The 115,343-nt window shown below is 40.6% G+C and carries 108 protein-coding genes, 1 tRNA gene and 6 pseudogenes (1 of these 115 running past the window's edge); 73 read left to right on the top strand and 42 right to left on the bottom strand.

Going from position 1 to position 115,343, the window contains the following annotated elements; genetic code table 11:
- Nucleotides 1-1,178: the 3' portion of a cytochrome P450 gene (locus ACE1CI_RS20230; RefSeq protein WP_413263899.1), read on the top strand. Its footprint begins 217 nt before the window's first position; 1,178 of the gene's 1,395 nt are visible here — the last part of the coding sequence; its start codon lies off the left edge, out of view; its stop codon occupies nucleotides 1,176-1,178.
- A 24-nt stretch (nucleotides 1,179-1,202) separates the two neighbouring features.
- Here ACE1CI_RS20230 and ACE1CI_RS20225 read toward each other — a convergent pair whose 3' ends face one another.
- The 3 genes from ACE1CI_RS20225 to ACE1CI_RS20215 all read right to left on the bottom strand — a co-directional run bounded on the left by ACE1CI_RS20225 (nucleotide 1,203) and on the right by ACE1CI_RS20215 (nucleotide 4,833).
- On the bottom strand, nucleotides 1,203-2,033 hold the full coding sequence (locus tag ACE1CI_RS20225) for an FkbM family methyltransferase (protein ID WP_413263898.1): 831 nt from the start codon (nucleotides 2,031-2,033) through the stop codon (nucleotides 1,203-1,205).
- Nucleotides 2,034-2,081: 48 nt separating this feature from the next.
- Nucleotides 2,082-3,362: a glycosyltransferase gene (locus ACE1CI_RS20220; RefSeq protein WP_413263897.1), complete on the bottom strand. Its 1,281-nt coding sequence runs from the start codon at nucleotides 3,360-3,362 to the stop codon at nucleotides 2,082-2,084.
- An 85-nt stretch (nucleotides 3,363-3,447) separates the two neighbouring features.
- Nucleotides 3,448-4,833, bottom strand: coding sequence for a cytochrome P450 (locus ACE1CI_RS20215; protein WP_413263896.1), 1,386 nt, complete (start codon nucleotides 4,831-4,833; stop codon nucleotides 3,448-3,450).
- Nucleotides 4,834-5,017: 184 nt separating this feature from the next.
- On the opposite strand from ACE1CI_RS20215, the gene ACE1CI_RS20210 reads away from it, so the two are divergent.
- From ACE1CI_RS20210 to ACE1CI_RS20195, 4 genes are all read left to right on the top strand, one after another.
- The gene (locus ACE1CI_RS20210) at nucleotides 5,018-7,258 is read left to right on the top strand and encodes a phosphoketolase family protein (RefSeq protein WP_413263895.1); all 2,241 of its coding nucleotides are present in this window, start codon (nucleotides 5,018-5,020) and stop codon (nucleotides 7,256-7,258) included.
- A 180-nt stretch (nucleotides 7,259-7,438) separates the two neighbouring features.
- The gene (locus tag ACE1CI_RS20205; RefSeq protein ID WP_413263894.1) at nucleotides 7,439-8,362 is read left to right on the top strand and encodes an Rpn family recombination-promoting nuclease/putative transposase; all 924 of its coding nucleotides are present in this window, start codon (nucleotides 7,439-7,441) and stop codon (nucleotides 8,360-8,362) included.
- Between the two features lie 418 nt (nucleotides 8,363-8,780).
- Nucleotides 8,781-10,343, top strand: coding sequence for a TRAP transporter substrate-binding protein (locus tag ACE1CI_RS20200; RefSeq protein WP_413263893.1), 1,563 nt, complete (start codon nucleotides 8,781-8,783; stop codon nucleotides 10,341-10,343).
- Nucleotides 10,336-10,509 carry a hypothetical protein gene (locus ACE1CI_RS20195; protein WP_413263892.1) on the top strand — a complete coding sequence of 58 codons (174 nt, stop codon included), beginning with the start codon at nucleotides 10,336-10,338 and terminating at the stop codon, nucleotides 10,507-10,509. Before ACE1CI_RS20200 ends, ACE1CI_RS20195 begins: the two co-directional genes overlap by 8 nt.
- Nucleotides 10,510-10,565: 56 nt before the next feature.
- Here ACE1CI_RS20195 and ACE1CI_RS20190 read toward each other — a convergent pair.
- Nucleotides 10,566-10,718: pseudogene (locus ACE1CI_RS20190) on the bottom strand (helix-turn-helix domain-containing protein); the annotation flags it as partial.
- 235 nt (nucleotides 10,719-10,953) lie between these two features.
- On the opposite strand from ACE1CI_RS20190, the gene ACE1CI_RS20185 reads away from it, so the two are divergent.
- The 4 genes from ACE1CI_RS20185 to ACE1CI_RS20170 are packed head-to-tail and all read left to right on the top strand — an operon-like array spanning nucleotide 10,954 to nucleotide 12,272.
- A complete protein-coding gene (locus ACE1CI_RS20185; RefSeq protein ID WP_413263890.1) occupies nucleotides 10,954-11,313 on the top strand; it encodes a type II toxin-antitoxin system RelE/ParE family toxin in 360 nt (119 codons plus the stop codon).
- On the top strand, nucleotides 11,310-11,591 hold the full coding sequence (locus ACE1CI_RS20180) for a hypothetical protein (protein ID WP_413263889.1): 282 nt from the start codon (nucleotides 11,310-11,312) through the stop codon (nucleotides 11,589-11,591). Before ACE1CI_RS20185 ends, ACE1CI_RS20180 begins: the two co-directional genes overlap by 4 nt.
- Nucleotides 11,569-11,874 (top strand): hypothetical protein, encoded by a 306-nt coding sequence (locus tag ACE1CI_RS20175; RefSeq protein WP_496615647.1) that lies wholly within the window; start codon nucleotides 11,569-11,571, stop codon nucleotides 11,872-11,874. Before ACE1CI_RS20180 ends, ACE1CI_RS20175 begins: the two co-directional genes overlap by 23 nt.
- Nucleotides 11,871-12,272 (top strand): type II toxin-antitoxin system VapC family toxin, encoded by a 402-nt coding sequence (locus ACE1CI_RS20170; RefSeq protein ID WP_413263887.1) that lies wholly within the window; start codon nucleotides 11,871-11,873, stop codon nucleotides 12,270-12,272. The genes ACE1CI_RS20175 and ACE1CI_RS20170 overlap by 4 nt, the downstream gene beginning before the upstream one ends.
- Nucleotides 12,273-12,318: 46 nt before the next feature.
- On the opposite strand, the gene ACE1CI_RS20165 is transcribed toward ACE1CI_RS20170, so the two are convergent.
- Nucleotides 12,319-12,627, bottom strand: a complete 309-nt coding sequence (locus tag ACE1CI_RS20165; RefSeq protein ID WP_413263886.1) for a helix-turn-helix domain-containing protein — start codon at nucleotides 12,625-12,627, stop codon at nucleotides 12,319-12,321.
- A complete protein-coding gene (locus ACE1CI_RS20160) occupies nucleotides 12,611-13,012 on the bottom strand; it encodes a type II toxin-antitoxin system RelE/ParE family toxin (protein WP_413263885.1) in 402 nt (133 codons plus the stop codon). Before ACE1CI_RS20160 ends, ACE1CI_RS20165 begins: the two co-directional genes overlap by 17 nt.
- Nucleotides 13,013-13,156: 144 nt before the next feature.
- Between ACE1CI_RS20160 and ACE1CI_RS20155 the strand changes: the two genes are divergently transcribed.
- The 11 genes from ACE1CI_RS20155 (at nucleotide 13,157) to rpoD (ending at nucleotide 20,388) form a co-directional block, all read left to right on the top strand.
- The gene (locus ACE1CI_RS20155) at nucleotides 13,157-13,399 is read left to right on the top strand and encodes a hypothetical protein (RefSeq protein ID WP_413263884.1); all 243 of its coding nucleotides are present in this window, start codon (nucleotides 13,157-13,159) and stop codon (nucleotides 13,397-13,399) included.
- Between the two features lie 64 nt (nucleotides 13,400-13,463).
- Entirely contained in the window at nucleotides 13,464-13,958 is a 495-nt protein-coding gene (locus ACE1CI_RS20150) for a Uma2 family endonuclease (RefSeq protein WP_413263883.1), read from the top strand.
- Nucleotides 13,959-14,080: 122 nt separating this feature from the next.
- On the top strand, nucleotides 14,081-14,314 hold the full coding sequence (locus tag ACE1CI_RS20145; RefSeq protein WP_413263882.1) for a hypothetical protein: 234 nt from the start codon (nucleotides 14,081-14,083) through the stop codon (nucleotides 14,312-14,314).
- A gap of 298 nt (nucleotides 14,315-14,612) precedes the next feature.
- Nucleotides 14,613-14,864 (top strand): hypothetical protein, encoded by a 252-nt coding sequence (locus ACE1CI_RS20140; RefSeq protein WP_413263881.1) that lies wholly within the window; start codon nucleotides 14,613-14,615, stop codon nucleotides 14,862-14,864.
- A gap of 41 nt (nucleotides 14,865-14,905) precedes the next feature.
- Nucleotides 14,906-15,271, top strand: coding sequence for a YkvA family protein (locus ACE1CI_RS20135; protein ID WP_413263880.1), 366 nt, complete (start codon nucleotides 14,906-14,908; stop codon nucleotides 15,269-15,271).
- 102 nt (nucleotides 15,272-15,373) lie between these two features.
- Nucleotides 15,374-15,718 carry an MliC family protein gene (locus tag ACE1CI_RS20130; protein WP_413263879.1) on the top strand — a complete coding sequence of 115 codons (345 nt, stop codon included), beginning with the start codon at nucleotides 15,374-15,376 and terminating at the stop codon, nucleotides 15,716-15,718.
- 103 nt (nucleotides 15,719-15,821) lie between these two features.
- Nucleotides 15,822-16,514, top strand: a complete 693-nt coding sequence (locus ACE1CI_RS20125; protein WP_413263878.1) for a hypothetical protein — start codon at nucleotides 15,822-15,824, stop codon at nucleotides 16,512-16,514.
- Complete coding sequence (locus tag ACE1CI_RS20120; protein ID WP_413263877.1) at nucleotides 16,507-17,190, top strand: hypothetical protein; 684 nt, start codon at nucleotides 16,507-16,509, stop codon at nucleotides 17,188-17,190. Before ACE1CI_RS20125 ends, ACE1CI_RS20120 begins: the two co-directional genes overlap by 8 nt.
- Before the next feature lie 8 nt (nucleotides 17,191-17,198).
- Entirely contained in the window at nucleotides 17,199-18,518 is a 1,320-nt protein-coding gene (locus ACE1CI_RS20115) for a four-carbon acid sugar kinase family protein (protein WP_413263876.1), read from the top strand.
- A 424-nt stretch (nucleotides 18,519-18,942) separates the two neighbouring features.
- Nucleotides 18,943-19,275 (top strand): GIY-YIG nuclease family protein, encoded by a 333-nt coding sequence (locus tag ACE1CI_RS20110; RefSeq protein ID WP_413263875.1) that lies wholly within the window; start codon nucleotides 18,943-18,945, stop codon nucleotides 19,273-19,275.
- A 105-nt stretch (nucleotides 19,276-19,380) separates the two neighbouring features.
- Nucleotides 19,381-20,388, top strand: coding sequence for an RNA polymerase sigma factor RpoD (rpoD, locus tag ACE1CI_RS20105; protein ID WP_413263912.1), 1,008 nt, complete (start codon nucleotides 19,381-19,383; stop codon nucleotides 20,386-20,388).
- Nucleotides 20,389-20,542: 154 nt separating this feature from the next.
- On the opposite strand, the gene ACE1CI_RS20100 is transcribed toward rpoD, so the two are convergent.
- The 5 genes from ACE1CI_RS20100 to ACE1CI_RS20080 form a co-directional block, all read right to left on the bottom strand.
- Entirely contained in the window at nucleotides 20,543-20,920 is a 378-nt protein-coding gene (locus ACE1CI_RS20100; protein ID WP_413263874.1) for a hypothetical protein, read from the bottom strand.
- Nucleotides 20,892-21,479, bottom strand: coding sequence for a type II toxin-antitoxin system antitoxin SocA domain-containing protein (locus ACE1CI_RS20095; RefSeq protein ID WP_496615646.1), 588 nt, complete (start codon nucleotides 21,477-21,479; stop codon nucleotides 20,892-20,894). Before ACE1CI_RS20095 ends, ACE1CI_RS20100 begins: the two co-directional genes overlap by 29 nt.
- 222 nt (nucleotides 21,480-21,701) lie before the next feature.
- Nucleotides 21,702-21,905 (bottom strand): hypothetical protein, encoded by a 204-nt coding sequence (locus ACE1CI_RS20090; protein ID WP_413263872.1) that lies wholly within the window; start codon nucleotides 21,903-21,905, stop codon nucleotides 21,702-21,704.
- A gap of 77 nt (nucleotides 21,906-21,982) precedes the next feature.
- Entirely contained in the window at nucleotides 21,983-22,243 is a 261-nt protein-coding gene (locus ACE1CI_RS20085) for a hypothetical protein (RefSeq protein WP_413263871.1), read from the bottom strand.
- 257 nt (nucleotides 22,244-22,500) lie between these two features.
- Nucleotides 22,501-27,309 (bottom strand): PAS domain S-box protein, encoded by a 4,809-nt coding sequence (locus ACE1CI_RS20080; protein WP_496615644.1) that lies wholly within the window; start codon nucleotides 27,307-27,309, stop codon nucleotides 22,501-22,503.
- A gap of 452 nt (nucleotides 27,310-27,761) precedes the next feature.
- Between ACE1CI_RS20080 and minC the strand changes: the two genes are divergently transcribed.
- The 11 genes and pseudogenes from minC to ACE1CI_RS20025 all read left to right on the top strand — a co-directional run bounded on the left by minC (nucleotide 27,762) and on the right by ACE1CI_RS20025 (nucleotide 41,563).
- Complete coding sequence (minC, locus tag ACE1CI_RS20075; RefSeq protein ID WP_413263869.1) at nucleotides 27,762-28,610, top strand: septum site-determining protein MinC; 849 nt, start codon at nucleotides 27,762-27,764, stop codon at nucleotides 28,608-28,610.
- Between the two features lie 125 nt (nucleotides 28,611-28,735).
- A complete protein-coding gene (minD, locus tag ACE1CI_RS20070) occupies nucleotides 28,736-29,542 on the top strand; it encodes a septum site-determining protein MinD (protein ID WP_413263868.1) in 807 nt (268 codons plus the stop codon).
- Between the two features lie 138 nt (nucleotides 29,543-29,680).
- Nucleotides 29,681-30,070: a cell division topological specificity factor MinE gene (minE, locus tag ACE1CI_RS20065; RefSeq protein WP_413263867.1), complete on the top strand. Its 390-nt coding sequence runs from the start codon at nucleotides 29,681-29,683 to the stop codon at nucleotides 30,068-30,070.
- Between the two features lie 31 nt (nucleotides 30,071-30,101).
- Nucleotides 30,102-30,980, top strand: coding sequence for a sugar phosphate nucleotidyltransferase (locus ACE1CI_RS20060; RefSeq protein ID WP_413263866.1), 879 nt, complete (start codon nucleotides 30,102-30,104; stop codon nucleotides 30,978-30,980).
- A gap of 170 nt (nucleotides 30,981-31,150) precedes the next feature.
- A complete protein-coding gene (locus ACE1CI_RS20055; protein ID WP_413263865.1) occupies nucleotides 31,151-32,284 on the top strand; it encodes an RNA-guided endonuclease TnpB family protein in 1,134 nt (377 codons plus the stop codon).
- 601 nt (nucleotides 32,285-32,885) lie between these two features.
- A complete protein-coding gene (gene ltrA / locus ACE1CI_RS20050) occupies nucleotides 32,886-34,772 on the top strand; it encodes a group II intron reverse transcriptase/maturase (protein WP_496615642.1) in 1,887 nt (628 codons plus the stop codon).
- A gap of 95 nt (nucleotides 34,773-34,867) precedes the next feature.
- Nucleotides 34,868-35,014, top strand: a pseudogene (locus ACE1CI_RS20045) (RNA-guided endonuclease TnpB family protein); the annotation flags it as partial.
- A gap of 441 nt (nucleotides 35,015-35,455) precedes the next feature.
- Nucleotides 35,456-36,910 carry a hypothetical protein gene (locus tag ACE1CI_RS20040; RefSeq protein WP_413266688.1) on the top strand — a complete coding sequence of 485 codons (1,455 nt, stop codon included), beginning with the start codon at nucleotides 35,456-35,458 and terminating at the stop codon, nucleotides 36,908-36,910.
- A 47-nt stretch (nucleotides 36,911-36,957) separates the two neighbouring features.
- A complete protein-coding gene (locus ACE1CI_RS20035) occupies nucleotides 36,958-38,307 on the top strand; it encodes a DUF1822 family protein (RefSeq protein ID WP_413266687.1) in 1,350 nt (449 codons plus the stop codon).
- A 36-nt stretch (nucleotides 38,308-38,343) separates the two neighbouring features.
- Nucleotides 38,344-40,836, top strand: a complete 2,493-nt coding sequence (locus ACE1CI_RS20030; RefSeq protein ID WP_496615641.1) for a CHASE2 domain-containing protein — start codon at nucleotides 38,344-38,346, stop codon at nucleotides 40,834-40,836.
- A complete protein-coding gene (locus tag ACE1CI_RS20025; RefSeq protein ID WP_413266685.1) occupies nucleotides 40,829-41,563 on the top strand; it encodes a DUF928 domain-containing protein in 735 nt (244 codons plus the stop codon). Before ACE1CI_RS20030 ends, ACE1CI_RS20025 begins: the two co-directional genes overlap by 8 nt.
- A gap of 322 nt (nucleotides 41,564-41,885) precedes the next feature.
- On the opposite strand, the gene ACE1CI_RS20020 is transcribed toward ACE1CI_RS20025, so the two are convergent.
- Nucleotides 41,886-42,872: a tetratricopeptide repeat protein gene (locus ACE1CI_RS20020; RefSeq protein WP_413266684.1), complete on the bottom strand. Its 987-nt coding sequence runs from the start codon at nucleotides 42,870-42,872 to the stop codon at nucleotides 41,886-41,888.
- A 295-nt stretch (nucleotides 42,873-43,167) separates the two neighbouring features.
- Between ACE1CI_RS20020 and ACE1CI_RS20015 the strand changes: the two genes are divergently transcribed.
- From ACE1CI_RS20015 to ACE1CI_RS19985, 7 genes and pseudogenes are all read left to right on the top strand, one after another.
- The gene (locus ACE1CI_RS20015) at nucleotides 43,168-44,952 is read left to right on the top strand and encodes an alpha/beta hydrolase (RefSeq protein ID WP_413266683.1); all 1,785 of its coding nucleotides are present in this window, start codon (nucleotides 43,168-43,170) and stop codon (nucleotides 44,950-44,952) included.
- Between the two features lie 99 nt (nucleotides 44,953-45,051).
- Nucleotides 45,052-45,243 (top strand): annotated as a pseudogene (locus tag ACE1CI_RS20010) (hypothetical protein); the annotation flags it as partial.
- A gap of 50 nt (nucleotides 45,244-45,293) precedes the next feature.
- A complete protein-coding gene (locus ACE1CI_RS20005) occupies nucleotides 45,294-45,776 on the top strand; it encodes a DUF4351 domain-containing protein (RefSeq protein WP_496615640.1) in 483 nt (160 codons plus the stop codon).
- Nucleotides 45,777-45,895: 119 nt separating this feature from the next.
- Nucleotides 45,896-46,225 carry a DUF6883 domain-containing protein gene (locus tag ACE1CI_RS20000; protein ID WP_413266681.1) on the top strand — a complete coding sequence of 110 codons (330 nt, stop codon included), beginning with the start codon at nucleotides 45,896-45,898 and terminating at the stop codon, nucleotides 46,223-46,225.
- Between the two features lie 2 nt (nucleotides 46,226-46,227).
- On the top strand, nucleotides 46,228-46,476 hold the full coding sequence (locus tag ACE1CI_RS19995; protein ID WP_413266680.1) for a DUF4926 domain-containing protein: 249 nt from the start codon (nucleotides 46,228-46,230) through the stop codon (nucleotides 46,474-46,476).
- A gap of 169 nt (nucleotides 46,477-46,645) precedes the next feature.
- Complete coding sequence (locus tag ACE1CI_RS19990; RefSeq protein WP_413266679.1) at nucleotides 46,646-48,598, top strand: EcsC family protein; 1,953 nt, start codon at nucleotides 46,646-46,648, stop codon at nucleotides 48,596-48,598.
- 308 nt (nucleotides 48,599-48,906) lie between these two features.
- Complete coding sequence (locus ACE1CI_RS19985; protein WP_413262483.1) at nucleotides 48,907-50,700, top strand: cyclase family protein; 1,794 nt, start codon at nucleotides 48,907-48,909, stop codon at nucleotides 50,698-50,700.
- Here the strand turns inward: ACE1CI_RS19985 and ACE1CI_RS19980 are convergent.
- Nucleotides 50,633-53,101 (bottom strand): PAS domain-containing protein, encoded by a 2,469-nt coding sequence (locus tag ACE1CI_RS19980; RefSeq protein ID WP_413262484.1) that lies wholly within the window; start codon nucleotides 53,099-53,101, stop codon nucleotides 50,633-50,635. The genes ACE1CI_RS19985 and ACE1CI_RS19980 overlap by 68 nt on opposite strands.
- Before the next feature lie 181 nt (nucleotides 53,102-53,282).
- Complete coding sequence (locus ACE1CI_RS19975; RefSeq protein ID WP_413262485.1) at nucleotides 53,283-55,250, bottom strand: FAD-dependent oxidoreductase; 1,968 nt, start codon at nucleotides 55,248-55,250, stop codon at nucleotides 53,283-53,285.
- Nucleotides 55,251-55,571: 321 nt separating this feature from the next.
- Between ACE1CI_RS19975 and ACE1CI_RS19970 the strand changes: the two genes are divergently transcribed.
- Together ACE1CI_RS19970 and ACE1CI_RS19965 are read left to right on the top strand one after the other, a co-directional pair.
- Nucleotides 55,572-56,132, top strand: a complete 561-nt coding sequence (locus tag ACE1CI_RS19970) for a hypothetical protein (RefSeq protein ID WP_413262486.1) — start codon at nucleotides 55,572-55,574, stop codon at nucleotides 56,130-56,132.
- A 69-nt stretch (nucleotides 56,133-56,201) separates the two neighbouring features.
- Complete coding sequence (locus ACE1CI_RS19965; RefSeq protein ID WP_413262487.1) at nucleotides 56,202-56,591, top strand: hypothetical protein; 390 nt, start codon at nucleotides 56,202-56,204, stop codon at nucleotides 56,589-56,591.
- A gap of 15 nt (nucleotides 56,592-56,606) precedes the next feature.
- Here the strand turns inward: ACE1CI_RS19965 and ACE1CI_RS19960 are convergent, their stop codons facing one another.
- From ACE1CI_RS19960 to ACE1CI_RS19950, 3 genes are all read right to left on the bottom strand, one after another.
- The gene (locus tag ACE1CI_RS19960; RefSeq protein ID WP_413262488.1) at nucleotides 56,607-57,212 is read right to left on the bottom strand and encodes a hypothetical protein; all 606 of its coding nucleotides are present in this window, start codon (nucleotides 57,210-57,212) and stop codon (nucleotides 56,607-56,609) included.
- A 24-nt stretch (nucleotides 57,213-57,236) separates the two neighbouring features.
- Entirely contained in the window at nucleotides 57,237-59,723 is a 2,487-nt protein-coding gene (locus tag ACE1CI_RS19955; protein WP_413262489.1) for an HAD-IC family P-type ATPase, read from the bottom strand.
- Between the two features lie 392 nt (nucleotides 59,724-60,115).
- The gene (locus tag ACE1CI_RS19950) at nucleotides 60,116-60,436 is read right to left on the bottom strand and encodes a YkvA family protein (protein ID WP_413262490.1); all 321 of its coding nucleotides are present in this window, start codon (nucleotides 60,434-60,436) and stop codon (nucleotides 60,116-60,118) included.
- A gap of 246 nt (nucleotides 60,437-60,682) precedes the next feature.
- Here ACE1CI_RS19950 and ACE1CI_RS19945 point away from each other — a divergent pair.
- The 8 genes and pseudogenes from ACE1CI_RS19945 to pta all read left to right on the top strand — a co-directional run.
- A pseudogene (locus tag ACE1CI_RS19945) lies at nucleotides 60,683-61,312 on the top strand (MotA/TolQ/ExbB proton channel family protein); the annotation flags it as partial.
- A 679-nt stretch (nucleotides 61,313-61,991) separates the two neighbouring features.
- Nucleotides 61,992-62,756 carry a biopolymer transporter ExbD gene (locus ACE1CI_RS19940; RefSeq protein WP_496615638.1) on the top strand — a complete coding sequence of 255 codons (765 nt, stop codon included), beginning with the start codon at nucleotides 61,992-61,994 and terminating at the stop codon, nucleotides 62,754-62,756.
- Nucleotides 62,757-62,997: 241 nt separating this feature from the next.
- A complete protein-coding gene (locus tag ACE1CI_RS19935) occupies nucleotides 62,998-63,354 on the top strand; it encodes a phage holin family protein (protein ID WP_496615636.1) in 357 nt (118 codons plus the stop codon).
- 254 nt (nucleotides 63,355-63,608) lie between these two features.
- On the top strand, nucleotides 63,609-65,531 hold the full coding sequence (locus tag ACE1CI_RS19930) for a protein kinase domain-containing protein (RefSeq protein ID WP_413262494.1): 1,923 nt from the start codon (nucleotides 63,609-63,611) through the stop codon (nucleotides 65,529-65,531).
- 10 nt (nucleotides 65,532-65,541) lie between these two features.
- Entirely contained in the window at nucleotides 65,542-65,886 is a 345-nt protein-coding gene (locus tag ACE1CI_RS19925) for a hypothetical protein (RefSeq protein WP_413262495.1), read from the top strand.
- Nucleotides 65,883-66,086 carry a hypothetical protein gene (locus tag ACE1CI_RS19920; protein ID WP_413262496.1) on the top strand — a complete coding sequence of 68 codons (204 nt, stop codon included), beginning with the start codon at nucleotides 65,883-65,885 and terminating at the stop codon, nucleotides 66,084-66,086. Before ACE1CI_RS19925 ends, ACE1CI_RS19920 begins: the two co-directional genes overlap by 4 nt.
- The gene (locus ACE1CI_RS19915) at nucleotides 66,083-66,304 is read left to right on the top strand and encodes a type II toxin-antitoxin system HicB family antitoxin (protein ID WP_413262497.1); all 222 of its coding nucleotides are present in this window, start codon (nucleotides 66,083-66,085) and stop codon (nucleotides 66,302-66,304) included. The genes ACE1CI_RS19920 and ACE1CI_RS19915 overlap by 4 nt, the downstream gene beginning before the upstream one ends.
- 283 nt (nucleotides 66,305-66,587) lie before the next feature.
- Nucleotides 66,588-68,693: a phosphate acetyltransferase gene (pta, locus tag ACE1CI_RS19910; RefSeq protein WP_413262498.1), complete on the top strand. Its 2,106-nt coding sequence runs from the start codon at nucleotides 66,588-66,590 to the stop codon at nucleotides 68,691-68,693.
- On the opposite strand, the gene ACE1CI_RS19905 is transcribed toward pta, so the two are convergent.
- Nucleotides 68,653-68,958, bottom strand: coding sequence for a hypothetical protein (locus ACE1CI_RS19905; RefSeq protein WP_496615635.1), 306 nt, complete (start codon nucleotides 68,956-68,958; stop codon nucleotides 68,653-68,655). The genes pta and ACE1CI_RS19905 overlap by 41 nt on opposite strands.
- Nucleotides 68,959-69,062: 104 nt before the next feature.
- Here ACE1CI_RS19905 and ACE1CI_RS19900 point away from each other — a divergent pair, with 104 nt between their 5' ends.
- On the top strand, nucleotides 69,063-69,854 hold the full coding sequence (locus tag ACE1CI_RS19900; RefSeq protein ID WP_413262500.1) for a DUF3891 family protein: 792 nt from the start codon (nucleotides 69,063-69,065) through the stop codon (nucleotides 69,852-69,854).
- A gap of 102 nt (nucleotides 69,855-69,956) precedes the next feature.
- Nucleotides 69,957-71,051, top strand: coding sequence for a DUF362 domain-containing protein (locus ACE1CI_RS19895; RefSeq protein ID WP_413262501.1), 1,095 nt, complete (start codon nucleotides 69,957-69,959; stop codon nucleotides 71,049-71,051).
- A gap of 205 nt (nucleotides 71,052-71,256) precedes the next feature.
- Here ACE1CI_RS19895 and ACE1CI_RS19890 read toward each other — a convergent pair whose 3' ends face one another.
- The 6 genes from ACE1CI_RS19890 to ACE1CI_RS19865 form a co-directional block, all read right to left on the bottom strand.
- Entirely contained in the window at nucleotides 71,257-71,481 is a 225-nt protein-coding gene (locus ACE1CI_RS19890) for a hypothetical protein (RefSeq protein WP_413262502.1), read from the bottom strand.
- Between the two features lie 71 nt (nucleotides 71,482-71,552).
- Entirely contained in the window at nucleotides 71,553-71,909 is a 357-nt protein-coding gene (locus ACE1CI_RS19885) for a hypothetical protein (protein WP_413262503.1), read from the bottom strand.
- 33 nt (nucleotides 71,910-71,942) lie between these two features.
- A complete protein-coding gene (locus ACE1CI_RS19880) occupies nucleotides 71,943-72,401 on the bottom strand; it encodes a type II toxin-antitoxin system VapC family toxin (RefSeq protein ID WP_413262504.1) in 459 nt (152 codons plus the stop codon).
- A gap of 3 nt (nucleotides 72,402-72,404) precedes the next feature.
- Nucleotides 72,405-72,647: a hypothetical protein gene (locus ACE1CI_RS19875; protein WP_413262505.1), complete on the bottom strand. Its 243-nt coding sequence runs from the start codon at nucleotides 72,645-72,647 to the stop codon at nucleotides 72,405-72,407.
- A gap of 57 nt (nucleotides 72,648-72,704) precedes the next feature.
- Nucleotides 72,705-72,944: a hypothetical protein gene (locus tag ACE1CI_RS19870; RefSeq protein WP_496615632.1), complete on the bottom strand. Its 240-nt coding sequence runs from the start codon at nucleotides 72,942-72,944 to the stop codon at nucleotides 72,705-72,707.
- A gap of 634 nt (nucleotides 72,945-73,578) precedes the next feature.
- Entirely contained in the window at nucleotides 73,579-74,286 is a 708-nt protein-coding gene (locus tag ACE1CI_RS19865; RefSeq protein WP_413262507.1) for a class I SAM-dependent methyltransferase, read from the bottom strand.
- Between the two features lie 102 nt (nucleotides 74,287-74,388).
- Here ACE1CI_RS19865 and ACE1CI_RS19860 point away from each other — a divergent pair, with 102 nt between their 5' ends.
- The 5 genes from ACE1CI_RS19860 (at nucleotide 74,389) to gatC (ending at nucleotide 79,704) form a co-directional block, all read left to right on the top strand.
- Nucleotides 74,389-74,529, top strand: coding sequence for a hypothetical protein (locus tag ACE1CI_RS19860; protein ID WP_413262508.1), 141 nt, complete (start codon nucleotides 74,389-74,391; stop codon nucleotides 74,527-74,529).
- 269 nt (nucleotides 74,530-74,798) lie between these two features.
- The gene (locus tag ACE1CI_RS19855; protein WP_413262509.1) at nucleotides 74,799-77,651 is read left to right on the top strand and encodes a U32 family peptidase; all 2,853 of its coding nucleotides are present in this window, start codon (nucleotides 74,799-74,801) and stop codon (nucleotides 77,649-77,651) included.
- A 200-nt stretch (nucleotides 77,652-77,851) separates the two neighbouring features.
- Nucleotides 77,852-78,586 (top strand): 2-phosphosulfolactate phosphatase family protein, encoded by a 735-nt coding sequence (locus tag ACE1CI_RS19850; protein ID WP_413262510.1) that lies wholly within the window; start codon nucleotides 77,852-77,854, stop codon nucleotides 78,584-78,586.
- 191 nt (nucleotides 78,587-78,777) lie between these two features.
- The gene (locus ACE1CI_RS19845; protein ID WP_496615631.1) at nucleotides 78,778-79,299 is read left to right on the top strand and encodes a photosystem I assembly protein Ycf3; all 522 of its coding nucleotides are present in this window, start codon (nucleotides 78,778-78,780) and stop codon (nucleotides 79,297-79,299) included.
- 108 nt (nucleotides 79,300-79,407) lie between these two features.
- Nucleotides 79,408-79,704 carry an Asp-tRNA(Asn)/Glu-tRNA(Gln) amidotransferase subunit GatC gene (gene gatC, locus ACE1CI_RS19840; protein WP_413262512.1) on the top strand — a complete coding sequence of 99 codons (297 nt, stop codon included), beginning with the start codon at nucleotides 79,408-79,410 and terminating at the stop codon, nucleotides 79,702-79,704.
- Between the two features lie 93 nt (nucleotides 79,705-79,797).
- Here gatC and ACE1CI_RS19835 read toward each other — a convergent pair whose 3' ends face one another.
- Both ACE1CI_RS19835 and ACE1CI_RS19830 read right to left on the bottom strand, forming a co-directional pair.
- Nucleotides 79,798-80,157: a hypothetical protein gene (locus ACE1CI_RS19835; protein ID WP_413262513.1), complete on the bottom strand. Its 360-nt coding sequence runs from the start codon at nucleotides 80,155-80,157 to the stop codon at nucleotides 79,798-79,800.
- Nucleotides 80,154-80,489, bottom strand: a complete 336-nt coding sequence (locus ACE1CI_RS19830; RefSeq protein WP_413262514.1) for a DUF433 domain-containing protein — start codon at nucleotides 80,487-80,489, stop codon at nucleotides 80,154-80,156. The genes ACE1CI_RS19835 and ACE1CI_RS19830 overlap by 4 nt, the downstream gene beginning before the upstream one ends.
- Nucleotides 80,490-80,604: 115 nt before the next feature.
- Here ACE1CI_RS19830 and ACE1CI_RS19825 point away from each other — a divergent pair, with 115 nt between their 5' ends.
- Nucleotides 80,605-81,186 (top strand): Uma2 family endonuclease, encoded by a 582-nt coding sequence (locus ACE1CI_RS19825; protein ID WP_413262515.1) that lies wholly within the window; start codon nucleotides 80,605-80,607, stop codon nucleotides 81,184-81,186.
- 60 nt (nucleotides 81,187-81,246) lie between these two features.
- On the opposite strand, the gene ACE1CI_RS19820 is transcribed toward ACE1CI_RS19825, so the two are convergent.
- The 4 genes from ACE1CI_RS19820 to ACE1CI_RS19805 form a co-directional block, all read right to left on the bottom strand.
- Complete coding sequence (locus tag ACE1CI_RS19820) at nucleotides 81,247-81,666, bottom strand: secondary thiamine-phosphate synthase enzyme YjbQ (RefSeq protein ID WP_413262516.1); 420 nt, start codon at nucleotides 81,664-81,666, stop codon at nucleotides 81,247-81,249.
- 48 nt (nucleotides 81,667-81,714) lie between these two features.
- Nucleotides 81,715-82,803: a glycosyl transferase gene (locus ACE1CI_RS19815; RefSeq protein ID WP_413262517.1), complete on the bottom strand. Its 1,089-nt coding sequence runs from the start codon at nucleotides 82,801-82,803 to the stop codon at nucleotides 81,715-81,717.
- Between the two features lie 115 nt (nucleotides 82,804-82,918).
- A complete protein-coding gene (locus ACE1CI_RS19810; RefSeq protein WP_413262518.1) occupies nucleotides 82,919-84,088 on the bottom strand; it encodes an aminotransferase class V-fold PLP-dependent enzyme in 1,170 nt (389 codons plus the stop codon).
- Nucleotides 84,089-84,094: 6 nt separating this feature from the next.
- Nucleotides 84,095-85,390 carry a class I SAM-dependent methyltransferase gene (locus ACE1CI_RS19805; protein ID WP_413262519.1) on the bottom strand — a complete coding sequence of 432 codons (1,296 nt, stop codon included), beginning with the start codon at nucleotides 85,388-85,390 and terminating at the stop codon, nucleotides 84,095-84,097.
- A 142-nt stretch (nucleotides 85,391-85,532) separates the two neighbouring features.
- Between ACE1CI_RS19805 and ACE1CI_RS19800 the strand changes: the two genes are divergently transcribed.
- Nucleotides 85,533-86,993: a TM0106 family RecB-like putative nuclease gene (locus ACE1CI_RS19800; RefSeq protein ID WP_413262520.1), complete on the top strand. Its 1,461-nt coding sequence runs from the start codon at nucleotides 85,533-85,535 to the stop codon at nucleotides 86,991-86,993.
- Between the two features lie 96 nt (nucleotides 86,994-87,089).
- Here the strand turns inward: ACE1CI_RS19800 and ACE1CI_RS19795 are convergent.
- A pseudogene (locus ACE1CI_RS19795) lies at nucleotides 87,090-87,809 on the bottom strand (RtcB family protein); the annotation flags it as partial.
- 311 nt (nucleotides 87,810-88,120) lie between these two features.
- Nucleotides 88,121-89,041, bottom strand: a pseudogene (locus tag ACE1CI_RS19790) (Hint domain-containing protein); the annotation flags it as partial.
- A 293-nt stretch (nucleotides 89,042-89,334) separates the two neighbouring features.
- Between ACE1CI_RS19790 and ACE1CI_RS19785 the strand changes: the two are divergent.
- The 6 genes from ACE1CI_RS19785 to ACE1CI_RS19760 all read left to right on the top strand — a co-directional run bounded on the left by ACE1CI_RS19785 (nucleotide 89,335) and on the right by ACE1CI_RS19760 (nucleotide 93,637).
- Nucleotides 89,335-90,222: a class I SAM-dependent methyltransferase gene (locus tag ACE1CI_RS19785; RefSeq protein ID WP_413262523.1), complete on the top strand. Its 888-nt coding sequence runs from the start codon at nucleotides 89,335-89,337 to the stop codon at nucleotides 90,220-90,222.
- Nucleotides 90,223-90,283: 61 nt separating this feature from the next.
- Complete coding sequence (locus tag ACE1CI_RS19780) at nucleotides 90,284-91,012, top strand: HAD family hydrolase (protein ID WP_413262524.1); 729 nt, start codon at nucleotides 90,284-90,286, stop codon at nucleotides 91,010-91,012.
- 72 nt (nucleotides 91,013-91,084) lie between these two features.
- Nucleotides 91,085-91,157: transfer RNA gene (locus ACE1CI_RS19775), tRNA-Ala, on the top strand.
- A 179-nt stretch (nucleotides 91,158-91,336) separates the two neighbouring features.
- On the top strand, nucleotides 91,337-91,570 hold the full coding sequence (locus tag ACE1CI_RS19770; protein ID WP_413262525.1) for a hypothetical protein: 234 nt from the start codon (nucleotides 91,337-91,339) through the stop codon (nucleotides 91,568-91,570).
- A 77-nt stretch (nucleotides 91,571-91,647) separates the two neighbouring features.
- A complete protein-coding gene (locus ACE1CI_RS19765; protein WP_413262526.1) occupies nucleotides 91,648-92,718 on the top strand; it encodes an amino acid ABC transporter substrate-binding protein in 1,071 nt (356 codons plus the stop codon).
- Nucleotides 92,719-92,728: 10 nt separating this feature from the next.
- Nucleotides 92,729-93,637, top strand: a complete 909-nt coding sequence (locus ACE1CI_RS19760) for an amino acid ABC transporter permease (protein ID WP_413262527.1) — start codon at nucleotides 92,729-92,731, stop codon at nucleotides 93,635-93,637.
- Nucleotides 93,638-93,646: 9 nt separating this feature from the next.
- On the opposite strand, the gene ACE1CI_RS19755 is transcribed toward ACE1CI_RS19760, so the two are convergent.
- Complete coding sequence (locus ACE1CI_RS19755) at nucleotides 93,647-93,997, bottom strand: hypothetical protein (RefSeq protein ID WP_413262528.1); 351 nt, start codon at nucleotides 93,995-93,997, stop codon at nucleotides 93,647-93,649.
- A 99-nt stretch (nucleotides 93,998-94,096) separates the two neighbouring features.
- Between ACE1CI_RS19755 and ACE1CI_RS19750 the strand changes: the two genes are divergently transcribed.
- A complete protein-coding gene (locus ACE1CI_RS19750; protein WP_413262529.1) occupies nucleotides 94,097-95,146 on the top strand; it encodes an amino acid ABC transporter permease in 1,050 nt (349 codons plus the stop codon).
- A gap of 539 nt (nucleotides 95,147-95,685) precedes the next feature.
- The gene (locus ACE1CI_RS19745; RefSeq protein ID WP_413262530.1) at nucleotides 95,686-96,426 is read left to right on the top strand and encodes an amino acid ABC transporter ATP-binding protein; all 741 of its coding nucleotides are present in this window, start codon (nucleotides 95,686-95,688) and stop codon (nucleotides 96,424-96,426) included.
- Nucleotides 96,427-96,547: 121 nt separating this feature from the next.
- Here the strand turns inward: ACE1CI_RS19745 and ACE1CI_RS19740 are convergent, their stop codons facing one another.
- The 5 genes from ACE1CI_RS19740 to ACE1CI_RS19720 all read right to left on the bottom strand — a co-directional run bounded on the left by ACE1CI_RS19740 (nucleotide 96,548) and on the right by ACE1CI_RS19720 (nucleotide 100,938).
- Nucleotides 96,548-97,174, bottom strand: coding sequence for a hypothetical protein (locus ACE1CI_RS19740; protein WP_413262531.1), 627 nt, complete (start codon nucleotides 97,172-97,174; stop codon nucleotides 96,548-96,550).
- Between the two features lie 62 nt (nucleotides 97,175-97,236).
- Nucleotides 97,237-98,349 (bottom strand): bifunctional diaminohydroxyphosphoribosylaminopyrimidine deaminase/5-amino-6-(5-phosphoribosylamino)uracil reductase RibD, encoded by a 1,113-nt coding sequence (ribD, locus tag ACE1CI_RS19735; protein ID WP_413262532.1) that lies wholly within the window; start codon nucleotides 98,347-98,349, stop codon nucleotides 97,237-97,239.
- Nucleotides 98,350-98,492: 143 nt separating this feature from the next.
- Nucleotides 98,493-99,041, bottom strand: coding sequence for a rod shape-determining protein MreD (gene mreD, locus ACE1CI_RS19730; protein ID WP_413262533.1), 549 nt, complete (start codon nucleotides 99,039-99,041; stop codon nucleotides 98,493-98,495).
- 78 nt (nucleotides 99,042-99,119) lie between these two features.
- Entirely contained in the window at nucleotides 99,120-99,896 is a 777-nt protein-coding gene (gene mreC, locus ACE1CI_RS19725) for a rod shape-determining protein MreC (RefSeq protein WP_413262534.1), read from the bottom strand.
- Between the two features lie 34 nt (nucleotides 99,897-99,930).
- Nucleotides 99,931-100,938 carry a rod shape-determining protein gene (locus tag ACE1CI_RS19720; RefSeq protein ID WP_413262538.1) on the bottom strand — a complete coding sequence of 336 codons (1,008 nt, stop codon included), beginning with the start codon at nucleotides 100,936-100,938 and terminating at the stop codon, nucleotides 99,931-99,933.
- 236 nt (nucleotides 100,939-101,174) lie between these two features.
- On the opposite strand from ACE1CI_RS19720, the gene ACE1CI_RS19715 reads away from it, so the two are divergent.
- Nucleotides 101,175-101,543, top strand: coding sequence for a single-stranded DNA-binding protein (locus ACE1CI_RS19715; RefSeq protein WP_413262535.1), 369 nt, complete (start codon nucleotides 101,175-101,177; stop codon nucleotides 101,541-101,543).
- 89 nt (nucleotides 101,544-101,632) lie between these two features.
- Here ACE1CI_RS19715 and ACE1CI_RS19710 read toward each other — a convergent pair whose 3' ends face one another.
- Entirely contained in the window at nucleotides 101,633-102,367 is a 735-nt protein-coding gene (locus ACE1CI_RS19710) for an SIMPL domain-containing protein (protein WP_496615629.1), read from the bottom strand.
- Between the two features lie 131 nt (nucleotides 102,368-102,498).
- Between ACE1CI_RS19710 and ACE1CI_RS19705 the strand changes: the two genes are divergently transcribed.
- The 4 genes from ACE1CI_RS19705 to sds all read left to right on the top strand — a co-directional run bounded on the left by ACE1CI_RS19705 (nucleotide 102,499) and on the right by sds (nucleotide 109,512).
- Nucleotides 102,499-104,037 carry a cation:proton antiporter gene (locus tag ACE1CI_RS19705; RefSeq protein ID WP_413262537.1) on the top strand — a complete coding sequence of 513 codons (1,539 nt, stop codon included), beginning with the start codon at nucleotides 102,499-102,501 and terminating at the stop codon, nucleotides 104,035-104,037.
- Nucleotides 104,038-104,782: 745 nt separating this feature from the next.
- Nucleotides 104,783-106,579 carry an N-acetylmuramoyl-L-alanine amidase gene (locus ACE1CI_RS19700; RefSeq protein WP_413267802.1) on the top strand — a complete coding sequence of 599 codons (1,797 nt, stop codon included), beginning with the start codon at nucleotides 104,783-104,785 and terminating at the stop codon, nucleotides 106,577-106,579.
- A gap of 314 nt (nucleotides 106,580-106,893) precedes the next feature.
- Nucleotides 106,894-107,727, top strand: coding sequence for a glutamate racemase (gene murI, locus ACE1CI_RS19695; RefSeq protein ID WP_413267803.1), 834 nt, complete (start codon nucleotides 106,894-106,896; stop codon nucleotides 107,725-107,727).
- Nucleotides 107,728-108,540: 813 nt separating this feature from the next.
- Nucleotides 108,541-109,512 (top strand): solanesyl diphosphate synthase, encoded by a 972-nt coding sequence (gene sds, locus ACE1CI_RS19690; protein ID WP_413267815.1) that lies wholly within the window; start codon nucleotides 108,541-108,543, stop codon nucleotides 109,510-109,512.
- Nucleotides 109,513-109,649: 137 nt separating this feature from the next.
- Here the strand turns inward: sds and ACE1CI_RS19685 are convergent, their stop codons facing one another.
- From ACE1CI_RS19685 to ACE1CI_RS19675, 3 genes are all read right to left on the bottom strand, one after another.
- Entirely contained in the window at nucleotides 109,650-110,039 is a 390-nt protein-coding gene (locus ACE1CI_RS19685; RefSeq protein ID WP_413267804.1) for a hypothetical protein, read from the bottom strand.
- A gap of 9 nt (nucleotides 110,040-110,048) precedes the next feature.
- Nucleotides 110,049-110,357 (bottom strand): hypothetical protein, encoded by a 309-nt coding sequence (locus tag ACE1CI_RS19680; RefSeq protein WP_413267805.1) that lies wholly within the window; start codon nucleotides 110,355-110,357, stop codon nucleotides 110,049-110,051.
- Nucleotides 110,358-110,575: 218 nt separating this feature from the next.
- On the bottom strand, nucleotides 110,576-111,064 hold the full coding sequence (locus tag ACE1CI_RS19675; protein ID WP_413267806.1) for a hypothetical protein: 489 nt from the start codon (nucleotides 111,062-111,064) through the stop codon (nucleotides 110,576-110,578).
- A 56-nt stretch (nucleotides 111,065-111,120) separates the two neighbouring features.
- On the opposite strand from ACE1CI_RS19675, the gene hetZ reads away from it, so the two are divergent.
- The 3 genes from hetZ to ACE1CI_RS19660 form a co-directional block, all read left to right on the top strand.
- The gene (gene hetZ / locus ACE1CI_RS19670) at nucleotides 111,121-112,326 is read left to right on the top strand and encodes a heterocyst differentiation protein HetZ (protein WP_459564157.1); all 1,206 of its coding nucleotides are present in this window, start codon (nucleotides 111,121-111,123) and stop codon (nucleotides 112,324-112,326) included.
- 32 nt (nucleotides 112,327-112,358) lie between these two features.
- The gene (locus ACE1CI_RS19665) at nucleotides 112,359-113,390 is read left to right on the top strand and encodes a hypothetical protein (RefSeq protein ID WP_413267807.1); all 1,032 of its coding nucleotides are present in this window, start codon (nucleotides 112,359-112,361) and stop codon (nucleotides 113,388-113,390) included.
- 55 nt (nucleotides 113,391-113,445) lie between these two features.
- The coding region (locus ACE1CI_RS19660; RefSeq protein ID WP_496615628.1) for a transglutaminaseTgpA domain-containing protein at nucleotides 113,446-115,343 on the top strand (1,898 nt) is incomplete at its 3' end.

Below are 115,343 nucleotides of genomic sequence, written 5' to 3'. Positions count from 1 at the left end.
CTGGTGAGCCTGCGGGTATAAGATCGCCTTTGTTGGGTGAGCGATCGCTCTTAGCACTCGAAGGAGAACCCCATCAGCGTCAACGCAAGTTGTTGACTCCTCCCTTTCATGGCGAACGGATGCGGGCTTATGGTGAGACAATTTGTGAGATTACCGAAAAAGTAGCTAGCACCTTTCCCATTAATCAACCATTTTCAATCCTATCATCAATACAAGCAATTTCTTTTGAAGCAATTTTAAAAACTGTATTTGGTTTAGAGGAAGGAGAACGTTACGAAAAACTCAAGCAACTTTTGATTGAAATCCTCAATCCAAAGCAACCTTTCATCACAGCAATGATGATAGTTTTCCCATTTCTGCAAACCGATTTAGGTTCGTGGAGTCCTTGGGGCAAGTTTCTGCGCCTGCGCCAACAAGTTGACCAATTACTGTACGCTGAAATTGCAGAACGGAGAACCCAACTCGACCCTTCTCGCACTGATATCCTATCTTTGATGATGGCAGCTAGAGATGAACAAGGGCAACCGATGACCGATGTAGAATTACGGGATGAATTAATCACTCTGTTAACAGCAGGTCACGAAACTACCGCCACTGCTTTAGCTTGGGCATTATACTGGATTCACAAGTTACCAGAAGTGCGGGAAAAATTGCTGCAAGAACTGGATACATTGGGTGATAATCCCGATGGGAATACTATAGCAAAATTGCCTTATTTGAATGCAGTTTGTTCGGAAACTCTGCGCCTTTATCCGGTGGCAATGTTAGCCTTAAATCGATTGGTGAAATCACCTTTAGAAATTATGGGCTACGAGTTAGAACCCGGTACTTTGGTAGTACCTTGTATTTATCTTACTCACCATCGGGAAGATTTATACCCCGATGCAAAACAGTTTAAACCAGAGCGTTTTTTAGAACGTCAATTTTCGCCCTCTGAGTATTTACCTTTTGGCGGTGGCAACCGTCGCTGTATTGGTATGGCATTTGCCTTATTTGAGATGAAATTAGTTTTGGCGACTTTATTAACTCGCTGGGAAATGGCACTTGCAGATAGCAACCCAGTGCAGCCGAAACGCAAAGGTGCCTTATTAGGGCCATCAGAAGGAGTGCGAATGGTGGTAACAGGGATGCGTCGAGAAAATCAGCGAATTATGGAGAGTAGCGCTAGTTTAGTTTGAAGCATTTCAGCCAGAGGATTTCTACTATAAATTCCGTCGCAAGGCATACAGATTGAAAATATTGGAACCCTGAAAGATGGGTTCCTGATCCACTGTAATCTCCGTCAAACCATGTTTCTTTAGTAAAGCAGAGATATTTTCTACTCGACCATTCAAATCATGGACTTCAACTACCACTTGCTTTATTTTTGACCAATCCTGTTCTTCGATGCCTAAAAGCACATCTAATTCGCTTTTTTCTACATCTACTTTCAGCAAGTCAATCCGCTCCACATGATGTTCGCGAATTATATCTGATAACTTTCTTAGCTCACAAGTAACCTGCTCTATTTGAAAAGCTTTTTTTGTTGTCTGGTCGAGAACAAACGATCGCAGAAATGCCGGAAGCCAACGCAACCACCGTAGGGAACTCGGCGCGTATTCCAGATTGCTAAGGATAACTTTTTTTAATTGCAATCTTAACTCTTTTGAATCTTCTGGGTACGCATTAGACAACGCTGTAGCATGGGGATAGTAAGCGAAATTTATTGCCTTAGATTCCTGTGAAAGTCCGTAGTTAAAAACTTTGATTTTTTCTGGATCTAAGCGTTGGGCATTGCATTGCAGCACTTCAAAAATAGATGGAATCGGCTCGAAGGCATAGACGCTCACATCTTTATTACACATCTGATATACCCAGAGTGTAAACAAACCAATATTAGCACCCACATCAAACACTATGTCGCCTTTCTGAACTTTAATACCATTTCTGAAGTACTCCTGGATTTGTGAGTAAAGAATTGGTACTTCTTCTTCCCGAAGGCAAAATATATTCATTCCATTGGGAAGTATAGTTTCAGGAATTAAAGATTGCATAGATGTATAACCAATCCTCTTGAGTTTGACCTTAGCTGAAAATTTACCTTATTTGTTGTCGTAAAAAAAAACAGGCTTCCCCGTAACAACAACCTGCTCAATAATATCAGCAGCGCGACTCACTCCCCCAGATTGTTGAATTGCTGTTTGTAACCTGAGAGCATTCTTTTTATAAGAATCTTCAGTCAACACTTTCTGAATGGCATTTCGCAATTTAGGAACGCTCAATTTTTTCAACGGCACCATTTCTCCTGCACCTGTCCAACATATACGCGCTGCTACTCCTGGTTGGTCATTTGCGATCGGAATTGCTACCATTGGTACGCCATTAGTTAGCGATTCTAAAGTCGTATTCAAACCCGCATGAGTAATAGTCAAAGTAGCTTTTTGCAACAATTCTAACTGAGGCGCATAGCCAACAACCAGAGGATTTCCCGGCAACCCTTGTAAAGATTCTGGACTGCTGGAACCACCCAAAGAAATCACCAATTGGACATCCAATCCATCACAAGCTTCTGCAATAGATTGGAAAACATACATTAAGCGATTTTGCACCGTTCCCATAGAAGCATAAATTAAGGGTTTTCCGGTTAACTTTTGATAAGGAAAAGATACAGGTTCGCGAGTTATTGAGTTATGATATGGCCCTGTAAAATGAAAGCATGGAGGCAGATTTTTGCGGGGAAATTCAAATTCAGCAGGCTGTTGACTGATTTGGGCTAATTGGGAATTTCGATTAGCCTCAGAGTAGGCTGACAAATTACTTTGTTGGTGATACTCGTTCAAGAGATCTCGAATTGGTTTGACGATGCGATTGAGGAGATGATAAGCACCTTTGTTCCGCAGAGTTGCCCACCAAGCTGGATTATAATTCCAAGTTGTAAAAAATGGTGGAATTTCGTAATCTTGAGAAATTATGAGGGCACTGCAAACAGTAATAAAGGGAATATCCAAAACATCTGCAATAGTTGAACCGCCGGAAGTAATTTGATCTATCAGCAAAACATCTACACCAGCTTGCTTAATTGCATTTGGGGCATCGCGTAGTAAGACAGTAGTACTTTCTTTGATTAACTTGACAGTATACTGTAAAGCAGCAAACCCGCTCAATTCTCCAAGTTTTGACAAATTTTGCCTGGTTATCCCCACAGGATACTCTGATTCTCCAATTGCCCAAAAGTTTAACCCTGCTGCTAATGTCTTGGATTGAGCATCAGGTATTGCGAAAAGGGTGACGCGATGACCTCGTTGTTGCAGTTCGCGTCCCAAGGGAAGCATGGTGTTGAGATGTCCGGTTGCTGCGGGACAAAGCAGGCCAAAATGAGTCATAGTGATTAGGAGTTGGTGATTAGAGATTGATGATTGACAATTGGGTAAAATTAAATATTAAATCGCCAATCGTGATTTTTAATTGTTAACTAGTAACAACCGCCAAAGTCGGAGACTTCGCTTTCCGTTTACCCTTAACCAACAACTGAATACTACGATTTTGTGCTGTTACCAAACCCCGACGTACAGGTTTAATTTCTGTGCGATCGGCAAGTTCTAAATCCAAAGTTGAAAGCACTTTCGCTAATACCATTTTCATCTCAAATTGAGCAAAAGCAAAACCAATGCAGCGACGTGCGCCACCGCCAAAAGGCGAAAATTCATAAGGCGAAAATTGCCGTTCTAAAAATCTTTCTGGTTGAAATTTTTCCGGTTCAGGATACAAATCCTCACGCCGATGAGTTAGATAGATTGAACCTATTAAAACTGTGCCTGGTTGCAAATCGTAACCCACTAAATTTACAGGTTCTTTCACCACTCTGGGAAAAGTCAGCATCGCCACAGGATAAATTCTCATTGTTTCGCAGTAAACTGCATTGAGATAAGGTAATTTAAAAATAGCGTTGGGGTCTGGATTCTCGCCCAAAGTATCCAATTCTGCTAATAATTTTTCCCGCACTTCCGGGATTTTGTGAATCCAGTAGAATGCCCAAGCTAAGGCAGTTGCAGTAGTTTCGTGACCTGCGGTTAACAAAGTCATTAATTCATCGCGTAACTCTTCATCGGTCATCGCTTCTCCTGCGTCATCCCTCGCCGCCATTAGTAAGTTGAGAATGTCTGTGCGCGATGGGTCGAAATTTGCTCGTCGTTCCCGAATTTCCTCATAAATAAGTTTGTCAACTTGCTCTATGCGACGGCGAAATTGACCCCAAGGACTCCAAGCGCCGAAATCTTTTTGCAGGAATGGAAAATAGAGCATGGTAACACTCAACGGAGTACTTCCTTTATCGAGCATCTCGCTTAAAAGTTTTTCTAACTGTTGAGCGCGTGGGCCATCATATAAACCAAACACCGCTTGCATAATCACCCGCAGAGTGATAGTTTGGGTAGCACTCCGAGCCGAGAAGGATTGGCCTACCTGCCAGCTACTCATGATTTCCTCTGTTACTTTGGCAATTGTATCAGCGTAAGTTCGCATTCGATCGCCATGAAAAGGAGGCATCATCAACTGACGCTGACGCTGATGTTGTGCGCCACTGAGGGTAATCACAGATTGCTTTCCCACAAAAGCTTCAAAAATTTTATTCATCTCACCAGGGGCGGCAAACTGTTTTGTTGTATCATTACTCAAAATCTGCTGAAGCGCTTTGGGGTTGCTGACGAAGACTATCGGGTCAAATTCTGTGCCTAGTCGCATAGTAAAGATGTCGCCGTAGCGTTTAGCGCACTCTTCCATGTACTGCATAGGGCGAAAAACCCATTGGAGTGTTTGTACGAAGGTTGGACTTTGGGGGCCTTGTAGTTGTTTCATTGTCTCTACCGCCTGTTATTTGTGCAACTTAAACTAACTTAACCTAACTAATTTTTCTATGCCTCTCATTGGACTTAGTTATCTTTGCAACTTCTAACCCTTAAATTTTGACAACCTAAAAGTTGTAAAATTTTTGTTAAATAAATCGAGTTAATTCGATCTTAATACTAATAAGGAACTCAGCATGACTGCAACCACGCCAAAAGCAACTTCAGCATTTCCCGATTTTTGTGAAGGTATTCAATATTTTGGGGAAGCGCTGCCAGATTTTGAAACTTATGGTAAAACGCCTGCTATTGCTGAGGGAAAAACAGCAATTTCCGATCCGAGTGATGCTAACGCAGTTTATCAAACTCTTTTGTTTGCTGATGCTTTGCGTTATTTAACTTTACAAATTACCGGATCGAAAGCCTCTGGACACCCAGGCGGTTTTGCCAGTTCTGCGGAAGCTCATGCAGCATTAATTATGCTGGGCTACAAGAATATTCTCACAGAAGTTGGACACCACGCGCCTGGTTTTTATAGTTCGATGTTTCTCGATCGCTCTTTGGAAGACATGGACATTTATAATGTGCAACAATTGCGCGATCGTTTCCGCGAAAAACACGGTCTTTTAGGACACCTTTCCGGTTTTATTCCCGGTATTCTCGCACCTGCTGGCCCTTTGGGACAAGGGCAACATTTTGCAATGGCAGCTGCACTTTTGCACAGAGATAAACTTTTCCCCTTTACGATGGGTGATGGTGGCATGGGTGAACCTTACCCAATGAGCAGTATGGCACATTTTCACACGGCTTTCGGAGGAGTAACTAACTTTTTACCCGTGTTAATTTGGAACGGTTACAGTCAGGAACATCACAGCATGGTTTCGACTAAAACCAATGCGGAAATGTTAGATTATTGGCGCGGAAATGGTTTTGCAGAAGTCATTTTAATTGATGCGAAAGATTTTGACGATCAAAATCAACCTGGTGATTATGTAGATAGCACTGCCTTTTCTTTTGAACAACGTCTAGCGTTTACAAAAGCTGTATTAGAAGGTGTTGATAAAGCGGCAAAATCTGCTTTTAGCGGCAAATTAACTGCATTTATTATCAAACAATTAAAAGGTGCCGGAGTTCACGCCAGAGGTGCAAAATCTCACAACCTTTATCCCAAAGATACTTTAGATGCACCACACATTTCTAATGCTTTGAAAGGTCGGGCATTAACTACTGAAAGCTGGCAATTAGTCAGAACAAATTGCGAACGTGCTGGTGGTGGCCCTGCGGCGAAAACTGCGGTAACTGAATTTGAATTACCTTTGTCAGACTTAGGACAATTGCCTTTAGAAGAATATCCTGTTGGCGGAGATCCGAAAGTTTCGACTACAGCAATGGGTGCTTTGGTGGGTAAGGTTGGACAGAGCGATCGTACTTTTTTAGTCACCAACGCTGATGGCAACGAAGCATCAGGAATTGCCAACATTAACCAAGCATTAAAAATCATTCACCCCACCACAGATGACCTTTACAACCAATCACCAAACGGACAAGTTTACGAACCTTTGAGTGAAGATGCTTGTGCAGGTTTGGCAGTTGGATTATCTTTAATGGGTGCCAGAACTCTCTGGTGTTCTTACGAATCTTTTGCCATCAATGGTTTACCAATTTGGCAAACTGTTACCCAAGCAATGGCAGAATTACGCCGTCAAACTCCTGCCACAATTACCTTATTTACTGCTGGTGCATTAGAGCAAGGACGCAACGGTTGGACACACCAACGCCCGGAAATTGAAGCATATTTTGCAGCGATGATGCGGAATGGCAATGTGTTCCCATTATTCCCACCTGATGCTAACAGTATTCAAGCCTGTTATGAGTGGGCTTTAACCACAAAAAACAAGGGAATTGTGATTACTGCAAGTAAATCACCTTTACCAATTCGCACTACTTTTGAACAAACTCGCCAAGGTTTAAAAGATGGCGCAGTCGTGTTGCATGAAGTTGATCCCCCCCAAACCCCCCTTAATCAAGGGGGGAGTAAGAAAGTTGTGTTTGCAGTTGTGGGCGATATGACATTAATGCCAGTGTTTGAAGCAGCAGCTTTCTTAGAAAATGAAGGTATTGGCGCGAAGATTGTTTCTATTATCAATCCCCGCCGTTTGTATCGTCCAACTGATGTTGCTTGGGATACTTGTTCTCAAGCAGATGGCGAATTTTTGAGCGATGCAAAATTTGCTGAAATCTTTGATGGAGATGCGTTAATTGGTGTAACTGGTGGCGCTTCTGGAATGTTAGAACCGATCATGTTACGCAGTAATTCTAAACGCGATACTTTCGCTTGGAAACGGGGAGAAACTACCGCTTCTGCTGGTGAATTAATGGCGTTTAATGGGTTAACTGCGGAGGCGTTGACTAAGAGAGCGATCGAATTAATCCACTAAGTTTTTTGCAATGATGAAATGCCCCCGCCTGGGTTTCCGGGTGGGGGCTGACAATTAGAAAAAAAGGAGATAAAATTTAGTTGGAAATATTTGATTTAATCTTTTTAGATACAATTGTTGAAAAGCTCGATCGCAATAAAATTCTTACTACCCATTACCAGGCTAAAAAGGGAGAAGAAAATGAGATTTATCAGTCCCAAGGTCGATTATGCCTTTAAAAAAATTTTTGGTTCGTCACAAAGCCAAGAGATTTTAATTAGCTTTCTCAATGCGATTATTTATGAAGGTGAGAAAGTCATTCAATCCTTAACGATTGTTAACCCCTATAATCCGGGTCAAGTTCTCAGTTTAAAAGAAACTTATTTAGATGTCAAAGCCATTTTAAACGATGGCTCAGTTGTCCTCATAGAAATGCAAATAGCGCGAGTGAGTGCTTTCAGTAAAAGGGTAATTTATAATGTGGGGAAAGCTTATACAAATCAATTAGGAGTTGGCGAAAACTATTTTCGTCTTACCCCAGTAATTGGCGTGACGATTGTCGATTTTATTTTGTTTAACCAAACTGAGGATGTAATCACTCAATTTGTTTTTCAGGAGAAGACCAAAAAATTTGCCTATCCCGATCCTGAATTGCAGTTAATATTTATAGAGTTACCGAAATTCAAGAAAGGTTTATCGGAGTTAACAAGTTTAAGCGATCGATGGATTTATTTTATTAAAGAAGCAGTAACTTTGCAGGAAATTCCAGAAAGATTAGGAGAAGTCAGCGAGATCGAACTAGCATTAAATATCGCCAATCAAGCACACATGACAGTAGAAGAATTAGAATTAGTAGAGCGGCGAGCGATGATTCTACAAGATGAGAGAGGGCGACTGACTTATGCTATGGAAGAAGGCAGAGAACAAGGCAGAGAACAAGGGCGCGTCACGGAAGCGATCGCTTTAGTTATGCGTTTATTGAAAAAGCGTTTTGGAGAAATTTCCGAGGTAATAACCAACCAAATTGAAAACTTATCTGTGCAAAATTTGGAAAATTTAGCAGAAGATTTATTAGATTTTAACAGTTTGGCAGATTTGGAAAGATGGTTGGAGAGGCGTATTTAGTGCTTATGGATTGACTGAATGTCGTCAAGCCAGAATTCAAAGAAATCATATTGCTTATGCTATGTTGGTTTGGCTCAGACTTAAAGAGCAAGCATATCGCACAGGTCAAACTGTTGATCAGCTTAAACATCTATGTGCAGCTTGGCAGAAGCTTTTGACCGTTTAGCTGCTTAAAAATTGGTGGGGAAATCTGGCAATCGAAAACGAATCTACAAGAGTTGTAGCCGCAAGCATTTGAGAATAGTGTCAATAAGAACAAAAAATTGAGCCAATTTGTTGAAAAGGCAATGTGGTACAAAACAGGCTGTGCAAGGATTTCAGCCATACTGGTTACCCCGTCAGGAATTTAGGGAGTTTTCCGGAGCGAGGGTATCAATCTTTGTACCACTTTAGATATATATGACTCATCGGAGAAGAAATGTTAGCAGAATTACTTGAACTTGTAAGGATACTGTCTGAAGTAAGCGATCGCTCACAGCAGGCTGGAGACGAAAAACGTCAACGTATTGCAGAATACTTTGAGAACATTGCGAAATGTCTCCGGGAAACTGTAGAGGAACTCCAACAAGGAGGAGTACCTAACGCTCAATGGGGCGAACTGCAATCTTATGTTCAGCACTTGCCAACAACAAATATTGGTCAACCAGCAGCCGATCAACTATCTTCTCTGCTGTCGAGGCTCGTAACAAATTTACCAACAATTAACGATATTTCATCTATAGAGAATGCTGCTGGCACATGTAGGGGGCTTGCAAATATAATTAAGACAAATCAGAGTATTGTAAATCCAATTAATATAAATCCGATTCCGACAAACCCAACTGTAACTCAAGATCCTGGTACAACACGTCGTGAAGTTATTCGTAAAGTTATTACTTATACGGCTTTTGGTGCGGCAGGTTTAGTAAGCGGTTTATTATTAGATAAGGCTATATCTAGCCGTCAGACTAACCCTGGTGACGATCGATTGCCGTTGATTTCATGGAAAATGCAAACTTTTCTGAGCGATAATGTTAGAAAAACTATTCTTTATGATGCTCCACAACTCGTCTGCGATCGTGTCAGAAAAATGACGCAAGATCGCTTCAACATAACACTAGAAAGAACTGGAGAGACGGAGGAAATACTAACAAAAGTTAGCGCAGGTATTATAGAGTGTGGCTATAGTGGTATCTACTACAACACTCCGAAATATAGAGCGCTATTTTTTGGGTGTGCTATCCCCTTTGGCCTCAGTCCCCAAGAGCAAACCGCTTGGCTTCATTATAAAAAGAATCCTAATGATGAATTGACCTTTATGCAATCTATCTACAAGGAAAAACTAGGTTTAAACGTAATTCCCTTTCCCGCAGGAGCAACGGGAGGACAGATGGGAGGTTGGTTCAAAGCAAAGATTAATTCGTTAGCCGATCTTAATGATAAGAATAAGATCATGCGAATTCCAGGTTTAGGAGCAGAGGTTTGGCAAAGTTTGGGGATAACAACTCACGGTCTATTAGGTAAGCCGATTTCAGTAGATGAAGCTATTCAAAGGCTTAAAAATGGACTCTTTTTTGCTGTTGAGTGGACTTCACCATATGACGATATTCAGTTAGGTCTAAATAAAGCAGCAAAATTTTATTATTATCCAGGATGGTGGGAACCAAGTACTACATTTGATGTCCAAGTCAACATAGATGCTTGGAATAAATTACCGCCTCATTATCGAGAAATTTTTAAGCTTGCTTGTCATGAAACATACATAAGTATTTTGACTGAATACGATCAAAAGAACAGATTGGTGCTAAAAGAAATACAGAATAGCACAGACATTGAATTAGTTCCATTTAATAAAGATGTTCTAAACAATGCTAAACAGAAGACAAACGACTTACTGGATCTCTATGCTAAGCAAGACAACGTATTTAAGGAGGTTTACGACGAATGGCGTAACTTTAAAGAGACAATTCGATCGTGGTCAAATTTAACAAAAATTGAGTGAGATTGAGACTATAGTTTGGTTTAAGATTCAACAAGTACAACCTAAAGAAAAGTTAGCAGAAGGTTCTCTGGAAAAGTTTATGGAAACATTTGGGGCTTGGGAAAACGATCGCACCGATGAAGAACTCATCAAAGAAATCTATGAGAGCCGTAGTTTTTATAATTGAGAAGATGCTTTAAGGGAATGGGTTGAGGAGTACGATCGCTCTCTCCAACTCTAAAATCATTGTAGACGATCGCTATTCCCAACCAACTTAACTTCCAAACGTTGATTCAGCGCCCGTGCAATTTTTTGCAACATTGACAGCGAATGTCCCTCATAATCTGCATCTTCAAGTCGCGCAATCACTGACTGTTTTGTACCAATGCGATCGGCAGCATTACTGATTATTGGGAGCAAACTTACCCGGTTAAGTTTACGATAAAATTGTCCAAAGAGGAAACATTAGAAAGTTGGCAAGACACGCAGAATACAGAAGAGATGAGTGAGGATTTGGGAAAGCGATCGCACTATTCAAGCTAAAATAACTTATACAACTGATACCAGCTTTAAAGCTTCAGTTATAATTACAAAAGCTGGAGTCAAAATATTAAAGAGCTAAATTATTAGCGTGACTTGGGAGATAGAATATACTAATGAATTTCGACAGTGGTGGGAAGTCCTTGGGGAAACCCAGCAGGATGATATTATCAGTGTTGTGAAATTACTAGAAGAAAAAGGGCCTAATTTACCTTTTCCTTATTCTTCTGGAGTGAATCAATCAAAACATTCTCATCTTAGAGAACTAAGAATTCAAAGTGGAGGAAATCCCTTAAGAATTTTTTATGCTTTCGATCCGCGACGCACAGCAATATTATTAATCGGAGGTGATAAAACTGGGGATAACCGATTTTATGAAAAGTATGTGCCGATCGCCGATCGATTATACGATGAATACTTGACAGAACTACAGCAGGAGGGCTTATTATGACAGGACATCATAAATTTAACGAATTAATCAAAGATATTTCACCAGAAAGACAAGATAAAATTGAAGAAAAAACAGCCCAACTCAAGCAAAAAATAGCTTTAACTGAATTACAGCAAGCATTTTTAGAAAACCAGACAGATATATATGTTAATCATTTACGAGAAGTCATTGCAGTTATGGGGGGTGAATTAATTATTAAGGCGCGTTTTGCTGATAGAGAAGTAGTTATTAATAGTTTTAGAGAATTGCTTGAAAATGAAAATCAAAAAGGACTTTAATATAATTATGGAAAACTCCCAACCAGATGCAAATCAACCCGTTAGCGTTCTCACAGTAGCCGACTTAGAAGCGCTATTAACAAAAGTCGTTCGCAAAGTAATCAAAGAAGAAATGATTAACTTGCCAACTCAACAAGTACAACCTAAAACAACAGCAACAGAACATCATCTGGAAAAGTTTATGGAAAAATTTGGCGCTTGGGAGGACGATCGCACCGATGATGAAATCATCCAAGAAATTTATGACAGCCGTAGTTTTTCCAATTCAGAAGATACCCCGTGACTTATTTACTAGATACTGATACTTGCATTTATTGGCTCAGAGATCGTTATTTAGTTAGAGAAAAGGTTAGACAAGTTGGATGGGATGAGATTTCCATTTGTGTGATTACTGTTGCTGAATTGTACTTTGGTGCATATAATTCTAATCGGGTGACAGAAAATCTAGAGCGTGCAGAATTTTTTATCCAAGAATTATCTGTTTTACCTTTAACTGATGCAATTCTCAGACGCTTTGGGGAATTAAAAGCGCAATTTCGTAGAATAGGACAACCGATCGCAGATTTCGATTTAATGATAGCTAGTGTGGCTCTGGCAGAAAGTAAAATTCTAGTTACCAACAATACTCGACACTACGATCGCATCACCGAATTACAGCTAGAAAACTGGACTTTACCTTAGTAATATCTGAAAGTGCTTTAAGGGTATGCTCTCTCCAACTCTAGAATCATTGTAGACGATCGCTATTCCCAACCAACTTAACTTCCAAACGATGATTCAGCGCCCTGGCAATTTTTTGCAACATTGACAGGGAATGTCCTTCATAATCCGCATCTTCAAGTCGCGCAATGACTGACTGTTTTGTACCAATGCGATCGGCAAGTTGTTGTTGAGTTAATCCAGCTTGCTTTCTCGCATTGTAAATCAGCTGTGCTAACTCTGCATTAAGAGATGATTCCCTCACCATTTCTTCTATTTCAGGATCGTCCGCAGTCATTTTCTGAAGAATTTTTAGTGCATCATTTGTCATCGCCATTTTCTGTTTCCTCTACATAAGTATAGATTTCTGGGCTAATTTCAAATTGCTCTTTCCGTTTAATTGCTCGATCGATATCATTATCCAGTACTTCATCTCCCTCTTTAGTAATAGCATGAGCCAAAATCGCCACATTCTGCCCATGAAAAAAATATAGAATCCGATATTGTACCCGGATATGCTTTGCTCGCAACTCATAAATTCCATCTCTAAGGTAATCTGCTACTGGTCGTCGAAGTTCATAACCAGAACTAGCCAATAGCTGAATTCGAGCTACGCAGTTTGCATAACCTTTGCGATCTTGTTTTAGCAGAATTTTGAGCCATTCAAGAACTGGAACCTCACCCTTTTCATCTTGATAAAATACAACCCGTGTTTCAGGCACAGTCTTCAATTTATATAACTTACACTCATAATATCACAATATTGCTATAACAAAATACCTAACAAGTAAAAAATAGCGATCGCTCTCTCCAACTGTAGAATCATTGTAGTTTACGATAAAATTGTCCAAACAGGAGGGCTTATTATGACAGGACATCATAAATTTAACGAATTAATTAAAGATATTTCACCAGAACGACAAGCTAAAATTGAGGAAAAAACAGCGCAACTCAAGCAAAAAATGCCAACTCAACAAGTACAACCTAAAGAAACAGCCAAAATTGATGTCCGAGAATTATCTGGGATGTTGTATGAAGAAGGTAGAAAAGTTGTTTCTTTAGAAGAAATGGAAGAAGCGATTTCTGAGTGTGCAAGAGAGTCAGCTTGAAAGGACTCGATACTAACGTAGTCCTGCGCTTTTTATAACTGTAAAGGAAAGGAGGTAATTAATTATGAAATGGGAAGAAGTATGTGAAAATAAACAGTTACAAGACCTCCCTTTTAAAATTGAATTGAACAAATGGGGACAAATTGTAATGAGTCCAGCAAAACCAAAGCATTCATTTTACCAAAGTAGAATACAAAGCTTATTAGAAATGCTTCTGCAAACGGGTGTAGCAATGCCAGAATGTGCAATTCAAACAACTGACGGAGTGAAAGTTGCTGATGTTGTTTGGGCTTCCGATCCAAGAGCAGATATTATATTAGAAGAAACAGCAGCTTCTATTGCTCCTGAAATTTGCGTGGAAGTCAAATCTGCTAGCAATTCTTTAGAAGAAATGTTGGAGAAAAAAGACTTATATTTCGCCGCAGGTGCAGAGGAAGTTTGGTTTTGTGATGCTGAAGGTAAAATGAGATTTTATAATACACAAGGAGAGTTAAGCAAATCTTTGTTAGTCCCAGAATTTCCCGATCGCATTCAACGCCGAAATCAACCTACAGCCTGAAATATTTTATTTGCTTCTGTTTCTTTAGATAGATTAACAAACAGAGAATAATAATACCCAACGAAAGAGGAATATACTTGAGCAACTCTTTAAAATGAACATAAAATAAAAGGAGAGTAACTATGATAGAACCAAACCCAAAACATTCAAAAGCAGCGCCGGAGACAGATCCAAATATTCGACCTTATACCGATCCAAATCCTGCTACTTTTGTCGATCCTAATGTAGACCCTTACACAGATCGTGAACCGAAAATTTTTGAAGATCCTAACGTAGAACCTTACATTAGTTCCGATCCTGAACCCTATCAAAATCCTAATGTAGACCCCTATGTAAATTCAGAATTACAAAGCTAATTCTGCTTGCTAAACTTAGGAAAGTTTGGATTCCAGAAAGTTTGGTTTTGCTCTTTCGGGCGATCGCACTCTTCATCCATAGTTAATATTAGCGATCGCTCAACCTATACAATTTTTCCGTCAACTATCAAAAGTAATACTTTTAAATTCAATCAATTTTATTTACTTCATCTATAAGTATGATTTTTAGTTTTTAACTTTGGGAAGAAACCATTTGCTCTTAAGTTAAGCTAAAGTTAAGAATACACCCTTTTTCAAAACACGAAGGGAAAATTTTGTTAATAAGCGAGGTTAAGTTATGAATATTGAATCACTACTCGATGGAAGTATTAAAAAAGCATCTCAAGTTGTAGAAGAGGTAAAAGAACAGGCTGAAAATAAAGTAATAGAACCAGGTAAAAAAGCCTTGAAGCAAGCTGAAAAAGAAGCGAAGAAGGCGAAGAAAAAAGCTAAAAAAGAAACGAAAAAGGCTGAAAAAGAAGCTAAAAAAGCAGCTAAAAAAGCTAAAAAAAAACCACAGAAAGCTCTCAAACAGTTAACGCCGAGTTAGATGGTGCAGGTGACGATATTAAAAATTTAGGCAGTAAACCTGTGCAATTAGTTGCTTCAGTCTTAAGTGGTGCAATTAAAGATGTTAAAAAAGGCAAAATTCCTAAAAGAATTCATCTCGATGGTTTTCTTAACAATCTAAAATCCACAGTGGGGAATTTGCCTTTTAGCAAAGATGCGATCGCCATGTATTATTGCATGAAAGACTCGGAAACACCAACCTACGTTAAAGGTATAATTGCTGCTGCCTTAGCTTATTTATTCTTACCAGAAGATGCTATACCAGATTGGTTAGCAGGACTTGGTTTTACAGATGATTTGGTTGTGATGACAACGGCACTTTCAGCTATCAGCGGTAATATTACGGAAGAACATCGGCAAAAAGCCGAGGAATTTTTTGAGGCTTAGTTTGGATTAGCTAAATATTTCCTAAGAAATTACCCACTTTTGCGGAAAGCGATCGTAAGCTAGAGTAGTAACTTAAACTGCGGTGTGCAGGTATGTGAAGTTATGAAAACAATTAAACTCGCAGCTTTTCTACTACCAGCGGTTGTGGCGATCGCTAGTCTACCAGCAACCGCCGAGCAACAGCAAGTTGTCCGTTATCAATGCAACAACGGCAGGAGTTTTCAGGCACAATATTTACCAGAAACAGCACAAGTTAAACTTGGTGAAAATGAATCTTTAACTCTCAAACAAATTCCCGCTGCTTCTGGTGTTCGTTACACGGACGATCGTACCACTTTATTTACCAAAGGCGATCGAGCATTTATCCAAGTCGAAAATCAAGTGGTTTTTGACAGTTGTGTAGCTCAAGATCCGACTAATGAAAGACGTATTCGCGCCCTTTGGTAAATTTTTTGCTCAATAAATTGGGGTTAACTAAAATTGCTAGTTAACCCCTATCTTATACCCATAAGATTACATAAAATAGAAAAAGTAATTTACTAGAGTTTCTATGATTCAACACTGGCAACGAAGGAAAAAAGCACATACCGTAATGCAGCCCGATTTACAGGGTTTAGAAATTACTAAAGGAGAATTAAAAGCCCTAAGTGGTATAGGTATAAATGCCGTAATTAGACCTTTTAAATTGCGGAAAGTTTTTCAGGAAGTTTTTACATCAATTGTAGTTTTAGTATTGCTGGTACTTAGTTGTTTATTGCTAATGTTATCTTTTCCGAATTACCGGATAACTTTAATTGTCATTCATTTATTTTTTGCTATTGGTTTAGTGTTTGAAGATTTTAAAAAAGTAGTTATAACTCGAAGCAATAAACATTTTGTCAGTTTGATTGACGATGTAGAACGATATAACTCAGTAATTAAAAGCATCGATATTAATGACCAAATTGAAGCGGCTGGAAATCCGGGAGTAAAATTAAAAGATAGAGAACGAGTGATCGAAGCTTTGCGGTTAACGCGAGAAGATATAGTCCGGGCTTTAAAAACGGAAAAAATTATTAGGGAGAACCAAGCATTCATTAATTTAAATCCCGATCTATTTGCTAATAATTTAAAAGCTTTAACCGCTTTACAAGTAGATGAACAAGCTAGCGAATACGGCAGAATTTTAAATGAAGCATTACAGATTGGCATGAGTATTCAAGATGAAATGAAACATTTAAAAGGTGAGCGATTTAATGAGTAGAAGCAACTTTTTACAGCAGGATTTGTTGGGATTAGAAATTTCTGCGGGGGAAATCAAGCATTTAACTGGAATTGACCCTGAAGATATTTTTCGACCTTCAACTTTGCGGGAATCTAGCAAAAAATGTACTTTTTGGTTAAATGAACTTTCTATTGCCTTAGCGCTGACACCAATTCTTTTGGGAGTTGTTTATGTATTTATTATTTTACCCACCAGAGGCGCATCATTAAAATGGGCAATTTTGTTAATGGTTTTATTTCCAATTGTCATCGTACTTGGGCGGTTGATTTGGTTAAAAAAGCATAGTCCAGACTTACTAGTAAACTTGCTAGACGAAGTTGATAAATATCACGCGGTTGTCAAAGCGATAGATATCAAATACCAACTGGAAACAGTCAGCAACTCCAGTAGTAGTTTAGACGAGAGAAAAAAAGTGATTGCTGCATTGCAACTGACGCGGGAAGATTTGGTGCGGGCGTTGAAGAGCGATCGCATTTTGCGCGAAAATAAACACCTACTCCCCACTAACACCGAACTTTTAACCAACAACCTAGCAGCACTACAAGCCTTACAAATCAACGCTAACGCCAACGAATATGGAAGATTACTCAACGAGTCTGTGCAAATTAGCCTTACTGTACAAGAAGAAATGAGAAAATTGCTAAATCAGCATTAAACTTAAAAATGTCCAGCAAACCTAAAATTATTGTCCTCGATGATGACCCCACTGGTTCGCAAACCGTCCACAGCTGTTTGTTGTTGACACGCTGGGATGTAGACACATTGCGACTAGGGTTAACAGACGACTCGCCCATATTCTTTGTTTTAACCAACACCAGGGCGCTAACACCAGAAGCAGCGGCGCAAGTCACGCGAGAAGTTTGCCATAACCTGAAAATTGCCATAGAAGCAGAAAAGATTCAAGATTTTCTCGTCGTCAGTCGTTCCGACTCCACCTTACGGGGACATTATCCCGTAGAAACGGACGTAATTGCGGAAGAACTGGGCCCTTTTGACGCACATTTTCTCGTTCCCGCATTTTTCGAGGGTGGTAGAATCACGATCGACAGCGTACACTATTTAAAAGTTAACGGCTCTCCCACTCCCGTCCACGAAACCGAATTTGCCAAAGATTCCGTCTTCGCCTATCATCACAGTTACTTGCCGATGTACGTCGAAGAAAAGACCAAAGGCAGAATTCCCGCAAATACGGTAGTTAGATTTCTTTTAAAAGACATTCCCAAAGGAAGCGTAGAAAGATTAATGCAACTTTCGGGAAATCAATGTTGCGTTGTCGATGGGGAAACTCAAGCAGATTTAAACAAGTTCGCCGCTGATATTCTCACCGCTGCAAGTCAAGGGAAACGTTTTCTCTTTCGCAGTGCTGCCAGCATTTTAACAGCATTAGCGGCTTTGCCTCCGCAACCGATCGCCGCTGAAGATATGGCAGAATATGTGAGAGAAGGGAAACCAGGCGCGGTAATAGTTGGTTCCCATGTGAAGAAAACGACAGAACAATTGGAAAAACTCTTACAAGAACCCGGTATTGTAGGAATTGAAGTTGACGTTTCTCACTTATTAGATGAATCAGAAGCGCAACGTGCAGCTTTGTTAGAAAAGACATTGCAAACTGTGCATAATGTTCACAACGAAGGGAAAACTCCAGTAGTTTACACCAGTCGTCAAGAACTCACCTTTCCCGACACCGAAACTCGGTTAAAATTTGGCGTGGAAGTTTCTACATTATTAATGGATGTAGTGCGAGGTTTACCCAAAGATATTGGTTTTTTAATCAGCAAAGGCGGTATTACCTCAAACGATGTTTTAAGTACTGGTTTAGCTTTAACATCAGCAAGATTGTTAGGGCAAATTTTAGCAGGTTGTTCAATGGTAAGAACACCTGAAAATCATCCCCAATTTCCTAACTTACCAGTAGTTTTGTTTCCCGGAAATGTAGGAGATGCCGATGCTTTAGCCACAGTTTATCGCCGACTATCCAAATAATTCTGTAGGGTGCGTTAGTGCAACGTAACGCACCATTCCTTCTGCGTAGGGTGCGTATATTCAGATATTGCACCTGCGCTGTTAGCCCACCTGCGAATCAATTCGCAGGCTAATAGCTCAAGTCCATTAAAATGGACTGAAAGCTTTTGAATACTAACTATTTAGTCCTCTTTAGAGGACTTTAGCTATGAGCCTGGGACTTGAGTCCCAGGCGGATTTTAGGACTGGTGCGAGATCTGAGCATTCCTTCTATAAGTGGGGATGGTGCGTTACGTTGCACTAACGCACCCTACATATAACTGATAAATATAAATTTCTTATTTTTAGGAAAATAGCAGTCAAATTAAGTGATTTTTCGGTTGTTCTTCGACTAATTAAAGAGCTAAAGATAAATTATATTCTACAAACTATAGGTAAAACAGTGATGGTAACTGCTATGCCAGAGGTTGCGTTGTCAAAAGTAGACAACGAGCAACTAGAAATAGAAGAACTTTCTTCTGAAGCCCTTGAGGAAGAGCTTAAAAATGACCTAGAGTTTAAGAAAATATACTCTGCAACGTCTCCCCGTCCATCTCATCCAACTACTAAAAAAACCCCTTCTGCCCTGTCACCAGGCAGAATGCGTGAATCATCATGTGTTAAGGGTAAAGAATGTCAGATTCCCAATGAACCGGGAATATACCGCTTTATAAACAGAGAAACGAGAGCTATTGATTATATAGGTCAAACGTCTTATTTGCGCCGACGACTTCAATAGCACGTCAGTAAAGGTACTCTTGATCTTAACACGCACAAAATTCAATATGGTATAGCAAAACCTGGTGCTACACCAGACGATCTTTGCACAACAGAGATAGAACATATAGGTAGACATAATCCACAAAAAAATAAATATAAAGGAGGGAATGGGAGAAGAGCAAAACATTATACAGAAGACTCTATTCGCCTGTATTTGCAAGAAATTGGTCGAATTAGACTGTTACGGGCTGATGAAGAAATTGAATTGGCCAGAAAAATTGCTGATTTGTTGGAATTGGAACGACTTCGAGAGAGTCTTTGCGATCAGTTAGAACGCGAACCCCACGATCGAGAATGGGCGGAAGTAGTAAATATGCAGTTGCCTGCGTTCCGTCATCGCCTTTATTTGGGACGACGTGCGAAGGACAAAATGGTGCGGTCTAACCTACGTTTAGTAGTATCTATTGCCAAAAAATACATGAATCGCGGGCTGTCTTTCCAAGATTTAATTCAGGAAGGTAGCTTAGGTTTAATTCTGGCAGCTGAAAAATTCGATCACGAAAAAGGCTATAAGTTCTCTACTTATGCAACTTGGTGGATTCGTCAGGCAATTACTAGAGCAATTGCCGATCAATCTCGTACCATTCGTTTACCTGTTCATTTGTACGAAACCATTTCCCGAATTAAGAAAACAACCAAATTGTTGTCGCAAGAAATGGGTCGCAAACCTACGGAAGAGGAAATTGCTACCCGTATGGACATGACCATTGAAAAACTGCGATTCATTGCTAGATCTGCTCAACTACCTATTTCTCTGGAAACCCCGATCGGTAAACAAGAAGATTCTCGACTGGAGGATTTTATTGAGGCTGAAGATGAAACACCAGAAGAGCGAGTTTCTAAGGATTTACTGCGCGAAGATTTAGAATCTGTTTTAGATACTCTCTCTCCCAGAGAACGGGATGTTTTACGTCTGCGTTATGGTTTAGATGATGGCAAAATGAAAACTCTTGAGGAAATTGGGCAAATTTTCAATGTAACTCGCGAACGAATCCGCCAGATTGAAGCTGAGGGATTGCGAAAGCTACGTCACCCTAATCGCAACACTATTCTTAAAGAATATATTCGTTAGCAAAAACGTTACCATACTTTAATAGACATCTCCAAAAAATCTTGTAGAGACGTTATATATAACGTCTCTACAAGATTTTCAGGTAATGCACATTTAATTTCTGGAGATGTCTAATGAAGTTATAGTAGCAATAATTATTGGAGCTTTTGTTAATTTAATAGTCTAATATTTCTCTGATAACACTTTTTAGATCGGCATCATCGGGGCGTTTGGCAAACTGCTCATGACTGTAAATCCATACCAGTTTAATTGTACAACTAGTTGCGTTTACCAAATACATCAGTCTAATTTGCCCGGAAGCTCCTTTTGCTACCCAGAGTTCCAACTTATGAAATGTCCATCCTTCCGGCAATTGAATCTTTCCTGGTAGAGGTTCATTACGAGAGTTTCTCGGATATCGATCGTCTATCAAATCTTCCAAAGTTTTTGTAATCAGTTCAACAAAGCTACTTCCGTGAACTTTTGCCAATTTTTTGAAAGAACGCCGGAAATTATCGGATGATTCAATCGAGAAGGGAGTTGAACCAGTCACGCACTTCTCCTTTACCAATAGGATTTGAAGATTCCGAAGTTAAGGCATCCTCCAAAATTTTAGACATTGTTGCTTCGTATGCAGGATGCTCGCGTTCGATTAAATCAAGTTTTTGATAACCTAATGCTTTCATGTCATCAAGAAGAATTGGCTCTGTTGAACTTGCTTCAGGTCGTAGACCTTTACGGGCTTTTTTCCAAGGAAATTCTCCGTGAGTCATATCACTTAGTCGATAAGCATGATAGCCACCAAAATATGCCCAAATTTCTTCTAAAAGTTCTTTTTTGTCAGGAGGAAGTTCTAATAGGGATTCTTTTCTAGGAATGGGTAGCTGTTGAGCTTCAAACTCACTATAAAACCTATATGCAGGAGGACAAACAGGGCCGTAGCGCCATGCCTGAATTTCTTCTGCAAATAATGGCTCATTATACATTGCTAAATGCAAGCACTGAGCATAATACAGAAGCTTCTGAACCTTCATATTGGTCATTTGAGCCTCTATACCATCCTCATAAGCTCTAATAATGAAGTATTTAGCTGCTTTGAGACAGTCAATCATAGCTCAACCCACAGCCTGTTATAAGCTGCTAATTCTAACAAATCTATAGGATCTCAACAACTAGTATTATAGAAAAAAATGCTGAGTAGTACAAGTGTACTGAAAGTGCTATTTCTACAACTATGCCGATATCACGATCGATATTCTGCAATATTCACAACGATTATCTGCTCTTTGAATTACTAATCGATGGAGAGAAACTGCTATTGCACTCATTTAAGCTCACTTCGTTACTCTTGTCGATCGCAAACGCAGCAAAGATAAAAATTCTGCCAGTTCTACAAGTCCTTCTGCTTCCTGTCTTTCTACTGGAGACAATGTATTGCCTTCATCTTGACGATCTAACAAAAATTGTAAGCGTGCTTGCACTGCTTGGGGAAGTTGGAAATGGGTAAGTTCGATCGGAATCTCAACGATTTCAGGCATAAAGCAGTTAGCTTAATCAAAAACTTTGCTGTAGGTTCATTGTAGGCGAAAACTGTTATTAGTATCCACCAGATAACTCATAAGTTTTCATCTTCTCTGGTGTAAATAGCTGCATCGGAAAGCGGAGGCGCTACAAAAGAAGGACTGTTAATTAAATCTTTCAGTGCTGCTTCCCACTCCTCATAAGTTGTAGTTTCAGACAAGGTTGTTTCTTTCTGATTAACCAAAGAATTCTCAATTAAAGATTCCAGATAAACTTCCACTGATACACCTTGCAAAACTGCTTGGGCAATCAGACGTGCTTCTATTTCTGGTTTTAATTGGAGTGTAATTGTCATTTTTCTGAAACACCTGAATCGAAATTGAAGCGATCGCCTATCTTTAAAATTTATATAATAAGTGCGTACATTTTCCCATTATAAATAATTTAATCAGAAAAATTAGGTTCTGTCAAGGGTCTTTGAATTACTCATTGACGGAGAGAAACTTTTATCGCACTCATCTAAGCTGATTTTATTACTCTTGTCGATCGCAAACGCAACAAAGATAAAAATTCTGCCAGTTCCACAAGTGGAGATGGTGCGTTAGGCGATCGCTAACGCACCCTACATGGGGCGATCGCAACCACAGCTTGAACTAACTGTTCTGGTTCCAGGGGTTTGGTGACGTGCCTTTGATAGCCGCTGGCTATGACTCGATGGTAATCATCTTCTCTGGCGTATGCTGTTAGAGCGATCGCAGGAATCAGCCCGCCTTTTTCCGGTGGTAAAGCGCGAATCTGTTGAATTAAGCTATAGCCATCGACTCCGGGCATCCCAATATCGCTGACTAATACATCGGGTTGAAAGGATTCTAGATTTGCTAACACTTCCGATGCACAGGCAAGGCTGAGAACTTTTGCGCCATATTGGGTAAGGATTTCGGTTAACAGTTGACGGGCATCAGGGTCATCATCAACTGTAAGGACTCGAAATCCCGTCAGATCGGCTTCTTGGTTTAGCAGATCCTCTGTGGGCAGGATTTCTGGTGCTACATTTAGCAAGGGCAACCGAACGGTAAAAGTAGCTCCCAGTCCTTCACCTGGACTGTCAGCCTTGATTGTACCGCCGTGAGCTTCTACCAACTGACGGACGATCGCCAACCCCAACCCTAATCCTCCATACTTGCGAGTAGTCGAAGCATCTTCCTGCCGGAACGATTCAAAGATGTAGGGAAGGAAATCTCGGCTGATACCTTTGCCAGTATCCCTAACGGTAATTTGAGCAAATTGTGGCAACTGGGAGGAAGAAGTATAGGGGCGAGGCGGTAGGGAGGTGGGGTGAGTTATAGAATAAATCTCCCCATCTCCCCATCTCCCCATCTCCCCATCTCCCCATCTCCCCATCTCCCCATCTCCCCTGCTGCCCACTCTTTCCAAACAGATGTCTACTTGCCCACCATTGGGGGTGAATTTGATGGCGTTGGAGAGTAAATTCCAGATAATTTGCTGAAGACGGGTAGGATCGCCGGATACTTGCCCAATGTTGGGTAAGACGGAAATAAGCGCGATCGATTTCGCTACAGCTGTGGTTCTGACTGTATCGATCGCAGCTTCAATTACAAAGGACAGATTCACTGAAGAAATATTTAAGGTGAGTTTGCCTCGCAGGATTTTGGCAACATCCAGCAGATCGTCTATTAATTGAGTTTGTAATCTAGCATTTCGCTCAATGGTGGCGAGAGCTCCTTTGATGCGCGTTTCGTCGAACTTACGAGTTTGTAACAACCTTGCCCAACCTAAGATCGGGTTTAAGGGCGATCGCAACTCGTGAGACAATACTGCCAAAAATTCATCCTTGATTCGGTTGGCGCGTTCTGCGGCTTCCCTGGCGGTTTGCTCTTGTTGCAATAAGCGATCGCGTCCGATTTCCAGTTGTTTTTGGGCTTCAATATCCGTTGCCGTGCCAAACCATTTAGTAATTTGACCTTGCTCGTTCTTTTGCGGAATGGCTTGGTGGAGATGCCAGCGATACTCACCATTTGCTTGTCGCATCCGCCCTTCGGCTTGATAAGGAATTCTCCGTAACACTGCCTCAGTCCAATTTTGAATCAAAATAGGCAGATCTTCAGGATGGACAACTTGTTCCCAACCCTTGATGTGGACTTGTTCTAGGGTGATTCCGGTAAACTCTGTCCAACGTTGATTGACATCGAGTAATGCACCTTCAGCGTTGGCTGTCCAAACTAGTTGGGGAATCAACTCTGCTAAACAGCGGTAGCGTTCCTCGCTTTGGCGTAAGGCTTCCTCTGCTTGTTGGCGATCGGTAATATCTGTATTAGTGCCAAACCAACGCAACACTTTGCCCTGTTCATCTCGAACTGGAACGGCGCGAGAGAGAAACCAGCGATACTGTCCATCTTTACTGCGTAAGGGGAAGGTATCCTCCCAAGGTTCGCCCGTTTCAATAGAGTAACGAAAGCTTTTGACGACTCGTTCTACATGATCTGGGTGATGGACTTTCTGCCAGCCCCAACCCTGCATTTCTTCCAGGGTTGTACCCGTATAGTCAAACCAACGCTGATTGTACCAAAAGATCCACCCGCTTTCATCTGCCATCCAAGCAAATTGAGAAATGTTGTCTGCCAAGGTACGAAAGCGTTGTTCGCTTTCGGTGAGTTCCTGTTGCACGAGGGCGAGATCGGTAACATCCATCAACGCTACTCCCACCCCGATCACTTCACCAGATGGCAAACAAACGGGATAGTGATTAGCGATCGTACTACGAAACACACCCGGTCTGACTTCACCGCTGAACTTCACATTGAGGACAGGTTCTTGAGTTTCCATAATCCGCAGTAACATCGGGGCAAACTGTGGTGCCATTTGCGGCACAACTTCCCACAAGGTTCTTCCCAAATGCTCACTTAAGGGGAGTTCATTGATTTTAGCTAGGGCTTCGTTGGCATAAAGGAACCGGAGTTCGCGATCGAACAAAGCTAAAGTAATCGGAGAAGCGGCGATAAATGCTTGCAGGATGGCTTCGCTGCGCTGACGTTCTAGCTGTATTTGTTTGCGATCGCTAATATCTTTAAACAAAATGGCAACTTTGCGACTTTCAGCGTCGCCAATGGGGAAAGCGGAAACTTCAAACCAGCGGTTCATTGAAACCGAACCATTTTCAAAGCGGACTGGTTCGCCTGTCAGTGCGACTTTACCGTAAGTCTCAAACCAATGATCTTCTAGATTTGGCACTAGCTGACGTGCTGTTTTACCCTGTGCTTGTTTGAGTCCGGTTTGGGATTCAAATAGCGGATTCATTTCCAAGAAACGGTAATCAATGGGCTTTTTGTGTTCGTCAAAGAGCATTTCCACGACACAAAAGCCTTCATTCATTGACTCAAATAAAACGCGATAACGTTCCTCAGTTTGTTTGCGATCGTGAATATCAATTACTGAACCGATGTATCCTTTAAATTCTCCGTCCTCCCCAAACCAAGGGCTTGCAGCATCGATCGCCCAGCGATATTCACCATCTTTGCACCGCAAACGGTATTCTAGTTGAAAGGGTTCTTGATGCTGATTTGCATTTAAGAAGATGTTGCTGGAAAATTGCCGATCGTCTGGATGCACCACATCTAACCACCCAAATCCCAATCCCGTTGCTTCTGTTTGCCCCGTAAACTCGTACCAGCTTTTGCTCAGGTAAGTACACTCACCCCTGTTATCCGTTACCCAAATCATCACCGGAGCATTATCTGCCATATTGCGGAAGCGTTCTTCACTTTGGCGCAAGGCTGCTTCTACTTGAATCCTCTCGGTAATCTCTTCACAAACTATGTTGATACCAATTACCTGTGCGCCATCCTTCAATGGCAAAAAGTTTTCCAACCAAGTGCGTTGCACTCCCGGTTGTGCTGGGGTTTCACCGTGAATTTTGACATTCAACAAAGGTTCACCCGTTTCCAGAACCCAGAGCAGAGGCTCTTCGGCAGCCTCCGTAATACCAGGTAACAACTCTTGCAGAGTGCGACCAATATGGGCTTCCACTGGCAACCCATTGATTTCTGCTAGTCGCTGATTGATTCGCAAAAAGCGGAGATTGCGATCCATAATAGCCAAACCAATGGGGGCAGATTGATAGATCGCTTCAATTTCCGCCAACTGCTGTTGAAGTTGCTGCTCGCTGTGCTGAACCAGTGCCTCACCGCGCTTGATATCATCAATGTTAGTAATAGTGCCGATCCAACCTGTGATTAAATTCTGGCTGTCTCTTGTTGGTATAGCGCGACAGATGAACCAATGATAATCGCCATTCCAACAGCGAATCCGGTATTCTACCTCAAATGTTTCCCCAATGACGATCGCTTGACTCCATTGAGCTAAGGTGCGATCGCGATCGTCGGGATAAACTGCCATAATTCCTGCTAAACCCATCGATTGCGCTTCACTCAAGCCTGTATACTCATACCAGCGTTGGTTCAAGTAATTCACTGCTCCGGTTGCGTCTGCTGTCCAAACCATTTGGGGCATCGCTTCTGCTAATTCTCGATAGCGCTGTTGACTAGCTTGAATCGTGGCTGCGGCTTGGTTACGTTCTGTAATATCTAAAAAGGCTCCGATCGTGCCTCTAATCTGGTTTTGCTCGTCTCGTAAGGGAGTCGCAAATGATATTAACTGGCGCACTGTACCGTCTGACAACACGATGTCAAATTCTGCATCTCGCACCTCTACACCTAGTCTGGCAGCAACTTGCATCGGCAAGTCTTCGCTCTTGATTTCTTGTCCGTTTTGGAAGACTCGATAGGGAGGTTGTTCATCAGCAGACGCACTTTTGGAGATGTTGTTGCCATTACTCACACCTAACAATTCTCGCAGGTAGGCATTATGTTGCATTTGAGAGCAGGTGCGATCGGTTGCGATCGCAATCCCCACAGGAAGAACATCTAACAGAGTTTGCAGTTCCACAACCCGATTAGTTAAATCCCGATTTAGTTGTTGAATGGCTTGCTGCTGACTGGTTTGCAGTTCGCGGCGCAACTCGGTATTTACAATGGCGCTGTGCATCGCTAAACGCAGATCGCCGGGGGTCATCCGATCTTTGATGAGATAATCTGCTGCCCCGTTTTTGAATGCCTGCACTGCTACTTCTGCATTATCACTATCAATAACTATAATTGGCGGACAGCGATCGCCCATCTGTGCCTTCAGTTGCCGCAGCACATCTAAGTTACCCGACTGCCAAGAGTGGAGTCCCAGAACAATGCCGTCAATCTCTTCTGTTTGCGGTACTACCAGATTTGGGCGATCGGATCTTTCTGTAAGAATTCTGTATGCAAAACTTCCCTCTTGCTGTAATTTATCCCAATAATCGTTATCGCTATCTTCAGTGTCAGTAATTACAAGAACAGTTCGGTGAGTTAACATACTATAAAAATCCTACGGCAAGGTTTTTCGGGAATTAAGCTATTGGTAAGACAGCGAGACATTTTGGTGCGGGAAGGGAACTCTTAACAGGGAACAGAGAAAATTTTCTGTTACCTTGTCTTGGGTTGGGTTAGTAGCCAGAATTTACTCGAGACTACTTATTTAATTTAATTCAGGATTTTAGTAGCTTTTGTCCGGCTATGGAACAACTTGGAACATCAAGAAAGTCGGTTTTACTGGAGTTCCTTTTAATTTATCAAAAAAGCGCGATCTCGTACTTGAGATTTCAAGATCCCCGACTTCTTCAAGAAGTCGGGGATCTGAGTCAATATCCCCGACTTCTTGAAAAAGTCGGGGATCTGAGGGAATCTGAGTAGGATACCATTCATCAATGAACCGCAAAGTTCTACTATACTGATTTAGTTATCCGTTGCTGCTATAGCCTTGAGCGCATGACAGTCGATTCTTCTATTACTTCGGCATTGGAAAAGCTTCCTGATAGTCCAGAGGAAACAGTTTTGCCAACTGCAATGGAGACGATTACTCAGAGTCAATTTAATGCTGAGTCTGTTAATCCGTTGCAAGTTCACCTGAAAGCTGAGTCAGGAAAACTATTATTAATTTTGCCATCGCAAACGGAACCAAAGGAAGCGCCTGCGGTGTGGTCAGACCTTTGGTTACAACTCAAACAGCGTTTAAGTGCTGGGGAAAAGTTTTGGGAACCAAATACTCCTGTACATTTAATTGCGGAAAGTTGGTTATTGGATGGGCGACAGTTACAAGAAATAGCTGAGGCGCTAGCGGAAAGTAAGCTGGAATTAAAGTTAGTTCAAACTCATCGCCGTCAAACTGCTGTGGCTGCTGCGATGGCTGGTTATTCGGTGGAACAGGATTCGGCGATCGCTTATATTAACCAAAATCAGCTAACACCAACTAAACCTGGACAGCCTTTTTTAGAACCACTTTATTTAGAAACAACTTTACGTTCTGGGGTAGAAATTCGTCACCCTGGAACTGTGATTGTTTTGGGAGATGTTAATCCTGGTAGTTCCATAATTGCTGATGGTGACATTATAGTTTGGGGTCGTTTGCGCGGTTTTGTTCACGCTGGCGCAAGGGGTAAGCGGGAATGTTTAATTATGGCTTTGCAAATGGAACCAACTCAACTTCGGATTGCTGATTTTGTCGCCAGAGCCCCGGAAAATCCTCCAGCACAATTTTCCCCAGAGGTTGCTTATGTAACTGATGAAGGTATTCGCATTGCTAAAGGACTTGGTTTTCAAAGACCCGATCTTTCTTAAAAAGCAGAGGGGCTCCAGGGGCTCCAGGGGCTCCAGGGGCACAGAGGAAGTGGATTTCCTAATTAGCAACTACCTAGTACCTACTACCAATTACCAATTACCAATTACCAATTTTCTAATTTATTATGGCGCGAATTATTGTTGTTACTTCTGGCAAAGGAGGGGTGGGTAAAACCACCTCTACTGCTAATATTGGCATGGCTTTGGCATCTCGTGGAAATAAAATAGTGGTTTTGGATGCTGATTTTGGTCTGCGAAATTTGGATTTGTTGTTAGGTTTAGAAAACCGAATTGTTTACACGGCTTTAGATGTAATGTCGGGTGAATGTACGCTGGATGATGCTTTGGTGAAAGATAAGCGTCAGCCAAATTTAGCTTTGCTTCCGGCGGCGCAAAATCGGACTAAAGATGCGGTTAATCCTGACCAAATGAAACAGTTAGTTACTGATTTGGCGCGGGATTATGAGTTTGTGTTGATTGACTGTCCGGCGGGAATTGAAATGGGGTTTAAAAATGCAATTATTGCGGCAAAAGAAGCGGTGATTGTGACTACGCCGGAAATTTCTGCGGTGCGAGATGCGGATAGGGTAATTGGTCTTTTAGAAGCACATAGTATCAAAAAAATTCATTTAATTGTGAACCGAATTCGTCCGGCGATGGTACAGGCAAATAATATGATGTCTGTGCAAGATGTGCAGGAAATTTTGGCGATTCCCATATTAGGAATTGTCCCGGATGATGAGAAGGTAATTGTTTCGACAAATAGAGGGGAACCTTTGGTTTTGGGTGGTAATACTTCTTTGGCGGCGATCGCTTATAACAATATTGCCCGTCGATTAGAAGGGGAAACAGTTCCTTTTCTAAGTTTGGAATCTGCCCCAGAGGGTTTATGGGAGCGTCTGCGTCACTTTTTTGGCAAAAAATCGGGCTAATTTAAATTATTAGCTTCCTTTTTTGTTCTGTTTCCCAGGAATTTAAAAGTCGGAGATAATAAGTTATTTATGCTCTGGGATAATTTTTACTTTAAAAATCATGAATATCTGATTTTATTCTCTTTTGGGTAAAGTATTATGCTCAATGAATTTTTGGAAAAGTTATTTTCCTGGAAAAGTGATAATAATAGCCGTGATCAAGTGAAGCGGCGATTAAAAGTGGTTCTGGCGCACGATCGCACAGGGCTGTCTGCCCAAGAATTAGAAGAAATGCGAAAAGAGATTATAGAAGTAATTTCTCGTTATGTTGAACTTGACAATGAAGAGTTAGTGTTTTCTATTGAAAGTAATGAAAGATCTTCGGCTTTAATTGCTAATTTACCAATTCGTCGGGCTAAAAAAGAAGAGAAAAGAGACGAAGAACCGCAAGCCAATAAAGAAGTGCCAGAAGTGCCAGAAGTCCAAGAAAAAATAGAAGAGATAGAAGAAAAAGAAGAAAGAGAAGAAATAGAAGAAAATGACAAATGACCAATGACCATTAACTAATCAAAAATAAATTATGAAACCCAAATACGCTGTTATTCCTTTAGCAGGACTTGCAAGTCGTTTATATCCAGCAACTAAAGTTGTTCCTAAAGCATTGTTACCAATTCCGGGAAAAGATGGTACAGTGCGTCCTGTTGTAGATTGGATTGTGCGGGAAGCTTTAAATAGTAATGTGGAAGAAATAATATTGATATTATCTCCTCGTGATGGGGAATTAATTACTCGGTATTTTACGGAACCACCAAAGGAAAATTTAGAAACTGTTGGGGGAAAACGGATTTTAAATGCTTGGAATGATTTAAAGGGTTTAGGCGATCGCTTACGGTACATTTATCAACAAGAACCTGCTGGGTTTGGTGATGCAGTATTGCAAGCAAAAGAAATTGTTGGTTCGGAAAATTTTGTCTTACTTTTGGGAGATCATGTCTATAAGTCTTATTCTTCAATTTCCTGCATCCAACAAGTTCTTAATGTCGGATTAGAATTTGGCAAAGGTGTATTAGGAGTTTGTCGGCGCAAGGAATCAGAAATTAACCAACTTGGAGTTTTGGGAGTGCGTGCAATTCCTAACCAAGCTACTATTTATGAATTAACTGATATGCGAGAAAAACCTTCTCTCAATCCAGAAACAGCGACACTTCGTATTCCTGGAAGTCAGCCTCATCAATATTTTTGCATTATGGGAATTTATTTACTTCCTGGTAAATTCATGGAGTACTTGGCGAATGCTAAACGGCAGCAATCTTCAGGAGAACTGGATCTTTCAGCAGCATTGCAAACTTGGATTAATACAGACGGTGGTTTTGCTTTTGAAGTTGCAGGGAACTCTTTTGATGTGGGTACACCAGCAAATTTCCGGGATACAGTTATTAGTTTTCCAGAATTCTTTTAACAAAATCGGCATAAGTCCCCAACTATACCAATGTTAGTTGGGGACTTATGCCGGGAGATTGTTCGGGCATCCTTCAGGGGTGCCCGAACAATCTCCCATTACTTTCTCTTGTTGGTTTTACTGATAAGTACAGATAGTAGTAAGATATAAAACTAAGGAGGTGAGATTGAGTGCTACATAAAGCCGTTCAAGTTCGCTTATACCCATCAAAAGAGCAACAAAGACTATTAGCGCAAACATTTGGGTGTGCGCGTTGGTGGTGGAATTACGGTCTAAATAAATCAATAGAGACTTATAAGGAAACAGGGAAAGGACTTGCACAAGTAGCACTCAACGCATTGCTGCCCAAACTCAAAAAAGAAAAAGATACAGAATGGTTAGCTGATTGTTATAGTCAAGTTTTGCAAGCAACCACGCTAAATCTAACCACTGCATATAAGAACTTTTTTGAGAAACGTGCTGGATTTCCTAAATTCAAGTCTAAGCATGGTAAACAGTCAATTCAGTATCCTCAAAACGTCAAAATTGTTGATGGTAATGTGAAACTCCCAGGTAATATTGGTGTAGTCAAAGCCAAAATACACAGACCAATTGAGGGGAAAATAAAGACTGTTACTGTGAGTAAAACTCCATCAGGTAAATACTTTGCATCTATCCTTACTCAAGTAGAAGGCGAATACTCTATTACAACAGAAGGAAAGATTTATGGCGTTGATTTAGGAGTCAAGCATTTTGCTGTTGTAACTGACGGCGAAAAGGTTTCTAAATATGACAACCCTAGACACATTGCTAAACATGAAAAAAACCTGAAACGCAAGCAAAAGAAATTAGCACGTAAACAAAAAGGGAGTAATTCTAGAAACAAATATCGTAAAGTTGTTGCCAAAGTTTACGAGCGGGTTAGTAACTCACGGCAAGATTTTCTGCATAAACTTAGTTACAAGTTGGTCAGCGATAGTCAAGCTGTCATAGTAGAAAATCTTCATGTCAAGGGCATGGTTCGTAATCACAATTTGGCAAAAGCTATTTCTGATTGTGGATGGGGAATGTTCACCAACTTTTTAGCCTATAAGCTAGAACGCAAGGGAGGAAAGTTGGTTGAGATTGATAGATTCTTTCCCAGTTCAAAACTCTGTTCTAACTGTTTCTATCAGGTGAGTGAAATGCCGCTAGATGTGAGGGAATGGACTTGCCCCCACTGTAGCACTCATCATGACCGCGATGGAAATGCGGCGCAGAAGTGCGATTCGTTTAATCAAAACCGAGAAATCGGGGGACGACTAGCAGTATCAAGTAACCAATAGGTTGAGAAGCACTTAAATCCTTGGTACTGACAACTTCATAACCTTGTGAGTGAAGGCAAGTATCCTAGAAAGCCAAAGTCTCATCCCGAAGACACATCGGTGAAAGCACACAAAGCGCGATATTTGTATCGCGTCCCCCCAGGTAGCGACTAGCCATCAATCCTGGAAGCGGGGGTGAAAGCGGAAAGGTGCTGACAGCCTAAAAGTCAGTTCCCCGTGAGCAAGTCCTTATGGATAACGAAAGTGAAGATGTGTCAGAACCACCGTTACCGCAAACCAGTGAAATCAGGCTGATACACTGGGAGTCCCAAAAGGGCAAAGAATAGGGTAATAGGAGGATTTTGGTCGGTCTACTAAGTGTCACCCGAAAACTCGGTGGAGAGCATCATCATAAAAGGACAAACCAAAGGTTATGAGGAACGAAGTAACCCATTTGATTACTCTCATCCAAGGTCGATTGAATGAGTAGTCAGCTAAGACGAAACCTCTAGGAAACTAGGTAACAAATGGGAGAGATTGAGTCAGAAGCGAATGCCCTATCTAACAGTAGGGATATGCTGACAGACTCACGGTGAAATAGAAGGTAGGGGTACAAGTAGCAATGAAAAAGGCTAAAGCCCGACAATCAGATAAAGATTGGTTGAGGATAGTATGGACATCGGATATACCTAATCAAGCCTGCGAAAACCCAACAGTTACCTGGAGGGATATCCAATGGAAGAAATTAGAACGTCAGGTGTTTAAGTTGCAAAAGCGCATCTACCAAGCGTCTCGTCGTGGTGATGTCAGAACAACTCGCGGACTCCAAAAGCTGTTGATGAAGTCCCAGGTTGCAAAACTGCTAGCGGTGCGTAGAGTAACCCAGGATAACCAGGGAAAGAAAACGGCGGGAGTGGACGGGATTAAAAGCCTGACCCCAAAGCAACGTTTTGAACTGGCAAAACAATTAAGACTGGGTTCAAAGGTCAAACCAACTCGGAGAGTATGGATACCAAAACCGGGAACGGAGGAAAAAAGACCTTTGGGAATACCTACCATGAAAGACCGAGCATTGCAGGCGCTTGTCAAAATGGTACTAGAACCAGAATGGGAAGCACGTTTTGAACCTAACTCATACGGGTTCCGACCAGGGCGCTCATGCCAAGATGCTATCGATGCAATATTTCTAGCGATAAAGCAAAAAACTAAATTCGTGCTAGATGCGGATATAGCCAAATGTTTCGATAGAATCGACCACGAACAACTACTACGAAAAACCAATACCTTCCCAACCCTACGGAAACAAATCCGAGCATGGCTAAAAGCTGGAGTGATGGAAGGAAAACAGTTGTTCCCAACATCTGAGGGTACACCACAAGGCGGAGTTATATCCCCCCTGCTGGCTAACATCGCCCTTCACGGGATGGAAAACGCAATCATGGAAGCGGCAGATAATTTCGATATGAAACGTCCTGACGGCACACAATTAAGCAAGAGGGATAAAAGAAAGTCTGTTAGCCTGATTCGTTATGCCGATGACTTCGTTATCCTCCACGAAGACATAACCATTGTCCAACGATGTAAAGAGATAATCTCTGAGTGGTTAAAAGGCATGGGTTTGGAATTAAAGCCAAGTAAAACCCGATTAGCTCACACCCTGAAAGAATATGAATCCGAAAAACCGGGTTTTAACTTTTTAGGGTACAACATCAGACAACACCCCACTGGAAAATATACCAGTGGACGAGTCAAAGGGAAACTACTAGGCTTTAAAACAATCATCACCCCAAGTAAGGAAAGCCAGAAAAGACACTACAAAGAGGTTGCAGAAGTAATTGACAAACATAGAGGGGTAAACCAAGCTGCTCTCATAAAAAGCTTAAACCCAATCATCAGAGGATGGAGCAATTACTACTCAACAGTAGTTAGTCAAAAGGTGTTTGAAAAACTCGACCACCTGATAATCTGGAAATTACTTAAATGGGCAAAACATCGCCATAGAAATAAGGGCAGAAAGTGGAATGTCCAACGATACTTTCAAACCATTGGCGGTGATAACTGGGTATTCGCAACCAGGCAAGAAGGAACCAATCCTCTGCGGTTACTAAAACATAGTTCCACAACAATTAAACGCTATGTAAAAGTCAAAGGCGAAGCGTCACCTTATGACGGAAACCTGGTTTATTGGAGTTCCAGAATGGGAGAACACCCTGAAATGCCAAGTAGAATCTCAACCCTACTGAAGCGACAAAAAGGGAAGTGTACCCACTGCGGATTGTTCTTCAAAGATGAAGATGTAATGGAAATAGACCATATCATCCCCAAATCGAAAGGTGGAAAGGATGAATATAAAAACTGGCAACTTCTTCATCGGCATTGTCATGATACGAAAACTATCTTTGATGGTATTTCAGGCAATAAATCTGACTGTAAAAGTGTCAAACCAAAGCCGCCAGTTAACTCAGAAATTAAATGGGTTAACGATATGTTGGTAATGACGTTTGTTTGACAAACACTATTTCGCTGAGGAGCCGTATGATGCGAAAGTATCAAGTACGGTTTTGGAGAGCAACGGCTCTCGTGAGAGAGTCGTTGACTTTAATCATAAGAGCAGAAGGAATCAGAATGCTAAAGGCGGATGGTTCAGCCGTCTCTGCCGTAGGAGGGGAGGTAAGACCAAAACTAGGGCGAAAGTCCAAGTTTTGGCACTCGCCTATGAGTACGGAAGCTCCAACTATAGCGTCAGCTTAGTTGGAGTAGTTCACAACTGCATAGGTGCCATTACTCCAGATATATCTAAGATTACTAACGCAAATTGCTAGTTAGGTAGGTAGTTGCGCTGTCTTCGTTCTTCTTAATAACGCAAGTTGCTAGTTATGATTAGATCCCCCTAAATCCCCCAAAACACAAGGGGGACTTTGAATCCGGTTCCCCCCTTGTGTTTTGGGGGGCGGAGGGGGGATCTAAAAGGGGGGTTAGGGGGGATCGAATCGACCATATTTGTAACTAGCAACTTGCGTTAATCACTCAAGTTGCTAGTTATAAGTCTGGCTCTTTCTTAGCCCCCCTTAATAAGGGGGGTTGGGGGGATCAAAACCCAGTAATCACAGCCTTTAGATCCCCCCACTACCCCCCTTACAAAGGGGGGAACTCCGAAAGAATTAATAACTAGCAACTTGCGTTAATAGTGGGATGGGAGCGCTAAAGCGCAACAACGTACCAATTATTTATTTGGGAGGTGACACAATTGTAAGTGTGAGTAAATGTGGGCTAAATGAAGCAATTATGGTAGTTGCATCAAAATACTGGAGATTGGTGAGACTTGATGCTAGTGGTAGGCGCAAAGTTGAGGAAATTGAGTCTGCTAAGGCATTTTTTCAAAGTCAGTTTTCAGCATTGTTAAGTCAAGCAGAAATGGACGATCGCACAATTCAAAATCGTCTGTTACACTTGCTGCATGAAAGCGATCGATCTGCTGTAGCCGAAAGTTGTTTGCGCTGTTTTATTTCTAATAAAATCGAACATATTTGCATTCAACTAGAAGAATTGTTTGGCAAAAATCATGGCTTTACACGCTGCGATTTATTTGCTTTCGTTTTAGATGAAGTTTCGCCTAAGCAAATCAAAAATTTTCAGTACAAATCTTTGGCGACGGAAATCTTAGAAACTTTTGATTGTCACAAGGGGAGTTTTAATAGTTGGATCGCTAAATTAGTCAAACACCATCGCGAATTAAATGCTTTTTTATTACAACATGGTGTTTATTTAGTGAGTGATTGGGCGATTTTAAATGATACTAACATCAAACAATTACAACGGATTTTCTCGGAATTTCATCATTTAACACCAGGGGAAATTCAACAGTTTAGTTTACTCTTGGAAACTTATCATGCTGTTTATCGTCGAGATAGATTAAAGTTGCGTCAAGCTGGGGGAAATGGTGGGCAATGTTTACCACCGTCAAATTCGCAAATTGCGGAGATGATGGCATTTTTTCGGGCTAAATCTGGTATTCAGTTACCACCGGAAAAAATGATGAGTCAACTCCGAGAGATGGCAGATAAATTACGAGAATATCGGATCTATATCCGAGGAGGTATGGCTAAAACTGAGCCTTTATATAATAGTGAAAATTTGATAGAAAGTAATAGTCAGGAGGAGGAAGAAATAGAGTTTTTAACTAATTACAGAACGGCTTTTCGTAATTGTTTAGATACAGGTTTAGAGTCAGCAATTAGCGATCGTCTAAAGCGCCATTCCCGACAAAAAAATTCCAGTAGCGAACAGTTTATTTTGGGGATTCATTTGTTTCATTGTCAGCAATTATCTATGAGCGAAATCGCTGCTTTAATCGGACTAGAATATCAATATCAAGTCAGCCGTTTACTCAAATTAAAAGAATTTCGTGCTGATGTACGCCAAAGAATGTTAAAGTGCTTGCATGATTGCGTTTTGCAACAAGCAACTGCTTACACAGATCCCGATATTCTACCTCAATTAGAACAAAAAATTGAAGTGGCACTTGATGAACAAATTACGCAATTAATGAATGAAGCAGAAGCGGAATCTACTACTCCACATCGGCGGGAACAAAGCTTATTTACCTCAAGACTTTGCCATTATTTAAAGAAAGTTTTGCCGACATAAATTTTTCAGGTTTTCGGTTAATCATAAGTTTACTTCAGGGGGAAATTATGAGCTATTCACCAAATAATTACACCGAGTTTAGTTTAGATTTTACGACTGTACCAACAGAAGCGATCGCGCTTTTACCCGAACAAATTGAGTCAGCAGTAAAAATTAGTAGTGCTATTCAAAATATCGATCAACAATGGCTGATTTATCTGAATAGTTTGGCTTTATTTGGGTTTGTGGAATGGGTGAATGAATGCGCTCCCGAACTCTCGATTAATCAAGCTAAATGTTCGATATTAAATCCGACTATTGCTAATTTAATTCCCGGAGTTTGTAACTTAGAAGTCGGGGATTTTAAAGTTTGTTTAGTAGCTCAAGGTAGTTTAGACGATCGAGAAATTTCCCTTCCCAGAGCAGCGATCGAATTACCGGAATTTATTCCCCATTTTTATGTAATTGTAGATGTTAAAGAAGAGTATGAACAGGCAATTGTTAAAGGTTTTATCCGTTACGATAAGTTAACCGAACTAATTGCTGAGTTAAATTTACAACCTAACTTAGACTGGACTTATAGTATACCAAGTGCCGGGATAGAAAATCAGGCAGAACGACTAATATTATATTTGCGCTGTTTAACAGCTACAGCAATTAGTTTACCGGAAATTCCTGGCGATCGCTTAGAAAATTTAGCAAGTATTCAAGCGGAAATTTCCAGTTTATTAAACAGCTTAGAATCTCCAGATATTCCCTTATGGGAAGTTTTAAATTGGGAACAATTAGCAAGTATTCTCACCTTAGAAGTTGCGGCAATTGAGGAAACAGAAACCGAGGAAGAATCAGCCTTAACTAACTTAGATAGTTTACTACAAATTCTCACTAGACCTGCATTAAACGTAGGACTTTGGTTACAAGATAAAATGGATGAATTAGCCGAAAATTTATCTTGGATTTTAATGCCAGCTTTTGCTACTAGTCCAGCAGCTTTACGCAGCACTACAGAAGAATTTGAAGTAATTGTTAGTGATTTATCCAACTTTGGGATAGAGATTCCCAGTCATGCTAGGGGTGCTTATCAAAAAATAAAATTAAGCGATCGACAATTCAATTTATACGCTGTAACTTGGCCTTTTTTAGCAGAAAATAACGTTCCTGAATGGATGTTATTGTTAATATTAGGTGCTCATTATGGTACTACTTTACTCACAGGTTTAAAACTTCGAGTAAGTGACTCTACAGGACTTTTAGTTCAACGCAAAGTTGGGCCAAATAGTCCTGATAATTATCTTTATATTCAAATTGCTGGTGCGTGGGATGAAAGATTTTTGGTGACTGTTAGTTTGCGCGATCGCGAAACAGGTCAAAAGGTATCTTTAACTTTACCGCCATTCACTTTTCGGATGCAACAATAAAAATGTTAAATTATTCAGTTTAACTTCTAAAGTCCCATGAGATCAAATGCAGTTTACAAACTGAAAATTGAACGGTCCGATCGCACCTGTAAATTTGAGTTGTCTTGGGGTAACGGACAGCAACTTTTTGCTACTTTAGAATATCCTGAATCATTGACCAGACTTTATCAAGAATGGCAAAGAATTTATCTCAGTTTCTATAAATCAGCATTGCGGGGACGAGTACAGGGTAGCGGTAGCGGTGTCATTCCTAAAGTTGATTGGCACAATAAATTAGTAGAAGCAGAAGCGGAATTTTTGCAAGCATTTAATAAGTGGTTACGCAGCGCTGAATTATTCGAGATTTGCCAGCAAATTCTAATTAGTAATTCCCGGAATGACGCTAGCTCAACAACTACTTTTTTACTTACTTGCTATCAACTAGAATTAGAACGTCTGCCTTGGGAATCTTGGGAAATTTTGACTATATTGGCGCATCAAACCCAAATTCAAATTATTCGCACTCCCCCCAATATTCGCGAAGAAAACTTTTCCGAACTACGCCAAAAGCAACGGCGTAAAAGTAGAATTTTGGTAATTGTCGGTGATGACACAGGATTACATTTTAAAACAGAATTAGCAGCATTAAAATCTCTCTCCCGCTTGACAGAAATTAAGTTTGTTACTTGGCAAACAGAACAGGAAGAATACATAATTCGCCAAAATGTTTGTCAGGCGATCGCAGATCCCCAAGGTTGGGATTTATTGTGTTTTCTGGGACATAGTAACGAGGCGGAAATTACCGGGGGAAAAATTGCGATCGCGCCCAATGTTCATTTAACAATTAGCGAAATTTACCCTTACTTAACTCAAGCTAAACAACGAGGTTTGCAATTTGCGATCTTTAATTCCTGCTGCGGGTTAAATATTGCTGCTTCCTTAATTAACTTGGGATTAAGTCAAGTAATAATTATGCGGGAACCAATTCATAACCAAGTAGCAGAAGGATTTTTATTACAGTTTATCCTAAGTTTAACTCAGTTTAAAAACGTTTATGAATCCATGTTTTCTGCTGGCGAATATCTCCAGCAAGAAAAACTGAAATATCCCTCTGCTTACCTAATTCCCTCTATATTTGGACATCCCAATGCGGAATTATTTCAGTTACAACCTAACAGCATTAGCCAAAAATTAAAGCAACTTTTACCGACTCGCAATGAAGCGATCGCACTCTCCCTATTAACGATCGCCAGTTTATACATACCCCTGCAAGACTACTTATTAGATCAACGCATATTTGCCCAAGCTATTTATCGCAAAAACACTCATCAAATTCCCGCCCAAACAACTCCACCTCCCACCTTATTAGTCCAAATTGATGAAGAGTCTATCCAAAAAGACAAAACCCTTTCCACCCCCAGACCTATGCCGCGAAATTATCTGGCAAAATTAGTAGATAAACTCTCAGAATTAGACGCAAAAATTATCGGAATTGATTATTTATTACATCGTCCTAGTCAAATAGAAACAAGAGATCAAAAATTAGCTCAATCCCTGATTAACGCCGTGCAAAAACCTCAACCAACTTGGTTTGTTTTGGTGACAAATGAAGGGATAAATGGCAAAATATTGCAACCTTTACCAGAAATTGCTAACCCTAATTGGAGTTTGCAAGGGGAAATGAATTTAATTGGCGGTTTTATGCAACTTGCCACACCAGAAATTAATAACCCATATACTTTGCCTTTTTCTTATTTATTAGCCTTAGCTTATCAATTGAACTATGAAGATAAAAATAATATTGTTCAACCTAAAATTACAAGTCAGCAAGAATTTTTAATTCAGATTCAAGAATCTTTAAAATTACAAAATAAAAGCTTGTTTTCCCCTAGATCCTATTTGCAACCATTTACGGAATTTTCTTATATTTTCGGTCAAATGTGGTTGCATCCTGTAATAGATTATTCGATTCCTCCACAACAGGTGTACGATCGCATTCCCGCTTGGCAATTACTCAACAATCAAATTAGCACTGCCCAAAAAACTCACCTGCAAAAACAAGTAGTAATCATTGCACCAGGAGGTTACAAAGAAGCGGGAGTTGCAGTATCTGGATTAGACTTTTTTCCTAAACCAGCAGCAATTTGTTATTGGCGCATATATAATGATTGCTTAAACCAACGGCGAGAATTTACAGGTGCAGAAATTCATGCTTATATGGTACATCATCACCTCAACAATAGTATGATTATTCCTATTCCTGATTTGTGGGCGATCGGAATTGCGGGATTGTTGGGTAAAGTTACCCTGCTAACTTTAAATAACCGTCATCGTCAGCAGAAAAATTACAAAAAATCCCCAAATCAAAACACTTTAAACCCAGAGCAAAAGGAGGGGTTAATTTTAATTATTAGTGCCTTAGCTGGTTATGGAATAATTAGTTTACAAACTTATGTAACCGCCGGAATTTTGTTACCTTGGTTACTTCCATCTTTAACATTTGTATTTTATTATCTACCAATATTCGTGAGGAAAAATTCCCATGATTAAACCGAAAAAATTATTAATTACTTTGCTATCTATTGGCACATTATTCACTAGTTTATTTACTATAATCAGCCAAGTATATAGTGCCGATTCTCTCTTATCTGGGCAAGGGAAAAAACCTTTAGAAAATCAACTTTTAGCGCAACGAAGACGACCTCCACGCCCACCTATTCCGGGTGGTAGCGATTTGTATCAAGACTTAGTAAACCAAGCGAAAAAAGAAGGATCGCTTTCAACTCGTGGGCTGAGATTATGTCCACTTTCCCCTGGAGTAGTAGGGATAAATGATACTTTTAGCGATCGCCCCTTATTCCTTTGGCAAGGTGGAAACATTCAACGAGTAGAATTACGTCGTCCTGGCGGAGATCAAATTTTATGGGAGCAAATAGTGCCTCCCGAAGAATCAAAAATTATTTACGAAGCAGCGCCATTAGAAATTGGTCAAACCTACCAATGGTCTTTATATAATGCTGCTAATGATTACGTCACTTTTATATTTCGGATTATGGGTGAAACTCAGCGTCAAGAAATTGCCACTCAGTTAGCAGAAATAGAAAAAGCACTCAAACAACAAAACGCTACTCCCGAACAAATTGCTGTTGCTAAAGCCGAATATTTTGCCTCACAACGTCTTTGGTCAGATGCTTTACGCGAGATTTATTTAGTAGAAAATCCCTCTCCCGCCTTAACTAAAACTGCTCAAGAAATTACTAATCAATTATGTAAGTAGGTGTAAATAAATAAAGTGATAATAGTTATTTAAGAATGGGGCAGGCTCTCCTGCCCACCCCACAAGAAAGCTGTAACTCTTGTGGGGCAGGCTCTCCTGCCCACCCCACAAGAAAGCTGTAACTCTTGTGGGGCAGGCTCTCCTGCCCACCCCACAAGAAAGCTGTAACTCTTGTGGGGCAGGCTCTCCTGCCCACCCCACAAAAAAGCTGTAACTCTTGTGGGGCGGGCAGGAGAGCCCGCCTTAGTTTTCACTTGTAGAGAGGTTTCATGATTAAACAATTGTAGAGAGGTTTCATGAAACGTCTCTACAGCAGGTATCTTCACAAGGGACTATCCACAACTTCGTCAATTCCCTGAATCCAAACTATTAAATCTTCGCGAATATCCATCACCAGTTCATAGCGATCGAATTGTCCTTGTTGCTCATAGAGATCGGCGGCTTTTTTAAAGTCTTCAATTGCTGCTTGATAAGCTACGAGATGATCGAAAGCGCAGCTAGTAAGAGCGCGATGATAATAAGCATGAGCATCAGTAGGATTGAGTTTAATTGCTTGATTGTAATCAGCGATCGCCGCTTCACAATCAGTCATTTCTGCCCGGACAATCCCCCGATTTTTGTAAGCCTTTGCATACTTAGGGTTTAGCTTCAAACAGTGAGTAAAATCTGCAATTGCTGATAGTTGTTTGCCCAATCGATATTGAATAATACCCCGATTCAGAAACGCCAAACCATCTAGAGGATTAATTTCTATAACTTTGTTGTAATCAGCGATCGCACTTTCAAAATTACCTTGTTTAGCATAGGTATTCCCCCGATTGTTATAAGCCGAAGAATAACGAGAATTGAGGCGCAAAGATTCATCAAAAGAAGCGATCGCCTGAGCTAAATCTCCCAAATAAGAAAGCACCGCACCGCGACTGTTATAAAATACCGCATCATTTCGATCGAGTTCAATTGCCCGATTATAATCAGCTAATGCTGCCTGATAATCTCCCAATGCGGTATAAGCATTACCTCGGTTATGATAAGCCCCCGCATTATTTGGTTCTAACTCAATTACTCTATTGTAATTTGCGATCGCATCTGGATAGTTTTCTATTGCTAAATTGGCAGCACCTAGTTGATAATGAGCAGCAACATTATTTGGCTCACTCTCTATCAACTGATGATAATGTTTTAATTCAGCATAGTAATCTCGCGTTTCCAAGCGGACAAACCACTGACTTTTATCAGCAGCAATCACGTTATCTTGACGGTGATTTTCCTGATTATCAGGTGTGCCGAATGAATTTGATTGGTGATACATAACCTGAGTAAAACCTGTGATTTACTTAACTCCTAAATTTCCGTAAACTTTTTATACTAGAGTTTCTGAGCTTCTGGATTTACTCAAAAACCAATACAGTCTGTTATTACAGACAATAAAGGAGTCAAGGGGCAAGGGAAAAAGATCGATCATGGGTTGGTATAGTGACCTTAAAATTACCTCAGTTAAGCGATCGCTAATAACTGATCGACCTGATTATCCCACAGCCGGGTGCGATAAATCTGCCTTAACGAGACATATTTCTGGTTTTTAATGATATTCCACCATTTACTCTATGAATACTGCAAAATTTAACCCTCTTGCTATCAGTCCCCGGAAATTCAGCCGGATTATTGCCCCATTTTTTCTTTGTGCAAAACCCTCCATAAAGAAGGCAAAAGGCATACCCGCGCCAATCATCTCTAATGTCGCCGTCGCCGGATTGGGGTTTTGGCTACTTTGTGCAATTTTGACTACCATTCCTGCTAAAGGTGCAGAACGAATCTCAGTTGTTTATGGCCCAATACAATTTTCCCTTGCCGTTGAATCATTAGAAGCCTTAGTTAAAGAAGGTAAAGTCACAGAAGAATTGTCTTCCTACATAGGTCAAATTGATCCGAACAGCTTAACTGAATTGCGGGATATTATGCAAAGGCGTTTTGAAGCTAACCCCACCGCAATTTCCCAATTTACCAAAGGTCAATTAGGACAAACTGTATTAGAAAGATTAGGAAGAGTTTTACAAACAGAAATGGGTCAAAATGGCGCAACTTCTTTGCGAACAGCTTTTATTGCTGCGGCTAGCGATCCTGAAGGTTTAAACTTACTAAATATGTTACGCAAATTTCCCGATCGCATTGTCCGCGTAGACTTAACTCAAGGTTTACAAATCATTGGCGAATTTGAAAAAATTCTCCGCAATACAGCAGCCAGCGTTAAGGTAATTCAACAAGCATCAATAGCCGAAGCATCTGCTAATTCCAACGTCAACTTTAGCCAACTTCCAGACTTACGCCGACCAGGATCTTTCCCTTGGCAAAAACAAACTCTTACCATCAACGACACCCAAAGAAATCGCCCGTTAATGGTCGATCTTTACCTACCGCAAACCAACACCCCAGCCAATGTAATTGTGATTAGTCACGGTGCAGCTGGAAACCGCAATACATTATCACTTTTAGCTGAACATTTGGCATCTTACGGATTTGCGATCGTGGTCATGGAACACCCAGGCGACAGCCTAGAAAAATTCCAAAACTTCTTTGCAGGTTTAGGAGATTCTCCCCAACCCCAAGAATTAATCAACCGACCATTAGAAATTAAATATGTATTAGATGAACTGCAACGTCGCGAACAAACAGAACCAGCACTCCAAGGACGATTAAACTTACAACAAGTCGGAATAATTGGTCAATCTATTGGTGGTTATACCAGCTTAACTTTAGCCGGAGCAACACTTAACTTTGACCTGTTACGAAAAGACTGCGTAGATAACCAAATTTTCAACTTATCGCTGTTAATTCAATGCGAAGTTTCTCGCCTAATTCCAGCCAATTACAATTTCCGAGATGAACGAATCAAAGCGGTAATTGCTATTAACCCTTTAACGAGTAGCGTTTTTGGTGAAACTGGACTGAGCCAAGTTCAAATACCCGTAATGTTTGTCGCTAGTTCTGATGACATTTTCACCCCAGCTTTCCCCGAACAAATTGTTCCTTTTACCTGGCTAACTACACCCAATAAATATTTAGTTGTAATTGAAAAAGCCAGCCACTTTTCCCTATTAGGAGGTCGCGAAGAAGATAACAGCGCCCTACCCCCACTACCTCGCGAAATAGTCGGGCCAGATCCCGCTTTAGCCCGTCCTTATCTGAATGCGTTAAGTGTAGCATTCTTCAGAAATTATCTAAACAATCAGCCAGAATTTCAACCTTTTTTGACTGCAAATTATGCCAGATCAATTAGTCAATTACCGTTCAATTTGAGTTTGGTGAAAAATTTTACTGATGCCCAATTAGCTGAGGTGTTAAACAATAATTCTCCTAACACTGTGAAACCCCAAAATAGCCCCAATAGATAAATATTATTCCAGATAGATCACCGACTTCTTCAAGAAGTCGGTGATCTATCTCCTACCTGGTGCAATATCATGGAATTGTGAGATTTTGCAGAATCCATTATGTTAAATTACAAACCTTGGCATTGTTTGCCTGGTGCGGAAGATTTACCCGACTCTGACGATACTCCTGTGGATAATGAATTACAAGATTTAATTCCCCATTTGTTGAAGTCAATTTTAGCTTTAATTTGGTCCGATCGCTGGGACTGGTTTTTCGGTGTTGATATGGGAATTTATTACGATCCTGAACAATTGACTAACTTGGTATTCTCGACCCTAATATATTTTTATCTGATATCGCTTTGCTACCTTTGGCATCTTTAGCGGCGACATCTCAACCAGAACAATTGCTTGCCCAAGTAGCACAACAAGTGGATAGAATAGAATCGATCGAACAAAAACGAGAAGTATCCGCTTACATCCAAATATTAGCGGGTTTAAAGTTTAATAAAACAGTTTTGAGTCGATTATTTCGGGAGAAAACAATGCGGGAATCAGTGATTTATCAGGAAATTTTGCAAGAAGGTCGCCAAGAAGGTCGCCAAGAAGGTCGCCAAGAAGGTCTTCAAGAAGGTCTTCAAGAAGGTCGCCAGGAAGGTCTTCAGCAGGAAGCTTTCGCTTTGATTGTTCGTCTTTTAACTCGAAAGTTTGGGACAATAGATGAGGGAGTGCGATCGCAACTTTCCACCCTACCAGTTTCTTTACTAGAAGACTTAGCAGAAGCACTCTTAGATTTTGAATCTATTGCTGATTTGCCAGTTTGGTTAGAAACTCATCTTCCCTAGATACACCAATTGTCTCGACTATAACTTTTTAGGATTGCCATATTCCTGAAAAACTAAATATGGCAAAACTCAATCTATTGATTAAGCATGGGCGGAGTTAAATTTCCCAGAGTTAAACCATGAAATTATCTCCTGATGCGATTATTGCACAAGCAAAATTGACTCAATATTTACTCAAGCTACTTCCCCAGGATGATAAATCAAAGTTTTTAGCACAAGCTGGTTACACTCAAGAAAACTGGCAGCAATTAGAAAAGGATTTAAGAGAGCAAATATTACCACTAGATGCCCTATTCACAGAACAAACCCGATTTGGCAATCATTATAAAATTCGCGGAACTTTAACAGGTGTTAAGGGGGTAATTTTACCAGTAGTTACAATTTGGATAATCGAGAAAGCAACTGGACAAACAAAGTTTATTACTTTATTTCCTGATAAGGAGGTTTAAGGATGAGATTTAAACTTTTTACACGAGTGGCATTACGGGAGGATTTACCCCAGTACAAACTGTGTCGGGGAGATGTGGCGACGATTGTGGAACATCACCCTGTACCTGATGATGAAGATGGGTATAGTTTAGAGGTGTTTAATGCGGTTGGGGAAACTATTGCAGTGATAACTGTCGCAGAGTCGCAGATTGAACCGTTGATGAGTAATGAGGTGTTGCACGTTAGAGTTTTGGATGAAGTGGTAGGGTAGCTTCTTAGTGCTGATTTGCCAGTTTGGTTAGAAACTCATCGCCCCTAGATACACCAATTGTCTCGAATGTAACTTTCTCATATTGCTAGAGTACGGAAATTTGCTAAATGTGTTACTACTCTGTTGTAGCTGGGAATACTTGAGTTAGGCGTGATTAACCTAACTAGATATGGAACAACAAAATCTATCGGAACTTGCTAAACAGGGAAATGCAGAAGCGATCGCAACTTTCATGAATCGTTCCCTGCAACCCAAAGGTATTACAGCCAAAGCTGGCATGAAAAATGATTGCTTACAAATCATGCTAGAAGCTGCTCAAGTACCAAATCAACAGGTATTAGTTCCACTAATTAATAAGTGGATGAGCAACTTAGGGGCTGAATCTATTAAAAAAGTTAAAGTTTTTGGGCGAAAGGCGGGTGAAGAATTTCCCGCTTGGAATGAGGAATTTCAAGTTTCGGTGCAGAATGTGCCGAACTTTGAAGAACTTGCTCAACAAGGCGATATAAATGCTCTGACTAAACTCATTAATCAGTGGTTAAACTCACAAGGTATTACTGTAAAAGCTATTCTAAAAAATGATTGTTTACAAATAAAGGTCGAATCAGCCCAAGTTCCAGAGCAAGGTTCTGTAGTTTCAGTTATTCGTGAGGGATTAATTGGTTTAGACATTCAGTTTTGCCAAAAAGTTAAGATTTTTGGGCAACAAACAGGCGATGATTTCCCTGACTGGCAAGAAGAATTTGAGTTAAATGAACAGGTAGATTTAATTACAATTACACCTGAAATAGTTGTTGAAGAGCAATTTTCATCTGCTATTGTGAATGTTGAGCCAGCAAATCAATTAACTGTAAAAAAACAACCATCTTCTTGGGGAGGATGGTTAGGAGCAGTGACGGGTGCTGCTGGAGCAGTTGGAGGCGCTGCTGTTAGTGCAAGTCAAGCTGTCGCCGCTACTGCATCTCAAGCAGGTAAAAACGCTTTAGATAAAGCAACGGAAGTAGTAAGTAGTGCAATTTCAAATACAGCATCTCAAACTAGTAAAATAGTTGTAGAAAAAGCCACAGAAGTTGGTGGCGCGATCGCAAATACAGCATCTCAAACTAGTAAAGTAGTTGTAGAAAAAGCTTCAGGAGTTGGCGGCGCGATCGCAAATACAGCATCTCAAACTAGCGAAATAGTTGTTAAAAAAGCCACTGATGTAGTCACACCTGTAGTTGATGCAACTGGTAAAACAATTCAAAGTGCTAGAGAATTTAGTACCGAGTGGTTAGTGCGCTTTATAGATAATGTAGATGTTGAAAAAGCGGAAACTCAAGTTAGAAAACTACAGCAAAAGTACCCCAACGAAAAGCCAAATGAAATTGCTCATCGCTTAATGATAGATAAAGCATTATTAGCTGCTGGAGCAGGTTTAGTCAGTAAATTAATTCCAGGAACAGCATTGGCACTAGCGGGATTAGATTTAGCAGCTACTACCGCATTATCAGCTGAATTAATCTATCAAGTTGCTGCTGCTTACGGGTTAGATTTAGACTCTAGCGATCGCAAAGGAGAAATATTAACAATTTTTAGTTTGTCTCTTAGTGGCGGTTTGGCGATCGATGCAGGTGTAACTTTGTTGGGAAACATACCTGTTGCTGGTGCAGTAATTGGTGCTAGCAGTAATGCAGCACTGCTTTATACGCTGGGATATGCTGCTTGTCGTTTTTATGAAGCAAAACTAACTCCAACTATCACGATGGAAGCGACTTTAGAAAGTACTCAGTTAGAAAGTGAGCAGTTTCTAAAGAGTGCAATTTCCCAACAAGTAATTATGGATCAAATTTTGATTCATGTTTATTTGGCTGGAAATCCCGAAAAAACCTGGGAAGAAATTTTGCCCGAATTAAAAACTTTAAATCTTAGTCCTGCATCTTTAGAAGCAATAGCCGCTAATAGCAATTCTCCCCCATCATTAGAAACTTTGCTAGCTCAAATTAATAGTGATTTCGCTGTTCCTCTGTTAGCGCAATGTGAAAAAGTTGCTCGATTAGATGGAGTAATTACACCTGAAGAAAGTTGGGTGCTAGAAACAATTACTAGAAAACTCAACATTAATCTAGAAGCAATTACTCTATAATCAAACAGGTTCGTTGTAGGGACTTCAGTCCTACTCTCTAACAACACAACGACTGAAGTCGTGACAACGAACTGTAATAAATTCGGTTCGTTGTTGGACTTCAGTCCTACTCTCTAACAACACAACGACTGAAGTCGTGACAACGAACTGTTATAATTAAGTAGGTGTAAATAAATAAAGTGATAATAGTTATTTAAGGATGGGGCGGGCAGGATGCCCACCCCACAAGAAAGCTGCAACTCTTGTGGGGTGGGCATCCTGCCCGCCTTAGTTTTCACTTTATTTATATCTACCTACTTAGTCTGAAGATGAATCAATTACACACTTTGTTAGAGCAAACTAAATCCTACTTAATTTCATCCGTTGCGCCAAACGCCGCAGTTATAGATTATGATTCCCAAGCATTGCAAAAAGCACTCAACGGACTTGCAGAATTAGGATTATTAGGTTTAAGAATTCCCCAAGAATGGGGCGGTTTAGCAGTCAATCAACAAACTTTCGATGATTTCCAAGAATTAGTTGCTAGATATTCGGGTGCTTTGGCGTTTTTGCAAACTCAACATCAAAGTGCAGCGGCGATGATTTCTCAAAGTGAAAACATTGCTTTAAAACAAGAATATTTGCCTTTGATGAGTCAGGGAAAGCGTTTATTAGGCATTGGTTTTTCTCATTTGCGACGGGATGGCGAACCACTGGTTAAAGCAATTCCTGTAACTGGGGGTTTTTTAATAGAAGGAACAGTACCTTGGGTGACTGGTTGGCAAATATTTTCTGAGTTTATTGTTGCTGCTAGTTTACCTAATGGGGAAGCGGTTTTTGGTGTGGTTCCTTTAGTAGAAATTGAGCAGGAAAATCAAGGTTTAATCAGTTTTGATGAACCGATGGAATTAGCGGCGATGGCATCTACTAATACTGTTGCTGCTAATTTGCAGTCATGGTTTTTAGCGCAGGAAAAAGTGGTTTTTATTAAACCTCAAGGTTGGATTCATGATAACGATCGCAAAAACATCCTCAAACAAACTACTTTTCTAGCTTTAGGTTGTGCTTTAGCAGGAATTGATATTTTAGAAGCTGCTACTAAAACTAAATCTTTCGTTTTTATTGAAGAAACTTTTCACAATTTAGCTTCGGAATTTAATGATTGTCGTCAAGCGATTAGAGAAGCGCAAGAAAATGCAGATTTGCCATTAGCAGAGAAACATAAATTGCGGAGTTGGGCGATCGCCTTATCTGTACGCTGTGCCCACGCAGCAATTACCGTTTCTAGTGGTGCAGCTAACCTCAAATCTCATCCCGCCCAAAGAGTTTATCGAGAAGCATTAGTTTTTACTGTTTCTGGGCAAACTCAGGAAATTAAAGCAGCAACTTTGCAAAGATTAGTTAATTCTAAAACCCCGCAAAAAACTATTAAATATTCCCAAGTTATTCACCTAAGTCATATTATCGATACTAACATTCCTCAATGGCCTGGAGATCCACCTGTAGAATTAGAAACAGTTGCCGAATTAGCCAAAGATGGTTACTATTTGCGGCGTTTTTCTCTGGGAGAACATAGCGCTACACATATTAATTCACCCCTCAGTTTTCACAGATCGGGAATTGGTATAGAGCAATATTTAGCGTCATCTTTGGTTAAATCTGCGGTAGTAATTGATATTAGTCACCAAGCAAAAATTAACCCCGATTATCTTTTAATTATTAATGATATTTGGGATTGGGAACAACGAAACGGCAAAATTCCTGCTGATAGCATCGTACTAGTTTATACGGGTTGGCAGGAGAAATGGTTAGATAGTCATCAGTTTTTAAATCCAGATTCATCGGGAGTAATGCACTTTCCGGGAATTAGCAAGGAAGCGGTTTTATTTTTACTTAAAGAACGGGCAATTTCTGGTTTAGGAATTGATACTCACGGAGTAGATTCCGGGCAAGATACTACTTTTACAGTTAATAGTTTGATGTTAGAAACCCCTCGAATTGTCTTGGAAAATCTCACTAACTTAGAACAGTTACCTGTAACAGGAACAACATTAGTTATTGGTATTTTACGATTGAAAGATGGTTCTGGTTCTCCTGCTGCTGTACTAGCATTTTTACCATAGCACTACACTGTTTTAGAGGAATTTCTACAATAAATTTTGTCCCTTTTCCCAACTCAGATTCACAGGTAATTTTACCACCGTGACGTTCAATAATTGAGTGAGAAACTGATAATCCTAATCCCGTTCCTTGACCTACAGGTTTAGTAGTAAAAAATGGATCGAATACTCGTTTACGAATAGATTCAGGTATGCCACAACCATTGTCAGCAATAGATATTGCTACATTTCCCATATTAGAAAGATAAGTGCGAATAGTAATTGTACAAGGATTAGCAGAAATTGCTTCTATATTGCCTTTTTCATTGTTTTCTTCTAATGCTTCGATCGCCAAGCGTGACTCGAAAGAGTCGATCGCATTACAAAGCAAATTCATAATTACCTGATTTAGCTGTCCTGCATAACATTCTACTAATGGTAATTCGCTGTAATCTTTGATTACCTGAATTTCTAATTTTTTTTCTGGACATTTCAGACGACTTTGTAACAACATTAACGTACTTTCTATGCCTTCATGAATATCCACAGACTTCATATCTGCTTCATCCAAGCGCGAGAAAGTGCGTAATGATTTGACTATCTTTTCGATTCTTTCTGCACCTGATTGCATGGAATTCAACAGTTTAGGAAAGTCTTCAATAATAAATTCTAAGTCATCCTCGTCAATTTGCTTCTGAATTTCATCCGGTGGATTAGGATAATAACTGCTATATAACTGCACTAATTTAACCAGAGTTTTAACATATTCGTTAGCATAGTCGATATTACCATATATAAAAGTAATTGGGTTGTTAATTTCATGAGCGATTCCCGCTACCATTTGTCCCAAACTCACCATTTTTTCACTTTGAATTAATTGGGTCTGGGTTTGTTTTAAGTCATTTAAGGTAATTTTAAGTTGTTGATTTTTTTCCTGCAACTTAGCTTGACTTTCTCGTAAAGCTAACTCGGCTTTTTGACGTTCGGCAATTTCAATTTGAGCTTGTTCAAAAAGCGTAGATTGCTGAAGAGCAATTCCTAGTTGTAAGCATATTTGCTTTAAACAATCAATTTCTGAATCTTGCCATTTTCTCGTACTGCTACAATGATGGGCAATTAATAATCCCCATAAATTTTCACCTTGGAATATAGGAACTACGATATTAGCTTGGATTTTGAATTGTGCTAATTGATCGGCATGACATTGATGTAATTCACCATTGTAAATATCTTCAATAGCCCGAATTCTACCCTTTTGATAAAGCGGCACATACTTTTCTACAAAGCAATTATCTTGAATCACAATTCCTAAAATTGGCATCCATTCTTCAGCTACCGATTCGACAACAGTTAAACCACTCCAGTCGGGATTAAATCGGTAAATAATGGTGCGATCGGTTAACAAAAACCGCCTCACTTCTTCTACTGCTGTTTGTAAAACTTCTTCCGAATTTAAAGATTGACGAATCCTTTCCAAAATTGCTGCTAATAACCGCTGTCTTAAAAATTGCTGTTGTAAAGCTGCCTCCGCTTGGCAACGTTCCGTAATATCTATTGCTGTACCAAATAACCGCAACACATAACTAAACTTTCTATTATTGGGTGATTTATGGTTAGTTTTTAAAGCTTGTCCTTTACCGTTAATATATCTGATTTGACCGTCAGGACGAATAATTCGATGATCGATTTCATAAGTTGTACCCTCATTTAATGCCTTTTCCACAACTTTTAAAAATGCTTCTCGATCGTCGGGATGAATTTGTTGTACAAGTTGCTCAAAACTTGGGGCATGATTTGGTGTGATTCCATAAATTCGGAATAGTTCATCTGACCAAGTTATAGTTCCTGTAAGTACATCAAATTCCCAATTTCCAATGTGGGCAATTTTTTGAGACTCTTGGTATTTGCGAGTAAGTTCTAAATTAGCTGCTTCTACTTTTTTGCGATCGCTAATATCTTGATGAGTTCCCGTCATCCGCAAAGGTTTACCCGTTTCATCTCGCTGGAAAACTTTTCCCCGTGACAGTATCCATTTCCACTCCCCTGATTTACTTAACATCCGAAATTCTACTTCGTAAAAATCAATCAAACCTTCTACATGATCGCTTAAAATTTGTAATACTCGCGGCAAATCTTCTGGGTGTACCAGTTTTTCAAAAGCTGCATAATTATTCTCTATTTCTATTTCTTCATACCCTAACATTTGCTTCCAGTATGAATTAAAATGTATTTCTCCTGTAGTAATGTTCCAATCCCATAAACCTAAATTGCTAGCAGCGATCGCTAAATTTAACTGTTCCTCACTTAGAAATTCATTTTCTTGGCGCTGGCGTTCCACATTGCTCCCCAGTAGTAAAGTAAAGGATTGTAAAGTAATATAACAGACTAAGGTGTTTAATAATACAATATGGAGCGATCGAACCATTGATTACATCAGATTCGCGCTCACAAACCTATTATTCCCTAATTAACTTCCTAAGTAACATTAAAAAACCCAAAAATATTAGGCGATCGGGAAGACTGATTACCTAATATCTATAAGGTTTTATTTGGTGAGAACGCCACAGGAAAAATACGGAAGAGTTCCCTGGCAAGGAACATAATTCTTATCTAGATTTATACCAATTAAAGCGCAACCCTTGATTTCTTAAGTATTGATGTAACTTGGGCATTAGTTTATTAGGAACGATCGCAGCTGGCGTTAAGTTTGGTTTATTCTGTTTTAAAATCCAACCCGCAGTTGCACCCGCTGCTGCACCAATACTCCACTCACCTTGATGAATCCTAGTTACACCATTAACAATATGCGTCACAGCGATCGCCTTACCACCTATTAGTAAATTATCAACACCTTGAGGAATCAAACTTTCCAAAGGAATAATTACAGGTTTAACTTTATCTTCCGTCGTTCCAGCACTTTGAGCTTCCCAAGGTTGAACCCAATTGCGATACATACAACCTTGAATATCCACATCATAGTGAGTTACACCAATGGCAGTCGGTTGAAAATTCCGCCCCCCAGACATATCTTTGCGAATATCTTGTTCTCGCACCATAAAATTAGTTTGTCCGTAAGCTTTTCTGCCAATAATTCTCCTTCCCTCACGAAAATAAGGCATCATACTCAACCCAGAAAGCGTACCCATAGGCGAATCTTTACCGGACAAATGTGCCAAAGGAAACTTAGAATTAGCCTTACTTTCTACTTCCATTAACCACTCAGAAAATAACAAAGCCCGATCCTCGCCATGCTTGAGGGCACTCATAGACATTCCACCCATCCAATTTTGATATTGCCCAGTTTGAATCAACCTTGTGTCACTCATTATTAAAGGTGGATTCATCAAATTCCAATTATTACCATGAAACCAATTAATTACAGTCATATCTCCGAAAGATGGAGCATCTTTAAATCTGGGATTACCCTTAGCACTAATAATTCGACGATATTTAAAAAGGCTACGTCCATCAAACATGGGAAACCCAATTAAATCAAAATGCTCCCGATGTTCTTTGCGCGAAAATATTGGTTCATGTTGGGATAAAGCTGCCCGACTAATGCCGCGATCGTCTTTAATTGCTAAGACAAAAGTAAAAGTAAAAGCTTGGGTACAATCAGGATTATCTTTAAGTGAAGCATTAACTTCCCCGCTAGTAGTGAATGACTCCGAACCTACACGATGAGGAATTCTCGCCCATGCTACTAATTCGCCTGTATCTGTAGCATCAATCACCATCAATCTTTTCCCTGGTGGTGCTTCCAGACGAATGGGCACTTTCTCATAAGTATCAGTACTTGACCAAGAATACCAAGTATTTAAATCTTCCGAAAGGCGACCGCTAGGTACATAATCGCGATCGCGTGGAATCCGTTTCACTGCATAAATCGCCGTAATCAACTTGCCTGTATCATCAAATTCTGCCCCTTTAAAAGCGATTCCCGCCCCCCAACGACTCCCAGGCGCAGACTTAGCAGAGGAATTCAACAATTGTCGCGCCGCTTGTTCTCCCACCTTTGGCGGAAAACACAACCTTCCCACCCAGCAACTATTAGTATCATCAACAGCCAATTTTTCCTTTTGTTTAGCCCAAGCAGGCAAAACGATCTTTTGCTGTTCAATCAACTGCTTAAAAGAATTCCAACTACTCGAAAAATTATTCAGCCGGATCATGGTGTCTGATTCATCGATCGCAGACACACCTTGGGAACTAATCTGTCCCCCAAACCAAGGCGTTAACTCAATCAAGCAAGTCCTCGCCCCAGATTTCATCGCATGGGAAGCCGCCGCCACCCCACCCAAAGAACCGCCAACCACAACCACTTCACATTGCCAAACCTCTTTCGCCGCAGGTAAAGGATCGAGTCGCGGTCTACCATTAGGTAGCAGCGATAAAGTCCGAGAAGAATTTTCTTTTTCCGGTTGCTGTTCTGAGTCAGCAAAAAAAGAATTCCACAACGCCAACAAAGGGCGATCGTTGTAATTAGCGGAAGCAAAAGCTAAACCGACCCCAACCAAAGAACCGCAAATCGATACTCCCCAAATTAATTGCCGAAATGAACGAGGCTTCCACATGGATTTAGTTGCAAAGAGTAAAGTGTGAGAGAGTCCGTCAGCATACCCGAACTATTATCCATTTCCCACAGCCTGACTTCGGGATTTATCACCGGAGATCAGCCAAAGGCGAGGAAATTCGGGCATTCGACTTTACCAATTAAAAATATACTCTTGTTAAATGTCAATTTTTTGCCCCTTCACCTAGTTGGGTGATAATAATTCACCTGGTTTGGTGAAGACTAAGTATAGTCACAAATATTACTTTAAAAGTACGGCTAGGTAAAACATTCTCTTACTTTTTCCTTTACCGATTCAGACTAACTACCCCGGAGAGCCAAGATGTCAGGGAAAGACGCTTATTGCACTGTCAAGCTGTTAATGCGAAAACATATTAAGTCCGTTAAGGATCATCCTCATCTGTTAGTGGAGCAAAAAGACAAGTACGTTAACTTATTATGGACTTATAATTTTTTGAGTACCCTGTTACGTAAGAATGAAGAATTTATCGCTTTGTGTATAGATGAATTTAATAGCCGAAGTCTGCATCATTCTTCCCCAAATGCCAGTTTTGATGAAGTAAAGTTTTTGTCTGAACCTGATGCCGTTCCCTATTGGGAAATTGTTCGCGATATTGATTTGGGTATACTGAACGGTTATCTAGATTATTGGAATTTAATCGAAGAATTAATTATCACCGATAAGGCTAACGAAGAAGATGTAAACAAGCATTTTAAAGTATTAAAATATATTTTAAATGAAGTGATAGCTTCTGACTGTTTTAGCGAACGGTACAAAGGAAGACTTGAGGAAAGATATATTCAACTTTGGGATAAGCGTTTGTTTTTTGCAGCACAGAGTAAGTTAGCCGCCCTAGCAGCAAATCTTTCTAATAGTCAATAATGCCTTTTTTTGGAGCAACTACTCACTGGAAAAATTTCTGATTCATTAAACTTTAGGAAATTAGGTTCTATGGAATACGTTTACTATTTCGCCAATGCTAGTTTAACCCTGCGAGTTATAGAATACTTGAATTCTCGACCCTGGTTAGCAATTAATTTTATTACCGTGATTCATGACTTAGATGGCTGGGTAGTTAAAATCAAATTTTTGGGGCATTTAAACTCAGAAGAAGAAGGGGATTTTCGGGCTGTCTTAGATGAATTTGGGATTTCTTATCAACCGGAAATTCAAGTTAAAATGGCAATGTGGGCTTTGGAAATTGGAAAATCTCCCCTCTATGTAATTGCCAATTATCAGGTAGCTGTAGTTGCTCACGGTAGCCCAAATACGGCAGAAATTGAAGAGTTTTGTAATCAATTTATTGAAGATTTAGGCTACTCTCCTCAAACACTTCTGTAAAATTTGTTCATGTAATTACTTACACTTTATAGAATTTAAAACAGCTAATGCTTTTTGTTTGGCATTTTTACCGATCGCTTGTACTTCTACAATTAGTCTTTGATCGTTGACAATGGTACTAGCAGTAAATTGTATTGCTGGTATATTGGAAGATTTATCTTCTAAGGTGTAATTGCCTTGTTCAATGGTGACATCGATCGGTTCACCGCAAAATTTCATGTTTTGGCTATAGGAAGAAACAACTTCAAATTCTGTTGGTGTTGGTTGCAGCGGAGTTGTGAGTCTTTCTATGTCTTCTTGGTTTTGAGTATCGCGGTTTAAAGGTGTTTGCATCACAAATATTTCCACATCAGGCGGTGAGGTTTTGCTTTGAACTTTGGCAAGTTTAATTCCGGCAAATTTGATGCCGTATTCCCCTTGAGAACCACCCGGAATGCGATAATCAATAATGCTTTTTGCTACTGCTTCGGCTCGTTTGGGATCTAGGGCGTTATTATAAGCTTTTATGCCTAATCCAATGATACCTGTAGTGACTAGGGCGATCGCACCCCCAATAATCATCACCCAATCTAACAACTTAACTTTATCTAGTTGACTTGGTGTTAACGGCTCATTGTTCATTATTAATTAATTACCTATAACTTCCTAATACAAATCTATACCCAAAAACTTATCCAAAAATCTGGTTCGCCACATAAATCTTACTATCACACACCATTCTAATGCTACAAAACCCATAAACAAATAATCAAGAATTCCAAAATGCCAAAGTTCAAAAAATTTCCGTAAAGGCGGCACAGATATTATTACAATATATACTATTAGTAAACCTAAAGCAGTGATTGTATATCGCCAATCACCACTTAGTCTTTCCCCGCCCACCCAAGCGTTAGTAGGTGGTTTCAAAAAGAGAATGAGGAACAATTGGCATAAAATTAAAATTGTTGCTAAAGCACTGCGGGGAATCGAATAATCAACTTCGGAGATCTCGGCACCAGGCGGTAAATCTAAAACAGCCCATACTAAATAATATAAATAAACTAACAGAGCAGTTAAGGTAATTGTTATAGTAGCCGGAATAGTAAAATGCAGCATTGACTGTACCATACTCCGCCTTGGGAAAATTCCAGGTTTTGCCCAAATGGGAATGCAAATTGTGGGTAATCCGACACCAATTAAGGAAACTAAAGCACTTTGTTTATTTTCCAAGGGGAAGCTATCAGTAACAATCGCTGTGGCAAAAATTAGTAAAGTCACACAAAATACCCGTACTAAAAACAATTTTAAAACATCAAAAATGCCATTGCGAATCCGTTGTCCTTCCAAAAAGGTATAAGGTAAAACGCCAAAAGAATCTTTGAGTAATACAATATCAGCTATGCCCCTAGTGGCTTTACTACCGCTTTCCATTGCGATCGCTAAATTTGCCCTTTTTAAGGAAAGCACATCATTTACCCCATCCCCAATCATGGCTACATAGTGTCCAGTTTTTCGCAAACTCTCGACTAATTTAGCTTTTTGTTCGGGAGTAATCCGACCAAAAATTGTGCTATTTTTTGCAGTTTGGGTAAATTCAATTGGGCTCATTTGCTCTAATTCTTGTCCCGAAACTACTGCTAAATCATTCCCTAAACCCGCTTGTTTTGCTAATGCTGCTACAGTTTGGGGATGATCGCCAGAAATAATTTTAATTTCAATTCCAGCTTTAGCAAAACCCTGAATAGTTTCGTAAGCTTCGGGGCGCAATCGATCGCTAAAACTAATTACTGCTAACGGAATTAAATTTGCTGGTAATTCTACCTCGGTTGGTTGATTATTTGTTTCCGAATGCCAATTTTCTACGGCGACAATATCGGCACTATAAGCAAATAAAACAACTCGTAAACCTTTGTTAGTTTCGGCGGCAATATATTTACTTATTTCGGGATTTAAATCGAGATTTTTTGCCAGAACTTCCGGTGCGCCTAAAACATAAATACTTGGTTTTAATGTGTCAGCAAAGGCGATCGCACTCCATTTACGACTAGAAGAAAAAGGTACTTCAGAAAAGAGCGATCGCTCTTTTCCCGGACAAGCTAAACCAAGGGCATCACTAGTTTTATTTCCCACTTTAGTAGCAGCGGCAAAATCTCCTAAAAGCGATCGTAATTCCCCTTCATCAATATCTAAAGGATAAATCCTTTCTAAATTAATTTCATTAGTTGTTAAAGTCCCCGTTTTATCCAAACAAAGCACATCTACATTACTCAAAGATTCCACCGCATTCGCTTGCTGAATCAACACATTCTGCCCGATCATTTTCACCGCACCTAAGCCATAAGCCAAAGTAATTGCTAACAACAACCCTGCTGGTACTAACCCCGCAATTACCGCAGCCCTTTGCAACAAATCCGATAAAGAATAGGAACGACTCAGAAAACTAATACTAACTAAAATCCAGAGAAAGCAAGCAATTAACATAAAAACTCGAATTACTACATTAATTTCTCTCTGGAGAGGTGTTAAAACCTGACGAAAAGCTCTCGCACCAGTTGTTAATTGATAAGCTAATGTTTCTGTTCCCACCTTTTGCACTTCACAGCAAGCACTACCACTAACACAGAAACTCCCAGAAAAAACTGATTCTCCGGCAAATTTCCGAATCATATCTGATTCACCAGTTAGCAAAGATTCATCAACCTCCATGATACCTTCGCCAACTACCACGCCATCGACAACAATTTGATCTCCCGCTCTAACTAGTAGGATATCTCCCAAAACAATCTCTGCCGGATCGATGTTCTTTTCTTGACTTTCGCGAAGTACAGTAACTTTTGGTCGGTTAAGTAAAGCAATTTCATCTAACTTTCTTTTTGCCCAAATTTCCTGGCAAATATTAATTAATATTCCCCCCAAAATTACCACTACTACCAGGATGCTATCGCCAATTCTACCTAATAAGAAAAATACTGCACTAATCGCAAAGAAAATCCAATTAATAAAAGTGAAAAGGTTTTCTTGAAGAATTTGTTTATAAGAACGGCTGGTCTGTAGTTTAACATTATTACCTTGTCCGGCAGCGCGGCGAGCGATCGCTTCACTCTCAGTTAGTCCGGTTAAACCATAAGTTTGGGAAATATTTGCTTGGGTCATACAATGTAATAAATAATACTGAGCAAAATCTTACTACTACAAGCGATCGGCTTACGCCCAATCGCGTTCCAGCTACTATTGCGGCAAAGCGGTAAACTAATCTATGATATCTCAAACTACGAATAAACTATTGCAGCAAGGTAGAAATAACGATACAGTTAAAAACAAGTAAAACAGGTAATAACAAACCTTCTTTCTTGGTCGCCTTCTGCCAAGTGGTACTAATTACAGCCATAATAGTGACGATTACTACAAATTTCTCGGCTGGGTTAGTCAGGCAAATTAACAGATAAAAAAAAGAATTAATTTCTGACTTAAATTGGCAAACAGACAAAACAATAAACCCTTTCACCTGCTAGGAAAGGGTTAGTTACAGCCGATGGATTTTTAACTTATTCAACAGAAACTGCTTTTACTTCCACTACTGTATCATCAACACTTTTGTTACCTTCAGCAGCGTTATCAGCAACTTCGCTAGGTTGTTGACCTTGGCGCAATTTGACATAATCGATGAAGATCTGAGATACTTCTGAAACTAACAGCGCAGTAATTGCGGCATCATCAATCCATCCCACGATCGGTATAAAGTCAGGAGCAATATCTATTGGGCTAAACAAATAAGCTAAAGTTCCTAAAACTAACCACCAGCGATATTTAGGATTACGAATTGTGCCGCGATACCAGTTGTAAAATGGTTGAATTAAATTTTTCATTGTTATTTACCCTCCAGCTACTTTCATTGTGGCAAAAGCCACATTAAGAGACTGGTGTGGATATCCGGCATCAGGTTTTGTTGCCCTTTTTAAAAGATTTCATCAGATTTTCTCAAATTATTTCAGGTAATAACCGTCATTGCTGCTCCTTATTTCTTTAAAATTTAAGTTGCCTAAGACTCGTTACCAGCGACCTGGGCGACAGAACTTTATGCAAAGAGGTAAGTACGGAGGAAACCCAAGACTGTGAACATCATAGAAATTTTCCAATTAGGTGGGCCTGCAATGTGGCCTTTGCTAGGTCTGTCGATCCTGTCATTGACCGTGATCCTGGAGCGTCTGTGGTTCTGGGCAAGAATTCTCAGCAAGGAAAGGGAGATCGTTAACCGAGTTTTAGATGCGGCGGTGCAGGACTGGGAGGCGGCGACGGAAATTGCCAGACGTGCGACCAATAAGCCAATAGGTAGATTTCTCTATGCGCCGTTGCGTTTGGGTCAACCCGATCCAGAGTTGTTTAAGCTAGCGCTGGAAAGTACAGCCCATGAAGAGTTAAACTCGATGCGCGGTGGCGACAAAATTTTAGAAGGGATTATTGGTTTAGCGCCCTTGCTGGGTTTGTTTGGTACGGTTTGGGGTTTAATTGTTTCGTTGCGATCGATTCGGATTAGCGATTTAGGAACACCTTCTACTAGTGGGGTAACTTTGGGAATTGGGGAAGCTTTGATTAGTACAGCTTCTGGGTTGGTAGTGGCGATCGTTACTTTAGCTTTCTACCGTTTGTTTCAAGTTTTGCTATTTAACCAGATGAAAATTTTTCATCGATCTGGTAGCGAATTAGAGTTGCTTTATCGTCAGTATTGGTCACAAGCTAGTTCAGGTTCAGGTCGGAAGAACAAAAAGAGAAGTAAACCACCACAAGAACCAGTAATTAAACCAGAAGAAGAAAGCGTTTCTCCTCCAAGAAACAGAGATTTTGCTCAAAGTGAATCAACAACTCAAATCCAGCCCCAAACCATTGTGCAAACTCCAGAAATAGATTCGTCTGTGGCACAAACAGAAACTTCAATAGAGGAAACTCATCCAACTGCTCCCGGTAAAACTGGTTTATTTCAACGGTTGCGAAATCGGATAAACAAGAATAATTCTGAGGTAAAAGAAAGCAATTTCACAGAAACACCGGAAACATCAACCATTTCCGATAATCATACAGATGCCACCAATGTAGCCAATGTAAAAGAAGAATCAACGACTTCAGAAGATGTCAATGTAGAAGACGATCGTGCAGATGCTAATAAAAGCAACTTTTCTTCCACTTCAGACCCGATAGTAGAAGACATTAAAAAAGATTAAATTCGCTAAAAATTTGAGTGCCGATTTATTTAGCTGCAATCATGCACTGACATCGGCACTAAGCTGTTAATCATTTAAATTTCTTGTTCAGGCAGCAGGCGGCAGCGGGGCGGGTTTTTCGCAAATTTCCCAGGCAAATTAAATTCCTCCCAGCTTGAGCAAAAATCTTGTTTCAGTACTCTTTAGTTAGGTGATTTTTGTAGCAATGAAAATAAATTTGGATAATTCATCTGATGAAGCTAGAATAGAAATTCTGCCACTAATTGATGTAATATTTTGTATACTCACTTTCTTTTTGTTGGCAGCTGTGGGTTTAACGAGACAACAAGCAATTACTGTTGATTTGCCTCAAGCCAGTAACGCGACTACACCACAAATAGCTTCTAGATTATTGGTCAGCATTAATCCCTACAATCAAATTTATGTAGAAAATCAGTTAGTAACTCCAGAACAATTAGAAGAAAAATTGCGGGAATTTAATCAAAGAAATCCCGAAGGAATAATGGTTTTATACGCTTCCAAAACAGCTTTTTATAATGATGTAGTGCAAGTTTTGGATAAAATGCAGGCTGTGGGAGGCGATCGCGTAGCCTTAGCCACTTTACCCGAACCGGAAACCTCAGAGCAAATTCCCGGTGCAGTCTCTCCACAACCCACCCCAGGTACAGGCATTCCAGGTGTCGTAACTCCCGGAACACTCCCCACCCCCACCCCTGATGCCGGAGTACCCGGAGCTCTCCCCATTCCCGCACCTGGTACACAAGTACCCGGAACGCTTCCCACCCCAGGCGCACAAGTACCCGGAACGCTTCCCACCCCAGGCGCACAAGTACCCGGAACGCTTCCCACCCCAGGCGCACAAGTACCCGGAACGCTTCCCACTCCCACACCGGGCGCACAAGTACCTGGAACTACTCCCCCTGGAACTGCTACTCCTGGCGTGACTCCAGAGAGATCGCGATCGCGTTAAAGAGATGGGGGGATGGGGGGATGGGGGGATGGGGGGATGGGGAAAAAATTTTAACTAACTACCTCCCTACCTCTTCTTCCGAGTCGCCAATTCCAACTCAAAACTCAAAACTTTCTTATTTGTACCTTCAGATGGATTAATGTTTACACCAATTTGTAGAGGAAGTTTAGAACCTAGCAATTTAACGTGATTATTGTGGTGAATTTTGCCAGCCACAGATAAGATCGGAGGTAAATTAAATATGGATTTTATTGATCTGTTAATTGCTTGGATAGTTAGCGCTTCTAGTTTGCTAATTATTACTAGATTGCCTGTTGGTGTAGAAATTGATAGTCCTGGGAAAGCTTACATTTCGGCAGCAGTTATTGGTGTGGTAGCTGCTATTGTTAGACCAATTTTAGGGTTGTTTTTCTTTATTCCTAACTTGGTGACATTTAACTTGTTTTCGGGAATTACCACATTTATTATTGCGGCTGTTACTTTTGCGATCGCAACCTCGGTAGTCCAAGGTTTTCGCCTACGCGCTGGTCTTTGGAGCGCCGTTATTGGAGCCTTAGCACTCTCCTTAGTCAGCAATTTAATTTACAGCGTTTTGTAATTTCAATAAATCGGAAAAGAACCTGACTATTTTAGTTAGGGACTGACAAATAAAAAATATCCAAATGCTTTTTGTAGGGCAGGCATCTTGCCTGCCATTGCTTTTGGGCGGGCTCTCCTGCCCACCCCACAAGACAAGATTGGATCATTCCATCGGACTCAGCTTATATCCGTAAATTTACTCATTCGGCATTACCTATCGGTGGCATAAAATAAAAGCGATGCAGAGAAATTTTGGTTGAGAGAATCACCAGTATGGGCTGCTATTGCTTGAATCCTGATTGCCAAAAACCTGTAAATCTTGATAATGCAAGGTTTTGCCAAAGCTGTGGGTCGAAGTTACGGCTGAAAGACCGCTATGTTGTAACACAACCTTTGGGGAAAGGAGGATTTGGTAAAACCTTTTTAGCAGTGGATGAACAAAGTAGAATTAGCTGTGTCATTAAGCAACTTTTACCCGAACATCAAGGAAACTTAAAAGTTAAAGAACTTTTTGAAAGAGAAGCAACCCAACTAGCTGAATTAGGTACTCATCCTCAGATTCCTACTTGGTTTGACAACTTTGAGCAAGGTCTAGAAAAAGCTGGGCAACAAGCTAATTTTTCAAATCAAAAATATTTATATATAGTGCTTGAGTTGATCGAAGGGCAGAATTTGCTTAAAGAGTTAGAACAGAGCGGAAATTTTAATGAAAAAAAGATTAGAGAATTTCTCAAAGATATACTACCAGTTCTTAAGTTTATCCATGATAAAAATGTCATTCACCGGCATATTAAGCCGGAGAATATCATGCGTAGAAACAGCGACGGCAAATTGGTGCTAATTGACTTTGGAGGTGTCAAGGAATTCACCCAAACTAATATGGGTAAAACAGGCTTAACTGGATTACATACACCGGGGTACGCACCAAATGAACAAATAAGAGGTAAGGTTTATCCATCTAGCGATTTATACTGTCTGGGTGCAACTTGTATTCATCTTTTGACGGGAATCAAGCCGGATGACGATGAGATTTATAATGCTTTTGAAGATCGCTTAATGTGGCGCGAGGCTTTGGCAAAGGGACGCATAACTATTAGCCCTCACTTGATTCAAGTTTTAGATAAGCTACTTGAGAACTTAGTGCGCGATCGATATCAATCAGCAGATGAGGTAATTAAAGAATTTATACCAGAAGTTAGATTAAGTCAATCCAGTTTGACATTTACAGCTACAAAAATAAATCAAATACTGACTCAAACAATAAAAATTACTAACTCTATTCCTGATACTCTCTTAGAAGGTAGATGGGAAGTAGCACCGCATCCCAACGATCCACCGCATACGCCAAATTCCCATGCTTGGATTTCCTTTTCACCTGCTCAGTTTGCAAGTAATCAAATTGATTGCAAAATTACCGTAGATACTAGCAAGTTACAGGCAGATCAAGCGGGTGATAGGCAGATTTTATTGTATACCAATTCATCGCCAGATACTTATACGTTAACGATTAAAGTTCAAACGGCTCCACTTCCTATTGAAACTGGAAAATTACTTTATATTTATCTTTATCTTTCTATATTGTTTATAATTTCTTTTGCTGTAGCTTGGATTAGAACTTGGCTTATAGTCGCACTTGGGGAAGCTGCGGCTCAGTATTATGGAATTACTGAGGGTTGGACGCTTATAGCTGTAGTTTATTGGGCTGGGGCTGTGATTGGGGGTATTACGGGTAAGCCTGAAGATGGTTCTGTTGCTTGGATTGGAAGTTTATTAAGGGCTCTGGTTGGAGTTGTGACTGGAATTATGATTTTACCAGCGGCTATATTTTTAGCCGGGTTCGCGGCTGGGGCTGGGGCTGCGGCTATGCCTGTGGTGGCTGTGGCTATGGCTGTGGTTGCGGCTGTGGTTATGACTGTGGTTGCGGCTGTCGGTGGATATCTAGTAATAGCATACAATATTATTTTGCAACAAAAAGTTAATAAATTTTTTTCTATATTAATTGTGCCACTACTGACAGTAGGATTAGGAATTAGCTTAGGACTTGGCTTTACAGTTGGATTTTTGAATCCATCGATAATATTGGCTCTAGCAGGAACAGGTTTACCATTAGCAACAATGATTTTGTATCCAATTTTAAGACAAAGAAAACTTATCGCAAAATATCAACAATCTCAACAACATTTGATTAAGCCTTAGTGAGGATTACATGGCTGAATTGCCAGAGGAAACAATTACAACCATACTAGATTTAATAGGAAGGCTTGCCAAGCTGATTAATCAAGCAGCAGCAACAGAGTTATCTATTTTTGAACGTTTTGGAGAAACAGAGGCAACTGCTTCCGTTTTAGAACAACTGCCGAATATTAGAGAAAGGGCAACATCTTCCTATTCACGTCTTTCTAACCTACTACTGCGAGTCTCAGAATTCCAACCCATAGCTCCTCCTGCTACATTGGAATTACTGGCGCAAACAATTGAACAAGCTGAAGCTACTGCTGATGCTGGAGAAGCGACTGTCCGAGAAGCTAAAAGTGATTGGAACCTATTATGACTCAACAACCGCCCCTTCCCGACCCGGAAAAAGTCAAGCAAACTGTTGCTAGAATGCGCGAAGTCTGTCGCCAATTTGATAACGTTAATCTGGCACTTGATGAACTGATTGCCCAAATAGAAGCAGATATTCGGAATAGCCCGTTAACTGCTTACCGCTTGGGAAAAATGAAACCTGTGATTAAATCTGATCAAGTATGAAAGATTATCACATTAATGTCTTCTACAAAGAAGAAGATGAAGGTTATATTGCCGATATCCCTGACTTAAAAAAGTGTTCTGCTTTTGGTGAAACACCAGAAGAAGCATTGCGTGAAGCGCTGATTGCTAAAGCAGCGTGGTTGGAAACAGCGAAAGCTGAACAAAAACCGATTCCTCTGCCTAGATATCGACCTGCTATATACCAAGTGGGAATATAAAATTATCTTTCAGCAAACTGTTACTAGAATGCGCTATGTCTGTAGCATATTTGTACTTAATGGCTAGCGATAGGTGAAAAAATTAACTTTTTATTTATATCTTAACTTTTTCCTAATATTGCTTAAATGATTGATATGATTTAGCTAAATGTTTGTTGGGCAACATTTTAATTGGCTGATAATTAATAGAATAGCATTTGGTTCCTGAAAACACCTTTACTTATTAAGGGGTAGGAGCTAAAAATTAAGAAAGATAAAAGAAAGCCGAATTACATAACCCCAGATGATCCAAAATTTATACATCGCAGCAATTGAAGCAGGCAGTGGTAAATCACTTGTCCTCCTGGGACTAATGGAATTGCTATCGAAGCGTATTCGCCGACTCGGTTTTTTTCGTCCAGTCATTCATGCTGGGCAAAAGCAAGATAACGATATCAATTTGATCCGTAAGCGTTACCATCTGGAAATTGAGTACGAATCTCAGTATGGGCTAACACATCAACAAGCGCAAGATTTAGTCGCAGATGGGCATTATGATGAACTAATCAAACAGGTAATTGAAAAATACAAAGCTTTAGAAAAACATTGCGATTTCATCCTTTGTGAAGGAATTGATTCTACAGAAATCGATCCGGCATTTGTTGACAATTTTGATACAAGAATTGCCAATCATTTAGCCGCCCCAATTTTAATTGTGGCAAATGGGCAAGGTAAAACTCCAGAGGAAGTAGTTAATGCAGTTCGCACCGAACGCGAAGCTTTCATGGAACAGGGATGTACAATTGCTGCCATAATGGTTAATTTAGTACATCCCGATCGCTTAGAAGCAGTCACTCAACAGTTAGAAAATCTTTGGATTTATGAAGACCCTGTATTTGTTTTACCTGAAAAAGAAACTCTAGGTAAACCAACAGTTATAGAAGTTGCTCAAGCAATTAATGGCAAATTAGTATATGGGTCGGAAAACCAACTAAATCGAGAAGTTTTAAGCTATAAAGTAGCGGCAATGCAAGTACCAAACTTTCTCGATCATGTGCGGGAAGGTGGATTGATTATTACGGCTGGCGATCGCGCTGATATAATATTAGGATGTTTGGCTACTACCTTCTCAGTAAATTATCCTAAAATTGCCGGAATGATTTTAACTGGTGGGTTTGATATGGCTCCCCAAGTTAAGAAATTGTTGGAAGGTTTCCGCAAATTTAATACCCCAATTTTTAGCGTGGAAACTGATACTTACGAAACGGCGAAGTTGGTTAGTTTAGTTCATGCGGAAATTACCCCAGATAATCAAAGAAAAATCGCTTCCGCCTTGGGATTATTTGAATCTCATGTAGATTTAATAAAACTAGAAAAACGGATCTCGGTGACTCGATCGACTAGAATTACGCCGATCATGTTTGAGTATGAATTAATCGAGCGTGCCAAGGCGAAAAAGCAACATATTGTGTTTCCTGAAGGTGCAGACGATCGAATTTTACGGGCAGCAGAAATTCTCTTACGCCGACGAGTTGTAGATATTACTCTCTTAGGAAACGAACAGGAAATCAAAGAAAAAATCTCTCTTTTAGGGTTGAATTTGAAATCAGTAAATATCCTCGATCCTTTGCAATCTGAATGGCAAGATGAGTACGTCCAAACTTATTGGGAGTTACGAAAACACAAAGGAATTACTGAAGAATTCGCCAGAGATGCCATGCACGATTTTAGTTATTTTGGCACAATGATGGTGTACAAAGGAGCCGCAGATGGCATGGTATCTGGCGCTGTGCATACAACTGCCCATACCATTCGTCCGGCATTAGAATTTATTCGGACTGTTCCGGGTTGTTCGATCGTTTCCAGTGTATTTTTAATGTGTTTAGCCGACCAAGTTTTAGTCTATGGAGATTGTGCCGTAAATCCCAATCCTTCCCCCGAACAATTAGCCGATATTGCCATTAGTTCGGCAACTACCGCCCAAACTTTTGGTATTGAACCTTTTGTGGCGATGTTATCTTATTCTACAGGTGATTCTGGTCACGGAGCAGATGTAGATAAAGTGAAAGAAGCTACTTGTATTGCCAGAGAAAAACGCCCGGATTTAAAAATAGAAGGACCGATTCAATACGATGCAGCAATTGATAGTTCGGTAGCGAAAACTAAACTACCAACTAGTGAGGTTGCCGGACACGCAACTGTATTTATTTTCCCCGATTTAAACACCGGAAATAATACTTATAAAGCAGTACAGCGATCGGCAAATGCAGTAGCGATCGGTCCGGTTTTACAAGGTTTGAAAAAACCCGTAAATGACTTAAGTCGCGGTTGTACAGTCACCGATATTGTGAACACAGTAGCGATTACTGCTATTCAAGCACAAACAACATCGTTCGTTGTTCCGACTTAAGTCGGAATCGCGCTAAAGCGCCTACAACAAACAACATCGTTCGTTGTTCCGACTTCAGTCGGAGTAGCGCTAAAGCGCCTACAACAAACAACATCGTTCGTTGTTCCGACTTCAGTCGGAATCGCGCTAAAGCGCCTACAACAAACAACATCGTTCGTTGTTCCGACTTCAGTCGGAGTAGCGCTAAAGCGCCTACAACAAACAACATCGTTCGTTGTTCCGACTTCAGTCGGAATCGCGCTAAAGCGCCTACAACAAACAACATCGTTCGTTGTTCCGACTTCAGTCGGAGTAGCGCTAAAGCGCAACAACGAACCCAAAATTCCCTAAAATCTGTAGGATAATAATATGCCCAAAATTGAGTAATTTATGCTACTGCGTTCATCATCGCCAGAGGAAGTTATTTGTATTACCCAACCGCATCATGCTTGGATTTCAGGACAATTAGCAAGGATGTGGGGAAACGAACAATTTGGTCAAGTTTCTCCTCATCAAGAAGTTTGTTTAGCTGCGGAACAACATGATATTGGTTGGTTAATTTGGGAACAAACTCCAACATTAAATCCCCAAACAGGTTATCCTCATTCTTTCTCGGAATTGGCAACAAAAAACCATATAAAAAATTGGTCAAAAGCGAGAAATTTTGCTCTACCTTTGGGTAGATATGTGGCATTACTTGTGTCACTGCACGGTACTCGTTTATATGAACGTTTTCGCAGTTGGGAAAATTACCCGGAAACCAAAGAATTAGTGCAGAATTTCCTCAATGATGAGTATGCTTTTCAACAAGAGTTGATTACTAAATTACAAAAAGACTCTTATCACGCACCATACGCTACACCCGAAGTAATTAAACGTAATCAAAAATTAGTGGCGGTTTGGGATGCACTTTCTTTAATTATTTGTCATGGTTTCACTGGTGAGAAAATAGTTGAAAATGTACCTACTGCTAATGGGGAAATTACATTAACTTTAAAGAATAAAGAAAATCATCCTTTAGAAATATCTGTATCTCCTTGGCCGTTTCGCAAAAGTCAGGTAAACTTGGTTTTTGAGGGCAGATTGCTTCAGCAAAAATTTACTGATGAAACGGTGATGCAAGAAGCTTTAATTCAGGCTCCGGGAGTTACAATTAATACTATTTTATTACCGCAGAATTAAGAATATTTTAACCACAGATAAACATAGATCTAATTGTTGTCTTTGGGATGGGTAGTTATAATCTGATTTAGGGCAGATTTGTTTGATCGCACTAAAAAAGCCATGACACATTCCCAACGCTTTTCTAAGTACAAAAGGCGGCAAGTTTTACGCTTTGCTGGGTTAGCAGCAGGCGCATCAATTTTACCAGTTGCTTGTCGTGCAGCTACTTCACCAAATGCAGAAAATAGCACTGTCAAGGAATTTGCTACTCCTACAACTGAGTATAGTACTGTTGCTCAATCTACTCAACAAAATGTTAGTAAAGTTGTGTTAGTTCGCAGTGACGATCGAGTTGCTGGTACTTTAAAAGCTTTAGATTTACTGCAACCTCAAGGAATTTCTGGGCAAACAATTTTCCTCAAACCTAATTATAATACCGCCGACCCTGCCCCAGCTGCTACTGATACCAAAATGCTGGAAGCTTTGGTGAAAGAATTACAAAGTGCAGGGGGGAAACAGATTACGATTGGCGATCGATCTGGGATGGCAGAAACTCGCCAAGCAATGCAGAAAAAAGGCGTGTTTCAATTAGCACAACGCTATGGATTAAAAGCCATAGTTTTTGATGAATTATCTGCCGCAGATTGGCAGAGTTTCCCCGCAGCAGGTACGCATTGGAAACAGGGATTTGCTTTTGCACGTCCGATTTTGAATTCAGGGGCAATTATTAATACTTGTTGTTTAAAAACCCATCGTTTCGGCGGTCATTTCACCTTATCATTAAAAAACACTGTGGGGATGGTAGCTAAATACATTCCGGGCAATTCTTACAATTACATGAGTGAATTGCACAACTCACCGCACCAAAGATTAATGATAGCTGAAATTAACAAAGCTTACCAACCAAAACTCGTGTTACTCGATGGTATAGAAGCCCTTGTCAATGGCGGGCCTGATACTGGAAAATTAGTTAAAGCGGGGGTGATTTTGGCAGGGACCGATCGTGTAGCTGTTGATGTAGTGGCTGTGGGGATTTTGCGAAGTCTAGGAACAACCGAAGCAGTTTCTCGCGGTTCCGTTTGGCAATTAGAACAAATTAAAAGAGCAGTAGAATTAGGTTTAGGTGCCGTAAATTCCGAGCAAATTGAAATGATTACAGCCGATAATTCGAGTCAGAAAATGGCTGATGAAATTCGGAAGTTGATTGTTGCTTGAATGGGGGATTAGGGATGACAGGCAAGATGCCTGTCCTACAAGATTGGGATGAATTTTAACTAAATACGTAAACGAAATACTGCGCTTACATCTGTGTTAATCTGTGGACATCTGTGGTTAAAAATAGAATTGTCAACCCAGCCAAAATTTTAATTTACCATCTGCGTTTATCTGCTTTCATCTGCGGTAAAAAAAACCAAGATGTCTAACCAAACCTAGCGAGTAATTCCTCACGGGATAATTGCAGTAATAAAATAGTAAATTCTTCCGGTGATAACTCCAACAAAGGCTCAATAATTCCTGAAAGTTGTTCATCGATTAAACCAAACCGAAATCGCAGCAAATTTTCTATATTGGCGCGACGTTCGATGATTCTTCCCCTTCGTAAAGCTTCTTCTTCCCATTGTAAAACTAGTGGTGATAATTCCATTGCTAACTCCCGATCGCTATCCTCTATATTTTGACTCCCTTGTAAGGTGACTTGCCATGTTTATCTAACTTCTACCTGCCAAACCTAGCAAGTAGTTCCTCACGGGATAATTGCAGTAATAAAATAGTAAATTCTTCCGGTGGTAGTTCCAACAAAGGTTCAATAATTCCTAATAGTTGTTCATCGATTAAACCAAATCGAAATCGCAGCAAATTTTCGATATGGGTGCGACGTTCGATGATTTTTCCCTGCTGAATTCCCTGCTGAATTCCTTGCTGAATTCCCTGCTGTTCTCCCCTGCGTAAAGCTTCTTCTTCCCATTGTAAAACTAGTGGTGATAGTTCCATTGCTAACTCCCGATCGCTATCTTCTATATTTTGACTTACTTGTAAAGTTGCTTGCTCTCTTTGCCAGCAATAAAAATACATTAGAACGTAAAGGATGATTTACTGGAAGTTTGGCTATTTGTCAGACGCACTATTAGTAACATCTCCAGGGTTTACGGGAGTGATTTCTGCATAACGGCGAAAATCCTCAACATTAAAAGTTAAAATATGGGTTAAACCATGTACCAACATAGCAGCCACTAAACGAGCATCGTGAACATTAACACCTTTGACTTCATAAGTGCTGACTAATCTTTCCCATTCTGTATAAATAGCACTTGTGTCCGGTAATAAGGGAAATATCGCCTTTAATTTTTCAACTTCCGCCTTAGTTTCTGCAACTGAATATCCTAATCCATTTTTATCTTTAGGACGAGTACAGACATTCCAAAATTCAATTAAATTTTGCGGCGCAATATATAATTCTTCCCCTCGATTTAGCAAAATACTAGTGGCTGTAGTTGCGATCGCAAACATCGGATGAGATGGTTCCAAACTTCTGAGCAAGATATTAGTATCTAGTAAATAAGACATTTATCATTTGTCTCCATAAATGCTTTCTCTACTAATAGCCTCATCAGATAAAATTGGAGTATCCAAACGATGACTCTCAGCCCACTCTTGAAAAGCCTTAGCCCTTTCTTCCGGGCTGGCTACTTCATAAAAAGGAAGTTGTTGAATCTCAGTATTTAGGTTGATTTTACGATTCAATAAATCCTTTTCTTCCGCAGTCAATGATTGAATAATTTCAGCCAAAGATTCCACTAGTTTTGTATTCATAAAAATCTACTTTCAAAATTGATATTAGCCATTAATACCGAGATAATTAGCTAACTTCTACCTGCTAAACCTAGCGAGTAATTCCTCACGGGATAATTGCAGTAATAAAATAGTAAATTCTTCCGGTGCTAATTCCAATAAAGGCTCAATAATTCCTAATAGTTGTTCATCGATTAAACCAAACCGAAATCGCAGCAAATTTTCTATATTGGCGCGACGTTCGATGATTATTCCTCGCTGTTCTCCCCTTCGTAAAGCTTCTTCTTCCCATTGTAAAACTAGTGGTGATAGTTCCATTGCTAACTCCCGATCGCTCTCTAAAGGTGAATAAAACGTAGCTGGTGATACAAAATTCTCACTTTCACTCAAGGTTGGTTAATTACCGGACAAAGATTAGTAAATCTTATGGGTTAAGGGCGCTAACCTGCCTTCGTCAAACCAGAGGCAGGTAGACTTGGTGAGCCACTTGATAACGTAAGTTATTCACAAATGATTCTTTGCCCCAAAATTTATTAATTTAAGTAATCATTTTTTATATGTCTCTTTTTACTCTTGCTTAGGCTTTTTTTCTCCCTAATTTCCGATTGTGACAGTTCCGGGTGCGGAATCTGGGTTATATTATGACGGTGAAAGTGAGATTTTTATCTTTTATTAGACTTTTAATTTTTCTTGGTGGTAAGTGTCATATTTTTGCTTCCATCTTCTCTATATAGTGTGATATAGTGTGAACTTATACAACTTACACAGGAGTAATGTATATGGCAGATCCTAAGTAGTCGGACAAAAGAAAAGGATACAGTGTTAAGTTTTGCAACAGAGTGAAGAGCGATCGCTAATTTGAGACAAGCGATCGCAAAACTTTTCGGTCTACTGACATTTAGTTAATTTTGTCCAATACTTCTACTGCACTAGCGATCTAGAAATTAATTGGTTAATTTAAGTACGCTTTCACTATTGTTCTTGCATCAGTGGAATCAGGATAGGACTGAATATCTAAATTCACTAGTCTTTCTCCACATAAATCAGATAGCATATTTTTGATATCAATTAGCTTATAGAATGCCATATCTCGATTACGTTCTATTAGCTCCAATGTTACTTTATCGTAATTAGAAAAATGAAGGATAATGGCATAATTTACCAATTTAAGCATCGATTGGATTAAATTTTGAGCATATTCTTTAGATAATTTACCACAGGGAGAAGGTTGATCCTGATTAACGGACAAAGCGCCGATAGAACATACTACATCATAACGTTGAGAAGGCCAATTTTGCTCTAGGAAATCTCCTGTAATGAACTGATTTCTTAAGTCATTTCCGTATAGTTTCTCAGCTTCCTGAATAAATTCACTCATAATATCAATTCCAGTATATGTTCCTGTAAAATATTTGTGTTTTCTGAGATAATCAATCAAGTTCCCATAACCACATCCTATATCTAAAAAAGAATTGATTTTTGTCCATTCAATACCATCTAAATCAGTGGCAATTTTAAAACTTAACATTTGGATTTCATGAGAACTCCACCCAACTTTTTTAGCAGTTGATTCATTTTCAGGCAAATTTCCTACTTCACTGATTCGGTTTTGATAGAAAGCTTTAGTTAATGAAGTCCTGTCATTAGTATGGTTCATCATCGTCAATCCATTTGGTTTAATATTTTAATCAATAAACTAATTATCATAAAATTTACTAGAGCGCCAGTTCAGTAGAAGTATTGGACAAAATTAACTAAATGAATGTCGGATATGTTGGGCATGAAGTTGGGTGTTGGAGGCATCTGGGAAGATGACGGTGTTGGTATAGTCACCAGAGGCGACGATAGCGGGGCTAGAGTAGACGAAGTATTCGATCCAAAAGGATTGTTTGTAGGACATTAGTTTTCCTGAGATAAAGGTGTAGGTGAGATTGTTCGTTTCAATCCCTTTGCCGGGATTAAGTTAATTGAAACCCTGGAACTATGTAAATTATCAAGCTTCTAGCAATTTTCGTGAAACCCGCAGGAATTAGCCTCTGCTGCGATTCCCGAAAAAACTGTTGATAGCTGTCATGATAGAACAGCTACCACCTAATGTCCAGGTTGCTGCTGTAACAAATAATCAACACAATAGCAGTTAGTGCTCTCACCCATTACCCAAGATATTTTACAATGAAAGCCGATCGCCACCCCCACACAAAACCCACCACACCCAACATTAAAATCCCCGAATTACTGTCACCTGCGGGTAATTGGGAATGCGCCAAAGCAGCGGTTGAAAATGGCGCAGATGCAATTTATTTTGGATTAGAACAATTTAACGCCAGAATGCGGGCGCAAAATATCACCACAGCGGAATTGCCTAAATTAATGCAATATTTGCACTTGCGAGGAGTCAAAGGTTACGTCACCCTCAACACCCTAATTTTTCCCCAAGAATTAACCCAAGCTGAACAATATCTTCGCACAATTATTGCTGCTGGAGTTGATGCAGTCATCGTGCAAGATATCGGACTTTGCCGTTTAATTCGCCACCTTTCACCAGACTTTCCCATCCATGCTTCTACCCAAATGACTATTACCAGCGCCACTGGTATAGAATTTGCTAAATGCTTGGGTTGTCAGTTAGTTGTACTCGCCCGTGAATGTTCGATTCAAGAAATAGAAAAAATCCAAAAACAACTGATAGAAAAACGAATATCTCTGCCCTTAGAAGTTTTCGTACATGGCGCTTTATGTGTAGCTTATTCTGGGCAATGTTTGACTAGCGAAGCATTAGGAGGACGCTCGGCAAATCGGGGAGAATGCGCCCAAGCTTGTCGAATGCCTTACGAATTAATTGCTGATGGTAAATTGGTTGATTTTGGCGATCGCAAATACCTGTTAAGTCCCCAAGATTTAGCCGGATTAGATGTACTTCCCGAATTAGTAAAAGCGGGAGTAAGTTCTTTAAAAATCGAAGGTAGATTGAAAGCGCCGGAATATGTCGCCAACGTCACTCGCGTTTATCGCCAAGCTTTAGATCGCATCATTGCCGAATTATCAGATCCCCCTAAATCCCCCTTAATAAGGGGGACTTTGAATAGCGAATTAGATCCCCCTAAATCCCCCTTACAAAGGGGGACTTTGAAGAGTGAATTAGATCCCCCTAAATCCCCCTTAACAAGGGGGACTTTGAATAGCGAAAACTTTAATTCGGTTCCCCCATTAAATAATGACATAGCCGAATTACCCGATCCCCCTAAATCCCCCTTTTTAAGGGGGACTTTGAGTAGCGAAAATTTGCCTCCGGTTCCCCCCTTATTAAGGGGGGTTAGGGGGGATCGAAATGATATAAAGCAAGACCAGAAAACTAATATAAATAATGTAGGGAATTTGAGCGATCGCTACAACCTAGAAATGGCATTTTCTCGCGGACTTTATACAGGTTGGTTTGGAGGAGTTAATAATCAAGAATTAGTTCACGCCCGTTTCGGCAAAAAGCGGGGAGTTTACTTAGGCGAAGTAACCCGAATTTCTCAAGATAAAATATCAATAAATTTGCAAGCACCAATTAAACCGGGTGATGGGGTAGTTTTTGATAACGGGCATCCCGAAAGACAGGAAGAAGGCGGGAGAATTTATGCCGTAGAAACTAAGGGAAAAGAGACAATTTTAACCTTTGGCAAACGCGATATTAACTTGCGGCGCGTTCAAGTTGGCGACAAAGTTTGGAAAACTTCCGATCCCGAATTAGATAAACAGTTACGCCAAACTTTTAGCGGAGAAACCCCACAATTTCAGCGACCTTTAAAGCTGGAGATTCATGGCGAAGTCAATCAACCTTTAATTGTCATCGCTACAGATGAATTAGGCAACGTTGTCCAAGTAGAATCTGCCATCAATTTAGTAGAAGCACATACCAAACCTTTAACAAATGAACGGTTACAAGAACAATTAGGAAGGTTAGGCAATACTCCTTTTTACTTGGAAAATTTGACTAATCATCTCAATGGTGAAGTGATGTTACCCGTGAGTGAATTAAACCGTTTGCGCCGAGAATTTGTCACTCAATTAGAAGAGTTACGCCAGCAACCAAAACGCTGGAAATTAAACGCCAAAGCTACAGTTTCAGACTTATTACCCACCAAAGAACCCGCAAGTTTAACCAATCCCAACTTAATCGTTTTAGTCCGCAACCTCGAACAATTACAAGCAGCTTTAGAATCGGGCATTTCTACAATATACTGCGAATTAGAAAACCCTAAAAACTATCGAAAAGCAGTAAAACTAGTCAAAGAATTTCTCCATCCCGTAGGACAGGCATCCTGCCTGTCATTCCCCCAAACCCCCAAAATTTTCGTCGCCCCCCCAAGAATTACTAAACCGGGAGAAACTTGGATTTTGCAGCAAGTTCGCGCTAGTGAAGCTGATGGTTATTTGGTGCGAAATTATGACCAATTGCAGTTTTTTTGCGGAGAACGTTGCATTGGTGATTTCTCATTAAATGTGGCTAATGGGTTAACGGCAGGTTATTTGAAAAATTCCTTGAGTTTGACAAGGTTAACTGCTTCTTACGATTTAAATATTTCGCAATTGGAAGATTTACTCGTTAGTTGTCCGACTGATTGGTTTGAGGTGACAATTCATCAATATATGCCAATGTTTCACATGGAACATTGCGTTTTTTGTGCTTTTCTTTCGGAGGGAACTGATTATACTAATTGTGGTCGCCCTTGTGAAAAGCATGAGGTGAAATTGCGCGATCGCACAGGCACCGAACACATTTTACAAGCTGACGCAGGTTGTCGCAATACTGTATTTAATGGCAAGGCGCAAACTGGGGCGGAATATGTGCAACGTCTGCTTGAGTTGGGGTTGAGGAATTTTCGCGTTGAGTTTATGAATGAAACTCCTCAGCAAGTTAAGGAGATTATTTATCGTTACCATCAATTGTTATCTGGGGAAATTTCTGGATCTCAACTTTGGCGGGATTTGAAATTACAAAATCAGTTGGGGGTAACTAGAGGTACTATGGGGAATTAGTTGTTTTTTTACCACAGATGTCCACAGATGAACACAGATGTTACTGTGAGATTTTGGCTGGGTGGATAAGGCTTTTTTTAAACGCAGATGAACGCAGATGTTGTTGTGAGATTTTGGTGGGGTGGATCATGTTGGTTTTTTGTAACGTCACATAATATAATTGCATTTTCAACGGTTATAATTCAGATGGCAGCTGGCTTGTGAAATTATTTATTTACCATACTCCTGAGCTCACTCCTTCTAGTGAGGTTCCTGATTGTGCGATCGCAATTGATGTGTTAAGAGCTACAACTACAATGGTGACAGCTTTGGCTGCGGGGGCTGAAGCGGTGCAAGTGTTCAGCGATTTAGATAAACTGATTCATGTGAGCGAAGCATGGCCCACTGAAAAGCGAATTCGCGCCGGGGAACGCGGGGGCGCAAAAGTAGCTGGCTTTGATATGGGTAATTCTCCTCTGGATTGCACTCCTGAGCAAGTCCAAGGACGACGTTTGTTTATTAGCACTACCAATGGTACACGCTCTCTAGAACGAGTCCAAAAGGCTGCAAGTGTTATGGCTGGGGCTTTTGTGAATCGTCGGGCTGTGGTGAATTATATTTTGTCTGAGCAACCGGAAACCGTTTGGATTGTAGGATCGGGTTGGGAAGGTAGTTATTCTTTAGAGGATACTGCTTGCGCTGGGGCGATCGCACAAAGTCTGCTAAAGGAATTACAATTACCAGTTGATCAACTCGCTGGCAATGATGAGGTAGTTGGCGCAGTCACTTTGTTCGATCAGTGGAAAGACCGATTGCTAGAATTGATGCACCACGCCAGTCACGGGAAACGCCTACTGCGCTTGGACTGCGATGAGGATTTGAAATACTGCGTGCAAATGGATCTGTTGGATGTTCTCCCGATCCAACGCGAACCAGGGGTTTTAGTGAAAAAATGATTAAATGCAGATTTTGCGATCGAAGCTCAAAGAGGAAATTTACGAAGGTTAAAGGTTAAAGGTTAAAGATTAAGGGGAAAAGGTAGAGCTTTCTTTTACCCTTTACCCTCCCTTGACACCACCTTAGTTAATCAGCGTTAAATTATCTAATGAGCCTCTAAAATCAAACAATTGGAACTACCTTTAAAGATATGCCCAGATCACAACGTAACGATAATTTCATCGACAAAACTTTTACCGTCATGGCAGATATGATTCTCAAAGCTCTGCCTGCTAATAAAAAAGCTAAGGAAGCTTTTGTTTATTACCGTGATGGAATGTCAGCGCAGGCGGATGGAGAATACGCCGAAGCTTTAGAAAATTACGAAGAAGCGCTGAGATTAGAGGAAGACTCTTACGATAAGAGTTATATTCTTTACAATATGGGGTTGATTCATGCTAGTAATGGTGAGCATGAAAAAGCTTTGGAATACTATTACCAAGCTATTGATTTAAACCCACGTCACCCATCAGCTTTGAACAATATTGCGGTAATTTATCATTACCAAGGTGAAAAGTTGAAGGAAGCGGGAAAGTCTGAAGAAGGCGAAGCTTTGCTTGATAAAGCTGCGGAATACTGGCGAGAAGCAATTCGCATCGCTCCCAACAACTATATTGAAGCGCAAAACTGGTTGAAAACGACTGGGCGATCGCAAATCGATGTATTCTTTTAATCTTATCCCAGATCCCCGACTTCTAGATCCCCGACTTCTTAAAGAAGTCGGGGATCTAGAAGTCGGGGATCTGGGAAACCAATGACCAACAACAATTAAACTAAAATTATGAGTATCGATCGCGAACAAGTCCGCAAAGTTGCCTTACTTGCCCGTTTGGAATTAACCCCAGAAGAAGAAGAAATGTTTACTACTCAAATGGGCGCTATGTTAGATTATTTCCAACAGTTGAGTGAGTTGGATGTTAGCAAAGTTCAGCCAACAACTAGAGCAATTGATGTTAGTAATATAACCAGAACCGATGAATTAAAACCTTGTGAAGAACGGGAAGCTATTCTGAAAAATGCTCCCGAACAAGATGGAGACTTTTTCAAAGTACCCAAGATTTTAGCTTCTGACGAATAAGCGTAGATTGTAAATATAAAACCGGGGGAAATGCCAGCTTTTTTGAGTTAGCATTTCTTCTTTTTTTATGTTTAAAAATCATATCTGCGATCGCTAAAATGGAATCCAATCCACCTGATCGATCCACTCTTCTGCTTCCGACGCTTCCCATATTATAAAAAGCGATTCTGCCCAAGTACGTATTGTGCCACTCGAACGTAACCAAACCAATCCCCAAATATGTCTTCCTACTCCCCAATGTACTTCTAAATGTCCCGGCATACTTTTACGGTTATCTGTCACCAATAAACGTTGCGATAATTCTAAATAATTTAACAGTTCTGGATCGAGCGTTCCTAATGGGGGCGTATCTGGATCTCCAACCCGCAAAATATCTATCGCTGGATTGAGACGCAAAACAGCAATCTTTAGCTTCGGTGACAAATTTTCATCAAGCAAAAAACGTATTTTCACAAAGAATTTAGCATCTCCTTTTCTCTTTGAGTTTTTAATTGTTTCAAACGTTTCATTACAGGTGTTGGTTCAGCAGCTAAGTATTCCTGATAACGTTGTTCCTGCCACTTTGCCAAGCGCAACATATAAGCATCCATCTCAGCGCGATTATGCAAATAGTAAGTAATAGCAGCGTGAATTTTTTCTAAATTCAGTGTTGGCAACTCTAACAAAATTGCTTCTGGCGAATATCCGTGCAAGTAATAATTAATCACGTTATCAATACCGATGCGATGCCCTTTTATGCGGATATCATCTGCATCCAAAAACTCAAAATAATCTTCTAATTGCATCTGTTTACCTTTGCCATCTGTATGTAATTTTATCTTATCTAATGTTTAAGTGGGCGATCGACTTAATTTAAAACTTGCTAAAATCAGCTAAATATCCCATTAACTATCAACAGCAATGACAGCTACACTCCAAGAAAGAGAAGCCGAACCAATTTTAATTCACGAACTAACCTGGCGAGAATTTAAAGCAGTCGAACAGTTGATCGATCGTCCCGGAATCAGATTATCCTTTTTAGATGGAGTCTTAGAAATTCGGAAAATGCCAGGGAAAAAACACGAAACTATCAAAAAACGCATTGCTGCTTTATTAGAAATCTACCTGGAATTTCTAGGTTTAGATTTTACTCCTACTGGATCAGTTACTCTAGAAAGTGAATCTGAACGAGTCAAAAGAGAAGCAGATGAATCCTACGAACTTAGTCCTGGCAAAGAACGTCCTGATTTAGTAATTGAAGTAATCGTCAGCAGTGGTGGTATTAACAAATTAGAAGCTTACAAACGCCTAAAAATTCCCGAAGTTTGGTTTTGGGAAGACGGACAATTATCATTTTATGTTTTGCGAAATGACGCTTACGAAAAAACTTCCCAGTCCCAACTTCTCCCCAAGTTAAATGTACCTCTCCTACTCCTCTGTATCAACCTAACCAATCACACTCAAGCCCTGCGACAATTTCGCCAAGAACTCCAACAAAAATAATAAATCTCTCTCTTCTCTTCTTCCTCTGCGCCCTCTGCGTCTGGAGCGGTTTAATAATCCTTAATCCCCAGAAATATGCACCAATAATTCTCTTTGATGACTTCTTTGACGATGTTCCCAAATATAAATTCCTTGCCAAGTTCCTAACGCCAATCTACCTCGATAAACTGGTATTTGTTCCGAAGTTTTAGTTAAAACTGTGCGAATATGTGCTGGCATATCATCTGACCCTTCGGTAGTATGAATATACAAGCGATTATCTTCAGGAACTAATTTAGCAAAGAAATTAGACAAATCTGTTAATACATCAGGATCGGCATTTTCCTGAATTATTAAACTCGCGGAAGTATGACGCAAAAACAGCGTGCAAAGTCCGGTTTCTATGCCAGATTCAGCAACTACTGATTCAACTTTAGAAGTAATTTTATATAATGATTTGCCTGCGGTTTGGATTTGCAAGAGTTTTTGATAGTGAGACATGATTATTTGGGTAGTGGGTAGTGGGTAGTGGGTAGTTGTGCAAATAGATTAATTAGTTTTAAAATGGTTAACTATGGTTTGGGCGATCGATTCCGTACCATCTTTTTTGATCGTATCTTCTGATTGGCTGGGTGGCTGTAAATCTTGGCGCAAAAATTCCCAATTACTCTCAAAAAATTCCCCTGGTTTAATAATTTGATGATAGCTGTATTTTTGAATGCCTTCTAATAATAATGGCGATTCAGCAAAACCTTCTCTAATTAAGGTGACAATGGGAGTATTTAATCTGATTGCTTCCGAAAAAGTGCTAAATCCAGGTTTAGAAATTACTCTGCCACATATTGGCATAAAATCTATGGGGCGGTAGTTAGGTTCGGTAATTTTAATTATGTTAGGATAATCGGGGGCTTGGCGATCGAACGCGATAAATTTCCAATCAGGAAATTGCTGAAGATTTTGATAGGGAATTTGTTGCAATCCTAAGCCGCCAAAACTGAGTAAAATAGTTTTTTCTTTCGGACTCTTAATGCCAAATTTGTCGCGTAATTCTTCTAAATTGTAGCGAGGAGTACCTCCAGTTAAACCGCGATCTTCTATAATTGGAAAAGCGCTCATTGGTTCGTGCATTGGTAGGCGGAAAAGGCGATCGCACTGACTAAAACAATCATTAATCCAATCCGCCATTTCGACAAATTCTCCGCCCCAAGGACTATAAATAAAATCCCAACCAAAGTTGCCAATCATCCAACAAGGAATCCCCGCATTTTTCGCAATTACTGGCGCTAATGGGGGAATGTCCGCTAACATTAAACTCACGCGATTTTGCTGAATAAAACCCACTTCGCCTGCAATTATCGATCGCTGTTGTTGCCGAATTTCCTTCAGTTTTTGCAAAGTCGCTTCTTTATCCATATTGATGCTATCAGACTGAATCACACCAATATCAAATCCGCGAGGACGATGAATAAAATCTCCGGGAATATAAGATTCTAATAACCAACGGGGCGCGGTTGTTACCAGTATTAGTAAGATTTCTGGATTTAACCTTTGAATTTCGGCTGCAACAGAAGCGGTTCTTGCTGCATGACCAAAACCGTGATTAGTGATAGAAATGTATATACTTGGTCTGGAAGTCATCAAAGATTTTTACTTGAAAATTCACTATATATGAGCGCACGGATTTCCATTCTCTTAGGATACCATAAAAAGTACGTTGTTGCGCTTTAGCGAAGACAGCGCAACAACGTACTTTTTATTTTTTAATTTCTTCTACCAAGCGATCGATTTCTGAAGGCGAGGTAAAGTAATGAACGCAGGCGCGAACACAATCAGGAGAACGCAAAGTGCGAATGAGAAAACCTTGCTTTTCCAAAGTTTGCACTAATTCCCGGTGACTAACTCCTTCAACTTGAAAGGAAACTAAACCGGATTCTGGGGGCGAAGTCAGTAAACATTTAACATGAGGAAGTTCAGTTAACTGTTGCCAAAGATACTTGCTTAAATTACAGATTTGCTGATAGCGTTCTTGTGGAGAAGCGATCGATTGATGAGTATTAATTGCTGCGGTTAATCCACAATATAAAGGATAGGCAGAAGTCGCAACTTCAAAGCGTCTACCATCTGGTTGCCAACATAGACCTTCTTTACTGTAGCTTAAGCTGCGCCAACCAATAAATGTAGGATGTAAACTTTCTAAAGTTTCTGGGTTTACATAAAAACCGCCCACACCTTCAGGGCCACATAACCATTTATGACCTGTAAAAGCGTAAAAGTCAACGCCTGTTTGGGCCAAATTTAAAGGTAACATTCCCACAGATTGGGCAGCATCAATTAAGACTTTTGTTTCCGGGGAATTTTGCCGACAAGCTTGGACAATTTCAGTTAAAGGTAATACTTGTCCGGTGTTCCAAAGGACGTGACTTAATACTACTAATTTGGTGTTAGGTTTTAAGTGTTTGGCGATCGCCTCCACCAAATCTCCCCCATCCAGAGTTTCTAACAGATTGCAGCTATCTACTTCAATACCAAATCTGCGTTGAATTTCCCCAATAGTTGCTACAACTCCAGGATGTTCGCAGTCAGAAAGAAGTACGCGATCGCCACTTTGCCAATCAATTCCCCACAATCCAATATTGCACCCTACAGTCACATCTTCAGTTAAACTAATAGTGGCAGGTGAGACATTTAATTCTTTGGCGATCGCTTCTCTAGTTTGTTGCGATTTTTGCACTACCCAAGCATAAATTTCTTCAGAAAAAGGCCCTACATTTTGGATATACTGAAATGCTTGAAAAATGGCATCAAGTGCTACTTGTGACATTGGACCTTGACCGCCATAATTGAAATAAGCTTTACTCGCCAAAGCTGGAAATTGTTGGCGAAATTGTTCTAGGGAAGTTAGTGCTGGGAAAACGCTATTCATTGACATTTAGACTTGGTTATTTGCAGAAGGATTACCCAATATCAGGTGTTTGATAGGACTAAGAATGGATTTTAATTTGCCGATCGTTGTAGGTTCTGGGGGAGTTTCTGGAGGAGTTTCTGGAGGAGTTTCTGGAGGCAAAACCATTAAATCTTGTAAGGCAGCTTCAATGAGACTAATCAACATCACTCGTTCTACATTGTTGCCACAAATCATCTTCACCATCAGCAATTCTTTAGAGAGATCTGTTGCTGGATCTAGATAGAAAGAACAAGTCCAACCAGAAATTAAAGCCCTTTCATCTTTGAGGAATTCTACTACATCAGGTCGCGGATAACAGGGTTTACATTTTTGCACTAACTGCCCATTCAGGAGAACTTGTACTTCTTTAACTTCATTAGTCCAGCTAGTATCTGCTGCCCAACCTTTCAGGGTAAGTTCATCATGTCTGGTGTAGCTACAAAAGTCAACAAAACCCCTTGGTCTTACTCCCAGATTTAAGCTAGAAAAATCTAATTTGGGGTCATTAACTACTAAATACAAATCCTGAATTAATAGCCCTCTTTTAATGCGATGATAAAACCCTTTGCCATTGGAAGCTTTAGCGATCGCCTCCGCCACAAAAGATTCTGTCACCCAAGTCGATCCATACTCTTCCGTACTTAAAGAACGACTCTCACTATGAGGGACAAAACAAATACCATTATCTGGCATTACCTGTTCTGGTGGCATCAATACCACATCATGAACAGTAAACATTAATATGCCATTAGGAGACAACATACTATATAGTTTTTCTAACCAGGGAACAAAGGTTTTTTCTGGTAGATGGCTGAACAAAGAAAATACAAAAATACAATCATACTTTCTCTCCACCGGATAATCCTTTGGATCTGTCACCGAAACAATGCCATTCACTCCAAATTGGAGTTTTTGGAATTCCACTGCTTCTGCATAAATATCCGACACCCAAACTTTTTCCGGGGGCATTTCTCGGACTAAATAGCGAGTCATTCTGCCATACCCGCAAGCAAAATCCAAGAAAGAGTTAACATTCTCAAAACCTTGGAATTTCCAATTTATAATAGAAGTAACTCGGTTGAGTACTTCCTTACCAGACATGAAATATTCTACTAGCGCCCGATTTCTATTCCCATGAAAAGCCTCTTGCAGATACAAAAACATTTCGTCTTCTGCATTAACGCTGACGTTAAAAGTATCGGGTGAGGCAATTTGATCTAAAACAAAGGCTTTGACAATGAAATTCTTTTCTTCCCAAGTGTGCGCGTATTTAAATTCCACTTTCTCCTCACAAGTTCAATCTGGATATATTAGATTTAACATAATAGTAGGCTGCCTAACTGACCTTAGAGTCGGCGATCGCGTAGCGTGCTCTCTTGCATATCGCAAATTCGCTACAAAAAATTTTTCATAGTCTAAAATAATGCTCCTAACTGCTGAACTGCTGCTGCAATACCAACGCTGTCATCGACGGGCGTTTCTCGATCTTTATGGAAACAAGCAAGAACAAGACCCGCCCAATGATTTTCAGTTAAAACTCCAACGCGATCGCCGGACACATCAAAAAACTGTTCTTAGCGAACAAACATACCACAAACCAGAGTACCCGGACAAAGATTGGCAAGCTGGCGCACAGGCTACTTTATCATTAATGCGTCAGGGTGTCGAGCGAATTTACAGAGGAATTTTAATTACAGAGGTCAACGAAAATCCCCTCCTCAGTTATCACTCATCAGTACCCATTACCCTGCTAAGTTTTCCCGATTTATTAGTAAAACAACCAGGAAATTCGATTTTTGGAAATTGGTGTTATATTCCGGTGCAAATAGAATTAGGAAAACGTCCCAAGCAAGAATACAAAATTGGTGTAGCATTTCACGCCCATGTTTTAACAGCAGTACAAGGAGTAAAACCTCCGGCTGCTTGGTTAATTTTACGAGAAAGACAACCTTATTTAGTCCATTGGGAAAATTGGCTACCGCCAATGCAGAAAATTATCCAAGAATGCAATCAAACGTTACAGCAAAGCGAAACTCCAGAAGTATTTATTTCCCGGCAAAAGTGCAATCTCTGTCATTGGTATAGTTCCTGTTATAGCGTAGCCAAATCCCAAGAACATCTCTCACTTTTACCCGGTGTTACTCCCAGTCGCTACAACTATTTGCAACAACTGAATATTCAGACGATAGAATCTTTAGCTAATGCTAACTTCACTGATTTAGAACCAGCCTTTGGCAAACAAATCACCGAACAATTATTGCGACAAGCTCAAGCAAAGTTAAACAATCACATAATTTTCAATTACCAAGATTCGATAAATTTACCAAATTCAGATATAGAATTATATTTTGATATTGAATCTCAACCAGAAGCAGACTTTGCTTATCTTTTAGGGGTTTTAGTTGTAGATACAAAAGCTCAAACCAAAAACTTTTACCCTTTATTAGCAGAGGATTTTCCAGAAGAAGAGGCAACTTGGCAGCAATTTTTAACTTTAGTTTGGGATTATCCGCAAGCACCAATATTTCATTTTTGTGACTATGAAGTATCGATGGTTAAAGAATTAGCTAGACGCTATAAAACACCGAATCATTTATGGCAACCTTTGTTAAATCGCTTAGTTGATGTACATGAAAAAGTCACCCAAGCAGTAACATTACCGATCGAAAGTTATTCATTAAAAGCGATCGCCCGTTGGCTAGGTTTTAATTGGCGCAATCCCTCAGCCAGTGGTTCCCAAGCAATTTGTTGGTATGATGAATGGTTGAAGACAGGCGATCGAACTTTTTTAGAGAAGATTGTCACTTACAACGAAGATGATTGTTTAGCAACCTATTTAGTGAAAGATTGGCTAACTAAAACCCTAAAAAAAAGTTCGTTGTAAGCGCTTCAGCGCTATACCCACTGAAGTGGGTACAACAAACAGGTTCGTTGTAAGCGCTTGAGCGCTGCACCCACTCAAGTGGGTACAACGAACAAATTAACCTTTCACGCAGAGAACTTGCTTCAAAGTCGCTACAACTTCTACCAAATCAGATTGATTTGCCATCACTTGTTCGATCGGCTTATAAGCCCCAGGAATTTCATCCAAAACTCCCCGATCTTTGCGACATTCCACACCTTGAGTTTGCGCGATCAAATCATCTAAAGAGAAGACATTTTTTGCCTTATTTCGAGACAATAAACGCCCGGACCCATGCGAGCACGAACAATAACTTTCATGATTTCCCTTCCCTTTAACGATGAAAGATTTTGCTCCCATCGAACCAGGAATAATCCCGTAATCTTCCTCTCTCGCTCTTACTGCACCTTTGCGAGTAACGTAAACATCCTCACCAAAATGCACTTCTTTTTCCGCATAATTGTGATGACAATTCACCTCTAATAAAGGTTTAATTGGCTTTCCACCAGCTAAATGTTTTTCCACAATTCGCTTGACTCGCGCCATCATCACATCACGATTAAATCGAGCATAATCTTGCGCCCATTGTAAATCGTGCCAGTAAGCAGTAAATTCCGGTGTTCCCGCTACAAAGTAAGCTAAATCTGGATCTGGTAACTTAATGTTTGCCAGTTTCGCTAACTCTTTCCCAGTATCAATATGATTCTGGGCTAACATATTTCCAATGTGACGAGAACCAGAATGTAGCATTAACCAAACTTGGTTTTCTGTGTCTAGGCAAACTTCTATAAAATGATTCAATTTGTTACTAATTGCTTGCTAAGTTTTTTTAGTCTCCACAGTCTGAGTTCAATACTGCTTTGACTTCTACCTAGTTGCAATCGACCAAGACATTTCTGCTTGGTTCTATACCTTCCTATTCGGTATAGTTCGGAGCACACCTTCATCCTAATTAATTAGGATGCCCAAGTCCCTCTGCTCTCTACGGGGCGTTTTACCGCTTCCCTCGGTATTAGCAAGTAAATCATATAAAGATTTACTCATTCTCAGCCTTCACCGATTTGGACGAGTTTTGATTACTGTATTACTACAGTAAGGGGCAATCTTTTACCCCCTCCAAGAGAACCTAATTGTTTTATGGCTTTACTTTCTAAGCGTTGTACGCCTGAATGTAAATCCTTAAAATCTTGCCAACCTTGCCAATTGCTGACGGCTTTTTCAACTTCTTTATTCTCCTCAAATCCAACAGGAATTGCTGCTTCAATGTCGAGGCGAATTTTCTTCAGTTTGCCTTCTAATTGTTCGGCGGTAAAGGGTGTTTTAATTGCCATCATTCCGCAGTTGTGAACAAATACACCCGCTGTTAGTGCAAAGTTGCCATATTCGGGAACAGCTAAACAGTAAACATCTTGTCTTTCCTCTAATGCTATAACTTCTACTACTTTGTGGTTGTAGGCATGAGAATAATTTTGTTGAATTAATGTATAGCCATCTCGCTCAATTCTGGAGTAGAAAGGCATTAAAGATGTACCTTGTTTTAATTCACTCGCTTGCTGATAAGAACCATCTCTTAACATGAATTGATGGTCGGGAGTGCATTTAATTTCTTCTCCATTGTCGAGGACTACTTTGATTAATTCTGCATTATGTCGAGTAAGTCTGGCGATCGCTTTAGCAGCAACAATTTTTCCGGTTTCAGTGCAAGAATAAGTAATAACTTCTTGCTGAGATTTAGCTAATTCTGCTATTGGGTAAGATTTACCATCAACCAGCGGAATTAATGTATCACCTGTAAAGCAACCAATATCGACCCCGACAGCCGCAGGCATAATTGCATCTTTAGTAGCAATTACTGAACCAACTAATGCTCCTTTTCCTAAATGAACATCGGGCATTAATGCTACGTGCTTAAACACAAATGGCAGAGATGCAACGTTTTTTGCCATCTTGGTTTCATCAGAACTTAGTTCATGATTCGCCCAAGAAAGCACAGGTGTTTCTGTAGAAATTGCTAGTTTTTCGTAAGGCATAAATTACAATTTTATTAATGACAAAAACGCAGAAAAACTCCTCTCGATCCTAACAAAAGGTGAGAGTTGGGACTCTTGAATTATTTATACTACAATACTACATAATCAGTTGAGCTTTGTCCAGTCTGTAGGCTGGTCAAATAAATGTAGAGACGTTGTATACAACGTCTCTACATTTATCGAAAATCTAAAATCGAATGACTACCCACAACATATCGGCAATCTATTAACATTTGTAAACAGAGCTATCTCAGCTATTCTCTAGAAATTTTAGTCAATACCGAGACAAAGCAATGCCGATCGCAAAAGAAACAATTTGGGAACGTTTTTTAGCACCATTAATTCGTCCCTTAATTGACGAACAGGGGTTACAGCGTTTTTATGAGAGCGTAGATTGGGAAGCAGAAGCCTCGCGCTTCCGTCAGCCAAATTTAGAATATCCTGAATATTACAGCAGCCAGAACTTTCACGGAGTCAAAGGCGGATATCTCAACCCTGGCGCTTCCGTTTCTTACGATCCGGTGACACAATATGTTTTAGCGCCGAATGAAACTTGGGTGAGACAGGGGTTAGTCGATCGCATTGGCGGAAAACCCAGAAGGATTTTAGACTTAGGCTGTGGTACAGGTTCCACAACGGTTTTACTCAAACAAGCTTTTCCTGAAGCCGAAGTCATCGGTTTAGACTTGTCGCCTTATATGTTATTTATGGGCGATCGCAAAGCCAAACAAGCCGGACTGCGGATTCAGTGGCGACATGGAAACGCCGAACACACAGGTTTTCCCAACGCATCCTTTGACGTAGTGACAGCATCTTTGCTGTTTCACGAAACTCCTCCAGCAGTTTCTCAAGCTATTTTGCGGGAAAGCTTCCGGTTGTTAGTTCCCGGAGGACAAGTGTTAATTCTCGATGGAAATCAGAAAACCCTGCGCCACACCGAATGGTTGACGGAGATTTTTGAAGAACCTTACATTAAAGCTTATGCGTCGGGAAATGTTGACGCTTGGATGGGCGCAGCGGGATTTGAAGCAGTCGAAACACAAGAGCATTGGTGGGTGAATCAGATTAGCCGAGGGATGAAACCTATCCCAGGTGTAGAAATCAATGCCACAAAGCCTTCCTACCAGCAAGTAGGCGCTGATTTTTCAGGAATTCCTGCACCAGCTTTTGATACTCTATGACTTAAACTGAGGAGAAAAACAACCCAAAATCTAAAATCTAAAATCTAAAATCTAAAATCGAATGGCTCTTAAGGCAGTTTTGTTTGATTTTAACGGCATCATCATCAACGATGAACCAATTCATGAGCAGCTGATTGAGGAGATTTTAATAGCAGAGAATCTGCGACCGAAACGGGGCGAATTTCGCAAATATTGCTTGGGAAGGAGCGATCGCGCCTGTCTAAGCGACCTTTTCTCCCATCGAGGTCGAGTACTTACACAAAGTTACCTCAATCAGCTAATTTCCCGGAAAGCTCAAGCTTACCAACAACGCATTGCAGAAATGGCAGAATTGCCTATTTATCCTGGTTTGGAAGACTTTATTGTTAAATTACTTGCAGCTAATCTGAAAATTGGTTTGGTGACTGGGGCATTGCGATCGGAAGTCGAAGTAGTATTAAGTCGGGCTAACTTGGCGCAATACTTTTCTGTAATTGCTTCCAGCGATGATTTGAAAGTTAGTAAACCAGAACCAGATGGTTACTTATTGGCAGTAGAACTATTAAACCAAGAATTTGCCAATCTTGACCTGCAACCCGCAGAATGTTTAGCAATTGAAGATACCCCAGCGGGTATTACCGCTGCTAAACGCGCCGGAATGCAGGTGGTAGGAGTAGCAAATACCTACCCATTTCATCTAATGCAACGCCAAGCTAATTGGACTGTAGATTATTTTTGGGATTTGGAATTGGAGCGCCTCCAGGAAGTGTTTTCTCAAGAAAAATTTCAATCGATCGTCACGGAATGTTAAAATAAGTTTTTGATGGTTAAAAGTCCTTTACTCGTCGCTAAAAGACTTGGAATCGCCAAAAACAAGGTAAACGGGGAATTAGCTCAGTTGGTAGAGCGCTGCGATCGCACCGCAGAGGTCAGGGATTCGAGTTCCCTATTCTCCATCTGGTATAGCCTCTAGGGATTGAGACATGATTTAATAAGTACTGACTCACTTGTAATCAAGATATTGTTCGATTTATTAAGCGATTTGTAAATCTTGTTTCAACTTGTGTTGCCTACTGTTTGGTATGACAATTATTGGCTATCTTAAAACATAAAGCAATAGTTAAGAGGAGATTCCATGACTCCGTATATGCTCCGGCAAATTTGGTCTTTGATTGAAGATACCCAATCGAATATACTGCTAAAGCTAGATGACGCTAGTTTAGTCCAATGGCTGCTGAAACAATTGAGAAATCAAGGTTCTTTGAGCAGTAACGAAGCAGATATTTTGAGCGATTACCTGCATTCAAAATTAACCCTGATTCGTGATTTAGCCCAAGAACGTCAATCTGGTTGGCAAGAAAGCCACTAGTTGTAAAGTAGGTTACATTTATCTCTCTTACTCTCTATTTAGTAGGGAAAGCAAAGGAGAAAACAAGCACAAAATATATGCGGATATGGTGTTGCAGGATACTAATCACAATACCAATATTGTTGACTCTAATCAGTTGTGGTGGGGAATCGAAAAAAACTGCCGTTTCACAAGATGCGAGTACTACACAACAGGTTAAAGGTCGGTTAGAAACGATAAAAAATCGTGGCAAACTAATTTGCGGTGTTAGTGGAGAGTTACCCGGTTTTAGTTTTGTGCGTGCAGATGGTCAATATGCTGGGTTAGATGTAGATATTTGTCGAGCGATCGCAGCTGCTATATTTAACGATCCTAACGCCGTCCAATTCCGCAACTTGAATGCCAAAGAAAGATTTACCGCTCTCCAAACAGGTGAAGTAGATGTTCTCAGTCGTAATACTACTTATACTTTGGGCAGAGATACTTCTGTAAAACTGGAATTTGCCCCCGTAGTTTTTTACGACGGACAAGGCATGATGGTGCGGAAAAATAGTGGGTTTAAAACACTCGAAGATCTCAAAGGTAAACCAATTTGTACTCAAACGGGCACAACAAACGAACAAAATCTTGCCGATCAAATGCGTCGGCGAGGATTATCTTACCAACCCGTAGTTTTTGAAGATGTAAATACGGCTTATACTGCTTATGCAGAAGGTCGTTGTGATGCGGTAACTTCAGATCGATCGCAGTTACTTTCCCGGCGCACAGCATTACCAAAACCCCAAGATCATGAAATCTTAAATGTGGTAATGTCGAAAGAACCATTAGCCCCAGCAGTAGCCGAAGGTGATGCGCGTTGGGCTAACATTGTTAGATGGGTAGTTTACACCTTAATTGAAGCTGAAGAATTAGGTGTCAATTCTAAAAATGTGACGCAATTAATCAGTAGTAAAGACCCGATATTCCGCAGGTTTTTAGGAGTTGAAGGAGGTTTGGGTAAAGGTTTAGGTTTAACTAATGATTTCACAGTGCGGATCGTTAAATCTGTAGGTAACTACGGCGAAATTTATAATCGTAATTTAGGGCCAAATACAAGTTTGAAGTTAGACAGAGGTCTAAATAATCTGTGGAATAAAAAAGGTTTACTCTATTCACCTCCTTTTCGCTAAAGCCTGATTTATGTGGAATAGTAACCGTTTTTGGCGCTGGTTTGGACAAATATTATTAATCCTGCTAGTAATAATTCTAGCTATATTTTTATGGGGAAATTTCACCGAAAATTTGCGCCAATTAGGTTTGCAGTTTGGATTTGATTTTCTGAATTTACAAGCTGGTTTTGATATCGGTGAAAGAATTGTTAATTATAAATCTACTGATAGTTTCGCCGCCGCTTTATTTGTCGGTTTGATAAATACATTGCGGGTAATGGCGATCGGTCTAGTGTCAGCAAGTATTGTAGGAATTATTGTGGGAGTAGCACGACTTTCGGATAATTGGTTAATCCGAAACTTGGCAATGATTTATGTCGAAATTCTCCGCAATACACCTTTATTATTGCAACTGTTATTTTGGTATTTTGCCTTTTTTCTCAAGTTACCCCAAAGAGGAAATCCGATTTCTTTGTTTGGCATAATTTCCTTATCAAATCAAGGTTTATTACTTCCCGGCAAAATTGCCCTTTACCCAGAATTTTTAACTTTAATTTTAGGGCTAACTTTATATACAGGTGCGTTTATTGCCGAAATAATTCGTGGTGGGATTCAAGCAGTACCGAAAGGACAATGGGAAGCGGCGCGATCGCTTGGATTAAAACCTTTACAATTAATGAGGTTAGTAATCTTTCCCCAAGCTTTAAGAGTAATTATTCCCCCATTAACGAGTCAGTATTTGAATTTAGCGAAAAATTCTAGTTTAGCAATTGCGATCGGATTTCCTGATATTTATGCGATCGCTTCTACTACCAACAACATTACCGGGCGAGCCGTAGAAGTTATCCTAATTATCATAATAACATACCTGACAATTAGTTTGAGCATTTCCCTGCTCTTAAACATTTATAATCGGCGGATTCAAATCAAAGAAAGATAGGAGGATTAACTAAAAAGATGGTAATTGCTGATTGTTTTGGATTTGTGCGATCGTCACCTCTAACTCGTTAATATTTCCTTCCATTGAGTGACAATAATGAGATAAAGAATCCATCGTCATCAAATTAGACTTCGATCGAGAAGCTGCCATTTCAAACAACTGTTTAGTCAGCCTTGTATAATTAGCCCTAGCTTGTTCCGTAACGTTTTGTAGCAGATCTAAATCAGCAATACTTGCATCTGTTTCCCCAAACTCTTCCCAAATCCGAAATCCCAAATTACTAGCTTGATAAGTTAATTGCAGCAGTCGCTTTTCTAAGTTAAAAGCAATAGTTAGAGCTTCTTCCGGTAATTCTGCCATAAGATTTGTGTTAAGCCTTGAAAGCTAAAGGAGATTATCCGATAATAAACTATGCTCCATTAAGCATCATATTATAACATTCCTCAATTCTTAGCGAATATGAATGATGCCAATAACCCTCCACCCTTAAAAATTAGAAGCAGAACTCTTAACTGGTTACTAAAAAACCTGTTTAACACCTGGTACAACAGTTTATTAACTCTGATATGCCTTTGTATAATATTTATCTTTGGAAAGAACTTCTTAAATTGGGTATTTAACCAAGCACAATGGACAGTTGTCACCACCAATTTACGATTGTTTTTGGTTGGTCGTTATCCCGTTGATTTAACCTGGCGAATTTGGACAATCGTCGGAATTATTATTACACTTACTGGGGTAACTTGGGGAGCATTAACTAAACGGTTTCTCGCTCAAATAACCAGTTGGCTTCCCTTAATTTGGGCGCTATCTTTTCCCCTAGTGATGTGGTTAATTGGCGGAGGATTCGGATTAAAACCAGTTGGTAGCGACTTATGGACAGGTTTATTATTAACGTTAATCTTAGCAATTATTAGCATTGTGCTTTCCTTTCCTTTAGGCATTGTGTTAGCATTAGGAAGACAAAGCGACCTGCCAGTAGTGCGGATATTCAGTATTATTTACATTGAACTAATTCGGGGATTACCGTTAATTGGTATTTTGTTTATAGCGCAGGTAATGTTACCTTTGTTTTTACCATCAGATTGGAGATTAGATCGGGTAGTAAGAGCGATCGCAGGACTCACACTCTTCAGCGCCGCATACATGGCAGAAAACGTCCGAGGCGGATTACAAGCAGTCCCTCGCGGACAAACAGAAGCAGCCAAAGCATTAGGATTAAATCCGGTTTTAATTACCTCATTAATAGTTTTACCCCAAGCGTTGAAAGTAGCAATTCCCTCAATTGTCGGTCAATTCATTGGGTTATTTAAAGATACATCTTTGTTAGCGATTTTTGCATTATTGGAATTGACGGGGATAGCGCGATCGATCTTAGCGCAACCAGAATTTCTCGGAAAATATGCTGAAGTTTACTTGTTTGTGGGTTTGATTTATTGGGTATTTTGTTATTCAATGTCTTTAGCGAGTCGGAGGTTAGAAAAGCAATTAGGTGTAGGACAGAGATAAGAAATAATTGAACCGCAAAGGACGCAAAGAACGCAAAGAAGAAGACTTGCACCTGCGGTTGCGAGCCCGCCCGGAAATCAATTTCCGGGCTAATAGCTTAAGTCCATTAAAATGGACTGAAAGCATAAGAATTTTAAGTATTTAAGACTTACGCACTGACACTAAATAATGGTGCGTTACGTTAGCACTAACGCACCCTACAAATAGAGCTTTTGCGTCAGTCCTATATTTAGTCCTCTTTAGAGGAGTTTCGCTATTAGCCTGCGAATTGATTCGCAGGCGGATTGTGGGACTAATGCAAGATCTAAATCTACATTCATCTGCGGTTAAAATTTAACTCATTCCAAAGGAAACCCAGGAATCAACTCATCAATTTCCCCCATAATTTCCCTAGTTTCCTTCAGCGCCACCACAACCCGTTGATAATGTAAAATACAGTTACTCACTAAGTTAATTCCCCGTTCCTTACACTTTGTAATTCATAGTTATTAAACTAATCAATTCTCAATTAATCTTTTAAACTCTAGAGGTAAACTAAAATGCCAGAACAAACCCCCATCATCATCGCCCAAAACCTACACAAATACTACGGACAATTTCACGTCCTCAAAGGCGTTAACCTCACCGTTAATAGAGGCGAAGTAGTCGTATTAATGGGCCCATCAGGTTCCGGTAAATCCACCTTTATTCGCACATTCAACGCCTTAGAAGAATACCAAAAAGGACGCATCGAAATCGACGGAATTACCCTGAATAATAACACTCGCAACATTGATACAATTCGCCGGGAAGTAGGAATGGTATTTCAACAATTTAACCTATTCCCTCACTTAACCGTCCTGCAAAACATTACCTTAGCACCAATTTGGGTAAGGAAACGATCGCAAAAACAAGCCGAAGAAACTGCAATGCAACTATTAGAAAGAGTCGGAATATTGCAACAAGCTTCCAAATATCCCGCCCAACTTTCAGGAGGACAACAACAACGAGTTGCGATCGCCAGAGCCCTAGCCATGCAACCTAAAATCATGTTATTCGACGAACCCACATCAGCGCTAGACCCAGAAATGGTGCGAGAAGTACTCGATGTCATGCGAACATTAGCCCAAAGCGGAATGACAATGGTAGTAGTTACTCACGAAGTAGGATTTGCCCGTGAAGTAGCCGATCGCGTCATCTTAATGGATGCAGGATTAATAGTAGAAGAAGCCACCCCCAACGAATTTTTCCAACGCCCCCAAGAAGAACGCACTCGCCAATTTTTATCACAAATTCTTTAGTTACTTGTCATTGGTCATTTGTCATTGGTTATTAGTATTATTTATTGATGATTTGTATAAATAAACAAATAACAACTAACATTTAACTATTGACCAATGACCAATGACCAATGACAAATAACTAATCCACAGGTTCTAATGGTCTAGGAGTAGAAACTCCCGCAGGTTGAGTAAAATTTTTGCCTGAATTATGCAAAGTATTTGACACTAGAGCAAAAGCCAAGTAAGCAGGTAAAATAATAGCTCCTAAAGCCGCCAAAATCCCCAAAATAACAAATGGTTTGTTAGAAGGGCCATACTGAGTTCTGTAAGGGTCAATAGCCAGCCGTTCCGGTTTAATTAAATCTCGTAAAGCCACCGGACGCTTAAATCTTACCCGACGATCGTCCAGCTTTTCTAATAAAATCCAACCAGCCTCTCCCTCTTCCTCACACAAACGCTGTAAAATTGCCGGATCGCGAAAAATATCTCGATTAGCCCGAACAATTTTAAACTCCCAACCAGTTAATCGTAATTCACGAGGTATTCCCTGCGGTATTCCCTGGGGTACTCCTTGGGGCGAAATATGATGAGATTGCCCAAGCATTTCCATCTCGGTGTTTATCTTGGATTCATAACGGGTCAAAGTTTCTTCCTCCTGTTCCTCTTTTTCCAGCACTGACTGATACCAGCGCATCCATCCACCCAAAGCTGTTGCCTGGACACCAAGGCTACCGACAAATAAAGTTAAAAGCGTAAATTCAAACATCTTTTGTTAGTCTATTCCACATCTTGCTGCTGTAGATCTTCTTGCTCAGGAAATCAGTTAAATTATCTAAAATTAGTGCCAGAAGGTAGATAACCTTCCATCAGACAATCAGGGCCAATAGTTCGCCAACTAACCCTTTCCAGAGTTAAAGCTTGTGTCATCTTTTGGAAACCTAAATTACCCACAGGGGAAGGTGCTCCATCCCCACCGATAATTTTTGGGGCAATAAAAGCCATTACTTTTTGAACAGTACCTTCTGCGATCGCCTTCGCCGCCAAAACACCCCCGCATTCCCACAACACCGATAAAAACCCTAAATCATATAAATAAGACATAACTCTAGTTGGAGTTAAAGAATCTAACTCAACTACATTCACACCCTTTCTTAAAAGTAACTTTTGCAGATCGGGATTTGCTCCCACCTGAGTTAAAACCAAAGTAGCTGCCGCCTCCGTCTCCCACAAATAAGCATTGTCCGGCAACTCCAAACTCCGAGTCATCACCACCCGCAAAGGATTTCGCGCCTCCACTTGATGACTCGTTAAATGAGGGTTATCCAAACGCACCGTATTCCCACCCACAATCACCGCATCACAAGCCGCCCGCAATTGATGTACCACACCACGCGCCGCCAAATCCGTAATCCAAGAACTATGTCCGCTACTTGTGGCAATTTTCCCATCCAAAGTCATCGCATATTTCAAAATCCCAAACGGACGTTTATATAAAATCCGATGTACAAAAGCTTCATTTAATTGGCGACAAGCTTCCTCTTCCACCCCCACCACTACTTCTATCCCAGCTTCGCGCAACCTCTCAATTCCCTTCCCTGAAACTAGCGGATTTGGGTCTACCATCCCCACCACCACCTTAGCCACCCCCGCCCCAATCAGCGCCTCCGTACAAGGCGGCGTTCTCCCGTAGTGATTACAAGGTTCCAAACTCACATAAATTGTCGCACCCCGCGCCAAATGATCCGCCTCCCGCAAAGCAAACACCTCCGCGTGTGGCTGACCCGCCCCTGGATGATACCCCTGGCCCACAATTTGTCCATTTTGCACCACCACCGCCCCCACCATTGGATTAGGAGCAGTTTTTCCCAGCGCTTTACGGGCTAAATCCAGACATCGACGCATCATGCTGGAGTCAAAATCATTCATTTTTTCATCAATCATTTGGTAGTTGGTAGTTGGTAGTTGGTAGTTGGTAGTTGGTAATTCAATTTTCCCTTTTCTACTCTGATTAATAATTTAAATCTCAAATCTCAAATCTTTACTTCTTAAATCACACTACCCACTACCCACTACCCATTACCAAACTAAGCATTATTTTCTATCCAATTCATCTTTTCCCACCAAACACTTAATGGATAATAAAGAATGGGAGCCCATAAACTGCTGAGAATCGCCGAAGACAAAGCTATTTGTTGATGTTCTGTCCAAATTTGGGACAAAGAGCGATCGCCCACCAGACTAAACTGAAGTGCCAGCACCGTTTCCGCCACCGCAGTCATCCCAAATACAATTAATGCTACAGAAATAAAATCTTCTTGTACATATCTTTGTTTTTTCATCATCGCCGTTAAAATTCCCACACATATCAAACTGAGCGTATGAGAAGGATGTGGTTCAGTCATCCCATCCTGAATTAAACCTATAGCCAGACCAGCGATCGCACCTTGTAAAATACTCCGCTTCACACTCCAAGCCACCACCCAGATCAACAACCAATTTGGGCCTAGCCCCAACAATTCCATCCCCGGTAGTCGAGTCGGCAAAATTAATGTACAGACAACTACCGAACAAGCTGTCACGCCCCAATTCAGCAATTGACGACCATAATAAGGCAAACGAGAGATCTGAATCATTCGCTGTTTTCCTTGCTTATTTTTCTGACCACCTTACCACTCAAGCATTAGACAACAATTTGAGTTCCTCAAATTTAGTTATTTAGAACTGACTTGAGCAGCATCAGGATTAGTATTTTTTCCCACTGGATAAACAGCTACCCATTCTAAGGCACTTGTCGGAGCCGAAAGCGCAATCACAGCTTCTGGCGCAGGGCTTTGACTTAAATTCACTGACTCCACACGCCCCACAGGTAATCCTGAAGGGAATAGCTCACTAGCTGAGGAAGTAATCACTACATCTCCACGACGGACATCGGGAACTCGCTCAAAAAACTGCATTACCGCCTTGTTTCCTGATTTACCCCGCATCACTCCCATAAAACCGCTGCGGTTGATCGTCACACCCACACGACTGCTAGGGTCGCTAATCAACAGCACCCTTGCCGTATTATCAGTTACACTACTAACTCTACCGACCAAACCCCCAGGCGCAGTAACGACAAAATCCACTTTGATCCCATCCTTACTTCCCCGACCGAGAGTAATTTGTTGCCACCAATGATCCGCACTGCGACCTACAATCGGAGCAGCGATCGCCTGCTTCTTATCTTTGGATACATAACCCAAAAGTTCTCGCAGTTTTTGATTTTCTCTTTCGATTTGTTGTAACTTTGCCTCCATTTCCAAAACTTTGGCATTAGTTAAAAGTTCTTGCTTACTTGGATTAGATTGAAATGGACGAGTAAGCAACTGATAGACTTCAAATAAACTTCCGCCTTGAGTTTGGCGAGCCATCCAAGCCGTACTGATTACCAAGCCTATCAGTGCCATTTGCAACCAATTTCGATCCCACCAACGGCGTAACGTATCCATAGACAGTAGTCTTTATTTATGTTTGGAGTAGGGATTATAAATTGCGAGAGCGACCACTAAATACGCGATCGAGTTGTTTGATATTTTCTAGCACTCTTCCAGTACCTAAAACCACACAACTCAAAGGATCGGCAGCCACATGAACCACAATTCCAGTTTCATGGCTGATCAAAGTATCTAAACCTCTGAGCAAAGCCCCGCCCCCTGCTAACATGATGCCCCTGTCAATGATATCTGCTGCTAATTCTGGAGGAGTTCTTTCCAAAGTCCGCTTCACTGCTTCCACAATTACCGCCAAAGGCTCAGACATACTTTCGCGAATTTCTGGCCCCTTAATTGTCACAGTTCTCGGCAACCCAGAGAGTAGATGTAAACCCCGGACTTCCATAATCGAATCTTCATCTGCGATCGTCGGATAAGCCGAAGCAATTTGAATTTTAATTTCTTCCGCTGTCCTTTCCCCAATCACCAGATTATGCACTTTCTTCATGTACTGAATAATCGAATCATTCAGTTCATCGCCAGCCACACGCACCGACTCACTCAGCACCGTACCTTGTAAACTCAGTACAGCCACTTCCGTAGTGCCACCACCGATATCGATAATCATGTTACCTGTAGGTTCAGCCACAGGTAGCCCCGCACCAATAGCCGCCGCCACTGGCTCATCAATTAATCTGACATCTCTAGCGCCTGCTTGCAGCGCCGCATCCATTACCGCCCGTCGTTCTACCCCAGTTACACCGCTGGGAATACCAATCACAATTCGCGGTTGTACCAAAGCTTGACCTTCGTTCACCCGTTTGATAAAGTGCTTCAGCATTAACTCAGCACTATCAAAATCAGCGATTACCCCATCACGCAGCGGACGCAACGCCACCACATTACCAGGGCATCTCCCCAACATTTTTTTCGCTTCTTCTCCCACCGCCAATGCTTCGCCTGTATCTTTGTCAATGGCGACCACTGAAGGTTCTTGAAGAACTATACCTTTACCGGACACATACACTAAAGTATTTGCGGTACCGAGGTCGATACCCATGTCACGAGAGATAGATAAGCGATTAAAAAGACCCACGCGCTTTTTGCCCCCAAACAAGAGATGCTTTTTGTAGGACTGTAACCTAACCGTGCAGGATTTTATTACGTTTTCTATCCTGCGTCTAGTCAAACTAGAAATATTTCTTTTCGGTAGATGCAACCTGAATCTTGAATTGTACCCTCAATTGGTTAAAGTAGATAAATAAATAATGAGTACAGCTGTACTGGTAATTCAATATGACTCTCAATGTTGTGACTTTAGTCGGTCGTGTAGGCGGAGATCCTGACGTGCGGTATTTCGAGTCGGGTAGCGTTAAATGTCGGTTAACCCTAGCTGTTAGACGACCAACTCGCAATAGTGATGAACCCGACTGGTTTAATCTAGAATTATGGGGGAAAGAAGCTGAAGTAGCTGCTAACTACGTGCGTAAAGGTAGCCTGATCGGAGTTAAAGGTGCATTGAAGTTTGATAGTTGGAGCGATCGCGCTACTGGTGCCAACCGCTCTTCACCTATAATTCGAGTTGACAGAATAGATCTTTTAGGGTCTAAACAAGACGGAGGATCTGATCGAGCAACTAGCTACTCAAGTAATGAAGAATTTTAAAAATGGGTATGTAGTTGCGCTTTAGCGCTCTTATCGAGCGTGGTAGTAAGAGTGCTAAAGCACAACAACGTACTAATGTCAATCTTGGATTAATACCGAATTTGCAGCGTCACAGATGCTTCAACCTGCTGTTCTCCACCAATTACAGGAGTAGAGAACTGATTTTCTGCCCTATCTGCTGGAGCAGCACGAAAGGCTATTGGTGGTGGTGGGGGTGGTGCTGCTGCACCATTGACTTGAATGTTAACTACTTCCTGTGGTTTTAAATTTAAAGCACCTAAAACGGCATTTGCTTGTCTTTGAGCGTCTAGGGTAGCTTCTTGTAATGCTTGTTCTTGGGCTTTGGCTATAGCACTATCTGCCGCCACAAAACTAATTCCATCAATTCTAGTCGCTCCCGCCTTCACCGCTTCATCCAATAAATTTCCCACGCGCTGAGAATCTATGCGAAAACTGACTGTATTAACTGCGGTGTATCCCACCAAACGCTGGACGTTATTTTGGTAAGAGTAGTTTGGATTGAGGCGAATGCCTGTCGTTTGGAGCTTTTCTACATTGCGCGATCGCAACAACTCTACCACCGCAGTCGATCGCCGCGCCACATCCTGTTGCACCTCCTGAGCAGTTTTCCCCTGCGCCTCCACACCCAAACTGATTTGAGCAATAGTAGCAGGAATTGATTCCACACCTCGACCTGTCACCGTCACAGTCCTCATTAACTGTCCTGGTATTTGTCTTTGCTCTTGCGCCACAACTACACCGCAGAGCAACAAACTCAGCACTCCTGCGCCTAAAACTATAAACCTTCTTTTCGGCAAACTCATATATTTACTCAACATAAAATTTCTTTATCCACTCCCAAGAAAATACAAATACAGCAAACATCAATAAAAAATAAACCTTTGAATTTGTAAAGAAACCTGTACATTAGAAAAAATGACACTCTGTAAAACCAATGGCTGACGTATTTGCCTGGTCGAATTTCTTCACACCTTTGTTCCCGAAACTTTCCTTGGGAATAGCTCTCCCAGCTTGGGGACAAACTGCGCCCATCCTAGCAGCTACCCACGAACTAGATGCAGACAGTGCGGCACTGGTGTTGCCAGGAGTATTACTGAGTCTAGTAGTAGTTTACCTAGCCAGTAAATTTGGCGGGGAATTGTCTAACAGACTAGGTTTTCCGCCAGTTTTAGGCGAACTGGTAGCTGGTGTAATCGTTGGGATATCTGCAATACATTTACTAGTATTTCCCGAAAGCGGAGCCCAAAGTACTGATTCATTGATTATCCAACTGTTACAAACAACGGCTGGATTAAACCCACAATCAGCAGAAGCAGTATTTAACGCTCAAAGCGAAGTAGTTTCTGTTTTATCAGAACTAGGAGTCATTCTACTGCTGTTTGAAATTGGCTTAGAATCAAACATCAAATCTTTAATGGCAGTCGGTTATCAAGCTACCATTGTTGCTTGTGTCGGGGTAGCCGTACCCTTTGCTGCTGGGACAGCAGGATTAATGCTATTGTTTGGTGTGCCAGCAATTCCCGCAATTTTTGCTGGTGCGGCTCTCACAGCTACTAGTATTGGGATTACCTCCAAAGTTCTTTCAGAAATCGGACGTTTAAACACCAAGGAAGGTCAAATTATTCTTGGTGCTGCGGTTATCGACGACGTTCTCGGTATCATCGTTTTGGCTGTTGTCGCTAGTTTGGCAAAAACTGGCGAAGTGGATGTAATGAATGTCGTTTATCTGATAATTAGTTCATCAGTTTTCCTACTTGGTTCTATCCTACTAGGCCGTTTCTTCAACAAAACCTTTATTGGAGTAGCTAATCTGCTCAAAACTAGAGGTGGACTGCTAATTCCCGCTTTAGTTTTTGCCTTTTTGATGTCTTACTTGGGAGCAGTAATTCACCTAGAAGCGATTTTAGGTGCTTTTGCAGCTGGTTTAGTTCTAGATGAAAGTGATGAAACTCTAGAATTACAAAAACAGGTAGTACCAATTTCTGATATGTTGGTGCCTATTTTCTTTGTCTGTGTTGGTGCTAAAACTGATATCGGTGTACTCAACCCAACAGTTCCTACTAATCGGGAAGGTCTGATCATGGCTATTTTTCTGATTGTAGTAGCCATCATCGGTAAGGTTGTCACTGGTGCGACAGTGTTTGGTCAAGGTAAGATTAATCGGTTGGCGATCGGTGTCGGCATGATTCCTAGAGGTGAAGTAGGATTAGTATTTGCTGGCATTGGTTCTGCAAGTGGCGCTTTATCTAAACCTTTAGAAGCTGCTATCATCATGATGGTAATTATCACCACCTTCCTAGCACCTCCCCTGTTGCGAGTTGTATTTAAAGACGAACCTCTACCTGTTCCAGACTCAGATTCACCTGCTTTAAATGGTCACAATCAATCACCCGTTCTTCTAGAATCGGAAATGGTGAAACAAGGTTTATCTCAAAAGCCACTGGCAGAAAAATCAGAACAAGCCAGTAATTGATTCAAAGAATTACCCAAGAAGTTAGACTAGCAACTTAAAACTCAACATAAATACCGTTAGGGAAAAGGGAGAAGTAACATTAATTTTCCCTTTTCCCTTTTTTGTCTGAAAGCAGAAACGGGAAAGAGAGAAGGGTAAAGGGTAAAGGGTAAAGGGTAAAGGGTAAAGGGTAAAGGGTAAAGGGTAAAGGGTAAAGGGTAAAGGGTAAAGGGTAAAGGGTAAAGGGTAAAGGGTAAAGGGTAAAGGGTAAAGGGTAAAGGGTAAAGGGTAAAGGGTAAAGGGTAAAGGGTAAAGGGTAAAGGGTAAAGGGTAAAGGGTAAAGGGGTTGGGGATTCTCAGAAGCAGGAAGTAAACATCAAATTTGCTGTGGTAGATTTGAGTAAGTTTTTACAGAACGGTAAATTAAACTCCCCATCTCCCCATCTCCCCATCTCCCCATCTCCCCATCTCCCCATCTCCCCATCTCAAGAGTCCTCGCGTGACCGCTGCTAGAGCCTCAGTTGATTCTGGTTAGCCCATTGGTGTAAGCTCTCCAATCTGATGGTGTTTTTTGAAAGCTGGTGCTAGTTTGCACAAAGAATCTATAGTGCTGTTGGGTGTGGTAATCCAAATAAGAGGGTGTACTGTAATCAACCATAAGCATTAATTCAATGCGAGTGCCAACACTCATTCCAGGACATCATCGTTCGCTCCTTACCAGCTAAAGTTCTGCTGCTGGGCTATGTAAATCATGGAGAAATAAGCCGTGAAATTTCACTGGATACTACCCAGTACTGTTTTAAGCCTAATTTTACTTTCATCTCCAGCGATCGCAGGTAAACTGCAATCATGGCGTTTTGATAGTCAACGCAATCTGTTGGTTTTCACCACAGATAGTAACGTTCAACCCAAAGCAAAATTATTGTTTAATCCGACTCGCTTGGTGATTGATTTACCCGGTACTACCCTGCGTCGCAGTATTAATCAGCAAGCCGGAGGTTTAATCCGTTCTATACGAGTAGGACAGGTAAACTCTCGGACAACTCGTTTAGTGATTGAATTGGTTGATGGGTATACTCTCGACCCCCAACAAATACAATTTCGCGGAGTTTCCCCTAAACAATGGCTAGTGCAACTGCCTACTCCGAGCCGAACCGATCAACAACAAAATGTAGCTACTGAAGGACAAACGAATGGTACTACTCTCACTCTACCAACCCCAGAAGCTGCACCTGCTCCCCCTCCTGTAACTGCTACGGCGACTGTGGTGCCTAGAATCACGCAAATTCAATATCTACAGATAACACCTGATGGTTTGTTCCTGCGGACAAATGGTGGCAATCCAGAGATTGAAGTGGAGCGGAATAGAGAACGGATAAATATTCAATTGGAAGGGGCTATTCTCTCACCTCAACTCTTGAATCGGGAGTTTTCAGTTAACCGTAATGGTCTTAGTAGTATTCAACTTAATCAGGTGAATAATAATCCGCCTGTAGTTCGTTTGACTCTCAAGGTAGAGGAAAACAGCCCGGACTGGGGTGCTAGTGTTAGCAATTTGGGTGGGATTGTTTTGCTACCTGGGGCGGGACAACAGTCTACTACTGCTCAAAGAGGAGAACGTCAAAGGGCGAATATTCAGTCGATCGAAATGAATGGCAATCAATTATTAATTCGATCGGATCAGCCTTTTACCTACACTAGCGGTTGGGACAGGTCTAGTGGTGCTTATCGGATTACAATCAATTCATCGCAGTTAATTGAGCGTTTCCAAGAACCGAGACTTGACAGGGATGCGCCTATATTACGCTTGCGTGTCCGCGAGGACGATGGTAAAGTAACTATTCTGCTCTTACCTGCTTCTGGGATTCAAATTGGGGAAGTGGGCCAGCCTAGTCCCCAACTTCTAGCTTTACCGTTTTATAGTGCTAGAGCAGGGCAGATTCCCACTAGTCAAAATTATCCTCCTCCAAGTCAAGGGGCTAGAGATTATCCTTTTCCACAGTTACCCACACGCCGCCCAAATGCCCGTGCTTTGGTAGTAATCGACCCCGGACATGGGGGAAAAGACCCGGGTGCGATCGGTATTGGCGGCTTAAGAGAAGCAGATGTGATCTTACCAATCTCGCTTCAAGTCGCTAGATTATTGGAACAACAGGGTGTTCAGGTAGTTCTGACTCGCAATTCTGATTATTTTGTGGAGTTACCAGGTCGAACTGAGATAGCTAATCGAGTCAATGCTGATGTATTCGTCAGCATTCACGCTAATTCCATACCTACCCGCCCGGATGTCAATGGTTTGGAAACTTACTACTTCACTAATGGTCTGACTCTAGCTCGATTTATTCACAACAGCATTCTTCAAAGTCTAAATATTCCCGATCGCGGGGTGCGACGTGCTAGATTTTACGTGCTACGTAACAGCGCCATGCCCTCTGTACTAGTGGAAACTGGTTTTGTCACTGGATACGACGATTCTGCTAGGTTAGCAACTCCCGCCTACCAAAACCAAATGGCAGAAGCTATAGCTCGTGGTATACTTCAGTACCTTCAATATTATAGATAGCCATAATTTTAGGGGGTAGGGGATAGGGGGTAGGGGTTAGGGAAGAAGAAGGGGATAGGGTTTTGGGTGTAGGGGGTAGGGAAGAAAACAATTCCCCACACCCCACACCCCAACCCTCTATGCCCTACACCCCAACCCCCAACACCTAACCCCTTCTTTTCAATTTTAGATTTTACAGCCAGTTAATTTTTGGATTCTCAATCCTCCCATCCCAAATCAAATCATGCTCAAATCGAAAATCGAAAATTGTTTGACTCTTAACAATTCTTCAATCTAAAATTCACAGCATCAATTTACAAAGGACTTGTATATCAATGAGCTCTCAAAGAATCGGGATTTTTGACAGTGGTGTGGGTGGTCTTACCGTTCTCAGAGAACTTTATCGTCAATTACCCTCGGAATCTATCCTGTATTTTGGAGATACGGCTAGATTACCTTACGGAAACCGTCGGATGAGCGAAATTTTAACCTTTGTTCGCGAAATTCTCACCTGGATGCAGCAACAGTCTGTCAAAATGGTGATCATGGCCTGTAATACCAGTTCAGCTTTAGCACTGGAAACTGTAAGATCGGAATTCAATTTCCCGATTTTAGGGGTGATTTTGCCGGGAGCTAGAGCAGCGGTACAACAAGGAAGAAGAATTGGCGTAATTGCTACCCCCGCCACTGCTGCTAGCAATGCCTACCGTCGCGCCATACATGAGATTGACTCCACAGTTCAAGTCTGGCAAGTAGGCTGTCCGGCTTTTGTACCATTAATCGAACAAAACCGGATTCATACTCCAGATACTTACCAAGTAGCCAGGGAATACTTAGCTCAATTGCTCGAGCAACAAATTGATACTTTGGTCTATGGCTGCACTCACTATCCCCATTTAGCACCAGTGCTAAAATCTATTTTGCCTCGGACAGTGCGTACAGTTGATCCAGCAGTATATGTGGTGAGAGCCATGGCTCAAGAATTAGATTTACTGGGGCTAAAAAATACTAGTCCACCGCAGCCGACGCGCTTCTGTGTGAGTGGTGATCCACATCATTTCGCTCAATTGTCGGTGCAGTGGCTAGGTTGTACCCCTATTGTGGAGCAGGTATGGTTGCCAGCTGTCTCTTTAGGGCCTGCGAAAATAGAATCTCTCGAAAGAGAGTAGTTAATAGTCAAATGTATTCTTTAGAGCTTGGTGTTAACCTTGGGGTCTTCTCCAAGCTCTAGACCGTTGGGCGATAATCAGAAGCAGATAAATCGCTAACAAGTAACCTGTGGCTAAAAAGGGAATCATCAGAGGCATATCGCGGTAAACCATAATGAATTTACTAGTAGGTAGAGCAATGGGATTAAGTTGATAGTTATAGAAAATTCCAGCTTGCTAGTACTCACGGGAATAGTACTCTTAAGCTGTCAGCAAAACAGGTCACGCAACGGCATCAATCCCGCTTAGTGTTTCTGTTTGCTTATTGAAACCTTAGATAAGCACTAAGGAATGGCAGGTTAGGTTGGTTGACCCAGCCCTGAAAGTCTTAGAGTTTCTCTAAGAAACCAAGCTCCGATTTTAATAATCGGTGAAAGCAACTACTGGTGAGTAGCTACATCGATCTTCAAGTGAAAGGAGTCACTCCATATCACCATTGGCAACCAACTATTGTTGGTTCCCTGGGAGTGTTATTCAAATTTAGTGAAATCCTTACTAACTAGCGTATCACAAGCTTCTCAGCTTTTTGAGGTGAATCGGAAAAATGCTTAAAAATTTTATACAATTTTTTGAATCCGAATAAAATTTCGATGTGCTATTTATCTATATTGGCAAAATAATACAGAAATCCACTGGGACGATCGCAGGAGCGGGGTTTTAGTAGGTTGATGGGAGAAGAGGATGGGAAACGGGATTTCATCTGTGGGGTGCTTAGCTTAAAATGAGGTAGAGAATATGTTAAATTTCGTAAATAAAGCCGGAACTGGCAGATCCATGACCTCAACTACCTCCCTCTTTTCGCCTGTTGAAGCAGACCTGCGTTTGCTGTCGGAGAATTTAAAGCAGCTAGTTGGTAATCGTCACCCTATCTTGTCTGCCGCAGCGGAACACCTGTTTGGAGCAGGAGGAAAGCGACTGAGACCAGCGATCGTCCTGTTAATTTCGCGAGCTACCATGTTGGAACGGGAGATTACCTCCCGACATCGACGGCTAGCTGAGATTACCGAAATGATTCACACTGCTAGTTTGGTACATGATGATGTAGTGGACGAATCTTCTATGCGTCGAGGTGTGCCTACGGTACATAGCTTATTCGGTAATAGAATTGCGGTACTAGCGGGAGATTTTCTCTTCGCGCAATCTTCCTGGTATCTTGCTAATCTAGATAATCTAGAGGTTGTCAAACTCCTGTCGGAAGTGATTATGGATTTGGCAGCTGGAGAAATTCAGCAAGGTTTAAATCGCTTTGATGCTAGTTTATCGATCGAGGCTTACCTACAAAAGAGCTACTACAAAACTGCCTCACTGATTGCTAACAGTGCTAAAGCAGCTGGAATACTCAGTGATGTGAGTACCGAAATGGCTCAGAATTTGTATTACTATGGTCGTCATCTTGGCCTAGCGTTCCAGATTGTCGATGATATCTTGGATTTTACGGGTTCTACGGATGTTTTGGGGAAACCGTCGCTTTCTGACCTGAGCAGTGGCAATTTAACCGCGCCAACGCTGTATGCTCTTAAAGACAAACCTTTTTTGGAAGTTTTGATCGATCGCGAATTCTCCCAAGAAGGAGATTTAGAACAGGCATTACAACTGATTAATGAAGCAAAGGGCATTGAGAGAGCAAGAGAACTAGCTACTCAAAATGCTTGTACTGCGGTGGAGTATTTAGCAGATTTACCAGCGTCGGAGTCTCGTCAAGCTTTAATTAATATGGCGGATTATGTTTTAAGTCGTCTTTACTGAGGATTTAGATATAAACGATCGCGCTCTACGCATATAGGAGCGCGGTTTCTGCTTTTGGTCATTGGTCAAAATCGCTCGACTAATGACTAATGACTAATGACTAATGACGATCGAATCGTCATTAGTACAACAGAGCCTTACGAATTTTTTTGATTGATATTTAGCTGCCAATTTTCATCAATAAATCCCAGGTTTTCATCATAAATAAGAATCAATTCACCAATTTTTTTGGCTTTATTATCAATAGGCTGAACTTCAAAGTTTATTTGAGGAGCTTCGAGAACAAATTTCAGTTTAATCCATCGGCTACTACCTGTAAGACCAATGGAACTGCTGATTAACTTAGCAGATAGGGAATGAGGTAATAAAATTTCTTCATAAAATTCATCATTTTCATCCCAGTAACCACAGACTTTATAATCGCATAACTCTAGATGTTCGGTTACAAGTGCATTGGCATCTATATTTTCTAATATTTCGGTCAAATCCTGCCAAACTTGGTGATTTTTTAATTCTAATTTTGTCATAGCTTGTAATTAATGTTCTGTTAGCAACCCTGGAAAGTGCAAGACTCCATCTATGATTTTTCCGTGAAAACGGCGATCGCCTCCTTTTCCCAAGACTTTCGATTTCCAATCGTAACCTTCGACTTCGGAAGGAACAAGACCAATGTTACCGCGAGGGGATACCTGTCCTTTTTCAATCGCTTTTAAATGTTTGTTATTTTGGTCATATTTTATCCCCTGTTGGATTTGCTCTTTGCTAAAAGATACTAACCGACCATCTATTGTTTGATATACCGTATCTGGCTGAATATCTGCCCAGCTATCGGGTAGAGTTTCCATCGATTTTGCTACTGCCCAGAGTGGTAAACATGATTCTAATCCAAAACACAAACTGCTGGAATTAATTCAGATTCCGAATTAATTTAAAATCTAAATTTCTGCATTTGGCTCTCCCGTACATAAGTAAACCAGTTTAATTAATAAATTCCTAGCGACCAAAGCAATCCCAGTCCCCAGTCCCCAATCCCCAGTGCCCAAAAGTACAAGAGAGCCAAATTTTAAGCAATATTGGGTGGAATATTCCCAGGTGAAGACTGACGGGCGGGAAATTCCTGTTCTAGGTGGGATTGCACCAAATTTTGTAAATCTTCCCGACGCAGTTGGACTCCTTCAGAAAGATTACCAGGGGTTTCAAAAAAGATCGCGCTATCAACAGTGTCCATAGCTACCATTTGGAACAAAATATGGGTGACAGGAACTGGAATTGCCATTACTTCAGGATTTTCTAGGGGGCTCGTTTGGGTGGTGACATCTTGGAGAGTTGGAAAGGCGTAGAGGATATGCTTTGTTTCTTGAGGTTGCTCACTATTGGTGAAAGTTGTGAGTACCCAGGCATCGTCCAATGTTTGGAGAACGTAGTACTGGGGATGTTGCAACTGACTTGCCACGAGCTTAAGTGCTGGTGCGATCGCTCGCATAGCTTGGGGTGTTCGCCCATCGTTGGGTGCATTATCAATCAAAACTTGAATCTGTCGATCTAAATCCATAAAACAAAGCTCTGGTAGTCTCGTTTCGAGTCTAACGATTTACCTGATTAGTGGCAGTGAAGGTAGTTCAAAAAAAGCGATCGCACAACCCCTGGCAAAAACTAGGCGAGGAGAAATCTGCGGGCGTGGAGGCTATATTAGAGCTAATATTCAACGAACTTAGACGATCTACCCGTGCTTCAGAGCAGAATTGCCGTGAAGTAGCAGCACGTTTAACAACGGAAGCGATCCGAATTTGCCAACAAAGTCAGCGGATTCAAGCTCTGGGCGATGTGGAAGTGTGGGCTGTTAAATTAGCTCGTCATCGCTTACAGCAATGTCTCCACTACTATTATCTCCGGGCGACTATGGCAAGGTTGGACTTACATAGTACATTGAGTGCTATTGTTTATCGCTACATCGCTCCTTCGCGGACATCTTCGGCGTATCAAAGACGCTTGACTTTGATCGAAGATTTTTTGCAGGGATTCTATGTAGAGGCGTTAACTGCCTTTCGTCGAGAAGGAGCAAACTGTGAATTTGCTCCCATTAGCCCTACCTATACACCAAGGACGCTGTTGGAGTTAGCAGAGTTCCTGAGTTTTACAGAACGTTACGCTAAACGTCGGATTCCCATTAGTAACAGCCGTCAACAGTTAATTATTTTGCGGGCGCAGGCTTTTGTTCAACAACAACCGCCGGAAACACTGATTGATATGGAACAGGTAGCTGATAGCTCTGGGATGGAATCGACTCCTCAGAATATGGACGAGGTTTTGTTGCAGCAAGTGGGGGAAATGATGTTAGTACAAGAACAGGGGATAAATCAACAAAATCAGCTGCGCCAGTCAGTAATTAAAGAGTTAATCAACTACCTAGAGGAACATCAACAGCATGACTGTGTTCAGTACTTTGTGCTTCGTCTCCATGATAGTAATACTAAAGAGATAGAAAGTATCATGAAGCTAACGCCCCGTCAAAGGGATTATTTGCAGCAACGCTTTAAGTATCATCTGATTCGTTTTGCGCTGTTGCATCACTGGGAGTTAGTACATGAGTGGTTAGAAGCTGAGATAGATAAAAATCTTGGCTTAACGCCGCAGCAATGGCAAACTTTTCTTGCCAGACTAGATTCTGAGCAATTAACTTTATTAGAGTTAAAGCGACAGAAATTGACTGATGCAGAGATCGCACAGCGTCTTGGTTGGACCCTTAGCCATACTCAGAAGCAGTGGTCTAAGCTTTTAGAACTAGCTTGGGATATCCGTAACTTTTTACCGTAACTTTTTCCTGTCTAGATCGGGTGCATCGACTGATGAACAGAGACATTGAATTTTTCCCTGAACATTTTTTCGCTTGGTTACTTCATTTCGATCGATCCACCTTATCTGTCAAAGATAAGGAACTGTCTATTTTGAGCCCAAATGACCAAGATTGTGATATAGAAAATTGGGAGTTAGATGATTTAGACTTGCTGGAGTCAGAACTATTGAATAGCACGACAGACTGGGATTTTCCTGAAGCATCACCTCAATCAACGGAAGTGGCAGATATTCCGGCAGTACGCGATCGGTTCCAAGCGCTGATCAAACGCCGGATTCAATTAGAGTTAGAAAATAATCCGCCTTTGTTTCCTTGGGAGACGGAGGATTGGGAATATGAAAGTGACGAGGTTGCTTCACCTGTAGCCGCTGTGGGGGAAAATTTGTGGCTGACTCAAGTGGAAAAATTAGGTTTACCTGTATCTATTCCCCAAGAAATTTTACTCAAATTATTTCATCGATCGCAGTCTGTATTACAGTCTTCCCTCGCCCAAGAAGCTAAAATAGTCCGGGCTGTGGAGGCTTTATTTCCCAGTCATTCCCAGTTATTAAAGAAGTTTGCCGACAAGATCTGCAATTTTTCCCAAAATTTAGCGTTTGTGGACTTTTCCCCGGTTAAATCTCAGTTTCCTCTCAGTTACGAGGCGGCGAAAGAAAATGAACGCATGGTTTTATTGCTGCTGGCGGCTAAACAAATTTTTGGCTTTCTGACTTTGGCTTTATCACCAACTAACAATTTAGTGGAACGCCAATGGCTATGTGAGTTGGGGATGCTGACTCTGCAAGCAGAATATAAGTTGGAAGCTCAGTTAATCAAGTCGATGCGGATTCAATGTTTATTTCCCTGTGGTGGAATTTTAAAATTACAGGGAGGTCAAGCATTTGCTCAAACTGAACGACCCGATCCGGGTTATTTAAGTGTGGAATTGTTTGATTTAGCGCCTAACCAGAGTTATCCTCTAGAAGTTCAGTTCCACCACTTAGCTAATAATTCGTTAATTTTTGCTATTTGCCCGACAATCTAGCTATTTTAGATTTTAGATGGAAAGTGATTACTAATCTAACATCGGTGGCTTGGCGATGCAACAACTACGAAACAGTCCTTTTTTGAGCCAATTTCGACAACGGCTGCAAGCGCAACCAAATCAAGAGGTTGAGGATTCGATCTGGTTAAGAATTTTGGTGCAATTGTTGGTAGCGATCGGAATTATTGCTACTGATGTGGCAGCTGAAACTAGTATTAGTTGGTGGGCTGTTCCTGTTAGTATATTTGGTGCTAGTTGGAGTTGGTATCGTCGCAGAAAGAGTAACATTCCGGTGAAGTTCGGGATTGCGATCGGGATGTTGTTGGCGTTAGCTTCTTTTCTGTTGAATATCCGAGGTTCTTTGAATGATACGCGATTAATTTTGGCTGAACTGTTAATTCAATTGCAAGTTTTACACAGTTTTGATTTGCCAAGGCGTAAGGATTTAGGTTATTCGATGGTGATAGGTCTGATTTTATTGGGAGTAGCTGCTACTCTCAGTCAGACTATGAGTTTTGCGCCTTTGTTGTTGTTGTTTTTGGCGATCGCTTTACCAGTTTTAGTCCTAGACTATCGCGCCAGATTAGGATTAAAGCCAACACCTATAGGTTGGCGAAAAAAAGAGAAAATTGTTTTGCCTTTTTCGGTTAAACGGTTAAGTTTATTGTTATTGCTAGTTGTTGGTTTAGGTTTGACTATTTTCGCGTTTCTCCCGCGAGTTCCGGGTTATCAGTTGCGGACTTTTCCAGTAAGTGCTCCCATTGAGTTAACCGAAAATTTCGATCCGAGTAATATTAATAACCCTGCTTATAGCCGAGGAAGAAATCCGGGGAAAGGTAACGGTACAGGCTTGGGGAGAAACCGCGAAAAAGGTGCGGGGGAATTAGATGATACTTTTTATTATGGGTTTAATAGTGTAATTAATCAGAATTTACGTGGCATAATGAAGCCGAAAACTGTGATGCGGGTGCGAAGTCAAGCTGAAGGTTTTTGGCGAGTAATGGCTTTTGATAAATACACGGGACAAGGTTGGGAAGTTTCCCGCAATAAACAAACTCAAACTATCGAGCGTCCGAATTGGTCTTTTCAATTTATTTTACCTACTTTACCTACTTTAAATGAGACTCAGGAGGTGATTCAAAGTTATACGGTGGTGTCAGAAATGCCCAATATTATTCCGGCGCTTGCACAACCAAGGCAAGTCTATTTTCCCACGCAACAAATAGCAATAGATGCGGAAAGAAGTTTGCGATCGCCTGTGGGATTGAATGAAGGTTTGACTTATACGGTAATTTCTGATGTTTCCCTGCGCGATCGTAGTGCTTTAGCTAAAGCTCCTACTAATTATCCGACAAATATCAAAAAATATTATCTCCAAGTTCCTGAAGCAATTAAGGAAAAGGTAAGACAACGCACGGAAGAGATTTTAGCTAACCAAAATAAGGTGTCAAAAACTAACAAAGATATTACTTCTGTTTACGAAAAGGCGCTTTATTTAGCTCAATATCTCAAACAAAATCCTAACTACAAACTTGAAGAATTACCTCCATTTTTGCAGGAAAAAGAAGACTTAGTGGAAGCATTTTTGTTTGGTTACAAAAACAGTCCGCCTAATAAAAAAATTACTGGAGGTTACGCCGACCACTTTACCACAGTTTATACAATAATGTTGCGTTCAATTGGCATTCCGGCGAGAGTAGCAGCAGGTTTTTCCCCAGGAACTTTCAATTATTTCACAGGTTTATACATTGTGAAAAATACCGATGCTCATTTGCTAACTGAGGTATATTTCCCGAATTATGGTTGGTTTGCTTTCGATCCTATACCCGGACATCCGTTAATTCCTCCCTCAGTTAATGAAAATCAAACTTTTAGTTTAATTGAGAGATTCTGGAAATGGATCGCAGGTTGGTTACCTTCGCCAGTTACGGGGTTTTTAAATACTGTTTTTGG

It is taken from the genome of Floridaenema flaviceps BLCC-F50, assembly GCF_041929275.2.
In the GTDB taxonomy this organism is placed as follows: Bacteria; Cyanobacteriota; Cyanobacteriia; order Cyanobacteriales; family Aerosakkonemataceae; genus Floridanema; species Floridanema flaviceps.
This window is presented reverse-complemented; position numbering and strand designations above follow the sequence as displayed.

Bases quoted from the DNA above. Each gene is read 5' to 3' on its own strand.
- ACE1CI_RS19705 (WP_413262537.1), top strand. From the start codon at position 102,499: ATGGCTGACGTATTTGCCTGGTCGAATTTCTTCACACCTTTGTTCCCG.
- ACE1CI_RS19825 (WP_413262515.1), top strand. From the start codon at position 80,605: ATGACAGCTACACTCCAAGAAAGAGAAGCCGAACCAATTTTAATTCAC.
- ACE1CI_RS20110 (WP_413263875.1), top strand. From the start codon at position 18,943: ATGGTAACTGCTATGCCAGAGGTTGCGTTGTCAAAAGTAGACAACGAG.
- ACE1CI_RS19675 (WP_413267806.1), bottom strand. From the start codon at position 111,064: ATGGATTTAGATCGACAGATTCAAGTTTTGATTGATAATGCACCCAAC.
- ACE1CI_RS19755 (WP_413262528.1), bottom strand. From the start codon at position 93,997: ATGGCAGAATTACCGGAAGAAGCTCTAACTATTGCTTTTAACTTAGAA.
- ACE1CI_RS20035 (WP_413266687.1), top strand. From the start codon at position 36,958: ATGAGCTATTCACCAAATAATTACACCGAGTTTAGTTTAGATTTTACG.
- ACE1CI_RS20180 (WP_413263889.1), top strand. From the start codon at position 11,310: ATGACAGGACATCATAAATTTAACGAATTAATCAAAGATATTTCACCA.
- ACE1CI_RS19975 (WP_413262485.1), bottom strand. From the start codon at position 55,250: ATGTGGAAGCCTCGTTCATTTCGGCAATTAATTTGGGGAGTATCGATT.
- ACE1CI_RS20025 (WP_413266685.1), top strand. From the start codon at position 40,829: ATGATTAAACCGAAAAAATTATTAATTACTTTGCTATCTATTGGCACA.
- ACE1CI_RS19760 (WP_413262527.1), top strand. From the start codon at position 92,729: ATGTGGAATAGTAACCGTTTTTGGCGCTGGTTTGGACAAATATTATTA.
- minD (WP_413263868.1), top strand. From the start codon at position 28,736: ATGGCGCGAATTATTGTTGTTACTTCTGGCAAAGGAGGGGTGGGTAAA.
- ACE1CI_RS19800 (WP_413262520.1), top strand. From the start codon at position 85,533: ATGCTCCTAACTGCTGAACTGCTGCTGCAATACCAACGCTGTCATCGA.
- ACE1CI_RS19915 (WP_413262497.1), top strand. From the start codon at position 66,083: ATGAAAGATTATCACATTAATGTCTTCTACAAAGAAGAAGATGAAGGT.
- ACE1CI_RS20115 (WP_413263876.1), top strand. From the start codon at position 17,199: ATGTCCAGCAAACCTAAAATTATTGTCCTCGATGATGACCCCACTGGT.
- ACE1CI_RS19895 (WP_413262501.1), top strand. From the start codon at position 69,957: ATGACACATTCCCAACGCTTTTCTAAGTACAAAAGGCGGCAAGTTTTA.
- mreC (WP_413262534.1), bottom strand. From the start codon at position 99,896: ATGGATACGTTACGCCGTTGGTGGGATCGAAATTGGTTGCAAATGGCA.
- ACE1CI_RS19985 (WP_413262483.1), top strand. From the start codon at position 48,907: ATGAATCAATTACACACTTTGTTAGAGCAAACTAAATCCTACTTAATT.
- ACE1CI_RS19880 (WP_413262504.1), bottom strand. From the start codon at position 72,401: ATGTCTTATTTACTAGATACTAATATCTTGCTCAGAAGTTTGGAACCA.
- ACE1CI_RS19830 (WP_413262514.1), bottom strand. From the start codon at position 80,489: ATGCAATTAGAAGATTATTTTGAGTTTTTGGATGCAGATGATATCCGC.
- ACE1CI_RS19820 (WP_413262516.1), bottom strand. From the start codon at position 81,666: ATGTCTCACTATCAAAAACTCTTGCAAATCCAAACCGCAGGCAAATCA.
- ACE1CI_RS19750 (WP_413262529.1), top strand. From the start codon at position 94,097: ATGAATGATGCCAATAACCCTCCACCCTTAAAAATTAGAAGCAGAACT.
- ACE1CI_RS20080 (WP_496615644.1), bottom strand. From the start codon at position 27,309: ATGTTAACTCACCGAACTGTTCTTGTAATTACTGACACTGAAGATAGC.
- ACE1CI_RS20015 (WP_413266683.1), top strand. From the start codon at position 43,168: ATGAATACTGCAAAATTTAACCCTCTTGCTATCAGTCCCCGGAAATTC.
- sds (WP_413267815.1), top strand. From the start codon at position 108,541: ATGACCTCAACTACCTCCCTCTTTTCGCCTGTTGAAGCAGACCTGCGT.
- ACE1CI_RS20145 (WP_413263882.1), top strand. From the start codon at position 14,081: ATGATAGAACCAAACCCAAAACATTCAAAAGCAGCGCCGGAGACAGAT.
- ACE1CI_RS20120 (WP_413263877.1), top strand. From the start codon at position 16,507: ATGAGTAGAAGCAACTTTTTACAGCAGGATTTGTTGGGATTAGAAATT.
- ACE1CI_RS19720 (WP_413262538.1), bottom strand. From the start codon at position 100,938: ATGGGTATCGACCTCGGTACCGCAAATACTTTAGTGTATGTGTCCGGT.
- ACE1CI_RS19990 (WP_413266679.1), top strand. From the start codon at position 46,646: ATGGAACAACAAAATCTATCGGAACTTGCTAAACAGGGAAATGCAGAA.
- ACE1CI_RS19865 (WP_413262507.1), bottom strand. From the start codon at position 74,286: ATGATGAACCATACTAATGACAGGACTTCATTAACTAAAGCTTTCTAT.
- ACE1CI_RS19960 (WP_413262488.1), bottom strand. From the start codon at position 57,212: ATGAACAATGAGCCGTTAACACCAAGTCAACTAGATAAAGTTAAGTTG.
- ACE1CI_RS19965 (WP_413262487.1), top strand. From the start codon at position 56,202: ATGGAATACGTTTACTATTTCGCCAATGCTAGTTTAACCCTGCGAGTT.
- ACE1CI_RS20205 (WP_413263894.1), top strand. From the start codon at position 7,439: ATGAGATTTATCAGTCCCAAGGTCGATTATGCCTTTAAAAAAATTTTT.
- ACE1CI_RS19680 (WP_413267805.1), bottom strand. From the start codon at position 110,357: ATGGAAACTCTACCCGATAGCTGGGCAGATATTCAGCCAGATACGGTA.
- ACE1CI_RS20155 (WP_413263884.1), top strand. From the start codon at position 13,157: ATGACAGGACATCATAAATTTAACGAATTAATTAAAGATATTTCACCA.
- ACE1CI_RS20225 (WP_413263898.1), bottom strand. From the start codon at position 2,033: ATGCAATCTTTAATTCCTGAAACTATACTTCCCAATGGAATGAATATA.
- ACE1CI_RS20060 (WP_413263866.1), top strand. From the start codon at position 30,102: ATGAAACCCAAATACGCTGTTATTCCTTTAGCAGGACTTGCAAGTCGT.
- ACE1CI_RS19710 (WP_496615629.1), bottom strand. From the start codon at position 102,367: ATGAGTTTGCCGAAAAGAAGGTTTATAGTTTTAGGCGCAGGAGTGCTG.
- ACE1CI_RS19995 (WP_413266680.1), top strand. From the start codon at position 46,228: ATGAGATTTAAACTTTTTACACGAGTGGCATTACGGGAGGATTTACCC.
- ACE1CI_RS20165 (WP_413263886.1), bottom strand. From the start codon at position 12,627: ATGGCGATGACAAATGATGCACTAAAAATTCTTCAGAAAATGACTGCG.
- ACE1CI_RS19900 (WP_413262500.1), top strand. From the start codon at position 69,063: ATGCTACTGCGTTCATCATCGCCAGAGGAAGTTATTTGTATTACCCAA.
- ACE1CI_RS20085 (WP_413263871.1), bottom strand. From the start codon at position 22,243: ATGACAATTACACTCCAATTAAAACCAGAAATAGAAGCACGTCTGATT.
- ACE1CI_RS19980 (WP_413262484.1), bottom strand. From the start codon at position 53,101: ATGGTTCGATCGCTCCATATTGTATTATTAAACACCTTAGTCTGTTAT.
- ACE1CI_RS19765 (WP_413262526.1), top strand. From the start codon at position 91,648: ATGCGGATATGGTGTTGCAGGATACTAATCACAATACCAATATTGTTG.
- pta (WP_413262498.1), top strand. From the start codon at position 66,588: ATGATCCAAAATTTATACATCGCAGCAATTGAAGCAGGCAGTGGTAAA.
- ACE1CI_RS20125 (WP_413263878.1), top strand. From the start codon at position 15,822: ATGATTCAACACTGGCAACGAAGGAAAAAAGCACATACCGTAATGCAG.
- ACE1CI_RS19665 (WP_413267807.1), top strand. From the start codon at position 112,359: ATGAACAGAGACATTGAATTTTTCCCTGAACATTTTTTCGCTTGGTTA.
- ACE1CI_RS19950 (WP_413262490.1), bottom strand. From the start codon at position 60,436: ATGAAAAATTTAATTCAACCATTTTACAACTGGTATCGCGGCACAATT.
- ACE1CI_RS19740 (WP_413262531.1), bottom strand. From the start codon at position 97,174: ATGTTTGAATTTACGCTTTTAACTTTATTTGTCGGTAGCCTTGGTGTC.
- ACE1CI_RS19770 (WP_413262525.1), top strand. From the start codon at position 91,337: ATGACTCCGTATATGCTCCGGCAAATTTGGTCTTTGATTGAAGATACC.
- ltrA (WP_496615642.1), top strand. From the start codon at position 32,886: ATGAAAAAGGCTAAAGCCCGACAATCAGATAAAGATTGGTTGAGGATA.
- ACE1CI_RS19860 (WP_413262508.1), top strand. From the start codon at position 74,389: ATGTCGGATATGTTGGGCATGAAGTTGGGTGTTGGAGGCATCTGGGAA.
- ACE1CI_RS19970 (WP_413262486.1), top strand. From the start codon at position 55,572: ATGTCAGGGAAAGACGCTTATTGCACTGTCAAGCTGTTAATGCGAAAA.
- gatC (WP_413262512.1), top strand. From the start codon at position 79,408: ATGAGTATCGATCGCGAACAAGTCCGCAAAGTTGCCTTACTTGCCCGT.
- ACE1CI_RS20130 (WP_413263879.1), top strand. From the start codon at position 15,374: ATGAAAACAATTAAACTCGCAGCTTTTCTACTACCAGCGGTTGTGGCG.
- ACE1CI_RS19810 (WP_413262518.1), bottom strand. From the start codon at position 84,088: ATGAATAGCGTTTTCCCAGCACTAACTTCCCTAGAACAATTTCGCCAA.
- ACE1CI_RS19715 (WP_413262535.1), top strand. From the start codon at position 101,175: ATGACTCTCAATGTTGTGACTTTAGTCGGTCGTGTAGGCGGAGATCCT.
- ACE1CI_RS19935 (WP_496615636.1), top strand. From the start codon at position 62,998: ATGGATTTTATTGATCTGTTAATTGCTTGGATAGTTAGCGCTTCTAGT.
- ACE1CI_RS19870 (WP_496615632.1), bottom strand. From the start codon at position 72,944: ATGGAACTATCACCACTAGTTTTACAATGGGAAGAAGAAGCTTTACGA.
- ACE1CI_RS20210 (WP_413263895.1), top strand. From the start codon at position 5,018: ATGACTGCAACCACGCCAAAAGCAACTTCAGCATTTCCCGATTTTTGT.
- ACE1CI_RS20095 (WP_496615646.1), bottom strand. From the start codon at position 21,479: ATGATTGACTGTCTCAAAGCAGCTAAATACTTCATTATTAGAGCTTAT.
- ACE1CI_RS19930 (WP_413262494.1), top strand. From the start codon at position 63,609: ATGGGCTGCTATTGCTTGAATCCTGATTGCCAAAAACCTGTAAATCTT.
- ACE1CI_RS20000 (WP_413266681.1), top strand. From the start codon at position 45,896: ATGAAATTATCTCCTGATGCGATTATTGCACAAGCAAAATTGACTCAA.
- ACE1CI_RS19845 (WP_496615631.1), top strand. From the start codon at position 78,778: ATGCCCAGATCACAACGTAACGATAATTTCATCGACAAAACTTTTACC.
- murI (WP_413267803.1), top strand. From the start codon at position 106,894: ATGAGCTCTCAAAGAATCGGGATTTTTGACAGTGGTGTGGGTGGTCTT.
- ACE1CI_RS19955 (WP_413262489.1), bottom strand. From the start codon at position 59,723: ATGACCCAAGCAAATATTTCCCAAACTTATGGTTTAACCGGACTAACT.
- ACE1CI_RS20215 (WP_413263896.1), bottom strand. From the start codon at position 4,833: ATGAAACAACTACAAGGCCCCCAAAGTCCAACCTTCGTACAAACACTC.
- ACE1CI_RS19885 (WP_413262503.1), bottom strand. From the start codon at position 71,909: ATGTATTTTTATTGCTGGCAAAGAGAGCAAGCAACTTTACAAGTAAGT.
- ACE1CI_RS19685 (WP_413267804.1), bottom strand. From the start codon at position 110,039: ATGACAAAATTAGAATTAAAAAATCACCAAGTTTGGCAGGATTTGACC.
- ACE1CI_RS20140 (WP_413263881.1), top strand. From the start codon at position 14,613: ATGAATATTGAATCACTACTCGATGGAAGTATTAAAAAAGCATCTCAA.
- ACE1CI_RS20040 (WP_413266688.1), top strand. From the start codon at position 35,456: ATGGGAGCGCTAAAGCGCAACAACGTACCAATTATTTATTTGGGAGGT.
- ACE1CI_RS20200 (WP_413263893.1), top strand. From the start codon at position 8,781: ATGTTAGCAGAATTACTTGAACTTGTAAGGATACTGTCTGAAGTAAGC.
- ACE1CI_RS20175 (WP_496615647.1), top strand. From the start codon at position 11,569: ATGAAAATCAAAAAGGACTTTAATATAATTATGGAAAACTCCCAACCA.
- ACE1CI_RS20220 (WP_413263897.1), bottom strand. From the start codon at position 3,362: ATGACTCATTTTGGCCTGCTTTGTCCCGCAGCAACCGGACATCTCAAC.
- ACE1CI_RS19780 (WP_413262524.1), top strand. From the start codon at position 90,284: ATGGCTCTTAAGGCAGTTTTGTTTGATTTTAACGGCATCATCATCAAC.
- ACE1CI_RS19855 (WP_413262509.1), top strand. From the start codon at position 74,799: ATGAAAGCCGATCGCCACCCCCACACAAAACCCACCACACCCAACATT.
- ribD (WP_413262532.1), bottom strand. From the start codon at position 98,349: ATGATTGATGAAAAAATGAATGATTTTGACTCCAGCATGATGCGTCGA.
- ACE1CI_RS19940 (WP_496615638.1), top strand. From the start codon at position 61,992: ATGAAAATAAATTTGGATAATTCATCTGATGAAGCTAGAATAGAAATT.
- ACE1CI_RS19905 (WP_496615635.1), bottom strand. From the start codon at position 68,958: ATGTTGTTTGTTGTAGGCGCTTTAGCGCGATTCCGACTGAAGTCGGAA.
- ACE1CI_RS19785 (WP_413262523.1), top strand. From the start codon at position 89,335: ATGCCGATCGCAAAAGAAACAATTTGGGAACGTTTTTTAGCACCATTA.
- ACE1CI_RS19815 (WP_413262517.1), bottom strand. From the start codon at position 82,803: ATGACTTCCAGACCAAGTATATACATTTCTATCACTAATCACGGTTTT.
- ACE1CI_RS19925 (WP_413262495.1), top strand. From the start codon at position 65,542: ATGGCTGAATTGCCAGAGGAAACAATTACAACCATACTAGATTTAATA.
- ACE1CI_RS20020 (WP_413266684.1), bottom strand. From the start codon at position 42,872: ATGTATCACCAATCAAATTCATTCGGCACACCTGATAATCAGGAAAAT.
- minC (WP_413263869.1), top strand. From the start codon at position 27,762: ATGACAGTCGATTCTTCTATTACTTCGGCATTGGAAAAGCTTCCTGAT.
- minE (WP_413263867.1), top strand. From the start codon at position 29,681: ATGCTCAATGAATTTTTGGAAAAGTTATTTTCCTGGAAAAGTGATAAT.
- mreD (WP_413262533.1), bottom strand. From the start codon at position 99,041: ATGATTCAGATCTCTCGTTTGCCTTATTATGGTCGTCAATTGCTGAAT.
- ACE1CI_RS19920 (WP_413262496.1), top strand. From the start codon at position 65,883: ATGACTCAACAACCGCCCCTTCCCGACCCGGAAAAAGTCAAGCAAACT.
- ACE1CI_RS20150 (WP_413263883.1), top strand. From the start codon at position 13,464: ATGAAATGGGAAGAAGTATGTGAAAATAAACAGTTACAAGACCTCCCT.
- ACE1CI_RS20090 (WP_413263872.1), bottom strand. From the start codon at position 21,905: ATGCCTGAAATCGTTGAGATTCCGATCGAACTTACCCATTTCCAACTT.
- ACE1CI_RS19745 (WP_413262530.1), top strand. From the start codon at position 95,686: ATGCCAGAACAAACCCCCATCATCATCGCCCAAAACCTACACAAATAC.
- ACE1CI_RS19890 (WP_413262502.1), bottom strand. From the start codon at position 71,481: ATGGAATTATCACCACTAGTTTTACAATGGGAAGAAGAAGCTTTACGA.
- ACE1CI_RS19875 (WP_413262505.1), bottom strand. From the start codon at position 72,647: ATGAATACAAAACTAGTGGAATCTTTGGCTGAAATTATTCAATCATTG.
- ACE1CI_RS20030 (WP_496615641.1), top strand. From the start codon at position 38,344: ATGAGATCAAATGCAGTTTACAAACTGAAAATTGAACGGTCCGATCGC.